This is a genomic window from Pseudoroseicyclus sp. H15, assembly GCF_054353345.1.
On sequence record NZ_JBTHJE010000006.1, the window covers coordinates 388,226 to 498,883 of the forward strand.

Consider the following 110,658-nt stretch of genomic DNA (forward strand, 5'->3'; position numbering starts at 1 on the left):
GTGCGGCGACTGGGCCTGCGGGCCGCAGCGCACGGGCAGGCCGCCGCCGCCGGTGAGGAAGGCGTCATAGGAGAAGCTGCCCGAGGGGCAGGCCGCGGCGAGCGCTGCCGGCAGCGGAGCGGGAGCGCCCTGCACGACCACGGTGGTCTGCGCCTGGGCCGCCACCGTGACCGGAGCGGGCTGGCCGGCGGGGGCGGGTATGGTGGGATAGACGGGCGCCGCGGGGGCCGGAGCCGTCGCCACCATCACAGGTGCGGGGGCCGGGGTCGGGCACATGATGGGCGCGCCGGTCGCCTGGTTGATGAGCAGCCGCCCGTCGGCCACCTCGGCGCAGGCCTGCGCGACAGTCAGGCGGCGCAGCGCCGGCATCTCCACCGCCGGGGCGGCGGCAGGCGTGGGCGCGATCGGGGCCATGGCTGGCACCAGCATGGTCGGCGCCGGAAGCGAGGCCGAGCCGCAATCGACGGGCTCGCCGGTCGAGGCGAGGATCATATTGGCCTGCACGCCGCTGCGGCCCTCACAGGCCATGGCCAGCGTCATCCGGCGCGGCTCGTCCGCCTCTGGCATGGGGGTGATGGCGGGGCTGAGCGGGGCGGCCACCGGGGTGGGCGCCGGTGCGGGGGCCGTCTGCGCCGGTGCAGCGGCGGGCACGCTGCCGGGGCTCTCTTCCAACCCGGGGAGGCCGAAGAAGCCCTCCGGCTGGCCCGGCGCGATGCCGGCCGGCTGAGGGCTGTCGAAGGTGGGCACGAAGCCGCAGAGCTTCTGACGCCGGGGGTTGAGGCGCGGCACCCATTCCAGGGCCCCGCCGATACCGGCGCGGATGAAGGCGCAGCCCTCGGAATCGACATATTGATTGCCGGTGTAATTGGCGGGCGGAAACTCGGCCGGGATGAAATCCTGCGCCATCAGCGCGGCGGGCGAGGCCCCCAGCGCCAAGGCGAAAACAGTAGCAATTCGTACGCGTTCCATAGCAGCCCCCACTACATGTAGCGTCAAAATGGCGGAACGGACCCAGCAAGTAAAGCGCTGCCTCGCCGGGACAGGTCATCGCCTGAGCGCAAAGGTGCCCCGGTTCCTGCCCGCGTCAACGCCTAGCGGGCCGACATTGTCGCAAAGACGACGATGGCCAGGCCCAGCACCGCCGCACCGATCACCAGCCAGGCCGGCAACCGCGGCCCGGCGACGCCGCTGCTGCCCGCTGTACGGAGTGCGACCGCGCCCACCGCCATCGTGGCGATGCCGAGGATCGTGCCGACCCATTCCAGAGTGAGCAGCGTCGGCGACATGGGCGCCTCGGAGATCGGGAAGACATGTGCCAGATCGAGACCGTAGACCGCCACGTAGCAGGCGCCGGCGGTGAGGGGCGCCCAGCCCGCGCGCCCGGTGCGCCAGCTCCGCCAGGCCAGCACGAAGCTGCTCAACCCCAGCAAGGTGAGGAAGATGTTGAATCCCGTGAGCACGGCCACGCTGTAGCCAGGGAAGCTGCGCGTTTCGACCAGCCCGCCCGGGATCATGAGCGTCAGGTTGATCGCGCTGAGGGCCAGGAGGACGGCGAGGAGGCGAACACGGGTCATGGCAGACGGCCTTCGGAGTTGTTTGGGGGAATGAGGGGCGCCGCGAGCAGCGAGAAGGCGCGTTGCGACAGCTCCGCCTCGGCCTCGTCCGGCAGCGCGGCGGCGTTGAGGGCAAACCAGCGGTCGATCGTGGCGACGAGGCTGAGGACCACATCGATGAGCAGCGATTGCGGCAGGTCGTCTCGCACGGCGCCCAGCGCCTGCCCCGCTTCGAGAAGCTCTCCTATGGCATCGCGGAGGGCCGTGAATGGGGCGGCGAAGGCCTGTTGCGCCGGGATTTCTAGGTGGAGCGTGCGCAGCAGGGCAGCGAGGGCCTCGTCGGCCTGCAGGATTTGGGTCAGCCGCCCCGACAGCGCGGCAAGCTCGGCCCAATAACCCGCCGCGTCGGGGGCAGAGAGCGCGCCGCCGAGCTGACCGAGCAGCGCGTGACGCGCCAGCCGCCGTTCCAGCGTGGCGCGGAAGAGCTCTGCCTTGTCGGCGAAGTAGTGATAGGTGCGGCCCTTGCTCTCGCCGGCCTGCGCCACGATCCGGTTGAGCGACGCCGCGTCGAAGCCGCGGGCGCAGAACTCTGCTTCCGCCGGGTCGAGCCAGCGCGCCCGGGCCTCGTCGCTCAGGGCCTCGAACCGCTCCCGCGCAGCTGTCGTCTGGTTCGGCAAGGCACGCCCCCGGAGGTTGATCCGGATGCGGATTTAGACCGGTGGTCTAAAGGTGTCAATGGGCGGCGGGAGGCGCCCTACTTCGTGCCGAACATCCGGTCGCCGGCATCGCCGAGGCCCGGCACGATATAGCCGTGATCGTTGAGATACCGGTCCACCGCCGCCGTCACGATGGGCACATCGGGATGCGCCTCGCGCATGCGGGCGATGCCTTCGGGCGCGGCCAGCAGGCACATGAAGCGGATGTTGGTCGCCCCCGCCTCTTTCACCAGGTCGATAGCGGCGGCGGAGGAGTTGCCCGTCGCCAGCATCGGGTCGACCACGATGGTCAGCCGCTCGTCGAGATTGCCGGGCAGCTTGCTGTAATACTGCACGGGCTTGAGCGTCTCGGGGTCGCGGTAGAGGCCGACGAAGCCCACCCTCGCCGCCGGGATCAGCTCGAGCACGCCATCGAGCAGGCCGTTGCCGGCGCGCAGAATCGAGATGAGGGCGAGCTTCTTGCCCTCGATCATCGGCGCGTCCATCTCCTCCAGCGGAGTCTCGATGCGCTCGGTCGTCATCGGCAGGTCGCGGCTGATCTCGTAGGCCAGAAGGTGGCTGATCTCGCGGAGCAGGCGGCGGAAGCTGTTGGTCGAGGTGCCGACCTTCCGCATCAGGCTCAGCTTGTGCTGCACCAGGGGGTGGTCGACGATCGTCACGCCTTCAGTCATCGTTTCAGCCTTTCCTTCACCGCATCCCGCGTCTCTTCCTCGCAGAAAGCCGCGGCGAGGGCCACATCGGTCAGCTCGCGAAAATCCTCTTCACCCCAGCCGAAGGTCTTCTCGAGTCCCTCGAATTCTTTCGACATCGTGGTGTGGAAGTAGGGCGGGTCGTCGGTAGAGATGGTCACCTTCACCTCGCGCTCGCGCAGCTCGGCGATGGGGTGGCTTGCCCAGCCCTTCACGGCGCCGAGGATCACGTTGGAGCCGGGACAAACCTCCAGCACCACGCCGTCCTCCGCCAGCCGCTCGCAGAGCGCCCGGTCGTTCACCGCCGAGATACCGTGGCCGATGCGCGAGGGACGAAGGTCGCGCAGCGTGTCGGCCACCATGTCGGGTCCGCCCCATTCGCCGGCGTGGCAGGTGAGGTGCAGGCCCGCCTCGCGCGCCATGTCGAAGCTGTAGGCGTAGTCGCCGGGCCGGCCGACAAGCTCGGCCCCGGCCATGCCGAAGCCGGTGATGAAGCGCCCCTTGGTCTCTGCCGCGCAGAGGGCGGCCGTCTTGGCCTGCTCCGGCCCGAAATGGCGGATGCAGGTGATGATGCCGCGCATGGTGATGCCGAGTGTCTCCTCGGCCTCGGCGGCGGCATCCTCGATGGCGGCAAGATAGTCGCGCCACGCCGCCACCTCGCCGCCGCCGCAGAAATCGGGCGACAGGAACGCTTCGGTGTATACGACACCGTGGGACGCGCTCTCCTCCAGCACCGCGAGGGTCAGGCGGCGGAAATCTTCGGGGCTTTGCAGCGTGGTGCAGGCGGCCTCATAGGCTTTGAGGAAATGCTCGAACCCCTCGTAGCGATAGCCGCCCTGCTCATCGAACAGGCCGGAGAGGTCGATGTTCTTCTCCTTGGCCAGCCCGCGAATGAAGGCCGGAGGCGCCGCGCCTTCCAGATGCAGATGCAGCTCGACTTTCTTGAACTCGCGCCAGCTCACGGGTTCACCCCCAGATGGCCCGCCACCAGCTTCGCCACGTCGACATAGGCCATTTGCCCCAGCTCCTTGTTCCCCAGCCCCCAGGCGATCACCGGCACGCGCTCGCGCGTATGGTCCGTGCCGGTGAAGGTGGGGTCATTGCCATGATCTGCCGTCACCACCAGCAGGTCGCCCTCGCGCAGCGCGGCGATCACCCGCGCCAGCTCGGCGTCGAACCATTCGAGGTGCCGCGCATAGCCGCTGACATCGCGGCGGTGGCCGTAAAGGCTGTCGAACTCGACGAAATTGGCGAAGGTCAGCGAGCCCTCCTCCGCCGTCGCGGCGAGGCGCTGCAGATCGCCCATCAGGCTCTCGTCCGGCCCCTTGGTGACATCGTCGATGCCCTGCATCGAGAAGATGTCGCCGATCTTTCCGACGGCATGCACGGACCGGCCCGCCTTGGACACCCAGTCGCAAAGCGTCGGGCTGGGCGGAGCGATGGCGTAGTCGCGCCGGTGGGAGGTTCGCTTGAAGGTCTGCGGGGTGTCGCCGAGGAACGGCCGTGCAATGACCCGGCCGATCTTCATGGCATGCAGCGTCGGCGCCAGATCCTCGCAGAGCGTCAGCAGCCGCTCCAGCCCGAAGGTCTCTTCATGCGCGGCGATCTGGAAGACGCTGTCGACAGAGGTGTAGCAGATCGGCCAGCCGGTGCGCAGATGCTCTTCGCCGTATTGCTCGATCACCGTCGTGCCCGATGCGTGGCAATTGGCCAGCGTGCCCTCGGTGCCGGCGAGGCGGGCCACCTGCTCCATCAGCTCCGGCGGGAATGCCGGCTGCTCATTCGGGAAGTAGCCCCAGTCCCACGGCACCGGCACGCCGGCGAGCTCCCAATGACCCGAGGGCGTGTCCTTGCCGGGGCTCACCTCGGTCGCCGCGCCCCAGGCGCCGGTGACCTCGGCGCCGAACGGGTCGGCCATGCCGGAGGCGAGCTCCAGCGCCTGCCCGAGGCCCAGCGCCGCCATGTTGGGCAGGCGGAGCGGGCCGCTTCGCCCCTCCTCCGCCTCGCCGCGCGCGCAGGCCTCGGCAATATGGCCGAGCGTGTTTGCGCCGGTGTCGGGCGTCTCGCCGTTGAAGAACTCGGCGGCATCCGGCGCGCCGCCGATGCCCACGCTGTCGATCACCACCAGAAACGCCCGGCTCATGGCACCACCTCTTCCAGAACAAGAGGCGCCTCCTGCGGCGGCGCCTCCCCCAATGTGATCGCCGCGCGCACCGCCTGGGCGGCGGCGAATGCGCTTTCCTCATCCGCCGCATGCAGCAGGCAGAGGGGCGCGCCCTTCTCGACCCGCGTGCCGAGCGGGGCGATGTCGGACAGGCCAACCGTGGGGTCAATCTTGTCGCTCTCCACCTGCCGCCCGCCGCCGAGGGCGACGACGGCATGGCCCAGCGCCTCGCCATCGATGGCGGTGACATAGCCACCCTCGGGCGCCGTCACATCGCCGATGATCTTGGCTGCGGGAAGATGGGTGCGCCAATCCTCCGCCATGTCCGGCGGCCCGCCCATCTCGGCCAGCATGGCGCAGAAGCGCTCCAGCGCCCGGCCAGAGGCGATGGCATCGGCCACTTTTGCCTCGCCGTCGGGGATACCGCCGAGCAGCAGCGCCCGCCCGGCCAGCGCGACGGTGAGGTCATGCAGGCGGGGCGCGGCGGCTCGCCCCTCGGTCAGCACGCCCATGCAAACGGCGACCTCCAGCGCGTTGCCCATGGCGGGGGCGAGCGGCTGAGACATGTCGGTGATCAGCGCCTCCGTCGGGCAACCGGCGCCGGTGCCGGTGCCGGTGAGCGCCACGGCCAGCGCGCGGGCCTCCTCAGCGGTCTTCATGAAGGCGCCAGAGCCGCATTTGACGTCGAGCACCAGCGCATCCAGCCCCGCCGCCAGCTTCTTCGACAGGATCGAGGCGGTGATGAGATCGATGCTCTCCACCGTGCCGGTCACGTCGCGGATCGCGTAAAGCCGCCTGTCCGCCGGGGCGATCTCGCCCGTGGCGCCGACGATGGCGCAGCCGACCTGCGCCGTGATCTCGCGCAGGCGCCATTCGTCGACCTGCGTCGAGACGCCGGGCACCGCTTCGAGCTTGTCGAGCGTGCCGCCGGTATGGCCAAGCCCCCGGCCCGAGATCATCGGCACATAGGCCCCACAGGCCGCCAGCGCCGGGGCGAGCAGCAGCGACACCGGATCGCCGACGCCGCCGGTGGAATGCTTGTCGATCACCGGGCCCGGCAGATCCCATTTCAACACATGGCCCGAATCGCGAAAGCCCGCCGTCAGCGCCACGCGGCCGTCTTCACCGAGGCCGCGCAGCATCACCGCCATGGCGAAGGCCCCCCCCTGCGCGTCGGAGACGTCGCCATTGGCGAGCCCCGCGGCAAAGCGGGCCAGCGCCCTCTCGGGCAGCGCCTCGCCCCGGCGGACAGCGGCGATCAGCGCGCGCGGCTCCATGCGCGTCAGCCCATGAACTCGGGCGAGAAGCCGCCGGGCAACAATTCGGCGATCGTGCGCACTTCGACGGTGCCATTGGTCGTGGCCATATGGACCTTCACATCCGGCCCGCCGAATTCCTTCAACTTCTGCCGGCAACCGCCGCAGGGCGTGACGGGCATAGGTGAGCCGGCGATCACGGCGACCTCCTGGATCTCCGTCTCTCCCGAAGCAACCATCGCGGCGATGGCGCCGGCCTCGGCACAGGTGCCCTCGGGATAGGCGACATTCTCGACATTGACGCCAAGGTAGACGCGGCCCGAGGCGGCACGGATGGCGGCCCCGACCTTGAAGTTGGAATAGGGCGCATGGGCATTCTCGCGCACCGCCGCCGCTGCCTCGATCAGGTCCATCTTATGCGCCTCCGCTTCCTGGGTTTCAGCGAGCCTGCGGTGCCCCGCCGGAGGATGCAAGAGCCGGGGGGTCACCAGCGCCAGTGCCGTCGCGGAGGCGTCCACGTAGGGTGGGTTTATAACCCACCACCGCCTACGCCCCCTCACGACCCACCCTCACCGCTCTTCCCCCCAGCGCGGAATCAAGGCCGTCAGGCCGCCGCGCGAGCGCCGGCCTGTCCCCACGGGCTGGCGCTCTGGTGACGGCAGTGCCTAGCCCTCCGCTGGGAGGGGTGTGGAATGATAAAGCGCATGAGCGGCACCCGAGCAGCGCCACCCCACGGGCCGGCGTGCGACGTAGTCGCGTGGGGCGGGCCAGGCATGGCGGCTTACAAACCCACCCTACAACCCTCCGCCAGCCGCCCCCCTCACCCATTGACATGGCGCCCGCCTTCCCCCATGTCGCCCCTGTCAGTGCTCCGCCCGCGTGAGCTGCCGGGCCTCGCCCGGCTCCCGAGCCTGATCCAACAGTTTCCCACAGCACGCAGGGGGGACGCGGCCAGAGGCCCCCCACCGGCAATGAGGCCCTTGGGGTGACGCCCGGCCCACCCCGCTCCCGAGGCATGTGCCTCGCGAGACTCGCCAGCGCTTGTCTGGCGGTAAGGACCATCATGACCTTCGAATCCCTCGGGCTCTCGCCCGCCATCGCCGCCCGCCTCACCCAGGCCGGCCTCACCGAACCCACCCCGATCCAGACCAAGGCCATCCCCCTCGCCCTGACCGGCAAGGATGTGCTCGGCATCGCGCAAACCGGCACCGGCAAGACCGCCGCCTTCGGCCTGCCGCTGATCCAGGCACTCTCCGGCAGCCGCCGGCAGCCTTCGCCGAAGACGGCCTCCGCCCTGATCCTCGCTCCCACCCGCGAGCTTGCGGGGCAGATCGTCGCCTCGCTGCGCAGCTTCGCCGGCAATGCGGGCAACCCGCGCATCCAGCTGGTTGTCGGCGGCAAGTCGGTGAACACGCAGTGCAAGGCCATGGCCAAGGGCACCGACATCCTCGTCGCCACGCCCGGTCGCCTGATCGACCTGCTCGAGCGCGGCGCCATCGACCTCTCGGCCACGAGCTTCCTCGTGCTCGACGAGGCCGACCAGATGCTCGATCTCGGCTTCATCCATGCGCTGCGCCGCATCGCCGCCCTGCTGCCCCGCCAGCGGCAGACGATGCTGTTCTCGGCCACCATGCCGAAGACGATGGAGCAGCTCGCCGCCACCTACCTGCGCGAGCCGGCCCGCGTCGAGGTCTCGCCGCCCGGCAAGACCGCCGACAAGGTCGACCAGTCCGTTCACTTCGTGACCAAGGCCAGCAAGCCCGGCCTGCTCATCGAGCTGCTCGATGCGCACCGCGACCAGATCGCGCTGGTCTTCGCCCGCACCAAGCACGGCGCCGAGCGGCTGAAGGGCCAGCTCGAAAAGGCCGGCTATGCCGCGGGCTCGATCCACGGCAACAAGAGCCAGGGCCAGCGTGACCGTGCCCTCGCCGCCTTCCGCGCCAAGCAATTGCGCGTGCTGGTCGCCACCGATGTCGCCGCCCGCGGCATCGACATTCCCGATGTGGCTTACGTCTACAACTTCGACCTGCCGAACGTGGCCGAGAGCTACGTGCACCGCATCGGCCGCACCGCCCGCGCCGGCGCCGACGGCCGCGCCGTGGCTTTCTGCGCCGAGGACGAGGTGAAGGAACTGCGCGATATCGAGCGCCTGATCGGCATCAAGATCGAGGTCGCCTCGGGCACGCCCTGGGCCGGCACCGACGCGCCCGCCAAGGGCAAGGGCCGGGGTCAGGGCCCGCGCCATCAGGGCCGTGGCGGCCCCGCCGGCAAGACGGCGGCCAAACCCGCCCGCCCCCAGCGCCGCCGCCCCACGCGCCGCGCCACCAAAGCCGCCTGAGACAGCAAAAGGGCGCCCGGGTCTCCCCCGGGCGCCCTCTTCCAATTCTTCGACTTGCTAATATCCTCGGGGGGGCTGCCGCAGGCAGCGGGGGGCAGACAGCCCCCCTCCCCGCTCTCAGCAATGGCAGGCCCCCGGCTCAGAACGCCTCCGGCACCGCCTCGCGCGCCATATGGTCGAGCACTGCGTTGACGAAGCTCGGCTCCTTGCTCTCGGGGAAGAAAGCCCGCGCGACGTCAACGAACTCGCTGATCACCACCTTCGGCGGCGTCTCCTTCACCAGCATCTCGGCCCCCGCGGCACGGAAGAGCGCCCGCAGCGTCGGGTCGATGCGGGCGATGGGCCATTTGGCCACCAGCGCGCGGTCGGTCATCTGGTCGATCTGGGCCTGCCGGCTCACCGCTTCCGTCATCAGCGCGCGGAAGAGGTCGATATCGCCGTCCTGGTACTCGCCTTCCTCGTAGGTGGCGCCAAAGCGATGCGTCTCGAACTCGCGGATGACGCGGTCGATGCGCTGGCTCTGCGCTTCCATCTGGAAGAGCGCCTGCACAGCGTAAAGCCGCGAGGCCGAGCGCATCTTGCGGCGCATGTTGCCCGACAGGTTGTCTCCGCGCAGGCTCATGCGCTCTCGCCCCCGCGGGCCATCAGGATCTCGCTGGTGAAGCCGGCGCCGCGCGTCGTGCTGCCCCATTTGCGCGCCAGCGCCAGCAGGTGCAGTGCAGCGGCGGCCGCGCCGGCGCCCTTGTTCGCCTGCGCCGGGTCTGCCCGCACGACGGCTTGCTCGTGGTTCTCAACCGTCAGGATGCCATTGCCGAGCGGCAGGCCCTGAAGTGCGAGCAGCTGCAGCGCGTGCGACGAGTCATTGCAGACCGTGTCGTAATGGGTCGTCTCACCCCGGATCACGCAGCCCAGCGCGACATAGGCATCGAAGTTGCTCATCCGCGCGGCGGTGGCGAGGGCGGGGGCCAGCTCCAGCGCGCCCGGCACCTCGATGGTCTCATGCTCCACCCCGGCGGCCTCCGCCTCGGCGCGGGCACCGGCGAGCAGCATGTCGGCGATGTCGCGGTAGAAGGGCGCGACGGCGATGAGCAGCTTCACCGGCTTGTCGAAGCTCGGCCGCGGCAGGGAGTATTCAGACGGTCCGGCCATGGCTCAGCCTCTCGGGATCGGCCGCGTGCCGGCGATCTCGATGCCATAGGCGTCGAGGCCGACAATGCGCGGCTGGGGGGAATTGCTCAGAAGGGTGATCGTGTGCAGCCCGAGGGTGGAGAGGATCTGCGCCCCCACCCCGTATTGCCGCAGCGTCTGGGGCGAAACATCGCCCTCGCCGCCGATCTTCATGTGCAGGTCGCGCAGCAGCACCAGCGCGCCGCGGCCCTCGGCGGCGATGGCGCGCATGGCATCGGCGAAGAGCGCGGCGCGCCCCGGGCCGCCAGCGCCCACGATATCCTTCATCGCATCTTGCGCATGCATCCGCACCAGCACCGGCTCGTCGCCCGAGATGTCGCCCTTGATCAGCGCGATATGCTCGGCGCCCTGCGTGACATCGGAGAAGATGCGCAGCTTCCACTCGCCGCCGAATTCCGACGTGATGGTCTGCGCCTCGGTCTGCCGGACGAGATTGTCGTGGCGGCGGCGGTAGGCGATGAGGTCGCTGATCGTGCCGATCTTCAGCCCGTGCATCTGCGCGAAGCCGATCAGATCGGGCAGGCGCGCCATCGTGCCGTCTTCCTTCATGATCTCGCAGATCACGCCGGAGGGGTTGAGCCCCGCGAGCCGCGCGATATCGACCGAGGCCTCGGTATGGCCGGCCCGCACCAGCACGCCGCCCTCGCGGGCGCGCAGCGGGAACACATGGCCCGGCGTCGCGATATCCTGCGCGCCCTTGGTGCCGTCGATGGCGACGGCGACGGTGAGCGCCCGGTCGGCGGCGGAGATGCCGGTGGAGACACCCTCGCGCGCCTCGATCGAGGTGGTGAAGGCCGTCTCGTGGCGAGAGGAGTTCTGCTGCGCCATCAGCGGCAGGCCGAGCTCGTCGATCCGCTCCGACGGCAGGGCAAGGCAGATCAGCCCGCGCCCGTGCGTGGCCATGAAATTGATGGCATCTGGCGTCGCCATCTGCGCCGGGATCACGAGGTCGCCCTCGTTCTCGCGGTCTTCATGGTCGACGAGGATGAACATGCGCCCGTTGCGCGCCTCGTTGATGATCTCGTCGACGGTAGAAATGGCGTCGGACCAGTCGATCTCGACCGGGCCGGGTTTTTCGAAGGGCATGGGCATTGGACTTCCCGCAAATCTGGCCGGGAGATAGTGGATGCAAGCGCGATTGGCCAGAGGCGCCCGCCCCGGCATGGCGGGGTTGCATCGAGAGGGCACCCTATGGCCCCCGCGCCCCCGCAAGCAGACCTGCCAGCAAACGGCCTCTCAGCAGCATCCCGAACCTTTCAACCGGCCCCCACGCCGCCCCGCTCGCGCGGCCCAAGCTGCCCTGGCGCGCGGGGTGGGTGGGCGGGAGCGCGCCAGGGCAGCGGCTCACACGCCGAGGCGCTTCGTCAGCTCCTGCAGCGCCGCCCGGTCGGCCTCCGACCATTCGGCACGGCGCGACTTGTAAAGCGTCGCCTGGCTGGAATGGATCAGCCCGCCGGTCAGCACCTTCAGCCCGTTGGCGCGCAACGTCTCGCCGGTGGAAGTAATGTCGGCGATGGCTTCCGCCGTCTCCGCCTTCACCGTGCCTTCCGTCGCGCCCTGGCTGTCGACCAGCTGGTAATCCGCCACGCCCTCGTCGCGCAGGAACTCCCGCACCAGCCGGTGGTACTTGGTGGCGATGCGCAGGCGGTGGCCATGCGTGCGGCGAAAGGCGGCAGCGGCGGCGTCGAGATCGTCGAGCGTCTCCACATCCACCCAGAACTTCGGCACAGCGATCACCAGATCGGCGCCGCCGAAGCCCATCGGCGCCAGCTCGCGCGCGATCTGCTCCCAGCCGGCCAGCTTCTCTCGCACCAGGTCAGAGCCGGTGACCCCAAGGTGCAGCCGCCCGTCGGCCAGCGCCCTCGGCACCTCCGACGCGGAGACGAGCACCAGCTCCAGCCCGGCGATCCCCGCCACTTCGGCAGCGTAGTCGCGGTCGGATCCGGTGCGGCGCAGCACGATGCCGCGCTGGCCGAACCAGTCAAAGGTCTTCTCCATCAGCCGGCCCTTCGAGGGCACCCCAAGGCGGATCATGAGCGGCCTCCAGCCAGGTCGAGCACGACTTCGGGCCGGATCACCCCGCCCACCGCCGGCGTGGCGCGCCCGCCGCCGAGCACGCGGGTGAGGGCGTCATAGCGCCCGCCGGTGGCGACAGGGGGCAGATCGGGCCGGTCCGGCGCCACGAGGCCGAAGACGAAGCCGTCGTAGTATTCGAGCGCAGTGCGGCCGAAACTCGATTCGAAATCCAGCGCCTCGGGCGACAGGCCGCGGGCCGCCAGCGCCTCTGTCCGCTGGCGCAGGCGCAGCAGGGCGGGGGCGATGGAGGGCAGCGTCATCGCGATCTCCTCCAGCGTGCCGATAGCCTCGGGCAGCGGGGCGCGCAGGGTGAGGATCTCATCCAGCAGCGCCACCTCCCCTTCCGAGATCGGCGGCGCCTCGGCGTCCTCGCGCAGAAGGCGCAGCCGCGCGCCAATCTCGGCGGCGGTGCGCTTGCCGATCTCCGGCCCGGCGCCGGCGAGCGGATCTTCCGCCGCCAGCAGCGCGGTGCGACCGGCGGGCGCGGGGCGGCGGCCCGAGAAACGCTCCAGCAGGGCGCGGAAGCGGCGGGGCCGCCAGATGTGGCGCAGCAGCGCCTCTTTGCGGGAGGGCAGCGTGTGCAGGCCCGAGACGGCAGCGACGAGGAGGCCGATGTCGCCGGTGACGGCGCGCAGCGGTAGCCCATCGAGCGCGGCGGAGATCACCGCGAAGACCTCCGCATCGGCCTCGGGGAACGTGCCGCCGAAGACCTCGTAGCCCACCTGGATGTATTCGCTCGGGCGGCCCGTCTCTTCCTCCTGCCGGCGGAAGACCTCGCCGGCATAGCTGTAGCGCGCCTCGGCCCGGCCAGAGGCCATGTGCGCGCGCACCAGCGGCACGGTGAAGTCTGGGCGCAGCATCATCTCGCCGTGCAGCGGGTCGGAGGTGACATAGGCCCGGGCGCGGATATCCTCGCCGTAGAGGTCGAGCAGCACGTCGGCGGGCTGCAGGATCGGCGTCTCGACCGGCTCTGCCCCAGCCGCGGCGAAATGGGCCGAGAGGCGGGCCGCCTCGGCGCGGATCTCGGGTGTCATGCCTGGCTCGCGAGCATCTTGCGGACTTCGGCCACGAGATCGGCCTGCGAGACCTCGCGCTGCGCAGGCTGGTCCTTCCATTCCTCAAGGCTCGCGCTCTGGGCGATCTTGGCGCCGAGGATAAGGTCCTTCAGCTGCACCACACCTCGCCCCGCCTCGTCTTCGCCCTGGATGATGGCGACGGGCGAGGCGCGCTTGTCGGCATATTTGAGCTGGTTGCCGAAGTTCTTGGGGTTGCCGAGATAGACCTCGGCCCGGATGCCGGCATTGCGAAGCTCGGTCGCCATGGCGAGGTAATCGCCCATGCGCGCCCGATCCATCACCGTCACCACGACGGGACCGGGCTCGCGCGCGGCGGCGCCTTTCTGCGCGGCGAGGGCGGCGAGCAGCCGGTCGACGCCGAGCGAGATGCCGGTGGCCGGCACCTCCTGCCCGGTGAAGCGCTTGACCAGATCGTCATAGCGCCCGCCCCCGGCGACAGAGCCGAACTGCCGGGGCCGGCCCTTCTCGTCCATAATCTCGAAGGTCAGCTCGGCCTCGTAGACGGGGCCGGTGTAGTAGCCGAGGCCGCGCACGACCGAGGGGTCGATGAGGATACGGTCCGGCCCGTAGCCTTGCGCATCGAGCAGGCTGCCGATCGTCTCCAGCTCCTCCACCCCCTTGCGGCCGGTTTCGGAGGTCGCGACAAGCTCCGACAGGCGGGCCAGCGTGGCGGCGGCGCTGTCGCGGCGCGCCTCGGTGAAGGCGAGCACGATCTCCGCCTGCTCATCCGACAGGCCCGCCCCCTTGGTGAAATCGCCGCTGTCGTCCTTGCGGCCCTCGCCCAGAAGCGCACGCACCCCCTGCTCGCCCAGCCGGTCGAGCTTGTCGATGGCGCGCAGCACGATGCCGCGCTCGGCGGCGAAACGCGCGGGGTCGGCGGGGTCGAGCACGCCAGCCGCCTCCATCACGCCGTTCAGCACCTTGCGGTTGTTGACGCGCAGCAAGTAGTCGCCGCGGGCGATGCCGATGGCCTCCAGCACGTCGGCGGCCATAGCGCAGATCTCTGCGTCAGCCGCCACGGTGGGCGCGCCCACCGTATCGGCATCGCATTGATAGAACTGGCGAAAGCGCCCCGGCCCCGGCTTCTCGTTCCGCCAGACGGTACCCATCTGGTAGCGGCGATAGGGCGACGGCAGATCGTTGCGGTGCTGTGCATAGACACGCGCCAGCGGCGCCGTCAGATCATAGCGCAGGGCCAGCCAGTCGGCCTCTTCCTGCCAGGCGAAGACGCCCTCGTTGGGGCGGTCGACATCGGGGAGGAACTTGCCAAGCGCCTCGACTGTCTCGACGGCGGAGGTCTCCAGCGCGTCGAAGCCATAGGCATGGTAGATCTCGGCGATCTGGGCGAGCATCGTCGCCCGGCCCGTCACCTCGGGGCCGAAATAATCGCGAAAACCTTTCGGCGTCTCGGCCTTCGGCCGGCGCTGCTTGTCCTTGGCCATATGCCCTCCCGGGGTTGCGCGGCTGCATTACCGCCATGGGCCGACAGGGGCAACTCTCGCGCCCCCCCGTCGGTGCAGGGGGCTGGACAAGCAGCCGCACCCCGGGCCATTTGCCACCCATGACAGAGCTAGAAGAACGCATCGCCCATCTGGAACGCGCGCTCGACGACGCCTCGGGCGAGGTCGCGCGGCAGGCCCGAGCCATCGCGCGGCTGGAACGGCGCGTGCAGATGCTGATGGAACGCGAAGGCGAACGCGAGGCCAGCGGCCAGATGCCCCCGTCAGATGGCCCGCCGCCGCATTACTAAGGCAGCGGCCCGGCTCAGGTATTCGTGCCGGCGGCGAAATCCGTGGCGGCGACGGAGCCGTCGCTGAGCAGCAGGTCGACGTAATCGCCGCTTTCGAAGGTCGAATAAAGCGTCAGGAATGTGGTGCGCCGGTCGAGCGCGTCGATCCGCCCGCCGCAGGGCGTGCCCGAGGCAACACGGCAGGTGGCGGCCTTGATCGCCTCGTAGGAGCGGTCGGTCGGCGTCATCGGCATCACCTCTTGCGGCGTGGCATAGCGCACCATCTCATGCGTGCCGACATCGCCGAACAACGCCATCGCGGCGGTCACCTGCCGGGCGCAGCCATCCTGAAAACCGGTGATGTAGAAGGTGTGCGCGCTGGTCGCGCCACCCGAAGGGTCCCACAGCTCATAGCCAGACGCCGCGCCCACGCGGGTGCCCATCTGGCTCTGCGGTACGCCGCAGACGGTGGCGAGCTGGCCCCAGGGCAGCACGGTGCCCGGCTCGATGCTGGGCGAATCGCTGGCCGGCGGAGCGGCGGCGACATTGGTGAAGAGGTTCGAGAGGAAGCCGCCGGGGCTGGCGGGGGCCGCCGCTCTGGTGTTGGCCTCTTCCTCAAGGTCCGCGCGCGAAGGTCCGCCGGTGCCGGATTCCGCAATTAGCCCGCGCAGAAAGCCGAGCCCGTCCACTTCATCGGGCGGCGTGATCAGCCCGGGGGCCTGCGCCTCGCCGGGCATGGCCACCGCATCGTAGCGGCCAAGATCGGAAAGCGGATCAGCGCAGCCCGCAAGGAAGGTGGCCGCCCCCATGGCGGCGAGAATGGCTTTCATGCCGTCGTTCCCCTGAATGTCCCGGGGCGGTTGTTACCCCAAGCACGGCGGCCTGCCAACTTGGCCCTCCCGCCCTCGGCGGCTCCTTGCCGGAGCGGCGGAGAGTGGCTCAGACCTCCTGCACCTCGACGACGCCGGGCAGCGAGCGCAGGGCGCCCTTGATCTGGGGGGAGACGGGGTAGATGTCGCCGCAATCCATCTCGACCTCGCCGGGCAGGCCATCGGCCATGAGGCAGAGGAAGACGGGCCCCCGCGCGCCCGGCACCTTCTCGGTCTTGGCGCGACCGAGCACCGAGGCGATGGTCGGCACCACGTCGACCGCATCGATGAAGAGGCGCAAACCTTCCGAGCCGGCGCCGGCCAGCATGTTGTCGACCGGCTGCACGCCGCGGGCGAGCAGCTTCAGCTGGTCAGATTCCATCGTGGCCTCGACGGTGAGCGTGACCAGCGACCCGGGTTCGAGAAACTCGCGCGTCTGCTCCAGCACGTCGGAGAACATGGTCACCTCGTATTGGCCCGTCGGGTCCGACAGGCCGACGAAGGCGAAGCGGTTGCCCCGGGCGCTCTTGCGCTCCTGCCTTGCGGTGACGGTGCCGGCCATGCGGGCGACGAAGGGGCTGCCCTCGGCCTTTTTCTCCACTTCGTCGAGCGTCAGCACCTGGCTGCGGCGCAGGCCCGACATGTAATCGTCGAGCGGGTGGCCCGAGAGGTAGAAGCCGATGGCCTTGAACTCCTCGGCCAGGCGCTCCGCCGGCAGCCAGTCGTCACGCGCGGGCAGGCGCGGCTCGGGCAGATCCTCGCCCGCCTCGCCGAATAGGCTGACCTGCGCCGAGCCCTTCGCCTCGTGGATCGCCGCCGAATAGGCGACGAGCGGGTCGAGGCTGGCGAGCACGCGGGCGCGGTTGCGGTCGAGCGCGTCGAAGGCACCGGCGCGGGCCAGCATCTCCAAGGGGCGCTTGCCGATCATTTTCATGTCGACCCGGCGGGCGAAGTCGAACAGCGTCACGAAGGGCTGATCGCCCCGCGCCTGCTCGATGAGACGCATCGCCTCGGTGCCGACGTTCTTGAGCGCGCCGAGCGCATAGACGAGCTTGCCGGCCACCACGGTGAAGGTCGCCGCCGAGCGGTTCACGCAAGGCGGGACGGTGCCGAGGCCTAGGCCCTTGCGGACCTCCTGGAAATAGATCGACAGCTTGTCGGTGAGGTGGATATCGCAGTTCATCACGCCGGCCATGAACTCGACCGGGTGGTTCGCCTTCAGCCAGGCCGTCTGGTAACTGACCACGGCATAGGCGGCGGCATGCGACTTGTTGAAGCCGTAGTTGGCGAACTTCTCCAGCAGGTCGAAGACTTCGCCCGCCTTCTCCTTCTTCACGCCGTTGGCCAGCGAGCCCTCGATGAACTTCGGGCGCTCCTTGGCCATCTCCTCGGCGATCTTCTTGCCCATGGCGCGGCGCAGCAGGTCGGCGCCGCCGAGCGAATAGCCCGCCATCTCCTGCGCGATCTGCATCACCTGCTCCTGGTAGACGATGATGCCTTGCGTCTCTTCGAGGATATGGTCGATCGAGGGATGGATCGAGGCGCGCTCTTTCTTGCCGTTCTTCACCTCGCAATAGGTGGGAATGTTCTCCATCGGGCCCGGGCGATAGAGCGCCACGAGGGCCACGATGTCCTCAATGCAGGTCGGGCGCATGCGCTTGAGCGCATCCATCATGCCCGAGCTTTCCACCTGGAAGACGGCCACGGTCTTGGCGCGCGCGTAAAGATCGTAGCTCTTCTCGTCATCGAGCGGGATATGCCCGATGTCGTTCTCCGCCCCCGGCGCGGGCTCGTAAAGCTGCGTGCCGTCCGCCGCCTCGTGCAGGTTGCGGCCCGAGCCGAGGATCAGGTCGATGGCGTTCTGGATGACGGTGAGCGTCTTAAGGCCGAGGAAGTCGAACTTCACGAGGCCCGCCTGCTCCACCCATTTCATGTTGAACTGCGTCGCCGGCATGTCCGAGCGCGGGTCGCGGTAGAGCGGCACGAGCTGGTCGAGCGGGCGATCGCCGATCACCACGCCGGCGGCGTGGGTGGAGGCGTTGCGGTAGAGCCCCTCGACCTGCCCCGCATAGCGCAGAAGCCGGTCCACGACCTCTTCGTTCTTGGCCTCCTCCCGCAGGCGCGGCTCGTCGGCTAGGGCCTTCTCGATCGAGACGGGCTTCACGCCTTCTACCGGGATCAGCTTCGACAGCCGGTCGACCTGCATGTACGACATCTGCAGCACGCGGCCGACGTCGCGCACGGCGGCCTTCGAGAGAAGGGCGCCGAAGGTGATGATCTGCGCGACCTTCTCGGCGCCGTACTTGTCCTGCACGTAGTGAATCACCTCCTCCCGGCGATCCATGCAGAAGTCGATGTCGAAGTCGGGCATCGAGACCCGCTCGGGGTTGAGGAACCGCTCGAACAGCAGGCTGTAGCGCAAGGGGTCAAGGTCGGTGATCGTCAGCGCATAGGCAACGAGGGAGCCGGCGCCGGAACCCCGGCCCGGCCCGACCGGAATGTTGTGATCCTTCGCCCATTTGATGAAGTCGGCCACGATGAGGAAGTAGCCGGGAAAGCCCATCTGCTCGATGATGCCAAGCTCGAAGGCGAGGCGCTTTTCATACTCTTCCACCGGCGCGGCATGGGGGATGACCGCGAGGCGCGCGGCGAGCCCCTCCTTGGCCTGCCGGCGCAGCTCCTCGACCTCGTCGTCGGCGAAGCGCGGCAGGATCGGCGCGCGCTTGGAGACGCGGAAGGCGCAGCGTCTGGCGATCTCCACCGTATTTTCCAGCGCCTCAGGCAGATCGGCAAAGAGCGTCGCCATCTCTTCCTGGCCCTTGAAATAGTGCTGCGGCGTCAGGCGGCGGCGGGGCTGCTGCTGGTCGACATAGGAGCCCTCGGCGATGCAGAGCAGCGCGTCGTGCGCCTCGTAGAGGTCGGGTTTAGGGAAGTAGCAATCGTTGGTGGCAACGATTGGCACGTCATTGGCATAGGCCCAGGTGACGAGCCCCTTCTCGGCCCGCAGCTCGCCCTCGGGCAGGCCGCTGTCGCCGGGATGGCGCTGCAGCTCGATGTAAAGCCCGTCGCCGTAGATCGCCTTCAGCCGCTCAAGATGCGCCTCGGCCTTCGGCCCCTGCCCCGCCGCGAAAAGCTGGCCCGCCGGCCCGCCCGGCCCGCCGGTGAGGCAGATAAGGCCCGCTGCATGCTCCTGCAGCTCGTCGAGCGTGACATGCAGCGCGTCCTGGCTCTGGCGGAGATAGAGGCAGGAGTTCAGCTTCATCAGGCTGAGGTAGCCGGCCTCGTCCTGCGCCAGCAGAACTACCGGCGCCGGGTCGGGCATGCGCTTGCCCGGCTCGGGCGGCAGATAGGCCACCGAGATCTGGCAGCCGATGATCGGCTGCACACCGGCGCCCACCGCGGCTTCGGAGAATTGCAGCGCGGCGAACATGTTGTTCGTATCCGTCAGCGCGACGGCGGGCATGGCCGCCTTGGCAGCAAGGCCCGGCAGCTTCTTTACGGGGATCGCGCCCTCCAGAAGCGAATGTTCCGAGTGGGTGCGAAGGTGGATGAATCGGGGGCTGGCCATGGCGGCAGGATGGCCCCCGCGCGCGGCGGGGGCAATGGCGACGCCTGGGCCGGCAGCGCCTAGATCGCGGCGGGCAGCGGCGACCGGCGGATGATGAGGGCGACCAGCGCAGCGAGGATGATCGCGGCGACGACGATCAGCCAGAGGTCACCCCAGCCGGGCTTCATCACCATCATCAGGACGACAAGGATGTTCGAGCCCTGCTCCAGCCGGCTGAAGGGCAGCACGGGCCGGGCAGCGGCCAGCGCGCCGGGCTCGTCACCGGCCGCCAGCCTGTCCTTCACCTTGCCGAGGCCCGGCCCCAGCAGCGCGCCGCCATTCACCGCCGAAAGCAGCGCCAGCACCAGCGAGATCGCCACCCAGGCCTCGAACCCCCATTCGCCTGCCCAGACGAGTAGCCCGCCCGTGATCAGCACCGTCAGCGAGGCGGGCGTGAGCATCACGAGGCCCACCTGCGCCATCTCGGCCATCAGGCTGAGCAGCCGCCGGGTGTTCGGCCCGATGGCCAGCGTGAAGACGACAAAGGTGATGCCGCCGCCCACCCAGATGACCGCCGCCAGCACATGCAGAAATTTCAGAAACCCGTAGAGATCCATCCCGCCCCTCCCCAGAACGCTCGCGCCAGCCCTGCGCCAAATTTCCCTTGGGTCAAGCAAAATCCCCCGGCCATTGCTGACCGGGGGACCGCGCCGTAGTCCGTGAGTGGTGGCGCTCAGACGAGCGCCGGCCTGCGCCGGCCGCCCGGCAAAGAGCAGCCCCAGTGCCGCAAGGGCCCGGAGACGGTGAGCGATGCCCTTTACGGCTCGCTGCGCCATGCGGCCAGTAGGGATTTCCCCACCCTTCAAATGGCGCCCCGCCCCGGGCAGCGGGCATAAAATGCAGGCGCGGGCCGGGCGTGGGCCGACGTTGCCCAGCGAAAGCCTTGCAAACCCCGCCCGCTCCCGGTTTCATCACCCGACAAGGGCACGCTGCCTACGCCGCATCGGCAGCGAGAAAGCCAAGGGAGTAACGCGGCGGGACCGTCTTTATGGAGGTTCGCTTTCTTCTCAATGGAGAAGAGGTACAGATCGATGCTGCGCCCGACACGACGCTGCTCGACTTTCTTCGCATCGAAAAGCGCCTGACCGGCACCAAGGAAGGCTGCAACGAGGGCGATTGCGGCGCCTGCACCGTGATGGTGACCGACGAGGGCGGCGCCCGCCCCCTCAACGCCTGCATCCTCTTCCTGCCCCAGCTGCAGGGCAAAGCCGTGCGCACGGTCGAGGGCATCGCCGGCCTCGATGGCACCCTGCACCCGGTGCAGGAGGCAATGATCGAGAAGCACGGCAGCCAGTGCGGCTTCTGCACGCCGGGCTTTGTCGTCTCGATGGCCGTGGGGCATCTGAACGGGCGCACCGATCATGATGACGTGCTGGCTGGCAACCTCTGCCGCTGCACGGGCTACGCCCCCATCATCCGCGCCGCCAAGGCGGCCGAGGGCACCGAGGTGCCGGCATGGATGAACGAGCAGGGCGCCGCGGCCGAGGCAGACGAGTTCGCACCCGCCACCGCCGATGCGCTGGCAGAGGTCTATGCCGCGCATCCCGAGGCGACGCTGGTCGCCGGGGCCACCGATGTGGGGCTCTGGGTGACCAAGCAGTTCCGCGACATCTCGCCTGTCATCTTCCTCAACCGCTGCGAGGATCTGAAGGGCATCGACATCACGAACGGCACCATCCGCGTCGGCGCGATGGAGACGATGGAGACGCTGCTGCCGGTGCTCCGCGAGCATTACCCCAGCTTCGCCGAGATGCTGCGCCGCTTCGCCTCTGTCCAGATCCGCTCTGCCGCGACCATCGGCGGCAGCCTCGCGAATGCTTCGCCCATCGGCGACAACGCCCCGGCGCTGATAGCGCTCGGCGCCATGCTGCACCTGCGGGCCGGCGATGACCGGCGCGAGCTGCCGCTGGAAGACTTCTTCCTCGAATACGGCAAGCAGGACAGGAGCGCGGGCGAATTCGTCGAGGCGGTGAGCTTCCCGGTGGAGGCGCCGGCCTTCCGCGTCTGGAAGGTCTCGAAGCGGTTCGACAGCGACATCTCCGCCGTGCTCGGCGCGTTCAACGTGACGGAAGAGGACGGCAAGGTCACCTCGGCCCGCGTCGCCTTCGGCGGAATGGCGGGCATCCCGCAGCGGGCCTCAGGCTTCGAGGCGGCGCTGATAGGCAAGCCCTTCAGCGAGGAGACCATCCGCGCCGCCCTGCCCGCGCTAGATGCCGATTTCACCCCGCTCACCGACATGCGTGCCACGGCGGCCTACCGGGCGGAGGCGGCCCGGGGGCTGGCGCTGCGCTATGCCGCCGCGATGGCGGGCCAGCGCGAGGAGGTGCGGGCATGAGCGTTGCAAAGCCGCTGCCGCATGACAGCGCCCGCCTGCATGTCACGGGGCAAGCCACCTATCTCGACGACATCCCCCTGCAGCCCGGCACGCTGCATCTCGCCTTCGGCATGGCGACCATCGCCCGCGGCCGCGTGACGGCGATGGACCTCGACGCCGTGCGCGCCGCGCCCGGCGTGGTGGCGGTGCTGACCCGCGAGGATCTGCCCAGCGAGTGCGATTGCTCGCCCTCGCCCCTTGCGGACGAGCCGCTGCTCTCTGACGGCACTGTCCATTACATGGGCCAGCCGATCTTCCTCGTCGCCGCCACCTCGCATCTCGCCGCCCGCAAGGCGGCGCGGCTGGGGAAGGTGAGTTATGAGGAGGAGGATCCTATCCTCACCATCGACGAGGCGCTGGCGAAGGAGAGCCGCTTCGAAGGCGGCGCCATCGTCTGGGAAAAGGGCGCGGCGGAGGCCGCGATCGCCGGGGCGCCACACCGGCTGAGCGGCAGTCTCACCATGGGCGGGCAGGAGCACTTCTACCTCGAAGGCCAGGCCGCGCAGGTGACGCCGCTCGAGGCGGGCGAATATCTCGTGCAATGTTCCAGCCAGCACCCCAGCGAGATCCAGCACAAGGTGGCGCATGCGCTGCACCTCGACATGAGCGACGTGCGGGTAGAGATGCGGCGCATGGGCGGCGGCTTCGGCGGCAAGGAGAGCCAGGGCAACTGGCTCGCCATCGCCTGCGCCGTGGTGGCATGGGCCACGCGCCAACCGGCGCGGATGCGCTACGACCGCGACGACGACATGGTGCTGACCGGCAAGCGCCACGATGCGCGGGTCGATTACGAAGTGGGCTTCGACGAGGCGGGCCGCATCCTTGGCCTCGACCTGACCCAGCTGATCCGCTGCGGCTGGTCGATGGACCTGTCGCTGCCGGTAGCCGACCGGGCCATGCTGCATGCCGACAGCTCGTATAACCTGTCAGACGTGCGCATCACCTCGCACCGGCTGAAGACGAACACCGCCTCGGCCACCGCCTATCGCGGCTTCGGGGGGCCCCAGGGCATGATCGGCACCGAGCGGGTGATCGACCATATCGCCCATGAGCTGGGGCTCGACCCGGTGGAAGTGCGGCGGGTGAATTACTACGACGAGGCGCCGCCGCTGGAGCATCACGGCGCCGACAAGCCGGAAACGGACCAGCGCCCGAGCCATCCCGACGCCGAGGTGCCGGACAGCCTGAGCCGGGCCGACGCGCCCTCGTCCGGCGGCGCTGCCGCGCCTTCGGCCTCGGGCTTCGGAGGGCAGCGCGCCGGGCGGGGCACACCCTATCGCGGGGCGCATTCGCCGAAGCCCAAGGTTCAGACAACGCCCTACGGGATGGAGGTGACCGATTTCATCCTGCATGGCATCACCGAGGATCTGCTGAAAAGCGCCGATTACGAAGGCCGCAAGGCCGAGGTCGCAGCGTTCAACGAGACCAGCGGCGCCCTGAAGAAGGGGCTGGCCTTCTCGCCGGTGAAGTTCGGCATCTCGTTCACGCTGACCCATCTCAACCAGGCCGGCGCGCTGGTGAATGTCTACCATGACGGCTCGATCCGGCTGAACCATGGCGGCACCGAGATGGGCCAGGGGCTGAACCAGAAGGTCGCGCAGGTGACAGCGGCGCGCTTTGGCGTCGACGTCTCCCGCGTGCGCATCACGGCGACCGACACCGGCAAGGTGCCGAACACCTCGGCCACCGCCGCCTCCTCCGGCGCCGATCTGAACGGCATGGCGGCGGCGAATGCGGCCGACACGATCCGTGACCGGATCGCCGAGGTGGTGGCGCTGGAATACCAGGCCAAGCCGGCCGACGTGCGCTTCGCCGATGACAAGGTGCATGTGAAGGGCGAGAGCCTGAGCTTCGAGAAGGCGGTGCATCTGGCCTATGCCTCCCGCGTCTCCCTCTCCGCTACCGGCTATTACAAGACGCCGGATCTGCATTGGGACAGGCTGAAGGGCCAGGGCCGGCCGTTCTTCTACTTCGCCTATGGCGCCGCGGTGACCGAGGTGCTGATCGACACGCGCACCGGCGAGAACCGCATCCTGCGCACCGACATCCTGCACGACGTGGGCGCCTCGCTGAACCCGGCCATCGACATCGGCCAGATCGAGGGCGCCTACGTGCAGGGCGCGGGCTGGCTGACGATGGAAGAGCTGGTCTGGGACCGCAAGGGCGCCCTGCGCACGCACGCCCCCTCGACCTACAAGATCCCCGCCTGCTCCGACCGGCCGGAGGTGTTCAACGTGGCGCTCCATGCCGGGGAGAACCGGGCAGAGACGATCTATCGCAGCAAGGCGGTGGGTGAGCCGCCGTTCATGCTGGGGATCTCGGCCTTCCTCGCGCTCTCGGATGCCTGCGCGGCCTGCGGCGACGCCTACCCGGCGCTGGAGGCCCCGGCGACGCCCGAGCATGTGCTGGAGGCGGTGGCACGGGCGCGCGGGGCGTGAGGCTGGTGCGCGGGCTGGACGGGCGGAGGGGGGCTGTCTGCCCCCCGCCTTCGGCCCCCCCGAGGATTTTGTCTGAGCAAAGACAGGGGGGCGGGGTGTGAGCTTCGACCTTGCCGCGTTGAGCCGGGCTGTGAAGCGGCATGGGGCTGTGGTGCGGGTGCTCGTGGCGCATACCGCGGGCTCGGCGCCGCGGAGCGCGGGGACGGCGATGCTTGTCTGGGCGGACGGCGCCGAAGGGACCATAGGCGGCGGGGCGCTGGAATGGCAGGCCATGGCGGCGGCGCGGGAGATGCTGGGCGGCGGGCCGGGGATGCGCCGCGAGACGATGGCCCTGGGGCCGGAGCTCGACCAATGCTGCGGCGGAGCGGTGCGGCTGGTGTGGGAGCGCTTCGAGGCGGCGAGCCTGCCGGCGGCGCTGCCCTATGCCAGGCCGCTCGGCGCGGCGGCAGAGATACCGGCCAAGGTGGCGGCGCGGGCGGGGCGGATGCGACCCGGAGCCGCACCGGTGGAGCTGGAGGGCTGGCTCATCGAGGCGGGGCCGGCGATGGGGCAGAAGCTCTATATCTGGGGCGCGGGGCACGTTGGGCGGGCGCTGGCGGCGGTGATGGGGCCCCTGCCCGGCTTTGACGTGACGCTGGTGGATATCGCAGAGGACAGGCTGCCGAGGCCGTTGCCGGACGGCGTGACGCCGGTCATTGCCGCTGACCCGGCAGCGCTGGTGCCGGGGTTGCCGCGGGATGCGTGGCACATCGTCCTGACCCATTCGCACCCGCTGGACCTCGCGCTCTGCCATGCGCTCCTCACCCACGGCTTCGCCCATGGGGGGCTCATCGGCTCGCACAGCAAATGGGCACGGTTCCGCAAAAGACTGGCCGCGCTCGGCCATTCCCCTGCACAAATCGCACGCATTGCCTGCCCGATAGGCGACCCCAGCCTCGGCAGGCATCCGCAAGCCATTGCGATAGGGGTGGCCGCTGCCCTAATGTCGGGCAAGACCGCAGGGGAAGCGGCGGGCGAGACGACGGGGGACATGACCGGATGAGCGATGTGCTGCTGAGCCTCAGGGGCCTGACCAAGGCCTATCCCGGGGTAGTGGCGAATGAGGATGTCAGCTTCGACATCGGGGCCGGTGAGGTCCATGCGCTTCTGGGAGAGAACGGCGCCGGCAAATCGACTCTCGTCAAAACGATCTTCGGCCTCGTGCGCCCCGATCGCGGCACCATGACGCTGGAGGGCCAACCATTCGAGCCGGCCGAGCCCAGCGAGGCCCGCGCGCGCGGCGTGGGCATGGTGTTTCAGCATTTCTCGCTCTTCGATGCGCTCAACGTCGCCGAGAACATCGCGCTCGGCATGGAGAAACCGCCGCCGATGCGCGAGCTGGCCCAGCGGATTCGCGAGGTCTCCGAGGCCTACGGGCTGCCGCTCAACCCCGCCCGCACCGTCGGCGACCTCTCTGCCGGTGAGCGCCAGCGGGTGGAGATCGTGCGTTGCCTGCTGCAGGACCCGAAGCTCCTGATCATGGACGAGCCGACCAGCGTGCTGACCCCGCAGGAGGTGGAGATCCTGTTCCACACCCTGCGCAAGCTGCGCGACGAGGGCACGTCGATCCTATACATCAGCCACAAGCTGGAAGAGATCCGCGCGCTTTGCGAGCACGCCACCATCCTGCGGCTCGGCAAGGTCGTGGCGACCTGCGACCCGCGCGAGACCTCGGCCAAGGAGATGGCCGAGCTGATGGTCGGCTCGGTGCTGCATGTGCCCGAGCGCGAACCGGCGCCGCCGGGCGAGGTGGTGCTGGAGCTCAAGGGCCTCTCGGCCGCCGCGCCGCGCGCCTTTGGCACTGCGCTGAAGGATGTGAGCATCGAGGTGCGCAAGGGCGAGGTGCTGGGCATCGGCGGCGTGGCCGGCAATGGGCAGGACGAGCTGCTGCTGGCGCTGTCGGGCGAAATGCGCACCAAGCCCGAGATGGTGCAGCTCAAGGGCAAGCCGATCGGCAATCTCGCGCCCGATGCCCGCCGGGCCCTCGGCCTGCTGGCCGCGCCGGAAGAGCGCAACGGCCATGCCTCGGCCCCCGACATGAGCCTGACGGAGAATGCCGCGCTCACCGCAAGGGTGCGCAAGCAGCTGTCGAAGAACGGTTTTATCTCTTGGGGCAAGTCGAAGAGCTATGCCGAAGAGGTCATCCGCGACTTCGACGTGCGCACGCCCGGGCCGGGCAATGCGGCGCGCTCGCTCTCTGGCGGTAACCTGCAGAAATTCGTCATCGGACGCGAGATCATGCAGGCGCCCGAGGTGCTTGTGGTGAACCAGCCGACCTGGGGCGTCGATGCCTCCGCCGCCGCCTCGATCCGGCAGGCGCTGCTCGATCTCGCCTCGAAGGGCACGGCGGTGATCGTCGTCAGCCAGGATCTCGATGAGCTGATGGAAATCTCCGACCGTTTTGCCGCGCTCAATGGCGGCGTCCTGACGGCCTCGCGCCCGGCGCAGGGTCTGACGATGGAGCAGATCGGCCTGATGCTGGGCGGCGCCCATGACCTGCACGAGGCGGAGCCTGCAAATGCCTGACCAACCGACGACAGACACCGCCTCCGCCTCGCTGATGCCGGCCCCGGCCTGCCATCACGGCCGCATCCCGATCTTCGCCCTGCCGCCCCTGCCCGCCCAGCGCGCGGCTGAGACCTCGCAGGAGCGCCCGGCATGATCCGCCTCGAGCGCCGCCCGCAACCCTCCGACGCCTGGTCCTACGCCACGCCCGTGCTGGCCGTGGTGCTGACGATGATCGTCGGCGGGCTGCTGTTCGCCGCGATGGGAAAAGACCCGCTGGTCGCCATCCGCACCATCTTCTGGGACCCGCTCTTCGGGCAGTTCGCCTCGTTCCAGCGCGCCGAGCTGGTGAAGAAGGCAGCGCCGCTGATCCTGATTGCCACCGGCCTCGCGCTCGGCTTTCGGGCCGGCATCTGGAACATCGGGGCCGAGGGGCAATACCTGATGGGCGCCGTCTGCGGCGCGGCTGCGGGGCTGGCCTTCTATCCCAGCGAGGCGCGCTGGCTGATCTTCCCGTTCATGGTGATCTGCGGCGCGCTTGGCGGCATAGTCTGGGCGTGGATACCGGCGATCCTGAAGGTGCGCTTCGGCACCAACGAGATCCTCGTCTCGCTGATGCTGGTCTATGTGGCCGAGAACATCATGGCCTATGCCGCGCTCGGGCCCCTGAAAAACCCCGAAGGCATGGGCTTTCCCGGCTCGCGCCGGCTGAGCCAGTGGGATGCCGCCGCCAACCCCGAGCTCTTCGCGAACACAGGCATGCACTGGGGCGTGGTCGCGGCGCTGATCGCGGTGATCTTCGCCTATGTGCTGCTGTCGCGGCACGTCTTAGGCTTCTCGATTCGCGTCACCGGCCTCAGCCCCCGCGCTGCCGCCTTCTCGGGCGTCGATCCCAAGCGCCTCATCATCCTGTCGATGCTGATCTCGGGCGGCCTGGCCGGGCTTGCCGGCATCTTCGAGGCGACGGGCCCGGCGGGGCAGATCACCATCGATTTTGGCACCGGCTACGGCTTCACCGCCATTATCGTGGCCTTCCTCGGGCGCTTGCACCCCATCGGTATCCTGCTCGCCGGGCTGCTGCTCGGCCTGACCTATATCGGCGGCGAGATGGCGCAGCTTCAGCTCGCCCTGCCCGCCGCCGCGATCCAGCTGTTCCAGGGGATGCTGCTGTTCTTCCTGCTCGCCCTGGATGTGCTCACCAATTACCGGCCGCGCTTCGGCAGCGACGCCGCAGCCGCCTGAGGAGAGCACCATGGGAGACATCAATCCGATCCTGCTGATCGCCTCGCTGATGGTGGCGGCGACGCCGATCCTCTTCGCCGCCCTCGGCGAATTGGTGGTGGAGCGCGCCGGCGTGCTGAACCTCGGTGTCGAGGGGATGATGATCACCGGCGCCGTTATCGGCTTTGCCGCAGGGGTGGGCACCGGCTCGGCCGCCGTGGGCTTTCTCGCGGCAGCGGTGGGAGGCGCGGCACTGTCACTGATCTTCGGTGTGCTGACGCAGCTGTTCCTGTCGAATCAGGTGGCGACGGGCCTGGGGCTGACGCTGTTCGGCCTCGGCCTCGCCTCGCTGATCGGGCAAAGCTACGTGGGCGTTCGTGCCCCGCCGACGGCCAAGCTCGACATCCCCGTACTGACGGACATTCCTGTGCTCGGGCGCATACTCTTCCACCATGACGCGCTCGTTTATCTGGGCCTCTTGATGGTCGTGCTCATCTGGTACTTCCTCAACCGCACGCGCGGCGGACTGATCCTGAAGGCCGTGGGCGAGAACCACGAGGCCGCCCATGCGCTCGGCTACAAGGTCGTGCGCATCCGCCTCGCCGCCATCGCCTTCGGGGGCGCCATGGCTGGGCTGGGCGGCGCCTATCTTTCCATCATCCGCGTCCCGCAATGGACAGAAGGTCTCACCGCCGGTGCCGGCTGGATCGCGCTGGCCATCGTGGTGTTCGCCTCGTGGCGGCCGCTGCGGCTTCTCGTGGGTGCCTATCTTTTCGGCGGCATCACGGTGCTGCAACTCAACCTGCAGGCTGCCGGCGCCCGTGTGCCCGTCGAGATATTGTCGATGTCGCCCTATCTCGTCACGATCATCGTGCTCGTGATCCTGTCGGCCGGTCGGCGCGGCGCGGCGCTTGGCGCGCCGGGATCGCTCGGCCGCACATTCCACGCCTCGCGCTAGAGGCCAAGAAGATGCCCCCCCGGGCGGGCCAATCCCCGGGACTTGAAGGGAGTTAAGACATGAAGAGAAGAACGCTGCTCGCCACCGGTGCCGCCGGTGCCTTTGCCGCCTCTGTCGGCCTGCCGGCCCGGGCCCAGGACAAGCCGAAGATCGGCTTCATCTACATCGGCCCGACGGGCGATGGCGGCTGGACCTACCAGCACGATCAGGGCCGCCTCGAAGCGCAGGAGCATTTCGGCGACGCCATCGAGACCATCTACCAGGAGAACGTGCCGGAGAGCGCCGACGCCATCCGCGCCCTGACCCAGATGGTGCTCTCGGGCGCCGATCTGATCTTCACCACGTCGTTCGGCTACATGGAGGCCACCGTCGAGGCCGCCAACCAGTTCCCCGATGTGAAGTTCGAGCACGCCACCGGCTACATGCGCGCCGAGAACCTCGCCACCTACGACAGCCGCTTCTACGAGGGCCGCGCCATCGAGGGCCTGATCGCCGGCCACCTGACCGAGAGCAACAAGATCGGCTACATCGGCTCGTTCCCGATCCCCGAGGTCATCCAGGGCATCAACTCCTCCTTCCTGCATGCCAAGAAGGTGAACCCCGATGTCGAGATGGTGGTGATCTGGGCCTACACCTGGTTCGACCCGGCCAAGGAAGCCGACGCCGCCAAGGCGATGATCGAGCAGGGCGTCGACGTGATCCTGCAGCACACCGATTCGACGGCCCCGCAGGCCGCCGCGCAGGAAGCCGGCAACGTCTACACCTTCGGCCAGGCCTCCGACATGGCGGCGTTCAAGCCGATGCCGCGCGTCGCCTCGATCATCGACAACTGGGGCCCCTACTACATCGAGCGCATCCAGGCCCTGCTCGACGGCACCTGGGAATCCGAAGCCACCTGGGGCGGCATGGGCGACGGCCACGTCGTGATCGGCGAGATCACCGATGCCGTGCCGGCAGAAGTGAAGGCCGAAGCCGAAGAGATGATCGCCGCGATCACCGCCGGCGAGTACCACCCCTTCACCGGCCCGATCATGAAGCAGGACGGCACCGTCTGGCTGGAAGAGGGCGAGACGGCCACCGACGAGCAGCTGCTCGGCATGGACTTCTTCGTCGAAGGTCTGACGGCCGAAATCCCGTCCTGATCCTCGCCGCTTGAAACGTGAAGGCCCGCCCCGATCCAGGGGCGGGCCTTTTGCTGCCCGGCGCCTAGTCCCGGCGGCTTGAGGGGTGCGCGGCTTTTGCTGCGCGCTCGGCGGCGGTATATTCCATCTCGAGAAGAACGAGATCGCGCTGTGCCACCATGCCGAGCGGCGTCGTGCCCTGCATGATCGGCAGATGCCGCACCGCGTGGGTACGCATCTTGCGCAGCCCCTCCATCAGGCTGTCGCCCTCATCGCCGGTGATCGGCCCGGGCGTCATGACGTCGCCGACGCTGGTGATGTTCACATCGCGGTAGCGGCAGATCACCCGGCGCAGGATATCGCGTTCTGACAGGATGCCCACGATCGTGCCCTCGCGCAGCACGACGATGGCGCCGACGCGCTCGTCGCACATCCGCTTGCAGGCATCGCGGATCGGGGTGTCCGCCGTGGCGGTCACGAGGGGGCGTTGAGCGGCAATGTCGCCCAGGGTCTGAGAAGGCATGTCCTTCTCCCGGTATTTGAAAATTCTTATCTTCGAATTGGGGGGACCCTAGAGGAACATGCCGGACACGCTAGTCCGGTAATCCCCACCTGCGCGCGCGGCGGGGCCAAAAGCACCTAAAATGCCTTATAAATCGGGCTGAAACGGGGGTGGAGCGCGCAGCGAGCCGGCCGCGCGCTCCGGGAGTGGCCGGCCTCAGCCCAGCCAGGCGCCGAGCTTGCCCAGCGTCTGCATGCCATACCCGACGGCGCCGAAGCCGATGACGGCCTTGCGCCGTGCCGGGCTGGGGTGGAGCTGGCGCAGGGTCAGCACGGTCTGCCCGTCATCCTGCTGGTCGAAGGTGACCGTCAGGCGGAAGAGGTCGGGGCTTTCGGGATCGTAATCGCCGTGGTCGGCGACGATCAGCGAGGGCGCCACGATGCGGCGAAACTGCATGAGGTTCTCGAAACGGGTGCCGTCGGCGCCGACCATGTCGAACCTCCAGCGCCCGCCCTCGCGGATGTCGGCCTCCTTCGTCTCGATCGCCAGCCCCTCCGGCCCGAACCAGGCGCTGAGCGCGGCCGGATCCGTCCAGGCGGCGAAGACCACCTCGCGCGGATGCGGATAGAGCCGGGTGAGCACGATCTCCCGCTCAAGCGCCCAGGTGTCGAGCGGGGAGGCACCGTCTGTCTGCTCGGTCATTGCAGGGTGTCCTTTCGGTCAAGGTACGCGCTGTAGGCCGGCCAGACGCCTCCCAGCGGAAGGCTCAGCGCTGCCCCAGCCAGAGCGCCAGCCCGCGGGATGGGCCGGCGCTCGCCCGGCGCCTGCGGCGCGCAAACGGGCGGGGTGTGAAGCGGCGAAGGTAGGAAAGAGGTGGCCTTCGGGGAGCTGCGACAAGCGGTGCGCGGAGCCCTACCCCTCAGGCCTGCCGGTCCTGCAGCGGCAGATCCGCCAGATACTTCCCGTAGTCGTTCTTCGCGAAGGTCTTCGCCCGCTCACCGAGCTGGGCCTCGTCGATCCAGCCGAGGTTGTAGGCGATCTCGTCGGGCGAGCCCGTCTGCAGGCCCTGCCGCTTCGCCAGCGTCCGTACGAAATTCCCCGCATCCAGCAGAGAATCATGCGTGCCGGTGTCGAGCCAGGCATAGCCGCGGCCCATGCGCAGCACGTCGAGCGCGCCGTCGTGCAGGTACATCTCCAGCAGCGTCGTGATCTCCAGCTCGCCGCGGTCGGAGGCCTGAACCTGCCGCGCCCGCTCCGGCGCCGTTCCGTCGAGGAAATAGAGCCCCGTGACCGCGTAGTGCGAGGGCGGCTTGGCCGGCTTCTCGATGATCTGCTTGACCGAGCCATCCTTGCCAAAATCCACCACGCCGTAGCGCTCGGGATCGGCCACGTAGTAGCCGAAGACGGTGCCTCCGCTCTCCTTCGCATCAGCGACAGAGAGCAGCTGCGGCAGGCCGTGGCCGAAGAAGATGTTGTCGCCAAGCACCATGGCCGAGGGCGCGCCGGCGAGGAAATCCTCGGCCAGCAGATAGGCCTGCGCCAGCCCGTCGGGGCTGGGCTGGCTGATGTAGGTGAGGCTGAGGCCCCACTGGCTGCCATCGCCGAGCGCGCGCTTGAACTGGGCCTGATCCTCGGGCGTCGTGATCACCGCGATCTCGCGGATGCCGGCGAGCATCAGCACCGTCAGCGGGTAGTAGACCATCGGCTTGTCGTAGAGCGGCAGAAGCTGCTTCGAGAGCCCCATGGTGATGGGGTAAAGCCGCGTGCCGGAGCCGCCGGCCAGGATGATGCCCTTGCGCTGGGTCATTTTGTCTCCTTCTGCAGGGCGGCCAGCACGTCGGCCAGCCCTGTGCGCCAATCGGGGCGCGCGATGCCGTAGGCCTCGGTCAGTGCCGAACAATCGAGGCGGGAATTGAGCGGGCGTTGGGCCGGCGTGGGGTATTCGGTGGTCGGGATTTCGGCCACCTCGACGCTCTTGCCGGCCTGCGAAAAGATCTCACGCGCGAAATCCGCCCAGGACACCTCGGGCGCTCCGGAGAAGTGATAGGTGCCGGGCAAGCCCCGCCCCTCGTGGAAGGCTTCGGAGATGGCGAGCAGCGCCTCCGCAATATCCGCTGCCGGAGTCGGGCCGCCGATCTGGTCGCCCACGATGGTCAGCCGGTCGCGACTTTCGGCGAGGCGCAGCATCGTCTTCACGAAGTTGCCGCCATGCGCCGAGAACACCCACGATGTGCGCAGGATCACGGCCTGGCCGGGCGCGGCGCGCACGCCCTCCTCCCCCGCCAGCTTGGAGCGGCCATAGGCGCCGAGCGGGGCGGTGGGGTGATCGGGCGAAAACGGCGCTTCGCCGGCGCCATCGAAGACATAATCGGTGGAGATATGCAGGAATGGCAGCCCGGCAGAGGCGGCAGCGCGGGCCATCGCCTCGGGCGCGGCGCCGTTGATGGCGGTGGCGAGGTCTTCCTCCTCCTCCGCCTTGTCGACGGCGGTATAGGCGGCGGCGTTAATGACGATCTCCGCCCCCTCTTCCGCCGCCTTGGCGATGGCCGCGGCGCAGGCGCCGGGATCGGAGAGGTCGGCCTCGTCACGGCCGAGGGCGGTCACGTCATCGGCGCGGGCCAGCACCTCGCGGGCGACCTGACCCGTCTTGCCGAACATCAGGATTTTCATACGGCCCTCGCTTCGGGGAACATCAGGTCAGCCGGATCGCAATGCTTGCTGTAGAGCGCGGTATCGCTGGCGTAGAGACGCGAGACCGTGGCGGCGAGCTCGTCATCGTAGAGATCCTCGACCCGGGGCAATTGGCCCCCGTCGCGCGCCCGCTCCAGCTCGGCGATCGGCATGTCGGCGTACAGGCCCGGCGGCATCTGCTCCAGCCCGATTGTCGAGGCATCGCGCAGCGGGCGCGCGTCGATCACCTCGAGCCCCGTCCGCTCGCCGATCACGCGCACAGCGTCGTCGAACCGCTCCATCGTCAGCCAGGCGTCGTAATCCTCGTAGACCAGCATATCGGCCTGCGGGCGCCAGTGAATATCCAGCCGCAGAGTCTTCGGATCCGTCAGCATGGTGACGAACTGCCGGAAGGTCAGAATGGTATGATCGAAGCTCCGCAGCTTCACCTTGTGTAGGTTGTTGTAATTCGGGCCGCGCCCGACGATCTTGTCGAAGAACGCGCTGGCCAGGCGCCGATGCGGGCAACGCAGGATCGTGAAGGTGAAGGGCGCCCGCACCAGCTCTGACAGGGTGGCAGCGAAGGTGTCGTTGTTGTTGTGGATCCAGTGCCAGTCATCCAGCGACGAGATGCAGCCATGCGCCATGGCAAGGCTCAGCCGCATCGTCGTGCAGCCGTTCTTCGGAATGAAGCTGTAGATACTGCCAGACGGATAATGCACCAGCGCCTGGCGCGCCGCGATCTTATGGAGCGGGTTCGCCCCGAGCGCCAACATCGACTCGGCCGAGTATCGCAGGCGCCGGGGCGCGCTCATGCCCGTCGTGTTTCCGCTTTCCTGGCTCATCCCTTCGTCCCCAGCCGCTCACCGACGCCGGTGCGGGATTGCAGCGCGCGCCACCACTCTTCGTTGTCGAGGTACCATTGCACGGTCTTCTCGAGCCCCTCTTCCAGCGTCACCGAAGGCCGCCAGCCGAGCTCTTCGCGGATGCGGCTGGGGTCGATGGCGTAGCGCAGGTCATGGCCCGGCCGGTCACTCACATAGGTGATCTGCTCGGCGTAGGGGTGGTTCGAGGGGCGCTTGTCATCGAGGATGCGGCAGATGGTCTGCACGAGGTCGATGTTCTTCGCCTCGTTCTCGCCGCCGATATTGTAGCTGCGCCCGACCGCGCCCTCCTGCACGACCTTGAGGAGCGCCTCGGCGTGATCCTCAACGTAAAGCCAGTCGCGCACGTTGAGCCCCTGCCCGTAGACGGGAATGTCCTTGCCGGAGAGGGCGTTGAGGATGACGACGGGCACCAGCTTCTCGGGGAAGTGGAAGGGCCCGTAATTGTTGGAGCAATTGGTCATCACGATCGGCAGGCCGTAGGTCTCGTGCCAAGCGCGGACGAGATGGTCGCTGGCGGCCTTCGAGGCGGAATAGGGCGAGTTCGGCGCGTAGGGCGTCTCTTCGGTGAACTGGCCGGTCTCGCCCAGCGTGCCGAAGACCTCGTCGGTCGAGATGTGGTGGAAGCGGAAGCTCTCGGGCTTGCCCTGGCGGACCCAATGGGCGCGGGCGGCTTCGAGCATGTTGTAGGTGCCGGTGACGTTGGTCTCGATGAAGTCGCCAGGCGCGTCGATCGAGCGGTCGACATGGCTCTCGGCGGCGAGGTGCATCACGGCGTCGGGGGCGTGCGCCTCAAAGATCCGGTCGAGCGCGGCGCGGTCACGGATATCGGCCTGCTCGAAGGCATAGAGCGGGCTGGCCGCCACGCTGGCCACGTTCTCAAGGCAGGCGGCATAGGTGAGCGCGTCGACATTGACGACCGAATGCCCATCCGCCACGGCACGGCGCACGACGGCGGAGCCGATGAAGCCGGCGCCGCCGGTGACCAGGATTTTCATTTTGCCACCTCGAAGGGGGTCTCAAAGGCCTCAAACGGCTGGGCTTCGGCATCTTTTCCGCTCAGCACCGGCGAGCGGCCATGCAGCGGCCAGTCGATGCCGAGGCTGTCCCAGCGCACCGCGCCGTCACACTCGGGCGCGTAATAGTCAGAGCATTTGTAGGCGATCTCGACCCCGTCCTGCAGCGTAACGAACCCGTGCAGGAAACCCGCCGGCACGAAAAGCTGCTTGCCGTTCTCGGCAGACAGCTCGGTGCCGAACCACTGCCCGTAGGTCGGCGAGCCGCGGCGCACATCGACCGCCACGTCCCAGAGCGCGCCGGCATTGCAGCGCACCAGCTTGTCCTGCGCATGGGGCGGCGACTGGAAATGCAGGCCGCGCAGCGTACCAGCACGCTCGGAACGGGAGAGATTATCCTGCACGAATTCCATCGGCAGGCCGGCCTCGGCGGCCACCTTGCGCGAGTAGGTCTCGCTGAAGAAGCCACGGTCATCGCCAAAGCGCTTCGGGGTGAGGACAAGAACGCCCTCAAGTGGAGTTGTGTCGATCTGCACCGCTTGCGCCTGCTGCCTCATTACCATTTTGCTCCGCATAGCAAGGGGCGCGTGGGATGTCACCCGGCAAGCCGGGCCGGCCGGCGGCTGATTCCGGCAACCCGCCTGGTCGCGCCGTGCCTTGTAACTCGCCCCGGCATGATTAGTATTGTGCCCCTGATCCCGTGGCCCGCCCTCGCCGGCGGGGCCGCCCCGATTTGCTAAGGAACACCGAATGTCCTGGACCGACGAACGCGTCGAGATGCTCAAGAAGATGTGGAACGACGGCAAGTCCGCCAGCCAGATCGCCAAGGAGCTCGGCGGCGTCACCCGCAATGCGGTGATCGGCAAGGTGCATCGCCTCGGCCTGTCCAACCGCACCGGAAGCCCCGCGCCCGCCGCCGCCCCGGCGGCGGCCGCTGCGCCTGCCGCTCCGGCCGCTGCCCCCAAGGCCGAGAAGGCCCCGAAGCCCACGCGCGAGCCCGCCGAGCCGCCGGCCGAGCCGGTGACCGCCAGCGCGACTACTGAAGAGGCCGAATCCGAGCCGCCGGTCAGCCCGGCCCGCCGCGCGATCATCCCCGCCGGTCAGCCGCTGCCGCCGCAGCCCTCCGCAAACGAGATCAGCCCCGAGGCTTTGGCCAAGGTGAGCGAGGTCGAGAAGGTCGCCAAGAAGCTCACGCTGATGGAGCTGACCGAGCGCACCTGCAAATGGCCCGTGGGCGATCCGGCGACGGATGACTTCTGGTTCTGCGGCCTGCCCGTGCAGAGCGGCAAGCCCTATTGCGAGGCCCATGTCGGCGTCGCCTTCCAGCCCATGAGCTCCCGCCGCGACCGCCGCCGGTAAGCTGCCATGCGGGGCTTCGCTGGGGCGATAGGCCTTGCGGCGCTCTGTCTTGGCACCGCTGCGCAGGCGCAGGAGAGCGCCCCCACCGACTGGGCCGCGATCATGTCCGAGGCGGAGTGGGACTGGCATCCCGGCGATCTGGTCTTCCGCAACGGCTGGCTGCCTGCCGATGACTGGCTGCGCGAGGCGACCGGGGGCCAATGGGCCTCTGTCGGTATTCTGCGCAGCTCCAGCGGCGGGCCGCGGGTCGTTTATGTCTCGCCAGAGCGCGGCGTGACGGAGGACATGCTCGACGATTTCATCGCGGGGCTCGGCCCGGATGAGTACGAGGCCTACCGGCTCGTTGCGCTCGACCCCAATGCCCCCGGCAAGCAGGTGGAACAGGGCCCCCTACCCAATTTCGCGCTGCGCGAGGCCTACGGCGCGCCCTTCGACGCGGCGCTCGCGCTCGGCAATGGCGGGTACTACGGGGCCGAGCTTGTGCACGATGCTGCTGGCAGCGCCGGTGTCACGCTGGGGGCGCCTGTGCGGCTGGGCGACCTGGCGGTAATGGACGGCAGCCTGCTGGAGAGGCTCGCGGACCTGCCCTACTGCCCCAGCGGCCCGGCAGAGGCCTGCTGGCAGGCGCTGCAGAACCAGCTGGTGATCACAGCCGACAGCCTGATCGCCTCGGGCGCTCTGACCCGGATGCTCCCCGAGTAATTACTCTTCGACCGGCCTGGCGCTGCCGCCTTCGCTTTCGGGCACAGCGTCCTTCGGCACGCCGCCGCCCGAATTGCCGTCGCCCGGCTGCGGGCGGGGGGAGACGGCATCGAGCCGCTCCGTCATCGAGAGCTCGCCACGCAGCTTCGGCAGGGCGGTGGGATGCGCCTCCTGCAGCCAGTTCACCATCTTCTCGCGGATCTCGCAGCGCAGGTCCCAGGCGGTGGGCGAATTGCGGGCGGAGACGAGGGCGCGGACGGTGATGACATCCTTGTCGGTGTCGGTGACTTGCAGGTTCACGACCTTGCCGTCCCAATAATCGCTCTCTTCGGCGAATTCCTTAAGCTTTTCGCGCATCTCACCGATGGGTGCCGTCCAGTCGAGATACCAGAAGACCGTGCCGATGATGTCGGCGGTCTGGCGGGTCCAGTTCTGGAAGGGCTGCTCGATGAACTGAGACAGCGGCACGATCAGGCGGCGCAGATCCCAGATGCGGACGACGACATAGGTCGAGGCAATCTCCTCGATCCAGCCCCATTCCCCTTCCACGATCACAACGTCGTCGATGCGGATGGGCTGGGTGAGCGCGATCTGGATGCCGGCGATCAGGTTGGCAAGCACGGGCCGCGCCGCGAAGCCCAGCACCAGCCCGGCCGCGCCAGCAGAGGCGAAGAGCGAGACGCCGTATTGGCGCACCGTCTCGAAGGTCGCGAGCACCGAGGCGAGCGTCACCAGCACTACGACGATCTTACCGGCCTGCTGCAGCACCCGCATTTGCGTGGCCTGCTTGCGGGCGGCGAGATTGTCTTCCGCATCCAGCTTGAGGCCCGCATTCGCCCGCTCGACCGCTACGTCGATGGCGATCAGCACGGCCCAGCCGACCAGCGCGATCACCACCGCCACGGCGGCCTTGGCGAGCCAGTACTGGAAATCACTGTCAAGATTGGCGGCTTGAGCGAAGAGCGTGGCGAAGGCGATGATGAAGCCCAGCCGCGCCGGGCGGCGGATCTTCACGACCAGCTGGTGGCCAAGCCCGTTTCGGCTTCGCAGGGCCCGGCGCAGGGCGCTCCACACCAGGCCATGCGCCAGCCAGCCGGCCAGCACGCCCAGCAGAACGATAAGCCACGGCCAGACGCTGGAGGGGACGATGGCCTGGATATCGCCAAGCACCTGTTCGATCTGGCCCATGCCGCCCCCTCGCGTTCACCTTGGCGTCAGAATAGCGCCGCAGCGCAGCGCGTCCAATCCGCGCCCCCTTTCCCATGCGTCGCCGCGCCGCTATGAGCGCGCCATGCACGCAAATCCGCCAGATCTTCGCCCAGACCTTGCCCGCGCCCGCCTGACGGAGGACGCGCGCCCCGGCCAGCCGAAGATCGGCATGGTCAGCCTCGGCTGCCCCAAGGCACTGGTGGACAGCGAGCGCATCCTCACGCGGCTGCGCGCCGAGGGCTATGCCATTAGCCCCGATTATGCCGGCGCCGGGGCGGTGATCGTGAACACCTGCGGCTTCCTCGACAGTGCCAAGGCGGAAAGCCTCGATGCGATCAGTGAAGCGATGGCGAGCAACGGCAAGGTCATCGTGACCGGCTGCCTCGGGGCCGAGCCGGAGTTCATCACCGGCGCCCACCCCAAGGTGCTGGCCGTCACGGGGCCGCAGCAATACGAGGCGGTGCTCGATGCCGTGCATGCCGCCGTGCCGCCCTCGCCCGACCCGTTCGTCGATCTGCTGCCGGCCAGCGGCGTGAGCCTGACGCCCCGGCACTACAGCTACCTCAAGATTTCCGAAGGCTGTAACCACAAGTGCAAGTTCTGCATCATCCCCGACATGCGGGGCCGGCTCGCCAGCCGCCCCGCCCATGCGGTGATCCGCGAGGCTTCAAGGCTGGTGGAGGCCGGGGTGCAGGAGCTGCTGGTGATCAGCCAGGACACCTCTGCCTACGGGCTCGACATCCGCTATGCCGAGGAGCGCGGCCACCGCGCCCACATCACAGATCTCGCGCGTGATCTCGGCAGCCTCGGCGCCTGGGTGCGGCTGCATTACGTCTACCCCTACCCGCATGTGCGCGAGCTGATCCCCCTGATGGCGGAGGGGCTGGTGCTGCCCTATCTCGACGTGCCCTTCCAGCACGGCAGCCCTTCGGTGCTGCGCCGTATGGCCCGCCCCGCCGCCGCCGCCCGCACGCTCGACGAGATCGCCGCCTGGCGCCGCGACTGCCCGGACATCACCCTTCGCTCGACCTTCATCGTGGGTTTCCCCGGCGAGACGGAGGCGGAATTCCAGGAGCTGCTCGACTGGCTGGACGAGGCCCAGCTCGACCGGGTGGGCTGCTTCCAGTACGAGAACGTCGCCGGCGCCACCTCTGCCGACTTGCCCGACCATGTGCCGGAGGAGGTGAAGGCCGAACGCTGGGCGCGCTTCATGGAGAAGGCGCAGGCGATTTCCGCCGCCAAGCTGGAGGCGAAGGTCGGCCAGCGGCTGGAAGCCATCGTCGACGAGGTGGACGAGGACGGCATCGCCACCTGCCGCACCAAGGGCGACGCGCCCGAGATCGACGGCAACCTCTTCCTCGATGAGGGCACCGAGGGGCTCGCCCCCGGCCAGATCGTCACCGCCGAGGTGGACGAGACCAGCGAATACGACCTTTACGGTCGGGTGGTCTGACCGCCCCGCGGCACCGAATAGAGCAGCCAATGCCCCACCTGGCCCGTCGCGATGGCGCCGGTGGCTGTGACGAAGCCGGCGGTATCCGCAGCCTCCAGCGGGCAGGCGGCCAGATCGGCGCCGGGGAAGATGAAATCCGCCGTCTCTTCGCTCGCGCCGACATGCTGGCAGGCGTCGCCGGGGCCGCGATAGCCGCCGAGCAGGGGAATGGCCGGCCCCTCAGGCACAGGTGCCGGGCCGCAGGCCGCCAAGGCCAGTAAACCCGCAACCCGAGCCGCATACCCGGCGCCCCTGCTCGATCCCATCGCGTTCTCCGTTCAAAGCCTGCCCGGTCTCGCGACAAATGCCCGGCCATGCGGCCAGCGGCCCCTCCGCGAGAGATCGGACCCAACGTTTAGCGAAGCGTGATTGGAAATTCGTTACCCGGGCATGAGAGAAGGAAGCATGACCCGATTCGTGGATTATCCGCAGCTCGCCCGGGGCGAGCGCATCGCGGATGGTGTGATGCATGCCCTTGGCATCCTCTTCGCCATCACCGGTGCGGCCCTGCTCATCCCCTTCACCGCCCTGCGCGGCGATGGCGGGGTGACGGCGGGCATCTCTGTCTATTGCGGCATCCTGATCTTCGCCTTCATCGCCTCGGCCCTCTACCACTTTCCGCCGCGCGAAGCGGCGCGCGGGGTGCTGCGGCGGGTGGACCAGTTCGCCATCTGGCTGAAGATCGCCGGCACCTACACGCCGATCACGATCCTCATCGGCACCGGCCTCTCCAGCGTCGTGTTATGGATCGTCTGGGGCCTGGCCATCGTGGGCGGCGCGATGAAGCTGTTCCTGCGCGTCGGGCCGCCCTGGCTTTCGCCCCTGCTCTACCTCGCCGCCGGCTGGCTGAGCCTGGTGCTGATCTACCCGATGGTGCAGACGCTGCCGCTGGCCGCGACGATCCTCATCGTCTGCGGCGGGGTGCTCTACACCATCGGCACCGCCCTACTCTACCTCAGCAAGATGCGCTACCTCACCGCCACCTGGCACGCGCTGGTGCTGCTCGCCTCGGGCTGCCTGTTCGCCGCCGTGGCACTGGCAGCCTTCGCCTGAGCCCCCCTAGCTGACGAAGCCCATCCGTGCCGCCGTCGCCCGGACGACGTTCACCCGATCGGTATTCGCGGGATGCGAGCCCAGAAAGCGGTCGCCCGGGTCGGGGATGCGGAAGAAGAACTCCGCGCCGATCAGCGGGTTGTACCCTGCCAGCACGGTGATCTCGGTGCCCACGGCGTCGGCCTCCAGCTCGAACTCCTTCGAATAACGCCGGGCGCCCACGGCGGCGCCGATCTCGGCCGCCGCGCGGATCGCCTCGTCACTGGCGCCGCTCACCCCGGCCAGCCCGCCGAAGACGGCGGCGGCGGCGCGGGCGCTTTCCTGGCTGCGGGCGATGTGGCCGGCGACATGGTGGCCGGTCTCATGCGCCAGGACGAAGGCCATCTCGTTGACGTTATCCAGATCGGCGATCAACGACAGGGTGAAGACGATGATGGGCTGGCCGCTTTCATCCAGCGTCTGAAAGGCGTTGGGTGGCAGGCCTGGCCGGTCGTCGACGAGGATGACGAAGTCGCAATTGGCCCCGGGGTTGCGCTCGCGGCAGAGCCGCTCGGCCACAGGCTCTACCCGGTCGACCATCTGCACGAAGGCGCGCGCCGTCGCACGGCTCGGCTGCGCGGGCTGCTCCGCTCCGCCCAGCGGCGAGCTGACGGTGCCGGTGTTCGCACCGCCCGGCCCACGGATGATCGTGCCATCGGGCTCTGTCGGCACGGCGCAGGCGGCCAGATTGGCGAGCGTCGCCAAGAGAAGCAGATGTCGAAGGATGCGCATGCCCGGCCTTTCGGTGTTTTGCGACATGTTTAAGCGATCCGGGCGGGGGTCGGCCAGTCCCGCCTCCGTGAGGCCGCCCCCCCCCCGCCTTGCGCGACCCTATGGCGGGCCCTACCCTCTACCCCATGTTCAGCATCGAGCACGATTTCGACTCAACCGTCATCACACTGGTCGACGAAGGCGAAGCCCCCCTGCAGGAGGACGTCATCGTCAACGGCTTCGAGGAATGCGTCACGCTCGAGCAGTTCGACCCGCGCACCGACAGGGTTGAGCGCATCACGCTCTCGCCCGAAATGGTGCGCGACCTGCTCGCGGCGCTCAACCTGCCCGAAGGGGTCTATCGGCTGAAGCCGGTGACCTGAGCCTTACAGCACCTCAAAGAGCTTGGTTCGCGAGGTTTCGCCCCGCACCAGGCGCAGCCGCGAGGGCGCCAGCCCCATGGCCTTGGCCAGCAGCTTCGTCACCGCCGCCGTGGCCTTGCCGCCCTCCGGCGCCTCGGTGACGTAGATGCGTAGCGGTTCGCCCGGCTCTATCCGCGCGCGCGAGGCTTTGGGGGTCACCTTCACCTCCACCCGCGTCTCGGGATGGGCTAGCGCGCTCAGATCGGGCAGGTCACGGGCCATGCCGCCCCTTACGCCGGCCGCAGCAGCGGGCCAAGCCTCTTCGGCGATTTGCGCCCGGCCGCGCCGCGGCGCCTCCTTTACGCGCGCATTGGGGATGCCTAACTACGCCCGTAGCCACCCGCCGGAGCCACGATGACAGACCGCAACCAGCCCGCCCTCGACTTTCTCGCCACCCGCCGCTCGCGGCCGCACAAGCTGCTGAAGGCGCCGGTGCCGGAGCGTGACGAGCTGATGGAGCTGCTGACCATCGGCGCCCGGGTGCCCGACCACGGCAAGCTCGAGCCCTGGCGCTACATCGTGCTGGAAAAGCCCGCCCTCACCCGCCTTGCCGCCGCCGTAGCCGCGCGGGCGGCAGAGCGCGGCGAGGACGAGGCCGCAACGGCCAAGATCGTCGCGCAATATTCCGATGCCACGCTCTGCGTCGCCGTCGTCAGCGTGCCGAAGCCGGGCAGCATCCCGCTGGAAGAGCAGACAGCCTCGGCCGCCTGCGTGTGCCTGTCGCTGCTGAACGCCTGCCTCGCCGCCGGCTGGGGTGCCAACTGGCTGACCGACTGGCCTGCCTTTGACCGGCCCTTCCTGGAGGTCTCTCTGGGGCTGGCCCCGGAGGAATCGCTCGCCGGCTTCATCCATATCGGCACCGCCAGCTCCCGCCCGCCAGAGCGGCCGCGCCCCGATGTGGCGGCGCTGACCAGCTGGGTCGCCGAGTGATCCTCACCGATTTCATGAAGGCCGTTGGCCAGATCGGCGACCCGCGCTTTCGGCGGGTGCTGATCGTAGGGGTGCTGCTGGCGCTGGCGCTGCTCATCGGCTTTTACGCTGGGCTGCTCTGGCTCATCAACCTGGCCGATCCCGGTGCGCTTGAGCTGCCGGTCGTCGGCCAGGTCACCTGGCTTGGCGATCTGCTGGCCTGGGGCTCGCTGGCGCTGATGCTGTTCCTGTCGATGTTCCTGATGATCCCCGTCGCTTCGGCCATCACCTCGATGTTTCTCGATGATGTCGCAGCGGCGGTCGAGGCGGAGTACTACCCCGCGCTGCCGCCGGTCGCCGGCGCGACCTTCTGGGAGGGCGTGGTCGATACCGTGAACTTCCTGGGCGTGCTGATCGCGGCGAACCTTCTGGCCTTCCTCTTCTACGCCCTGCTGCCGCCCGCGGCGCCCTTCATCTTCTACGCGATGAACGGCTTCCTGCTCGGGCGCGAGTATTTCCAGATCGCCGCCATGCGGCGCGAGGGACGCGCCGGCGCCAAGGCGCTGCGCAGCCGCAATATCTTTCAGATCTGGCTGGCGGGCTGCCTGATGGCTGTGCCGCTGTCGATCCCGCTGATCAACCTGCTGGTGCCGGTGCTGGGCGCCGCCACCTTCACGCATCTCTATCATCGGGTGCGGACACCGCTGCCCGGTGCTCAGCTTTGAGAGGCCGGCGCTAGTAGGCGTTCCGCATCCGCGCCGACCAGTCGAAATCATCGACGGTGATCCAGCCCGACAGGATGACGCCGGTGAGCAGCAGCCAACCGATGGTGCCGATGATCGTGGTGATCAGCAGCTTGCGTCGCATGAATGGCCCGGCGGGCGAGCCTTCATGCGTGCCACGCACCACGTCGCCCGCATCGCCCTGAGTGGTCAGGTTGAGCGGCAGCACGATGAAGAACACCATGAACCAGGTGATGGCATAGAGCACGATCGCGGATGTGATGCTCATGGGGTTTCCTCCGTAACCGGCGCGGCCTCTTCGAGCTCGATGAGGGTGCCGTTGAAATCCTTGGGGTGCAGAAAGAGCACAGGCCGCCCATGCGCGCCGATCTTCGGCTCGCCCAGAACGCGCGCGCCTGCGTCAGTCAGGCGGGTCGCGGCCGCGGCGAGATCGGGCACCTCGTAGCAGAGGTGGTGGATGCCGCCGGCGGGCGCTTTCGCGAGGAAGGCGGCGATGGGCGATGCCTCCCCCAGCGGTTCGAGCAGCTCGATCTTGGTGTTCGGCAGAGTGACGAAGATCACCCGCACGCCATGCTCGGGCAGCTCCTGCACCGGGCCGACGTCGGCGCCGAGCGCGCCGCGGTATTGCGCGGCGGCGGCGGCCAGATCCGGCACGGCGATGGCGACGTGGTTGAGCGCTCCGATCATGGGGGGCTTATCTGCGCCGCGAGGGCCGCCGTCCAGCCCGGCCTGGGGGCCAGCAAGCGCAAAATCCCGCGATCCGCTTAACGCCTCTTTCACCGAGTTCCGCAAAAGTAGCCCCAAGGCAACCAATATGAATCGGAGCAGGCAATGCATCCCGTTGAGGACTACATGACCATGCGCACGCCGAATGCAGACCAGCCTCTGCTCGGCGTCACGATCCTGCTGGTGGAGGATAGCCGCTACGCAGCCGAGGGCTTTCGCCTGCTCGCCCAGCGCTCTGGCGCGCGTCTGCGCCGGGCCGACAGCCTGCAGCATGCCAGGCGGCACCTGAGCGTCTATCGCCCGAGCGTGGTGATGATCGACCTTGGCCTGCCCGATGGCTCGGGCACCCAGCTGATCGAAGAGCTGGCGCAGGGAAAGCCGCGGATCGACGTGATTCTCGCTGTCTCGGCCGATTCCGATCTTGAAGCCGAGGCGCGGGCTGCGGGGGCGGATGGCTTCCTGACCAAGCCTATCCCCGAGCTGGCGAGTTTTCAGAGCGCCGTGCTCCGCCATCTGCCGCCGGAGCGTCAGCCCGCCGGCCCGCGCGGCCTGCCGAAGGGCCGGGTTGAGCCCGACACCGTAGCGCTGCGCGACGATCTGGCCCATGCAGCCGAGGTGCTTAAGGACCATGCCGAGGGCGAAGAGGACGAGCTCGGCTATGTCACCCAGTTTCTCAAAAGCGTCGCCCGCTCGGCCGGCGACGCCCGGCTGGCGGATGCGGTGGGAGAGCTGGCCCATGCCCGTGCCAGCGGCAAGAAGATCGGTGCGCCGCTCTCCAGGCTGAGCGCGATGGTAGACAAGCGCCTGGCGGCCTCTTCGCCCATCGGGTGACGGGTGTGGGGCGCGGTCAGCCCCCGCGGGAGACCAGGATGGGGGCGGTCAGCGCCGAAAGGCTCAGCTTCTGCTGCCCCTCAGCGTCGAAGTTCTCCGGCGCGAGCCAGGCCTCATAGGCCGCCTTCAACGCCGGCCAGTCGCTATCGATAGCGGCGAACCACGCCGTGTCGCGGTTGCGCCCCTTCACCACCAGCGCCTGCCGGAAGATGCCCTCGAAGCTCAGGCCCAGCCGCTCCGCCGCGCGGCGGGAGGGGGCGTTGAGGGCGTTGCACTTCCATTCGAAGCGACGGTAGCCGGCCTCGAAGGCCCAGGCGATCATCAGGGTCATCGCCTCGGTCGCCGCCCGGCTGCGCTGCAGGGCCGGGCCGAAGCAGATATTGCCAAGCTCGATGCTGCCCGCCTCGGGCGCGATGCGCAGGTAGGAATGCATGCCGACGGCCCTGCCCTCGACGAGGATCGCAAAGAACAGCGGGTCACGGCTTTCGGGCAGCGTTGCGAGCCAGGCGTCGAAGGCCTCCCGCGTCTCGAACGGGCCGCCCGGCATGTAATCCCAGAGCCACGGCTCGCCCTCGAAGGCCGCCCAGAGGTCGTCGCCGTGTGCGGCGCTCAGCTTCTCCAGCCGGCAATAGCGGCCCTGCATCGGGGCATCATCCGGGCGCGGCGGCGGAGCCCAGCCATCAACCCGGGCACCCAGCGGCCTCATGCCAGCACCCCCGGATCGACGCCCAGGTCGACGCCCGGGAAGACCTGCAGCTCGACCTCCGAGCGGGAGAGGCCGAACATGCCCGCCAGCATCCAGCCCAGATGCGCCCGCACGTCGCGCGTGGGCAGCAGGTCGCGCCCGGCGTAGAGGTCGCCCTCACCCAGCCCTGGCCAGTCGGCATAGACCTTGCCGCCGTTGATCGCGCCGCCGAAGAGCAGCATGGCGCCGCCGGTGCCATGATCGGTGCCGCCCGTGCCGTTCTCGCGGAAGGTGCGGCCGAATTCGGTGATGCAGGCCACCGCCGTCTCGCCCCAGGCCGCGCCCAGCCCCTCCTTCAGCGCCAGCACCGTCTCGCCGAGGCGCTTGAGCGCGGGCTTGATAGTGTTGGCCTGGTTGGCATGGGTGTCCCAGCCGGCCAGCGAGAAGCTGGCGATGCGCGCTTCGCCCGTCAGGCGGCTGGCGGCGAAATCGGCGAGGCGCTGATGGTCGCCGCGGCCCGTCTGTGCTTCGGCCTCGGGCAGCGACTGCGTGACGAGCAGCGCATCTACGAGCGCCTCGGCGAACATATCGTCCTCCCGGCAGAGATGGCCGAGCAGCAATTGCGCTTGCGGTGTCAGCAGCAGGCTGACCTCGGGCGACCACGAGGCATGGGGCGCCTGTCCGTCTAGAATGAGCATCCGTTCGCGCCCCACCGCATAGGCCAGATCGGCCCGCGCGCCGGGGATCTGCCCGACGAGGCGGTTGAGCCAGCCGTCGCGCAGCCCCTCCTCCAGATTGCCGATGCCGGCCTCCAGCAGGTCCTGCCCGTCGAAATGCGAGCGCTTGTCGCGATAGGGGGTCGAGACGGCATGCACCGCCGCCATCTCGCCCGCCTGCCAGAGAGGAGCGAGATCGCCCAGCGCCGGGTGCAGCGCGAAGCCGGCGCCAAGGTCGAGCCCCGAGGACGCCGTCTCGGCCAGGCGGGGCCGCGCCGCCCGCCACTCGGGCGAGCCGGTGGGGCGGATCACATCGAGCCCGTCCATGGCGCCGCGCAGCAGGATGACGACCAGCCGCCGCTCACCGGGCGCCGAGGCGAAGGCCATCGGGGCCACCAGCGGGCTGGCCGCGGCCGAGCAGCCAAGCGCGAGAGAGGTGCGCAGGAAGGCGCGGCGGTCCATCTGCATGCTCATCTCCTTTGAAAATCCGGGCTGGCCAGCACCAGCCCCACGCCCTCGGCCCGGGTCTCGGCCGCGGCGGCCGCGAACTCCATCTCCGGCGAGGCGAGGCTGCCCAGCGCGGTGCCGACGAAGTCGCGCGGGTCGGGCAGGTCCGACAGGCGCTCGGGCATCTGCATGGCCCAGGAGATGCGGGCGGCGTAGAATTGCGGGGTGATCCAGGCGTCGGCCTCGTCCGGCCAGCCATCGGGGCCTACCGGCTCTTCCCAGCTCTGCCCCATGGCCCGCAGCGGCAGGCCGAGCTGCGCCCAGGCCTTGTTGATGGGCATCGCGCCGATCTCGGCCCGGCCGAAGCCGAAGGCGCGCAGCGACGAGGCGATAAAATCGAAGGGCGGCTTGATGCGCAGCCGCCTCTCCATCCAGGCGGCGGGGTGGCGCAGCATGGTGGCCGTGACGCGGCGCAGGTTGCCGCCGCTCTGCGCCCAGGCCGCCGCCATCGCCTCGACCAGCGCCTCGGGCGGGTCGTCGGCGATGAAACTGCGGGCCATCTTGGTGGAGATGTGGCGCGCCGTCGCCGGGTGGACGGCGAGGAAATCGAGCGCCTCGATCACCGTCGACAGCGCGGAATCGGGCGAGAAGGTCTGGCCCAGCACAACCTCCGAGCCCGGCTCTGTCTGGCCCACGCGGAAGGTGAAGCGATCCTCATCGAGGTTCCAGCCAACGCCGGCCAGAAGCTCGGCCATCTCGCGCACATCCGCCTGCGTGTAGGGGCCGTCGACGCCGAGCGTGTGCAGCTCCATCAGCTCGCGGGCAAGGTTCTCGTTGAGGCCCGCGCCCCGATGCTCGGCCGCGTCGGAATTGGGGCCGGCGGAGCGCGTCTGGTCGAGATAGTCGAGCATCATCGGGTGCAGCACCGCCTCGCGCAGCAGCCGCCCGAATTGCCCGAAGATATAGGGGCGGATCGCCTCTTCCACGTAGGGCGTCACCAGATGCTTGGTGAGCCCGTTCTTGGCCCGCACGGTGAAATGGTCCGCCCAGAAGCCCACCAGCCGCTCGCGTAGCCCGGAATCCGTTTCGGCGGCGCGGATATAGCTGGCGGCGAGATTGTTCCGGCGGAGCGCAGCGGCAGCTTGATTGCTGGCGCGAAAGCGCTCGCGGGCCGCGGTCTTGCCCGCATCGGTCGGTGCATCGCGTTCGTCGCGGCGGGCCTGGCGCAGGTCGTGCAGGATGCCGACGGCCTCGCTGAAGGGCGTGACGGGGGCGAGCGTTTCGATGACGTCGGGGGCGAGGGCCGCCTGCATCATCTCGGCCACAGATTGCTTTGCCGGCACCAGAGGCGACAGCCCCATGCCGAAGCGGATCTCTGCAAGGTCAGGATTGAAGCCCATACCCAACAGTTGCGCCGCGCCCGGCGCAGGCGCAAGTCAGAGCGCCGTGATGCGAGACACGCAGGCGCGGCTTCGCCGATGGGAAATGAGAAAGGGCGGCCCGTTGGCCGCCCCTTCGTCTCAGGCCCGCCGGTTCCGGCGGAAGAGCTTCTGGATGATCTTGTAGATCGCGAAGTACTTGAACAGCTTGCGCATCGGGGCCTCCGTTTCGGGGGTTTGACCCTCAACGCCTCAGGCCCCGATATTGTTCACCCAGCGTCAGTCTTCCGCCGGCAGCACCCGCAGGCGCAGCTCGCGCAGCTGCTCGTTGGTGGGCAGCGAGGGGGCGCCCATCATCAGGTCTTCGGCCCGCTGGTTCATCGGGAAGAGGATGACCTCGCGGATGCTCTCTTCCTCGGCCAGCAGCATCACCACCCGGTCGATGCCCATGGCGCAGCCGCCGTGCGGCGGGGCGCCGTAGTTGAAGGCAGTGAAGAGGCCGCCAAAGCGCGCCTTCACCTCGTCTTCGCCATAGCCGGCGATTTCGAAGGCCTTCAGCATCAGCTCGGGGCTGTGGTTGCGGATGGCACCGGAAACCAGCTCGTAGCCATTGCAGGCGAGGTCGTACTGGTAGCCCTTCACCTTGAGCGGGTCACCCTCCAGCGCCTCCATCCCGCCCTGCGGCATGGAGAAGGGGTTGTGCTCGAAGTCGATCTCGCCGGTTTCCTCGTCTTTCTCATAGATCGGGAAGTCGACGATCCAGGCGAAGGCGAAACGGTTCTTCTCGGTCAGGCCGAGCTCTTCGCCGATGACGGTGCGGGCCTTGCCGGCCACGCGCTCGAAGCTGGCCGCTTTGCCGCCGAGGAAGAAGGCGGCATCGCCGACACCGAGGCCGAGCTGCTCACGGATGGCTTCCGTGCGCTCGGGGCCGATGTTCTTGGCCAGCGGGCCGGCGGCTTCCATGCCCTCGCCCTGATCGCGCCAGAAGATATAGCCCATGCCGGGCAGACCCTCTTTCTGCGCAAACGCATTCATCCGGTCGCAGAACTTGCGGCTGCCGCCGGTTGGCGCGGGAATGGCGCGCACCTCGTTGCCCGGCTGCTCCAGCAGCTTGGCGAAGATGGCGAAGCCGGAGCCACGGAAATGCTCGCTGACGTCCTGCATCTTGATCGGGTTGCGCAGGTCGGGCTTGTCGGTGCCGTACCAGAGCGCCGCATCGGCGTAGGAGATCTGCGGCCACTCCTGGTCGACCTTGGCGCCACCCCCGAACTCTTCGAAGATGCCGGTGATGACGGGCTGGACCGTGTCGAACACGTCCTGCTGCTCGACGAAGCTCATTTCGACATCGAGCTGGTAGAAGTCCGTGGGCGAGCGGTCGGCGCGCGGGTCTTCGTCACGGAAGCAGGGCGCGATCTGGAAGTACTTGTCGAAGCCCGAGACCATCAGCAGCTGCTTGAACTGCTGCGGAGCCTGCGGAAGCGCGTAGAATTTGCCGGGGTGCAGGCGCGACGGCACGAGGAAGTCGCGCGCGCCCTCGGGCGACGAGGCCGTGATGATCGGCGTCTGGTACTCGCGGAAATCGGCGCCCCACATGCGGCGGCGGATCGAGGCGACAACGTCGCTCCGCAGCACCATGTTGCGCTGCATCGCCTCGCGGCGCAGGTCGAGATAGCGGAAGCGCAGGCGTGTTTCCTCAGGATATTCCTGATCGCCGAACACCTGCAGCGGCAATTCGCCGCGAATGGGGCCGAGCACCTCCATGTCGCGGATATAGACCTCGATCTCACCCGTCGGCAGCTTGGGGTTGCGAAGCTCTTCCGAGCGGGCCTTCACGGTGCCGTCGATGCGGATGCAGGCTTCGGCGCGAAGCTTCTCGACCTCCTTGAAGACAGGGCTATCGCTGTCACAGAGCACCTGGGTGATGCCGTAGTGATCGCGCAGGTCGATGAAGAGCACGCCGCCGTGATCGCGGATACGGTGGACCCAACCGGAGAGACGCACATCGCTCCCGGCATCCGACAGGCGCAGGGCGTCGCATCGGTGGCTGCGGTAGCGGTGCATATTGTGTTCCTTTACTGCGGGCGTACAAATAAGTCGCGCCGATACAGCGCGCCCGGGCGGCGAAGTCAAGCAACGCTCCTTGACATGCCCGTGCCGGACAATTCGTCGTGCCCTAATGCGGGCAAGCCCCCTCGGTGGGTGAGGGTAATATATGTGGGACAAAATCTTCGATGCGGCGATGCGCCGTTTTGTCCAGCGCGGTGCGCTGGAAGTCACGGTAGCTGGCCAGCCCGCGCGGCGGTACGGCGAAGCCGATGCAGAACCGGTCAAGGTTCACATTACCGATGAAGCCTTACTAAGGCGTGTAGTTTTGACGCCGGATATGGCGGTGGGTGAGGCCTATACGGACGGGACCATGATCCTGCCCGATGACGACCCCCGCCCCCTGATCCGGCTCGCATTGATGAACAGGGCGGTGCATTCCACCCCGTTCCTGATGCGGATGATCGACAATATTGCCGCGCCGGTGCAGCGGTTCTTCTCTGCCAATCCGCTGACGCGCTCGCGCCAGAATGTGGCACATCACTACGATCTCGATGGCCGGCTCTACGATCTCTTTCTCGATGAGGATCGCCAGTATTCCTGCGCCTACTTCCCGCAGGAGGACATGACGCTCGAAGAGGCCCAAATGGCCAAGAAGCGGCACATCATCGGCAAGCTCTGCGTCGAGCCGGGGATGCGTGTGCTCGACATCGGCTGCGGCTGGGGCGGCATGGCGATCACGCTCGCTAAGGAATACGGCGCCCATGTCATCGGGGTCACGCTGTCGGAAGAGCAGATCAAGATCGGTCGCCAGCGGGTGAAAGACGCCGGGCTCGAAGACAAGGTCGAGCTGCGGATGATGGATTACCGCGACGTGCCGGAGACCTTCGACCGCATCGTCTCGGTCGGCATGTTCGAGCATGTGGGCCGCAAGCACTTCCGCGAGTATTTCGACAAGGTGCACGACATGCTGACGGAGGATGGCGTGGCGCTGATCCACACCATCGGCTCGACCGAAGCCCCGAGGGCGACCTCGGCCTGGACGCGCAAGTACATCTTCCCCGGCGGCTACATTCCGTCGATGTCGGAGACGCTCGCGCAGATCGAGAAGGCAGAGCTCGTCACCTCGGATGTCGAGGTGCTGCGGGTGCATTACGCCAAGACGCTGCGCCATTGGTACGACCGCTTCATGGCGCGGGTCGACGAGGCCGAGGCCCTGCACGACGCCCGCTTCGTGCGGATGTGGCGCTTCTATCTCGCCGGCGCCGAAGAGGGCTTTCGGCTGGGCACGCTGGTGAACTTCCAGTTCCAGCTCGCCCGCTCGAACACGGCGGTGCCGCTGACGCGGGACTACCTCTACCGGAACTGACAGGACGGGGCGGGCTGCGGCCCGCCCCCGATCATTGTGGGGCGCCCGCCCACCTTTGCCGGCCTGCCCCAAGCGGCCATGTCACACTCCGGTCCGTGGGGTGGTGCCCCAACCTCCGCGCTCCAGCACTTTATGCCAGCCACGCCCCTCCCAGTGGAGAGCCAGGCGCCGCCTCCACCAGAGCGCCAGCCCGCCGGAACGGGCCGGCGCTCGCGCGGCGGACTGACGCCCTCGATTCCGCCCATGGGCCCTAGCGGTAAGGTCGAACCATTGGGCAGATCGCGCCCCACCACACCCCACCCGCGCGGCAGGGGTTGAACCCCTCTCGCCTCCCCCCTAAGACGCGGACAATTTGCGGGCTGCCACCCGGCAGCCGCTGCCGTTGCCCAGGGGTTCTTCACATGCCGAAACGTACGGACATCCGCTCGATCATGATCATCGGGGCGGGGCCAATCGTCATCGGCCAGGCCTGCGAGTTCGATTACTCCGGCGCCCAGGCCTGCAAGGCGCTGCGCGAAGAGGGCTACCGCGTCATCCTGGTCAACTCGAACCCGGCCACGATCATGACCGACCCGGGCCTCGCCGACGCCACCTATATCGAGCCGATCACCGCCGATGTCGTGGGCAAGATCATCGAGAAAGAGCGCCCCGACGCCCTGCTGCCCACCATGGGCGGGCAGACGGGCCTCAACACCGCGCTGGAGCTCGCCGATCTCGGCGTGCTGGAGCAATTCGGCGTCGAGCTGATCGGCGCCAACCGCGCCGCCATCGAGATGGCCGAGGATCGCGGCCTCTTCCGCGAGGCGATGGACCGGATCGGGCTGGAGAACCCCAAGGCCACCATCGTCACCGCCCCCAAGGGCGCGAACGGCAAGAAGGACATGGCCGCCGGCATGGCGTCCTGCATGGACGCGCTGGAGCATATCGGCCTGCCCGCCATCATCCGCCCCGCCTACACGCTCGGCGGCACCGGCGGCGGCGTGGCCTACAACCGGGCCGAGTACGAGCATTACTGCCGCTCGGGCCTCGACGCCTCCCCCGCCGGGCAGATCCTCATCGACGAATCCCTCCTCGGCTGGAAGGAATTCGAGATGGAGGTCGTCCGCGACAAGGCGGACAACGCGATCATCGTCTGCTCGATCGAGAACGTTGATCCGATGGGCGTCCACACCGGCGACAGCATCACCGTCGCCCCGGCGCTGACGCTGACCGACAAGGAATACCAGATCATGCGGAACGGCAGCATCGCCGTCCTCCGCGAGATCGGGGTCGAGACCGGCGGCTCCAACGTGCAATGGGCCATCAACCCCGAGGATGGCCGCATGGTCGTCATCGAGATGAACCCGCGCGTCTCCCGCTCCTCGGCGCTGGCGTCGAAGGCCACCGGCTTCCCCATCGCCAAGATCGCCGCCAAGCTCGCCGTCGGCTACACGCTGGACGAGCTCGACAACGACATCACCAAGGTGACGCCGGCGAGCTTCGAGCCGACCATCGACTACGTGGTCACCAAGATCCCGCGCTTCGCCTTCGAGAAGTTCCCCGGCGCCAAGCCCGAGCTGACCACCGCCATGAAGTCGGTCGGCGAGGCCATGGCCATCGGCCGCACCTTCCATGAGAGCGTGCAGAAGGCCCTCGCCTCGATGGAGACGGGCCTCTCCGGCTTCGACGAGATCGCCATCCCGGGCGTCCCCGCCGGCGCCGGCGAGAGCGCTCCCTTGGACGAGACGCAGAAGGCCTCCGTCATCAAGGCGCTCAGCCACGCCACGCCCGACCGCATCCGCATCATCGCGCAGGCCATGCGCCATGGCCTCTCCGACATCGACATCGAGGGCGTCACCCGCTTCGATCCGTGGTTCCTCGCCCGCATCCGCGAGATCATCGAGGCCGAGGCCGACGTGAAGCGCGGCGGCCTGCCGATGAACGAGGAGGGCCTGCGCCGGCTCAAGATGATGGGCTTCACCGATGCCCGCCTCGCCGCCCTCACCGGCCGCGAGGAGGGGCAGGTCCGCCGCGCCCGCGAGCGCCTCGGCGTCACCGCCGTCTTCAAGCGGATCGACACCTGCGCCGCCGAGTTCGAGGCGCAGACGCCCTACATGTACTCCACCTACGAGGCCCCGGTGATGGGCGAGGTGGAGGACGAGTCGCGCCCCACGAACCGCGAGAAGATCGTCATCCTCGGCGGCGGCCCCAACCGCATCGGCCAGGGCATCGAGTTCGATTATTGCTGCTGCCATGCCTGCTTCGCGCTCAGCGACGCCGGCTACGAGACCATCATGGTCAACTGCAACCCGGAGACGGTCTCGACCGACTACGACACCTCCGACCGCCTCTACTTCGAGCCGCTGACCTACGAGCACGTGATGGAGATCCTGCGTGTCGAGCAGGAGAACGGCACGCTCAAGGGCGTCATCGTCCAGTTCGGCGGCCAGACGCCGCTGAAGCTGGCGAACGCGCTGGAAGAGGCGGGCATCCCCATCCTCGGCACCACGCCCGACGCCATCGACCTGGCGGAGGACCGCGAGCGCTTCCAGGATCTCGTCAACCGCCTCGGCCTCAAGCAGCCCATCAACGGCATCGCCCATTCGGACGCGGAGGCCTTCGAGATCGCCGCCAAGATCGGCTTCCCGCTGGTCATCCGCCCCTCCTACGTGCTCGGCGGCCGCGCGATGGAGATCGTGCGCGACCAGGCCAGCCTCGAGCGCTACATCTCCGAGGCCGTTGTCGTCTCCGGCAAGTCCCCCGTGCTGCTCGACAGCTACCTCTCCGGCGCGACGGAGCTGGACGTGGATGCCCTCTGCGACGGCGAGAACGTCCATGTCGCCGGGATCATGCAGCATATCGAGGAGGCCGGCGTCCATTCCGGCGACAGCGCCTGCTGCCTGCCGCCGCATACGCTGGGCGATGACGTCCTCGCCGTGATCCGCGAGCAGACGGTGGCGCTGGCCCGGGCTCTGAAGGTCGTCGGCCTGATGAACGTGCAGTTCGCCGTGAAGGCCAACGCGGCGGGCGAGCAGGAGGTCTACCTCATCGAGGTGAACCCCCGCGCCTCCCGCACCGTACCCTTCGTCGCCAAGGCGACGGACAGCGCCATCGCCTCCATCGCCGCCCGGCTGATGGCCGGCGAGCCGCTCTCCGCCTTCCCCCTCCGCGAGCCCTACAAGGATGTCGACTACGACACCCCCCTGCCGATGGGCGACCCGCTGACGCTGGTCGACCCGGCGATGCCGTGGTTCTCCGTCAAGGAGGCCGTCATGCCCTTCGCCCGCTTCCCGGGGGTGGACACGATCCTCGGCCCCGAGATGCGCTCGACGGGCGAGGTCATGGGCTGGGACCGGTCCTTCCCCCGCGCCTTCCTCAAGGCGCAGATGGGCGCCGGCGTCGAGCTGCCGTCGGAGGGCTGCGTCTTCATCTCCATCCGGGGCGAGGACAAGACGGCCGACATGCTGGAGGCCGCCCGCATCCTCACCGGCCTCGGCTTCACCCTCCTCGCCACCCGCGGCACGGCGGCGTGGCTGACGGAGGCGGGCGTGCCGGCCGAGCAGGTGAACAAGGTCTACGAGGGCGGGCTGACCATCGTCGACCGCCTCAAGGACGGCCACGTGGCGCTGGTCTTCAACACCACCGAGGGCGCCCAGGCGGTGGAAGACAGCCGCGAGATCCGCTCCGTCGCCCTCTACGACAAGATCCCCTATTACACGACGGCCGCCGGCGCCCACGCCGCGGCGCTGGCCATCAAGGCGCGGGGCGAGGGCGAGGTGGAGGTGCGCAGCCTGCAGGGGTAAGGCCCTCTTACCCTCGCCCTTTTCCAAATACCTCTCGGGGAGCGCGAGGGGCAGACAGCCCCTCGCTCCTGCCCCCTCCGCCCGCGCCCGGCTTTACAAGCTCACCCCGCCCGCGCAGGCTTGCGGCAAGAAGAGGAGGAGCCATGCCCACCCCCGTCATCACCGGCAAGGGCGTCTTCACGCCCGAAGACGTGATCACCAACGACGAGCTCGTCGCCTCCTTCAACGCCTATGCCGCCGCCTTCAACGAGGCTCACGCGGCCGAGATCGCCGCCGGCGAGGTGGCCGAGAAGCCGATGTCCTCGGCCGCCTTCATCACCTCCGCCTCCGGCATCGAGCGGCGCCACGTGATGGAGAAGTCGGGCGTCCTCGACCCCGCCCGCATGGCCCCGAGGCTGCCCGGCAGGGCGGACGAGGAGCCCTCCCTGATGGCCGAGATCACCCTGAAGGCCGCCCGCCCCGCCCTCGAGGAGGCCGGCCTCGCGCCCGAAAACCTCGGCGCCATCCTCTGCGCCGCCTCCAACATGGAGCGCCCCTACCCGGCCATGGCGGTGGAGATCCAGGCGCTGCTCGGGGCCCAGGGCTTCGCCTTCGACATGAACGTCGCCTGCTCCTCCGCCACCTTCGCCATCCAGGTCGCGGCGGACATGATCCGCGCCGGCTCCATCACCTCCGCCCTGATCGTCAGCCCGGAGATCACCTCCGGCCATCTCGAATGGCGGGACCGCGACTGCCACTTCATCTTCGGCGACGTCTGCACGGCCCTCGTCATCGAGGCCGATGCCGAGCACGGCTTCGCCATCCGCTCCACGAAGGCGGCGACGCAGTTCTCCAACAACATCCGCAACAACAACGGCTTCCTGCGCCGTGCCCATGACCAGATGGACGACCGGCGCGACATGCAGTTCATGCAGAACGGCCGGAAGGTGTTCAAAGAGGTGCTGCCCCTCGTCTCCGCCCATATCGAGGCGCATCTGGCCGCAGATGGCACCGCTCCGGGCGATCTGAAGCGCCTCTGGCTGCACCAGGCCAACAAGGCGATGAACGATTACATCGGCCGCAAGGTGCTGGGGCGCGAGCCCGAACCCGGCGAGCAACCCAACATTCTGCAGGAGTATGCGAACACCTCTTCGGCGGGCTCCATCATCGCCTTCGCGCAGCACAGCGATGATTTCCGCCCCGGCGAACGCGGTCTGATCTGCTCCTTCGGCGCCGGCTATTCGGTGGGCTCTGTGGTGGTCGAGCGCCTCTAGGCGCTACTGGCCGGCCTCTTCCTCCAGCCGCAGCTTCATCTCCACCAGCACCTTCTGCAGCTCCATCGTCTCGCGCAGCAGCCGCTTGGCCTCGTTGAGAGAGATGCGGCCATCCTCCACCGACAGGTGATATTCGGCCATCAGCAAGGCGAAGCGCTGGCTGAGCGCGATGACATGCGCATTGACCGAGCCGCTGTTTCGGCGGGGCCGCTCGGGCCCATGCTCCAGCGTGATACCCTGCAGCTCGGCGAGCGCCGCGGTGACATGCGGGTAGCTCGACGCCGCCTCCAGCGCCGCGACGGCGTCGACCGGCATGTAGCGGCCGTCATGCTCGTCATCGGCGGAATAATAGCGCCCCAGCGTCGCCTTCGAGCGGCCGGTCAGCAGTGCCGCCGGCTCGATGCCGACATCCTTCACCAGCGCTTCGGTGTGCTTCTTCAGATAGGAGCGGACCTGCCGCTGCGCCTTTACGTCATTCACCGGTCTCTCCAATTTCGCTGCGCGCATTAAACCCGTGTTCATCAATACCGTGCAAGTCAATGTATCGAAGGGCTTTGTCTGGGTACGAGTGCTTGCCTCGCTTGGCGGGGCCGGGCCGGCGCGATGGCCCTGTCGCACCTTGGTGCGCCGCGCCGGCCCGCCCGGTTTGGGCCTTTGTCTTTGGCCTGGTCTTGCCCCGCGCGGCGAGACGGGGCAATGGGTTGCTTCGATGGCGAAGCTCTATTTCCACTATTCCACCATGAACGCCGGCAAGAGCACGGGGCTGCTCCAGGCCGCGCATAATTACCGCGAGCAGGGGATGGAGGTGCTCCTCCTCACCGCCCAGCTCGACGACCGCGCAGGCGAAGGCACCATCAAGAGCCGCATCGGCATCGCCCAGCAGGCGCTGACCTGGGTGGGCGAGACCGACCTCTTCGCGCTGATCGAGGAAGAGCGCCGCGTGCATCACCCGGCCTGCGTGTTCGTCGACGAGGCGCAGTTCCTGACGCCCGCGCAGGTCTGGCAGCTCGCCCGGGTGGTCGACGATCTGAACCTGCCGGTCATGTGCTACGGCCTGCGGGTGGATTTTCGCGGCGAGCTCTTCCCCGGCTCCGCCACCTTGCTCGCCCTGGCCGACGAGATGCGCGAGGTGCGCACCATCTGCCATTGCGGGAAGAAGGCGACGATGGTTGTTCGCAAGGGGCCGGATGGCCGGGTCGCCCGCGAAGGCGCCCAGATCGAGATCGGCGGCAACGACCGCTATGTCTCACTCTGCCGCCGCCACTGGCGCGAGGCTGTGGGCGACCGGCCCGAGTCGTAAAGGGCGCCCTCCCCCGATCTCCACCTGCCCCAACGGTGCCGCGCCGGGCGAGCGCCTGCCCGTGGGGTGGCGCTCTGCCCTCCCCGCTGTAGCGCTCTATGCCTGCCACACCCCTCCAAGCGGAAGGCTAGGCGCTGCCTTCACCAGAGCGCCAGCCCGCCGGGACGGGCAGGCGCTCGCCCGGCGCCTTCGGCTTGATTCCGGGCGGGGGATGGAGCGGCCCGGTGGGATGGTGGGTTACAAACCCACCCTACGGGCGGCGCAGGGCAGGTTTCCTACCCCTCGTCCCCGTCCCCCGCCTCCAGCTGGAAGGGCGCCGGGGCGGCCTGCAGATCGCTGGTCGTCAGCGGCTCCGTCGGGCGGGCCAAAGCTGAGCGGGTCACCCAGATCAGCTGGCTCTCCGCCCGCGTGATCGCCACATAGGCGAGCCGCTTCCAGAGCGGCTGACCCGCCTCCACCCGGCCAGTGCGCGCGGCAACCCAAAGGTCGGGCGCGAAGACCTGCACCTTCTCCCACTGGCTGCCCTGCGCCTTGTGGATCGTCACCGCCGCGCCATGCAGGAACACCGCTCCCATCGAGGCGGCGAAGGGGATGAAGGGCTCCTCCTCCCCCTCCTTCTCGATCTTCACGATCGACGCGGCCGAGACCTGCGGCTCCTCCGCCCCCACGATCCAGAGCCGCGAGAAGCCGGGCCGTTTGCCCGGGCCGAGGTAGATGACCTGTGCGCCCTTGATCAGGCCCCGCGCCTCGAGGTCCAGCCGGCGCTTGCGGTGCTTGAGCGGCAGCTCGATGCCGTCGCAGACGAGCGGCTCGCCCGGCATCAACATGTCGTCGGCGGCGCCGAAGGCCTTGCGGAAGGCGCCGATCAGCTTGATGCGCGTGGCATTGCGCCAGACGAGCACCGGTGAGCGGGCCATCAGGTTGGCATCGGCGCGCGGCGCCAGCAGCACGCGCTCGTCCTTCGCTGCCGCCTCTTCCACCATCTGCTCGAAGCCCGCGAAGTCGAGCTCGGGGTCGGCGAGGGCGTGGGCGAGGTCGAGGATGGGGCTGTCGGCCTCCTGCCGGTGGATGCGGCTGAGGTCGAGCCGCTGCTCGTCGGGCAGGCGGTGAAAGACCATGCCGCCCTCGCTCTTCACCGGGGGCAGCTGCGCCGGGTCACCGAACAGCACCAGCGAGGGGAAGATCTCTTGCAGATCCTCGAACTGCTTGCTGTCGAGCATCGAGCTTTCATCGACGAAGCCGATGTCGAGCGGCTCGTCGCGCCGCTTCCAGCCGGTGATGAAATCCGAGCCACGCAGCCCCGCCGCCGCCAGCGCCGCGGGCACCGAGCTATAGGCCTGGTAGGCGGCATAGGCGCGGTCGAGCTGCGCGTCGGTCAGGTTGTCGACCTCTGGCCGCTCGCCCTGCCCGGCCAGCCATTCGGCGACCTTCTCGTATTCGGGGTCATAGACCGGGGTGTAGATGATGCGGTGGATCGTCGTCGCCGGCACGCCGCGGGTGCGCAGCACGCTGGCCGCCTTGTTGGTCGGCGCGAGGATCGCCAGCGTCCGCCGCTCCTTGCGCTTGCGCCCCTCGTAATCGCCCGAGATGAGATCGACGCCCGCATCCTTCAGCGCGCGGGTCAGCTCGGCCAGCAGCAGCGTCTTGCCCGAGCCGGCCTTGCCGGTGATCGCCAGCACCTGCGAACGCCCCTCGGGGCGGGCAGCAGAGCTGCCGTCAGCCAAATGGATACCCGCGCTCTCCAGCGCCTCTGAAAGCGCGTCCCAGGCATGCGCCTGATCGGCGGAGAGAGCGATGGCAGACATGAGCGCGAGGTTATCCGCCCCGCCCGCTGGCCGCCAGAGCGAAACCCGCCTGCCTAGCCCGTCACCACCCGCGGCTCACGCCCGGAAATGCCTGGCATTGAGACATCGACGCCCGGCCAGGCGCCCGGCGCCGCGCGTACAGCACCGGAGGTGATGATGAGCCCTTCGGAGATCGCGCGGGCGACGGCATGCACGGTGTTCAGCGCCGACAGCTTGAAGCGGGCGCTTTCAATATAGGCGCGCAGCGTGTGTTCGGAGATCGCCAGGATCTCCGCCACCTGCGCGCGGGCATAGCCCATGGCGAGATAGGTCATCGCCTCGATCTCGCGCGGCGACAGGCCGCGCATCGGCTCGGGGGCGCGGATGCCCTCCAGCTCCAGCGCCTTGGCGTGGCAGGCCTGGGCGATCAGCAGCCATTCGCGCCGGTGCGCGGCCGTGAGCGCGGCCCAGGCCTCGTCATCGCAATCGTCCGAGAAGGTGAAAACGGCGAACTGCCCGTTGGGGCCGCGGATGGGGATGGAATAGCCCTGGCTGCCGACGCCGAACTTGGTGGCATCGGCGCGGAAGGCCCGCCCCGCCTTCGACGACCAGTCGAGCGCCTTCCAGTCGACCGGCGTGAAGCGCTGGAAGCAGCCAATGATGACCGGGTCGATCCGCACGTAATCGTTTTCGAAGTACCGGTAGGCCCATTCGCGAGAGTAGGAGCCGCAGCCATATTGCTCGCCGTCGGTCGAGACCCAATGGTAGATGACATCGGCAACGTTGTAGCGGGCGCGGGCCGACAGGATCAGCTCCTGCATCTCATCTAGCGAGGTGGCCGCCTCCAGCGCGTCGAGGAGTGGATCGAGTTTCATGCGGCCCCCTTTTGCCATCTGGCGGCTGGGTCTCCGACGTTGTCTCGATCGCGGCGACTAGGGCGGCTTCGCGCAAAGCCTCAGCCGTGGCCGGAAGGCCATTCGCCCGGGCATGGGCGCCGAGATCCGAGAGAACATCGATGATCCAATCGTTCCACATGAGATACTCCCGGCGAATGGTTAAGAGGTCACTAACATGGGGAGGCTAGCGGCCGGCTGTGCTGCGGCACACCCGCAGCTTCCGGCTCCCCCGATCTGGCGGGGGCATGGCGGGCCAAGCCCTTAGCGGCGCAGGAGAGTGAAGGCGGCAGAGGCTGCCCAGCCGGCAAAAGCGGCCAGACTCAAGGCCAACAGACCGTAAAGAAACGGGAAGGAATGGGCGAGATTGTAGAGCCAGCGCTCAAGCCCGACCTTGAAGACGGGGATCTGCGTGGTCAGCTCGTCGATCACCACACCGCCGCGCGTGAGCAGGATGCGCGTCTCGTAGCGCCCTTCGGTCAGGTTGGCCGGCAGCGTCAGGCGCACCCGGAATAGGGTGGATTGCTCCAGATCGACGTCGCCCTCCATCAGCCGGTAAAAGCCCTGCCGGCCCCGGATGCGCTTGAGCGCCTCGGTGTAATCGCCCGAATTCGTCACGACATTGCCGACGGATCGGATCGCATGGTCGAGCGTCACCGAATAGCGCATGTCCTCGGTATAGGTCAGCACCTCTTCGATCGGGGCCGAGGTTGCGACCGCGTAGTAGGAGGGCGCGGCATCGACATCGACGCGGCCGGTGTTCATCCAGATGCCGAAGCGCCGCTCCTTGTGGCGCACGGTGGCGCTGCGCACCGGGCCGGAGACGGTGACGACCACCTGCGCGGGCTCTTCGGGCTGCGGCGCGTTGCGGTCGATGGCGCCGAAGATCAGCAGATCGTCGCCGTCGAAATTGGCGGTGATCGCCACCTCTTCCTGGCTGAGGCCAAGCACGAGCCGTTCCTGCGGCAGCGCCGGGCTGGCGGCCGCGAGCATGAGCGCGGCCAGCGCGAAGAGCGCGCGGGCCCTCACCGCGGAACCTCGATCGAATAGAGCTCCGACGGGCGCAGCACCAGTTCGAGCCCCAGCTGCAGGCAGACGGCGAGCACCAGCAGCGCCAGCAGGATGCGCAGCTGTTCGGCCTTCATCAGGGCGCCCACACGGGTGCCGATCTGGGCGCCGATGACGCCGCCGATGATCAGCATCAGCGCCAGCACGAGGTCCACGCTGTGGGAGGTGACCGCATGCAGCATGGTGGTGAAGGCGGTGACGAAGAGGATCTGGAACAGCGAGGTGCCGATGACGACCTTCGTCGGCATCCCCAGCAGGTAGATCATCGCCGGCACCATGATGAAGCCACCGCCGACGCCCATGATGGCCGAGAGCACGCCGACGGCCAGCCCCACCAGCAGCGGCGGGATGACCGAGATGTAGAGGCCCGAGACGCGGAACTTCATCTTGAAGGGCAGCGCATGCACCCAATTGTGCCGGCGCCGCTTGGGCACCACGCCCGCCCGCTGGCGCAGCAGGGCACGCAGGCTCTCGGCCAGCATCATGCCGCCGACGATGCCGAGGAACACGACGTAGCTCAGAGAGACCGCCAGATCGATCTGACCGAGCTGCTTGAGGATGTTGAACACCATCACGCCAAGGGCCGAGCCTATGAGGCCACCGATCATCAGCACCACGCCCATGGTGATATCGACATTGCGGCGCCGCAGATGCGCGAGCAGGGCCGAGACCGACGAGGCGACGATCTGGTTGGCGGAGGAGGCAACGGCGACGGCGGGCGGGATGCCGATGAAGAACAGCAGCGGCGTGATCAGAAAGCCGCCACCCACGCCGAACAGGCCAGACAGCATTCCGACGAGCCCGCCGATCCCCAGAAGGAGAAAGACAGAGACGGACACCTCTGCAATCGGCAGGTAGATCGTCATTCCCGCTTTCCCGGCCCCTCAACCCAGCAAACACCCAGTGAGGACGCTCTGCCAGAGTCGGGCCGGGAAATGAAGCGCCCAGTGGAGGTTATGGTATCACGGCGCCCGATCCTGCGCCGTTCAGCGGAACTCCGGCAGCGCGGCGCGCAGCACCTTCTCCAGCTTGGCGGCACCGAGCGGGGCCATCGCCTTGGTGTGCTCGTGGCTGATCGCCTCGTCGCTCATGCCGGCGGCCATGTTGGTGATGGTCGAGATGGCGGCGACCTTGAGGCCCAGAAACCGTGCGAGGATCACCTCGGGCACGGTAGACATGCCGACGGCATCAGCGCCGAGCGTGCGGATGGCGCGGATCTCGGCCGGCGTCTCGAAGGAGGGGCCGGAATACCAGGCATAGGTGCCGCGATGCATTTCGGTGCCGGTCTTCTGCGCAGCGGCAAAGAGCGCGGCGCGCAGGTCGGGGTCGTAGGCAGCGCCCATGGGCACGAAGCGGGCATCGGAAGGTTCGCCGATCAGCGGATTGAGGCCCGAGAAGTTGATATGGTCGTCGAGCGCCATGATCGAGCCGGTGGGCATATCGGGCCGCAGCGAGCCGGCGGCATTGGTCAGCATCAGCACCTTGGCGCCGAGGGCCGAGAGCACCTCCAGCGGCAGGCGCATGGCACCGGGATTGCCCGTCTCGTAATAGTGTGCCCGCCCGCCGAGCACGGCGACCTGCACGCCTTCCAGCTCGCCCACCACCAGCTCGGCCACGTGGCCCGAGACGCCGGCATGCGGAAAGCCCGGCAGCTCTTCGTAGGGGATCGAGGTGCCATCCACCGCGTCTTTCAGATGGCCGAGGCCGGAGCCCAGCACCAGCCCCACCCGCACCGGCTCGCGCATGGCGGTGCGACGGCGGATGAGGGCGGCAAGCTCCTTGGCCTTGGCGGAGACGGGCGTGGGCAGGCTGGAGTGCATGTCGTTTCCTTGGGGTGGCTGGCGCCGGCGGCGGGAGCCGCTCAGCGCTCCTTGACGTAGGGCTGGCCGCCGGCGCGGGGCGGGATGGCCTTGCCGACGAAGCCGGCGAGGATCACCACCGTCATGATATAGGGCAGCGCCGAAAGGAGCTGGCCCTGCACACGCAGGCCGATGACGTTCTGGATAAGGTCGGGCCGCAGCTCCAGCGCCTGAAGGAAGCCGAAGAGCAGGCAGGCGAAAAGCGCGTACCACGGCCGCCATTTGGCGAAGATCAGCGCCGCGAGGGCGATGTAGCCCCGGCCCGCCGTCATATCCTTAATGAAGCCGGCGGCGGGCTCGGCAGTGGCGAGCTGGGCGCCGGCGATGCCGGTGAGTAACCCGCAGATCGCGACGGCCGAATAGCGCAGCCAGACGACGGAGATGCCAGCGGTGTCCACCGCCGCCGGGTTCTCGCCAACAGCGCGCAGGCGCAGGCCATAGCGCGTGCGGTAGAGGATCCACCAGGTGAGCGGCACGATGAGAAAGGCGATATAGACGAGGATCGAGTGGCCCGAGATCAGCTCGTAGTAGATCGGGCCCAGCACGGGCACGTCGCGCAGGGCCTCAGCCCCCGGAAGGGTGATCGAAGAGAAGCGCTCGCCCGAACCGAGCTGCGGGGTGCGCCCGCCCTGCCCGAACCAGCTTTGCGCGATGACCACCGTCATGCCCTGTGCGAAGAAGTTGATCGCCACGCCCGAGATGAGCTGGTTGCCGCGGAAGGTGATCGAGGCGAGCCCGTGGATCGCCGAGAGAAGCAGCGACGCCCCGATGCCGGCGGCAAGGCCCAGCCAGACAGAGCCGGTGACGGCGGCGATGGCGGCGGCGAGGAAGGCCCCGCCCAGCATCTTGCCCTCGAGCCCGATGTCGAAGATCCCCGCCCGTTCCGAGAAAAGGCCGGCAAGGCAGGCCAGCAAGAGCGGCGTCGCGAGGCGGACGGAGGCGTCGAGAACCTGCAGAAGTGTCAGAAGATCCATGCGGTCAGCTCCGGGCCAGGGCCATCTTGATGGCGGCGAAGGCGAAGAAGGCCCCCAGCGCCGCTTCGATGCGCCGCCGGGCGCGGGCATAGACCACGCGCACCGGGGTGGACGACAGCGCCAGAGCCCAGGCGCCGTGAATGACGAAAGAGATCAGGAAGGCGCCGGCAACGAAGGCGCCGATGGTCAGAGGGCCGGCACCGGCGGTGGCGCCCACGGCGGCGATCGCCAGCCAGAAGACGATGGCCTTGGGGTTACTCACCTGCAGGCCGAACCCGGTGAGGAACAGCTGGGCCCCACGCCGCTTCGGCTGCGGCACCGCCTGCGGCACACCGCCGGGATGGGCGGCCTTGCGGAAGGCGCCATAGGCCAGCCAGGCGAGGTAGGCCGCGCCGAGGTAGCGCAGCAGCGTCATGGCCCAGGCCACCTGGCTGAGCAGCAGGCCGACTCCGATCATCGTGGCGACGTTGATGACCACGCTGCCCATGGCGATTCCCGCCGCCGTCACCAGCGCCGCGCTGCGCCCCTGCCCCAGCGAGATACCGAGGAGCAGGGCCACCGCCGGGCCGGGCGAGGCCGCGGCGACGACGAGGATGGCATAGGCGGCGGCGAAGAGCGGCAGATGTGCGATGAGATCGGTCATTCCGCCGGCTCCAGCTTGCGTTCGGGTTTGGGCGGGCGGCGCAGGCTCATGAAGATCTTCTCGATCGGCATGCGCACCATGTTGTCGAGCGCCCCGGTGAAGAGGATCACCAGCGCCTGGATCACCACGATCATCTCGCGGGGAATGCTTGTCCACAGGGCCAGCTCGGCGCCGCCCTGGTAGAGGAAGCCGAAGAGCAGCGCGGCGAGCAGGATGCCGAAGGGGTGGCTGCGGCCCATCAGCGCCACGGCGATGCCGATGAAGCCGGCACCCTCGACCGAATTCAGCACCAGCCGCTCGCCGTAGCCCATGACGTTGTTGATCGCCATGCAACCGGCCAGCCCGCCCGAGATCAGCATGGTGACCATGATCATCTTCGTCGGGCTGATGCCGGCGTAGCGCGCGCCGCTCTCGCTATGGCCGAAGGCGCGGATCTGGTAGCCCAGCCGCGTGCGCCAGATCAGCGCCCAGACACCCACGCAGGCCGCCAGCGCCACGAAGAAGCTCACGTTGGCTGGCGTGCCGCGGAAGCGGGCGACGCCCTCGCTGGAGAACATCTCGTTGAAGCTCGGCAGATGCGTGGCTTCGGGGAAGAGCGCCGTCGCCGGCTCGCTCGAGCCCATGGGTTTGAGCACCTGCACGAGCAGGTAGACGAGCAGCGCGTTGGCGATGAAGTTGAACATGATCGTGGTGATCACGATATGGCTGCCGCGCATGGCCTGCAGGATCGCCGGGATCGCCGCCCAGGCCGCGCCGAAGAGCGCGCCGGCCATGGTGGCAACCAGCAGCGCCACGCTCCAATGCGGGAAGGGCAGGTAAAGGCAGGCGAGCGCCACGCCGAGGCCGCCGATGCCCGCCTGGCCCTCGGCGCCGATGTTAAACAGCTTGGCATGGTTGGCCACGCCCACGGCGAGGCCGGTGAAGATGAAGTTGGTCGCGTAGTAAAGCGTGTAGCCCCAGCCATAGGTCGAGCCGACAGAGCCGGTGACCATCAGCTTGAGCGCCTCCCACGGGTTTTCCCCGATGGCGAGGATGACGATGGCCGAGAAGACCGCCGCCAGCAGCAGCGAGACCAGCGGCACCAGAACAACGTCGGCCCAGGTGGGCATGCGGGTCATGAGCGAGCCCTTTCGCTAAGCTGGGTCATCACGTCTCCTTCGCGGCGCTGCCATGGGCGCCGGCCAGCTGCGCCTCGACCTCGGCCACATCATGCGGGCTGGAGGTATCGGTGATGCCGGCCATGAGCAGGCCGAGCTCCTGCGCGTTGGTGTCTTCGGGCTTGCGCTCGCCCATGATCTTTCCGTCGAACATCACGGCGATACGGTCGGACAGCGACATGATCTCGTCGAGCTCCACCGAGACGAGCAGGATGGCCTTGCCGCGGTCGCGCAGGGCCACGATCTGCTCGTGGATGAACTCGATGGCGCCGATATCGACGCCGCGGGTGGGCTGGCCGACGAGCAGCAGGTCGGGGTCGCGCTCGATCTCGCGGGCGACGACGATCTTCTGCTGGTTGCCGCCCGAGAAGTTCTTGGCGAGCAGCATCGGGTCTGGCGGGCGCACGTCGAACTTGGCCATCTTCGCCTCGCAATCGGCGCGGATGGCGGCGTTCTTCATGAAGAGCGCGTTGGTCTGGTACTTGTTGTCATGGTGATAGCCGAAGGCGGTATTCTCCCAGGCCGTGTAATCCATGATCAGGCCCTCGGACTGGCGGTCTTCCGGCACATGGGCGATGCCGCGCGCCCGGCGCGACTGACCGTCGGACTTGGAACCGCTGAGGTCGATGGGCTTGCCGTTCAGCAGCACTTCGCCCGTCGCATTGCGGTAGCCGCCAAGCACTTCCAGCAGCTCCGACTGGCCATTGCCGGCCACACCGGCGAGGCCGAGGATCTCGCCGGCCCGGATGTCGAAATCGACGCTGCGCAGACGCTCGACGCCCTGGTCATCGACGACGCGCAGGCCCTTGACCTCCAGCACCTTGTCGCCGGCCTTGGCGGGCTTCTTCTCCACCCGCAGCAGCACCTTGCGGCCGACCATCAGCTCGGCCAGCTCGGCCGGCGAGGTCTCTGCCGTGGTCACGGTCGCCACCATCTCGCCGCGGCGCATGACGCTCACCGTTTCGGTGATCTCCATGATCTCGCGCAGCTTGTGGGTGATGAGGATGATCGTCTTCCCCTCGTCCTTCAGGCGGTTGAGGATGCGGAAGAGCTGGTCGGCCTCTGCCGGCGTCAGCACGCCGGTGGGCTCGTCGAGAATGAGGATGTCGCAGCCGCGATAGAGCGCCTTGAGGATCTCCACCCGCTGCTGCATGCCGACGCCGATCTCCTCGATCACCGCGTCGGGATTGACGGAGAGTTCGTATTCATCGGCCAGCGCCTTCAGCTCGCGGCGGGCGCGGGCCAGGCTGGGGCGAAGCATGGCGCTGTCTTCGGCGCCGAGGATGATGTTCTCAAGCACCGTGAAATTCTCGACCAGCTTGAAATGCTGGAAGACCATGCCGATTCCGGCGGCAATGGCGGCCTGGCTGTCGGGAATGTCGGTCTGCTTGCCGTTGATGAATATCTCGCCCTCATCGGCCTTGTAGAAGCCGTAGAGGATGGACATCAGCGTGGATTTGCCCGCGCCGTTCTCGCCGATGATGCCGTGGATCGTGCCCGGCATGACGCGGATCGAGATGTCCTTATTTGCCTGAACCGGGCCGAAGGATTTGGAGATCCCCTTCAGCTCGATGGCCGCTGCACTGTCAGCCATGCCTGCCCCCGTAGTAAGGAGCCGCGCCAGTCACCCGGCGCGGCCCAATCGTCAAGACCTGTCGCCGATCAGAACGTGACCGCCGGGCAGGTTTCGTCGGAGGTGTAGTCATGCACCATGATGTCGCCGGCGGCGATGCTGGCGGCGGCCTCGTCGACGGCAGCCTTCATCTCGTCGGTGATGAGTTCTTCGTTGTACTCGTCGAGCGCGAAGGCGACGCCGCCATTGTCGGCGCCCATCATGACCAGGCCGGTTTCAACGTCGCCGCCCGCCGTGAAGGCATCGTAGACGGCGTTGTCGACGCGCTTGACCATCGAGGTCAGCACCGAGCCGGGGTGCATGTAGTTCTGGTTGCTGTCGACACCGATGCCGTAGATGCCTTCGTCAGCGGCGGTCTGCAGCACACCCACGCCCGAGCCACCGGCGGCGGCATAAACAACGTCGGCGCCCTGGCTGATCTGCGCGAGCGTCAGCTCGGAGCCTTTGCCCGGGTTGTTCCAGGCGTCGGGCGTGGTGCCGACGAAGTTGGTCAGCACGGTGGCGTCAGGGTTGGTATCCATCACGCCCTGGGCGTAGCCGCAGCCGAACTTGCGGATGGTGGGGATGTCCATGCCACCGACGAAGCCGACGGTACCGGTCTCAGAGGCCATCGCGGCCAGGATGCCCACGAAGTACGAGCCGACATGCTCATCGAAGATCACCGAGCGCACGTTCGGCTGGTCGACGACGGCGTCGATGACGACGAACTTGGTGTCGGGGTAATCGGGGGCCACGGTGTTCAGCGCGGTCTCGAACGAGAAGCCGGCCATCACGATGGGGTTGTTGCCGGCCTCGGCGAAGCGGCGGAGCGCCTGCTCACGCTGCGCGTCGGATTGCAGCTCGACCTCGTTGAACGATTCGCCGGTTTCCTCGGCCCACATGGTGGCGCCGTTATAGGCGGATTCGTTGAAGGATTTGTCGAACTTGCCGCCAAGGTCGTAGATGATCGCCGGGTCGGCGAGCGCGGCGCCGGCAGAAATGGCAAGCGCGGCGCTGGCGCCGAGAAGTTTCGTCAGATGGGTCATTGAAAGATATCTCCCAGGTCGTTTTTTGCGGCCGCCCCCGACCCTCGGGGGCCCGGCCGAAGAGAGAGCCGGCGCCGGGGCGCCAGTTCATCGCCTGATAAGGCAACGCGGGAATATGACGGTCAACAGGTTTTTGGCCGAAGGGCGGCAGGCCGCGACGTCCATCAAAGAGGCTTGATGAGGATCAGGGCAGAAACGGCGCCGCCCGGACGCGGATAATAGGCGGGCCGCCGCCCGGCCCGGGTGTAGCCCGCCTGGTCATAAAGCGCCCGGGCAGGCGCATTGTCCTGCGCGACCTCCAGAAAGGCGCTGGTGGCGCCCCGGTGCCGGGCCTCGGCCTCGAAGCCGGCGAGCAGGCGGGCTGCATGGCCCTGGCGGCGGTGATCGGGATGGGTGGCGAGCATCAACACCTCGGCCTCGCCCGCAATCGCGCGCCCGAGCAGGAAGGCGCCGGGCAGCGACAGGACGAAGGCGCCCGGGCTGGCGAGCATCGACGCGATCTCGGAAGCCGACCATGGCCGCTCCGGCCCGGCGGAGGCGTGGTGGATCGCCGCGATCTCGTCGGGGGTCAGCGTCTCGGCCATGTGGCTCAGGGCAGCAGTGGCGGCGGTGCCAGCTTGGGCGGCGCGGCATCGGGCGGGCGGATGTAGAGCGGCGCGGGGCGCTCGCCCGCGCCCCCTGCCCGCTCGGCCGCCAGCGCGGCGATGGCGCGAATGGCGGCCTCCGGCTCTGCGGGGCGGCGGGCGCCTTCGGGCATGTCGGCCTCGGGCACGAGCGCTGGCTCCGCCCCGTCGGGCCGAAGATAGGCCATCCCGCGCGGCGCCGGGACGGCGACGTTTCCGCCGCCGCTGGCGTCGAACAGGTCCACGCCCACCGCCGGAATGCCGAGGCCCAGCGCCAGCCCGCGCGCGGCGGAGACGGACAGGCGAATGCCGGTGAAGTTGCCTGGGCCGATGCCCACGCCGATCGTATCGAGATCGGCCCAGGTAAGCCCGGCCTCGGCCAGCATCTCTTCGAGCAGGCCCATCAGCCGCTCGGCCTGGCCGCGGGCCAGAGGCTCGACGCGCGAGACGCAATCGCCGCCAGCGATCAACGCGGCGGCGATCTGTGGGCCGGAGGTATCGAAGGCGAGAACGTTCATCGAGGGCCGGCCATCATCTGCGGCGGTCGTGCCGCCCATCTGCCGATCAAACGGCGACGGGGCGCACTTCCGTCACTTCGGGGATGTAATGGCGCAGCAGGTTCTCGATGCCCATCTTCAGCGTCAGCGTGGACGAGGGGCAACCGGCGCAGGCGCCCTGCATGTGCAGGTAGACGACGCCGCGCTCGAAGCCGTGGAAGGTGATGTCGCCACCATCCTGCGCCACGGCGGGCCGTACGCGGGTGTCGAGCAATTCCTTGATCTGGCCGACGATCTCGCCGTCTTCGCCATCATGCACGGCGTGGCCATCGGCGGGCTTTGTGCTCGCGCCTTCGATCAGCGGGGCGCCGGATTGGAAATGGTCCATCACCGCGCCAAGGATGGCGGGCTTCACATGATCCCACTCGACGCCGTCGGCCTTGGTGACGGTGACGAAATCGTTGCCGAAGAACACGCCGGTCACTCCGCCGATGCCGAAGATCGAACGGGCAAGCGGCGAGGCCTGCGCGGCTTCGGCGCTGGCGAAATCGGCGGTGCCGCTATCCATCACACCCTGGCCGGGCAGAAACTTCAGCGTGGCGGGGTTCGGCGTGGATTCGGTCTGAATGAACATCGCAAGTCCCTTTCAAGCGTTGGCCTCGATATGCGCCCTCGCCCCCTTCGGGTCAAGGTGAGCTTGGAATGATTCTAAGATGCGCTCGGGCCCCACTTTGTCATCATTTGTTAACCCTGTTTGGGCAACGGGTATCGGAACCCGGGAGACACCGCGGACGTTGCAGTCGTAGGGAGGAAACCGCGGTGGAACAGTCGACCGTCTTCGCACATATGTCCATCTCCCGGCTCGATGTGGCCGAGGCATGGTATACGAGGCTTCTTGGGCGCGCACCCGATGCGCGGCCGGGATATAACACCGCGGAATGGCACCAGAAGGATCAGGGCCGCCTGCAGCTATCGGAAGATCGCGAGAACGCCGGCTCTGGCACGATGACATTGCGTGTCGTCGATCTCGATGCCGAGCGCATGCGCATCGTGCAGGCCGGCATCCGCGCCGGCAAAGTCGAGCGCAGCCCCGGCGCGCCGCATCTGCGGGTGGTCGATCCCTCGGGCAACCTTGTCGTGCTGCAGGGTTCAGCTGCGCTGGAGTAGGTCCCACTTGTTGCCAAAGGCATCGCGGAAGACTGCGACCGTGCCGTAGGGCTCGTGCCGCGGCTCCTCCAGGAAGGTCACGCCCGCCGCTTGCATCCTTGCATGGTCGGCGGCGAAATCTTCCGTTTCCAGAAACAGGAACACCCGCCCGCCGCTCTGGTTGCCGATGGCGGCCTCCTGCTCGGCCCCCTTTGCCTCGGCCAGCAGCAGGCCGGTCTCGCCGCCCTTGGGCCTCACCACCACCCAGCGCTTGCCGGGCTGAGGCGTGTCTTCCAACAGTTCGAAGCCCAGATCGCCGCAGTAATGCGCGATGGCCCTGTCGTAATCCGGCACGACGAGAGCCACGAGACCGAGCCGGCTCACGTGATGGATTCCAGCCGTTCCTTGGAAAGGTCGCCGGGCACGATCGTCAACGGCACCGGCAGCGAGCCGGAGGCGCGGGTAAGATCGCTGATGAGCTTGCCGGGGCCTTTCTTGTCGGCCGCAGCGCCCAGCACGACGACGCCGATATCGGGATCTTCGCGCACATGCGCCATGATCTCGGGCAGCATCTCGCCCTCGCGGATCACCAGCTCGGGCTCGACGCCCTGCTTGTCGCGCATCCACTTGGCATAGACTTCGAAATGCACCTCGATCCGCTCGCGCGCCTCGGCCCGCATGATTTCGCCCACGCCGACCCAATGCGCGAATTCCTCGGGGGGAATCACCGACAGAATGGTCACGCCGCCGCCCGTATGGGCGGCCCGCATCGCGGCGAACCGCATGGCATTCAGGCACTCGCGGCTATCGTCGAGAATGACCAGGAATTTGCGCATCAGCCTCTCCTCACAGCGCCGCATCATCGCGCGCGGCGCGGCGGCTGTCCATCGCAGCTTGCGGTCGCAAGGCAGAGGCGCCATCTGGAAAGGCAGCAGATCAAGGGCGGGCCCATGACCATCACCAATGAAGACGAGCTGGCAGGCATCAGGGACATCGGGCGCATTGTGGCCGAGACGATGCAGCAAATGGCCCGCGCGCTGGAGCCGGGGATGACCACGGCAGAGCTCGATGAGATCGGCCGCGCCAGGCTGGAGCGCGAGGGCGCCGTCTCTGCCCCGCAAAGCACCTACGACTTTCCCGGCGCCACCTGCATCAGCGTCGGCGAAGAGATCGCGCATGGCATTCCGGGCGAGCGCGTGATCGGCGAGGGCGAGCTGGTGAATATCGACGTCTCCGCTTCGAAGAACGGCTATTTCGCCGATACCGGCGCGACCTTCCGCATGCCGAACACCCCGCCTTCCCTGCAGCGGCTTTGCCGCGACGGGCGGCGCGCCACGCAGATCGGCATCAATCAGGTGCGGCCGGGACGGCCCCTCGCTGGCATCGGGGCGGCTGTCGGCGCCTTTGCCAGCAAGCGCGGCTATACGCTCATCCGCAACCTCGCCAGCCACGGCATCGGCCGCAGCCTGCACGAGGCGCCGGGCGAGATCCCCACCTGGCCCACGCGCGGCGACCGGCGGCGCATCACCAACGGCATGGTGCTGACGGTGGAGCCCTTCCTTTCCAACGGCGGGCTCTGGGCGGCGGATGGCGATGACGGCTGGACTCTCTACAGCGAGCCGAAGGCCCATGTCGTGCAATACGAGCATACGGTGATCGCCACGAACAGCGGCCCGATGATCGTCACGCAGGCCGCCTGAGCCTTCAGAACCACTGGCCGGGCTCCATGAGTCCCAGGTCGAGCAATTGCTGCGAGTGCCAATCGAAGGGCACCGAATTGCTCCAGAGGAAGTCATTGATCGCAAAGGTCGAGCCAGGGTTGCGCTTGAGCGCCTTCGCCGTGCGGAACGAACAGATCGCCGCCGTCAGCGAATGGTGCCAGGGGCAGGCATAGGTGTTCATCTCCTCGTCGGAGAGGCGGTGGTCGGCCAGCAGCTTCAGCCCCGGCTTGGTACGGAACAGCGCCACCCGGTCGATGCGGCGGCTGGCCTCGGGCACATGCTCCTCGAACCGCCAGCGCAGGCCGCCGTAGAAGTCGAGCTGCCGGTCCTTCGGGTGGCCGTGGTTGGCCGGGTCGGGCCGGGCCAGGGCGTAGTAGCCGTTGCGGTCGATATGCGCGTCTTCGAGCGACACGGCATCGGGCGCGGCGGTCAGATCGGCGGCGTAGAGATCGATGACATAGGTCAGCACGGCGTCGCGCCGCTCCTCGGCGACGAAGCCCAGCATCTCGCCCACGCTGCGCGTCTCGCTGAACGGGTAGAACAGGTACTCCGCCCCGTAGCAGTAATAGAGCCAGGTGCCCGTCGGCGCCGCGCCGATCACCGCATTCACCGCGCGGGGCGCCGTCTGGCCGGGGGCAACGTCGAGGTCGATGCGGGCGACGCGCGGATCTTCCAGCTCCGGCGCATCGGCCTTCAGGCCCGGATCGGCGAAGACCAGCAGCGCCTGAAAGCCGCAGCGCAGGTGATGCGCCAGCGTCGAGCCAAGCTCCACCGCGTCTTCAGCGAGGATCACCGCCACAGGCCCGCGCGCGAGCAATCCGGGGCGGGCGGCGAGGCAGGATTGGAGGCTGTCGTAGCGCATGGCGCCAGCTTTCGCGCCGGCGGCCCTGCATTGCAAGGCCGCGCCCGACGCGGTAAGCCGCGCCCATTCCATAGACCGGCGAGCCCATGGCGAAGAAACTCCACATCCGCACCTACGGGTGCCAGATGAACGTGTACGACAGCGAGCGTATGGCCGAGGCGCTGGGGGCCCAGGGCTACGAGGCCACCGATTCCGCCGATGATGCCGATCTGGTGCTGCTGAACACCTGCCACATCCGCGAGAAGGCGGCCGAGAAGGTCTATTCCGAGCTTGGGCGCCTGAAGGAGCTGAAGGACAGCCGGCCCGATATGCGCATCGGCGTGACGGGCTGTGTCGCCCAGGCCGAGGGCGAAGAGATCCTGCGCCGCGCGCCGATGGTCGACCTGGTGCTCGGGCCGCAAAGCTATCACCGCCTGCCGCAGCTGAATGACGCCATCTCCGGCGGCGCCCGGCTGGTCGAGACGGAGTTTCCGGCCGAGGACAAGTTCGACGAGCTGCCCGCCCGCCGCAAGGCCACCCGCGCGCCCAGCGCGTTCCTGACCGTGCAGGAGGGCTGCGACAAGTTCTGCGCCTTCTGCGTGGTGCCCTATACCCGCGGCGCCGAAGTCTCCCGCCCCGCCGCCCGCGTGCTGACTGAGGCACGCGATCTGGTCGAAGCCGGGGTGCGCGAGGTCACTTTGCTGGGGCAGAACGTCAACGCCTATCACGGGCACGAGGGCGGGCTGGCCGGGCTGATCCGTGAGCTGGCCGAGATCGACGGCTTGCTGCGCATCCGCTACACCACCAGCCACCCCAACGACATGGACGACGCGCTGATCGCCGCCCATGGCGAGGTGGAGAAGCTGATGCCCTACCTGCACCTGCCGGTGCAGTCGGGTTCTGACCGGGTGCTGAAGGCGATGAACCGCAAGCATACCGCGGCGGAGTACCTCGCCGTCATCGAGCGGCTCCGCGCCGCCCGGCCCGACATTCTGCTGACCTCCGACTTCATCACCGGCTTCCCCGGCGAGACCGAGGCGGAGTTCGAGGAGACGATGGATCTGGTGCGCGCCGTCGGCTACGGCGCCGCCTTCTCCTTCGCCTATTCGCCCCGCCCTGGCACCCCGGCGGCGGAGCGCACGCAGGTGGCGCCCGAGGTATCGATGGACCGGCTGCACCGCCTGCAGGCCCTGTTGGCCGAGCAGCAGCGCTCCGCGCTCGAGGCGATGGTGGGCCAGGAGGTTGGTGTGCTCTTTGAGAAGCCCGGCCGGCTCCAAGGCCAGATGGGCGGCAAATCGGATCACCTGCATGCCGTGCATGTCGATGCGCCGGCGGAGTTGCGCGGACAGCTTCGGCGCGTGAAGATCACCGGTGCCGGCAAGAACTCGCTCGCCGGCACGCTGGCCGGCTGAGCCCTGTCCGAATCGCGGTTTGGGCGCGCCTCAGGGCAGAGGCGATCCCCCGACAATCGCGCGCGATGCGGGGGATTGTTGCCGGCGGGTGGGCAGAATTAGTTAAAATTTCTTTCCAACTTGACCGGGCCACGTAAACTCAGCCTTAACAATCTAAATTTCCGCGCCCAAGGTTCTCTGCCGACCGCTTGGCGCGACCGTTCCGAAGAGGATAGCTGCATGAGAACTGTTATTCGCCATCTGAGGGCCGCGCTGTCCGCACTTGTCGCCGGGGCCTTCGTCTCTGCCGGGATGCTCCAGCCCGCCTTCGCCGACGAGCAATACCTGCCCGGCATCTGGATTGATCCCGATGGCTGCGAGCACTGGGCGATGGACGACGGGGCCGAAGGCTTCATGTCACCCCATCTCGACCGCAACGGCGACCCGGTCTGCCACCGCGCCGAAGTCTGCGGCGTGATGCCGACCGACCAGCTCTTCGCGACCGACCGCTCCGAGATCAACGCTGAGAACCGCCAGCGTCTGGCCCAGTTCTTCCAGTCGGCCAATGCCTTCGGTTTCCTGATCTACGGCCACACCGACAGCCGCGCCTCTGACGAATACAATATCGCGCTGTCCGAGCGCCGGGCTGCTGCCGTCGCCGCTGTCGCGCAATCGATCGGCGCGCGTGTGGTGGATGTGAAGGGCTTCGGCGAACGCCGCCCCCGCGCCGTTAACGACACGCCGGAAGGGGGCATGCGCCTCAACCGCCGCGTCGAAATCTACTGCCTGCGCTAATTTACCGGTGAGGATGAAGACCATGACCTATCTGAAACCCGCCGTTCTGCTCGTTGGCCTGATGGGCCTGTCGGCCTGCGAATACGGCCCCGACAAGAGCATCGACCGCAACATCGACGCCCACTCGCTGACCGACCTCGTCGCCGGCATCTGGGTTGACCCGAACGGCTGCGACCACTGGATCATCGACGACGGCTTCGAGGGCTACATGTCCGAGCGCCTGACGCCCGATGGCCGCCCGGTCTGCTCCGGCGTCGCCGCGCCCAGCACGGCCACCGGCCCCTTCAAGGACGGCTCGCCGATCCCCGACCTGCTCTGATCGCAGGCTTGAACGACAGTGCAGGCGCCGGTGGGGAGACCCGCCGGCGCCTTTGCTTTGTGCCGCTCTCACCGCCCCGCGCCCGGAAATCGCGCGATTTCCGTTGCGATTTCCGCGCGGAAATCGGCGCCGGTGAGGTCGGGTGCGCCCTTGCCACCAGCCGCGCGCGAGCCCTCGCCGACGCGCCGGCACGCAGGCGCAATCGTTCTTGCGCCGCCCCGTCGTTCTTGCGACGGTGGACCATAGGCCCAGCCAGGAGTCAGCGTTGCCGGTGTCGACCCTCCCCCCGCCCGCCATTCTCGAGTTTCCGGACAATTTTCTACTGATCGATCTGTGCGGCGAGCACGACCGCAACCTTGCCGAACTCGAAGAGCGGCTGGAGGTGCAGATCCTGCGGCGAGGCAACCGGCTTGAGATACATGGCGAGGCCGACCTGCAAAAAGAGGCGGGGCGCGTCCTCTCTGCCCTCTACCACCGGCTGGAGCAGGGCCGCGGCATCGCGCCCGGCGATCTCGACCGCGAGCTGCGGATGAACGGCAGCGAGAGTGCCGCGCCCGCCCCGCGCAGCCGCCCCGCCGCCGTGCCTGGGCAGGCCGAGCTTTTTGGCGCCGATGGCCAGCGCATCGAGATCAAGACCCGCAAGAAGCTCGTCGAGCCCCGCACCGAGGCGCAGAAGGCCTATGTGCGCGCCCTGTTCGAGAACGAGCTGGCTTTCGGCATCGGCCCCGCCGGCACGGGCAAGACCTATCTGGCCGTCGCGGTGGGCGTGTCGATGTTCCTTACCGGGCATGTCGACAAGATCCTCCTCTCCCGCCCCGCCGTCGAGGCAGGCGAGAAGCTGGGCTACCTGCCCGGCGACATGAAGGAGAAGGTCGACCCCTACATGCAGCCGCTCTACGACGCGCTGAACGACTTCCTGCCGGGCAAGCAGGTGCAGAAGATGATGGAAGAGAAGGTGATCGAGATCGCCCCCCTCGCCTTCATGCGCGGACGCACGCTCAGCCGCTCCTTCGTGGTGCTCGACGAGGCGCAGAACGCCACGACGATGCAGATGAAGATGTTCCTCACCCGCCTCGGCGAGGGCAGCCGAATGGTCATCACCGGCGACCGCACGCAGGTCGACCTGCCGCGCGGCACCTTCTCGGGGCTGGCGGATGCCGAGCGACTGCTGAAGAGCATCCCGCAGATCTCGTTCAACTATTTCACGTCGAAAGATGTGGTGCGCCACCCGCTCGTAGCGGCGATCATCGAGGCCTACGATGCCGATACGGCGGCGGGCTGAGGCAGCGGGCATGCAGACGTCACTCTCGGGCCAGCGCGGTCGCGCGCTGGCCCCCTGCCCCTCGGGCCCAGGCCGATGAAGCCGCAGCCGCCGCATGTCGATGTGCTGATCGAGGACGAGCGCTGGACGCCGCTGGGGCTGGAGCCGCTCGCGCAGCGCGCCGCCGCCGAGGCGCTCGGCCATCTCGGCCTCACCGGCGGCAAGAGTGGCGGCTTCGAGGTGGCGCTTCTCGCCTGCTCGGACGCCCGCATCGCCGCGCTCAACGCCGATTTCCGCGGCAAGCCCCGGCCGACCAACGTGCTCTCCTGGCCTTCGGTCGAACGCGGTGCCGCCAAGCCGGGCGCCATGCCCGAGCTGCCCGACCCGGCCGCCGCCGGACCGGGCGAGGAGCTGGGCGATATCGCCATCGCCTATGAGACCTGCGCCGCCGAGGCAGAAGAGGCCGGCCGGCCGCTTGCCGCCCATGTGACGCATCTGATCGTACACGGTATGTTACATCTGCTCGGTTTCGATCATGAACGTGACGAGGATGCCGCCCTCATGGAAGGCCTTGAGGCGGCGATACTTGCCAAGATGGGGCTCCCGAACCCATATGATATGGAGAATTGACCGGCGGCCTGCCGCCCGACCTGCGAGATGACTGTGACGATGGACAACCCCGAGCCCGGGGACCAGGGCGACGAAGGCGACTCTCCCCAGGGGAGACCCGGTTTTCTCTTTCGCATTATCGAGGCGTTCGGCCCGCCGGATGCCAATGACGATGGGGAGGCGCCGAACCCGGCGCCCGCCCAGACTGTGCCCGGCCTCGGGAACCTACGTCGGCTGCGCGTCAACGATGTCTCACTCCCCAAGGCCGATATCACCGCAGTGCCCGCCACCATCGGGCAGGACGAGCTTGTTGCCGTTTTCCGCGAAAGCGGGCTGACGCGCCTGCCGGTATTCGACGGCACGCTCGATACGCCGATCGGGCTGGTGAACCTCAAGGATTTCGCGCTGAAGCACGGCTTTGGCGGCAATGGCGCGGCGGAGTTCGACATCCGCCCGCTGATCCGCCCGCTGCTGTTCGTGCCGCCCTCGATGCCGCTGGGCGTTCTGCTGACCAAGATGCAGGCCGAGCGCATCCACATGGCGCTGGTGATCGACGAATATGGTGGCACCGACGGGCTGGTGACCATCGAGGACCTGATCGAACAGGTCGTCGGCGAGATCGAGGACGAACACGACGTCGACGAGGCCGACAGCTTCGTGCAGGAGCGGCCGGGTGTCTGGCTGGCTCAGGCGAAGACCGAGCTGAGCGATTTCGAAGAGGCGACCGGTATCAACCTCACCGAACACGAAGAGGTCGATGAGGAAGAGGTCGACACGCTGGGCGGCCTCGTCTTCATGCTCGCGGGTCATGTGCCGGCGCGCGGCGAGGTGGTGCGCCACCCGGACGGGCCGGAATTCGAGGTGATCGATGCCGACCCGCGGCGGATCAAGCGCCTGCGCGTGCGGCTGCGGCCTGTGCCGGCGGAATGAGCCTGAGCCGGGCCGCGGGGGTGGCGGATGTGGAGGGGGGCCCTGCCCCCCGCCTGACGGCCCCCCCGGGATATTTAGAGAAAAGCGAGATAGAGGCGTGAGGCGGGCGGGCGCGATTGCCCTGCCGCTGGCCCTTGCTGCGCTGGCAGCGCTGGGGCAGGCGCCCTGGGGGCTTTGGCCGGTCACGCTTGCAGCGCTGGCGGGATTGCTGGCGTTTGGGCTGGAGAGGCGGGGGTTTGGCTTCTGGCTGCTGGCGGGCTTTGGCTATTTCGCCGTGGCGTTGCACTGGATCGTGCATCCCTTCCTCGTCGAGCCGGATGTCTACGGCTGGATGGCCCCGTTCGGGCTGTTCTTCATGGCGCTCGGCGGGGCACTGTTCTGGGCGCTGCCACTCTGGGCCGCCGAGCGACTGGTGCGGGGCGCCGGGCGCTGGCCGAGGTTGATCGCGCTGGCGGCGGGGCTGGCGGGGGCCGAGGCGCTGCGCTCGCTGATCTTCACGGGCTTTCCGTGGGCGCTTCTCGGGCACATCTGGATCGGCACGCCGCTGGCCCAGCTCGCCGCCTGGATCGGGCCGCAGGGGCTGACGCTGCTGACGGTGCTGCTCTGCGCGCTTATCGCCGGGCTGGCGCTGACGCGGCGCCGCTGGACGGCGGCACTGCCTTTGCTGGCGGTTGGGGCGGCGTGGCCGCTGCTGGCGCCGGGGCCGGCGGAGCTTGCGGAGGGCCCGCTTGTGCGCATCGTGCAGCCGAATGCGCCGCAAGCCGAGAAGTGGCGGAACCCCGAGCTCTTCTATGACCGGCTGCTCAGCCTGACGGCTGGCACGGGCCAGGCGCCCCGGCCCGACCTCGTCGTCTGGCCCGAGACGGCGGTGCCCTGGTGGCTGGGAAGCGCGGTGCCGCTGCTGCCAGAGATGGCCGAGGCGGCACGGGGCGCGCCGCTCATCACCGGTATCCTGCGCAGCGACGGGCCGCTGCTCTACAATTCGCTCATCACCCTGGGGCCGGCCGGCGAGGTGCAGAGCCTTTACGACAAGGCTCATCTGGTGCCCTTCGGCGAGTATATTCCCTTCGGCGACATCCTCGGCCGCTACGGCCTGCACGGGCTGGCGGCGGGTGAGGGCAACGGGTTCTCGCCCGGGCCGGGGCCGAGGCTGATCTCGGTACCGGGCATCGGGCCGCTGCTGCCGCTGATCTGCTACGAGGGGATCTTCGCCGAGGAGGTGCGGCATGGTGTCCTCTCCGGCACCGCCGAAAGCCGCCCCCGCGCTCTGCTGCTCGTCACAAACGACGCCTGGTTTGGCCCGGGCGCAGGCCCGAAGCAGCATCTGGCGCAGGCGCGCCTCCGCGCCATCGAGCAGGGGCTGCCGATGATCCGCGCCGCCAATACCGGCATCTCGGCGATGATCGATGCCAAGGGCCGCGTGACCGACAGCCTGGGCCTAAACGAGACCGGCGCCTTCGACGCCGAACTGCCCGCGGCCCTGCCTCCGACGCTCTACGCGCGCATCGGAGATGCCCCGGCGCTGGCGCTCACCCTGCTCCTGCTGGCGGGCGCGGCTCTCGCAGGGCGTCGCTTTCGCGGTTGACGGCATCGTGAGGCCCCGCTAGCCAATCTCATCCCCGCACAACGGCTTCCTGGCGTGACGGGACGAAAACAATGGAGCGCTCCCCAATGGCCCGCAATGATTATATTTTCACCTCGGAATCCGTCTCCGAGGGGCATCCTGACAAGGTCTGCGACCGCATTTCCGATGCGGTGCTCGACGCGCTGATCGCCGAAGAGCCCGAGGCGCGCGTCGCCTGTGAGACCTTCGCCACCACCAACCGCGTGGTCATCGGCGGGGAAGTGGGCCTGCGCGACCAGGCCAAGCTGCATCGCTACATGGAAGCGATCCCCGACATCGCCCGGGAGTGCATCCGCGACATCGGATACGAGCAGGACAAATTCCACTGGAACACCTGCGAGGTGACGAACCTGCTGCACGAGCAATCGGCCCATATCGCGCAGGGCGTCAACGCCTCGAACGACCGCGACGAGGGCGCGGGCGATCAGGGCATCATGTTCGGCTTCGCCACCAACGAGACCGACGCCCTGATGCCGGCGCCGATTCTCTATTCGCACGCCATCCTTCGCCGCCTCGCCGAGGCGCGGAAGAGCGGCGAAGAGCCGACGCTGCGGCCCGACGCCAAGAGCCAGCTGTCGCTGCGCTATGTGAATGGCAAGCCGGTGGAAGTGACCTCGATCGTGCTCTCGACCCAGCATGCCGATGAAGGCCAGACCAGCGCCGACATCCGTGAGATCGTCGAGCCCTATATCCGCGAGGTGCTGCCCGACGGCTGGCTGACCGACAAGACGGAATGGTGGGTGAACCCGACGGGCACCTTCGTGATCGGCGGGCCGGATGGCGACGCGGGCCTGACCGGTCGCAAGATCATTGTGGACACCTATGGCGGCGCGGCGCCCCACGGCGGCGGCGCGTTCTCGGGCAAGGACCCGACGAAAGTCGACCGCTCGGCCGCCTATGCGGCGCGCTACCTGGCGAAGAACGTCGTGGCGGCGGGGCTGGCCGAGAAGTGCCTGATCCAACTGTCTTACGCGATCGGCATCGCCAAGCCGCTGTCGATCTATGTCGATACTTCGGGCACTGCCGAGGTGCCGCCGGAGCAGATCGAGAAGGCCATCGCCAAGGCGATGGACCTCACGCCGCAGGGCATTCGCACGCATCTGCAGCTCAACAAGCCGATCTACCAGCGCACCGCCGCCTATGGCCATTTCGGCCGGGCGCCGGATGAGGATGGCGGCTTCTCCTGGGAGAAGACGGACCTTGGTGAGGCGCTGAAGGCGGCGCTCTGAGGGCCTTGCGGGGGGCTCTGCCCCCATACCGGGGTATTTCTGGCCTGATAAAATAGGGCGGCAGGCTTAGGTCTGGCCGCCCTTTCTTATATCCCTGCGGCGCCGCGCACCGAAGAGCCATATGCCGAGGCAGATGGCGATGACGGCGGCGCCGATCATCACCAGGGCGTTCACCACGACATCCGAGGCTTCCTCGAGTTCGCCCGCAAAGGCATGGCCGAGGCTGGTGTAGATCGCCAGCCACACGGCCTCGCCCGCCGTGCCCCAGATCAGGAAGCTCCACCACCGCATCCGCGAGGCGCCGGCCGCGAAATTCACATAAGGCCCGAGCGGAGAAAACAGCCAGCGCGACAGAAAGAGGAAGGGCCCTCCCCGTGCGGCGAGCAGCGCACGGGCCTTGCGCACGCTGGCGGCCCGGCGGCCGAGGCGCTCGGCCAGGGGCGCGCCGCCCCGCCGGCCCAGCCAGTAGACGCCGTGGTCGCCGAGGGCGAGGCCGAGCCAGGCCCAAAGCACCAGTGGCAACAGCCCGATATCGCCGACGGCGACGAAGCCGCCGCCCGCGAGGAGGAGGAGCGAGGCCGGCACCGGCACCGCGAAGCAGGAGACGAAGATCGCCAGCCCCACCAACGGCGGGCCGTAGCTCGGCACGAGGGCGAGGAGCCAGTCTGTCACTTGTCCGCGCCTCCGGCCGGCTCTTCAGGCGGCGCAAGGCGGGCGGCGGCGGCCTCGATCTCGGCGATGAGCGCGTCGACCGGCATGTCGAGCTCGCGGGCGATCTCGGTCAGTGTGGCCCGGCGGCGCGGCGCGGGCGGGGGAAGGCCGGCCTCGGCGCGAAGGGCCTCCGGGTCGGCGCCGTGAAGGCGGGCCACCATGCGGACAGTCATCCAGGGTTGTGGATCGTGCGGCTCCGGCGGATGTGCCGTCTGCACCACCATTCGAACCGCGAAGATCAGCGCCACTAGTACCGCCAGCCCGAAGGCCAGCGCGGCGCCCGGGCTTTCCACCCAGGCCGCCCGCAGCCGGCCACGCCAGCCTGGCGGAGGCTCTCCGCCCGGGGTGCTCACGAATCGAGCGCCCCGTCCCAGCCGTAGAGCGCGGCGATCATCTCGTCGCCACCGAGCGCGCGATAGAGGCCGCGGGCCGGGTCATTGTCCATCTCGGTGCCAACCCAGATGCCCTCGGCGCCACGCTCGCGCGCCACTTCTTTCACGCGCTCCATCAGCGTCCGTCCGATGCCGCGGCGCTGATGGCTCTCCATCACCCCCACCTCGTTGACGAAGAAAGACGGCGCCTTGTCGGGGTGGCGCAGCATGGTGCCGGAGGCGAAGCCCACCGGCACGCCGCGCTCCAGCGCCATGACCATGAGGTTGGCGGGGTCTTTGAGGAAGGCCTTCGCCTCGTCGGGGCGCACCTCCTCATCGAACAGATCCTCGGGCGCCGACATCAGCAGGCGCAGATCGCCCTTTCCGAGAACGACCACTTCGATAGGCTCGCCCTGCCGCCCCGCCTTGCGAAGGATGTTCCCCATGAAGCTCTCCGATCTCGACGTGATAGTCACGGCCCCACCCGCACCGGGCTGGGGAGGACGCTACTGGATCCTGGTGAAGGTCACCACAGAAGACGGCATCACAGGATGGGGCGAGGTCTATGCCGCCGCCATCGGGCCAGACGCGATGACGGCGGTGATCCGCGACGTGTTTGCGCGGCATATGGCGGGGGAGAACCCGGAGAATATCGAGCTGATGTTCCGCCGCGCCTATTCCGCCGGCTTCACGCAGCGGCCCGATCCCACGGTGATCGGCGCCTTCTCGGGGCTGGAGATCGCCTGCTGGGACATCCTCGGCAAGGCGCACGGCAGGCCTGTGCATGCGCTGCTCGGCGGCCGGGTGCACGAGCGCATCCGCGCCTATTCCTATCTCTACCCCTCGGCCCCGCATCACACGCTGCCCGAGTTCTGGGTCAGCCCCGAGCAGGCAGCCGAGAGCGCTCTGGCATTGGTCGAACGCGGCTACACGGCGGTGAAGTTCGACCCGGCGGGCCCCTACACGATCCGGGGCGGGCACACCCCTGCCCTGTCGGACATCTCGCGCTCCGTCGCCTTCTGCCGAGAGATTCGCGCGGCTGTCGGCGAGCGGGCCGATCTGCTCTTCGGCACGCATGGGCAATTCTCCACCGCCGGCGCCATCCGCATGGCCGCCGCCATCGCCCCCTACGACCCGCTCTGGTTCGAAGAACCGGTACCGCCCGACGCCCTGACCTCCCTCGCCCGCGTCACCGCCCGCTCATCGGTGCCCGTTGCCGTGGGCGAGCGACTGACGACCCGCTCCGAGTTCGCCCCGGTACTGCGCGACGGCGGCGTCGCCATCGTGCAGCCGGCGCTCGGGCGATGCGGAGGGATCTGGGAGGCGCGCAAGATCGCCGTTCTGGCCGAGGCCTACGGGGCGGAGGTCGCGCCGCATCTCTATTGCGGCCCGGTGGAATGGGCCGCGAGCCTGCAGCTCTGCGCCGCCATCCCCAACCTGCTCATGGCCGAGACGATCGAGACGGAGTTTCACAGCGCTCTCATCAAGGGGGCGATCGAGGTTCAGGACGGCTACATCTCCGTCCCTACCGCCCCGGGCCTTGGCATCGAGGTCGACGAGGCGCTGGCCCGGGCGCATCCCTATACCGGCACCGGCCTGCATCTGGAGATGACGGAAGCACCGGTGAGCTACGGAGAGGAGAATATCTTCGCCGGCGGCGCCCCTCGCGAGTAGCGCTGGCGCCCCGCCCGTCAGGCGACGGCGCGCCAGAACTCCGGCAGGAACAGCACGTAGACGGTCAGCATCTCCAGCCGACCGACATACATGCCGATGTCGATGAGCCATTTCGCCGAATCGGGCAGCGTTGCGAAATTGCCCGCCGGCCCGATCAGCGAACCGAGGCCGGGGCCGACATTCGTCACCGCCGTCAGCGCGCCGGTAACCGCGCTCACGAAGTCGAGCCCGACGAAGAGCAACCCCAGGGCCAGAAGCAGCGCCGTCAGCGCGAAGAAGGTGAAAAAGGCGATGACGCCGCTGAGCTGGTCGGCCTCGAGGGGCTTTCTCTCGTAGTGGATCACCGAAACCCTGTGCGGCGCGCTGATCTGGCGGCCCTGGGCGACGAGCGCCCGCCACAGGATGATCCAGCGCATCATCTTGCCCCCGCCCGCCGTTGAGCCGGTGCAACCACCGAGCGCTGTCAGCATGAAAAAGGCCGTCCACGCGACCGGCCCCCAGAGCGTGTAATCCGCCGTCGCATAGCCCGTGGTGGAGACGACAGAGACGACGTTGAACGCCACCTCGCGAAAGGCCTGCTCCGCCGGCACCCCCGCTGTCAGGATGCGCCAGCCCGCGAGGAAGAGAATTGCCGCCGACAGGACGACGAGCAGCGTCGAGACCTGCTCGCTCCGACCGGCGCGCCGGTAGAGCAGCCGGATGTACCAGGCAAACGGCAGGCTGCCGCAGAGCATGAAGAGCGTACCGGCCCATTGCAGGAAGGCGCTGTCGAACTGGCCGAACGACGAATCAGAGGTCGAATAGCCCCCGGTCGACAGCGTCGTCAGCCCATGGTTGACGGCGTCGAAGAAGCTCATGCCGCCGGCCCGGTAAACGAAGATGCACAGCGTCGTCAGCGCCGCATAGATCCAGAGCGTGGTCACGGCGAAGGTCGCAGCGCTGACGAACTCCTTCTGCCCGCGCTCGGAGCTCTCGGTGCGAAAGAGCTGCATCCCCCCCACGCGCATCGCCGGCAGCAGCGCGATGGCGGTCACGATGAACCCGACCCCGCCCAGCCACTGCAGGATCGAACGCCAGAGGAGAATGCCATCGGGCGTCTCGTCGAGCCCGGTCATGACGGTGGCGCCGGTGGTGGTGATGCCCGACAGCGCCTCGAAGAACCCATCGACCGGCCGCAAGCCCCAGAACACGAGCGGCACCGCCCCCGCCGCTGCGGCGGAAAGCCAGACGGTGGAGGTGAGCAGGAAGGCATGGCGGAAGTTGAAATCGAAGCGGCTCTGCCGCGAGCTCGCCGCCACCCCGGCGCCGATCAGCGTGACGAAGAGGGCGGAAGAGAGGAAGACTTGCCGGGTTGCAGGAAAGACCAGCGCGTCCCCCGTCATCAGCACGCCGAGGGCGAGGAGGATCAGGCCGTTGACGAAGAAGACGAACCGCATGATCGGATGCCGGAGCGAAACGGCCCTGTGTGGGCCGCATGGGGTGGTTTACTTGATGGGGTGGTGGTGTCGAGTGGGGGTGGGGTTATCGGGGCTTGCGGTTCCGGAAGGACACCGAATACCAAATGGTAACAACGGGTCTAACTAGTAAACCGCCCCTTCGCTTCCCCCAAGGAAAACAATGGCTTAGAATTGCCAGTGTAAACCGATTTCACCGCGCTCTAACAGAAAAGGGCGGCCCCCGCGGGCCGCCCTTTCTTTATTCAGCGATGTCTTCCGGCTCAGGAGCCGGAGATCAGCCCCATGCTCTCCAGCTTCAGCACCACCTGGTGGGCGCAATTGTCCACGTCTGTGCCCTCGGTCTCGATGCGCAGCTCGGGGTTCTCCGGCACGTCGTAGGGGTCGGAGATGCCGGTGAACTCCTTGATCTTGCCTTCGCGCGCCAGCTTGTAGAGGCCCTTGCGATCCCGGCGCTCGCATTCCTCGATCGGGGTGGCGACATGGACCTCGATGAAGGCGCCGAAGGCCTCGATGTCCTCGCGCACGGCGCGGCGCGTCGTGGCATAGGGCGCGATCGGGGCGCAGATGGCGATGCCGCCGTTCTTGGTGATCTCGCTCGCCACGTAGCCGATGCGGCGGATGTTGAGGTCGCGGTGCTCTTTGGAGAAGCCGAGCTCGGAGGAGAGGTTCTTGCGGACGATGTCGCCGTCGAGCAGTGTCACCGGACGGCCGCCCATCTCCATCAGCTTGACCATCAGCGCGTTGGCGATGGTGGATTTGCCCGAGCCGGAGAAGCCGGTGAAGAACACCGTGAAGCCCTGGTTCGACCGCGGCGGCCTGGTGCGGCGCAGCTCGGCCACCACCTCGGGGAAGGAGAACCACTCGGGGATCTCCAGCCCCTCGGCCAGACGGCGGCGCAGCTCGGTGCCCGAGATATTCAGGATGGTGACGTCATCCTTGTCGGCGATCTCGTCGTTCGGCTCGTATTGGGCGCGCTCCTGCACATAGACCATGTGCTTGAAGGGGACCATTTCGAGACCGATCTCGGATTCATATTCTTTGAACAGATCCTGCGCATCATAGGGGCCGTAGAAATCCTCACCCTGGCTGTTCTTGCCGGGGCCGGCATGGTCGCGGCCGACGATGAAATGCGTGCAACCGTGGTTGGCGCGGATCAGCCCGTGCCAGACGGCCTCTCGCGGGCCGGCCATGCGCATGGCGAGGTTCAGCAGCGACATCGTGGTCGTCGACTGCGGGTATTTGTCGAGCACCGCTTCGTAGCAGCGCACGCGGGTGAAGTGATCCACGTCGCCCGGCTTGGTGAGGCCGACGACGGGGTGGATGAGCAGGTTGGCCTGGCTCTCGCGCGCGGCGCGGAACGTCAGCTCCTGATGGGCGCGGTGCAGCGGGTTGCGCGTCTGGAAGGCCACGACCTTGCGCCAGCCGAGCTTGCGGAAATAGGCGCGCAGCTCGTTGGGCGTGTCGCGGCGACCGCGGAAATCATAATGCACCGGCGGCTGGATGCCGGTGACGGGGCCGCCCAGATAGATCTTGCCGGCCTGGTTGTGCAGGTAGTTCACCGCCGGATGGGCGCTGTCATCGGCGCCGAAGACCTTCTCGGCCTCGCGCGCCTTGTTCGGCACCCATTTGTCGGTGACGGTCATCGTCGCGAGGATGACGCCCTCCTGGTCGCGCAGCGCAATGTCCTGCCCGGCCTCGAGGCTGTCGGCGAATTTCTCGGAGACGTCGAGCGTGATCGGCATCGGCCAGAGCGAGCCGTCCTTCAGGCGCATCGTCTCGACGACGCTGTCGTAATCGCCTTCGGAGAGGAAGCCCTTCAGCGGATAAAACCCGCCGTTCATCAGCAGCTCCAGGTCGCAGATCTGGCGGGGCGTCAAATCCCACGAGGTCAGATCGGCAGCGGCGACCTTCATCTTCTGAGCGGAATCGTTGGAAACATAGAGTTCTGGAATTGGTTCGAGATTCGAAATGGTAGTCATTTGCGTGCAGCCCCAAATATCGGTCAGTCCGCTGACGCCTAATTCTCTTCAAACGGGCAATCAAGGCGAATGCTGCACGTGCAGCATCGCATTTTAAAGAACTGTGTCCGAAGCCCATCTTGCGGGCTATGGACCGCTCCATACTAGCCACTTTGCACCTAACCCAGCTCGACGGTCAGCGCCCCGATGCTATCTCCGGCCCATTGCGTCGAGGCCAGCAGCGCGCCGGCGGGACTATAATAGTAGTGGTTCACGAAGCCCTGCTCGGGGTTGCGGCAGGTCTCTGTCACATGCCGCACCGCGACTGGCCCCGCGGGGCCTTCCAGCGAGATCGCCCCGGCCGAGGCGATGTCGCAGACATAAGCCCGCAGTTCGACATCCTCGCTGCCGGTGTAGAAGCCGTGGAAACGCTCCACCTGCCCCGTCCGCCCCGAGGCAACCAGCCTTGCGGTTTCGGACGCATCGCTCGACGCGAGATCATCGCCGAAGCCACGTGTGGCGACGATCATGTTGTCCTTGAACGTGATCGAGATGTCGTCGGAGCTCATGAAGGTCTGGTAGCCATCGCGGCTTTGCACCAGCGCCATAACGCCGGTATAGCCGGCCTCTTCGACCGTCACGAAGACCTTGGGCGTGCCCGCCTGGTCGGCGGCGAGGCCGCGGTAGGGCGGCGCGATCGAGGGCGTGCCGCCAGAGGGAAAGGTGCAGGCGCCAAGCGCGGCCAGCAGCGCGATGCAGGACAGTGCAGATTTCATCGCCAGAACCTCCCCCAGCTATCGCCCAGTTGTGGCTCGCGGTACTCCCGCGTCAGATCGTAAAGCCGGTTGCGCACGCTCAGCCGGGCGCCGCCGTCGCGCAGCACCGGGCGGAGCGTTTCGCTGAACGTGTCGCGGTTCGGCTCGCCGGTGAGGGCGGTGATCGGCAGTGAGATGACGATGCCCTTGTCGAAGGCGCCCTCGCCAAAATCGTCGAAGGAGACATCGGTCAGCGTGAAGAAGGCGCCGATGCTCACGCCGTTGTCGAACTCCCGGTCGAGCGAGAAGGTCGCGCCCCAGTCGCCGGCGAGATAGCGGCCGGCATCGATCTGGGCGAGGAAGCCATTTTCGAAGTCGTAATAGGCCGAGGCGTGGCCGGTGACGATGTCATAGTCGCGGAAACCAAGCCCGTCGTAGCTGCGCTGAACGGCGTAGTTCACCTCCGCCCCAAGCGCGAGGCGCGAGTCGGTCGGCGCCCAGAGCAGCTCGCCGGAGGCGCCGCCATACATCCGCTCAAGGATACCGAAGCTCAGCCGGCCGTAGAGGTTCGGCGCGGGGCGGAAAAACTTCTCTGCCGTCAGGTAGGATATCTCGACATCTGTGTTCACGTCGTAGAGACCCGAGTCAGAGCGCACGCGCGGCAGGATCGAGTTTGACTGGCGCGTCACCTCATCGAGGTTGCCGAACAGCGGCAGGCGAAGCTGGCCGGAGAGCACGAAGCCCGGCGCCGGCTCGTACGAGCCTGTCGCGGCCAGGCCGGCATTGATGCGCACCGGCGCGTCGGGGTCGAAATACGAGGCCCGGGTATAGGGGCGCAGCGACCAGCGGAAACCTGTGCCCTGCGGCACGGGCACATCGGCGGCGTCAGAGATATCGGCCCGCACGAAGCTTGACCAAGTGCCGTCTAGATCGAACTCCAGCTCCTCCAGGTCGGCGCGTGTCAGGCGCACCTCGGAGACGGGCATGCCTTGCGCGACCGGGACAATGACAAAGGTATCGACACCGGCAGGGAGAGCGTTCGCCATCACGCGGGCCGCCCGGCCGATGGCCTGGGACGCAGGCGTATAAGTCGGGTTATCGAGCCACAGCGTGGCGGTGCCACCGGAGATGGTGAGCCCCTGCGAGCCGAGCCCGAAAGCGCCGAGCTCTCGCTCCAGCCGGACGGTGGCGCTCTGCGAGTAGGACTGCGGATCCCACCCCAACTGCTCGGCACTGCGGGCCGGCGCCAGAATCGGCGGCGAGGCCGCTCGACCACCGGGGAAGGTAAGGTTGCCGGGCAAGAAGGTGCGAGCGACCGTCAGGCCGATGGTGTTACCGTAGAGGTAATAGCCGGTCAGCTCGGTGCCGCCCGAGAGACGGTAGGTGGCGGAGACGTTGACGGGCGTGTCCTGGGTGAAGCCGATGCGGTCTGCTTCAAAGTTATAGGTGTCGGAGGAATACTCAGCTGCAAAGGACAGGCGGTCGTTCGGTGTGTAGCGAATGCCGCCGAAAAAGGCAGCGTCACCACGGAAGAAGACGTCTGGCCGGAAACGGCCGGTGTCTTCGATTGTCCGGGGCTCGTCAGGCCGTTCTGCGAAGTAATCGTCGATCTGCGCCAACGGATTTTCAAAGCCATCACGTGTGGCGAGCCGGCCCCAGCCGATTCCGCCGGTCACTTGGAGACCGGGCAGGACCTCTTTCGACGCCGCGACATACTCTGAGCTGTAGAGCCCAGTACCGCCGATATCGATGAGGCCAACGCTCAAGGCGGGAAGGAAGGTACTCTCTTGAAGGAGAGAAAAGTGAACGTCGAAACTGCGGTCGAAGTAGTCGCCGTCTGGCAGCGTGATGTACCGAAACACGCCCGTAACGCGGGGGAACACCTGAAACGCCATGGTGGCCCGGTATTCGCCCTCGAAATGCGACAGCGACAGCGCGAGCGAGTCGCGCGGAAGAGACTCGCCGCTCGGCATGTCGATCAGGCCAGGCAAGCCGTAAGTGCTGAGAAACGGCCCATCCTCAGCCTGGGTGCCTGAGGCACCCAACAGGACAAGCGCGCTCCCCTGTATCAGCCGGGCTGCGACGCGACTAGCGCGCTGCAGCGATTTGCCAATTTTCATGAGATCCGGCACCTTACCCTCCGCGACAGGTCGACCAAGAGATAGCGGAAGTCAGCGATAGCAAGCCAGTATCGGCCGTCAAAACTTCGAGTTGTGGCAGAAGAGTCGCGAATTCGGCGCTTATACTGCAGGGAGTGAGGACACGAGCGGCCATCGCGGCAGCGCTCTATCACCAGTTCATCCGGAGAGACGGCGACCCGGCAGTAGTTTTAAGGGCATAGCCTGTAAACAGACCCTCGGGTGCCCCGTAAGAAATCAATGAGTGAGCCAAGGGCCTGTAAACGAATTTCGTGGCATTTGGGTCGACAATGGCAGCTTAGAGTTCAGTTCAGCCCTTGGCGCCCTGCCCGCGCGAGTAGACATCCTCGTAGCGCACGATGTCGTCCTCGCCGACATAGGCGCCGGTCTGCACCTCGATGAGCACCATCGGCACCTTACCGGGGTTCTCCATCCGGTGTACGGACCCGAGCGGGATGTAGACTGACTGGTTCTCGGTCAGCAGCGTGACCTCGTTATCGACGGTGACCTTGGCGGTGCCCTCCACGACGATCCAGTGCTCGGAGCGGTGGAAGTGGCTCTGAAGGCTGAGCGAGGCGCCGGGATGCACCATGATGCGCTTCACCTGGAAACGCCCGCCCACCACGAGGCTCTCGAACCAGCCCCAGGGGCGGTGATCCTTGGGGAAATGCGTGGCCTGGGCCGAGCCCTTTTCCTTCAGGGCGGTGACGGCTTTCTTGACGTCCTGCGCGCGAGACATGTCGGCGATCAGCACGGCATCGTTCATGGCGACGGCCATGATGTTCTTCAGCCCGATGCCGACGACCTCCAGCCGCTCGGATTCGGACCGCAGCAGCGTGTCGTCGCAGTCGATGGCTGTGGCATCGCCGGAGAGCGAAACGCCGCGGGTATCGGGCTCGGATTCTCGCCAGACCGCATCCCACCCGCCAAGATCCGACCAATGGGCGGAGAAAGGGACGACGGCCAGGTTCTCGGCCTTCTCCATGACGGCATAGTCGATGGAGATATCCTCGGCCCGCGCCCAGGCTGCCGGATCGAGCCGAAGGAAGCCCAGATCGGCCTGCGCCTCGGCCACGGCGGCGCGCACCGGCTCCATGAGGCCTGGGGCATGCGCCTCGAAGGCGGCAACGATGTCGCGGACGCGGAAGAGGAAGATGCCGGCGTTCCACAGGTAGTTGCCGGCGGCGAGCATCTCTTCGGCGCGGGCGGCATCGGGCTTCTCGACGAAGCGCTGAAGCGGCTCGGCCTCGGTGCCCGGCTTGCCAGCAAGTTCGAGGTAACCGTATCCGGTCTCGGCCCAGGTGGGCGTGATGCCGAAGGTCACGAGCTTGCCCTGCTCGACGGCAGCGAGGCCTTTGGCGACGGCGGCGCGGAAGGCGGCGCTATCAGGGATGTGATGGTCGGACGGTGCGACCAGGATGATGCGGTCGGGGTCATCGCTTGCCAGCTGAAGGGCAGCAGCGAGCGCGGCGGGGGCTGTATTGCGCCCTTCAGGCTCGATGAGCACGGGGCCGGGGTCGATCCCCGCCTCGGCGAGCTGCTCGGTGACGATGAAGCGAAAATCGCTGTTCGTGAGCACCATCGGCTTGGCGAAGGTCAGGCCGTCGCCGCTGCCAGAGAGCCGGGCGGCGGAGGCCTGAAAGAGGCTCTGATCGCCGAGCAGGCTCGCGAATTGCTTGGGATATGACTTGCGGGAGAGCGGCCAGAGGCGTGTGCCGGAGCCGCCGGCGAGAAGTACGGGTGTAATATCAGTCACGACCAGACCTGAAAAAATTTCTCTTCCGACCTTCTTTCCGCTGACAAGAAAAATCTCAAGGTGTTGCCAAACAAAAGTTCCGCGCGCGCGGGTTTCTCGCTCTCGTCGACTAAAGTTTGGGCCAGCCCAAGCTTGTCGATCAAAGCAACCGCTAATTGATGAACACTGCGCATGCCGATAAACAGATTGGGCGCACGCAACAGGTAGGCGAGCACAGTGAACCAGCAATAATCTTAGGTGTCTAAATTTTAAGCAGGTCCTAGGGGACCGCGTAAGAAATCAATGGGTTAGCGATGGCCTGTAAACCAACTTGAGACCGGCCGGCACCGCCTCTCGAGATCAGTCAGAGCCGAACAGATACCGCGTGAACACTTTGTTGGCGGCATCTTCGATCTACGCCCTCCAAGAGTTCACCAGGTTCACTCGCGCCTGCGAGATATCGGTCGCCACGACATCGTGGGCCTGTGCGATCAGCACAGCGTTCACGACCCGACGTAGCCGAAGCCGGCTACAGCGATCTTCATTGAATTCTCTCCGCGGTAGGACGGCCGCCGTTATACCGGCCCCTCCTATTCAGTGTGAATCTGGTAGAGCGCTGCAGCGCAGAAAGTCAATCGTGTGGAGGGCGAAGTTTTTCGGGACGCGATGTAGCCGTAACACCGTTCTTCCATTTGGATCGTAGGGATGCGGCTCGTCAACAAGGCTGAAAAAATAGCGCCCCACCCTTCATGGGCCCTCCTAGAACAGAAAACTGTACGAAAGAGCTAGACGCTGCAGCGCGGCATTGAGTAGACGACCCACAGAAGCTCAGCATTTTGAGCACTGCGGCGCCTTGTGCCTCGAGACGGATTTTGTGAGCATTGCCTTCATGACTGCTTCCCAGACCATCGTTGTCCACGACTACGCGGGCCATCCGTTCACTGCTGAACTCTCTCGCGCCTTGGCCAAGCGGGGCTGGAGTGTTCACCATGTTCTCTTCGCCGGGGATGCCGGCCCGAAGGGTCGCAATGCACAGGTCGAGGGTGATCCAGACCGTCTGACTTTCCATGGGTTGAATATCCCCGGTGAGTACTCCAAGACGGATTTTCTTAAGCGTCGTCGGGGAGATATTGAGTATGGCAAGAAACTTGGCGCGCTCATTCGTGAGCTGAAGCCATCGCTTGTGATCTCGGGCAACACACCGACAGAGACTCAGGAGCACTTGGTCAACGCCTGCCGCGCCACAGACGCTGCCTTCATCTACTGGTGCCAAGACTTCTACTCTATCGCTGCCTCTCGCATTCTCGAAAAGAAGCTGCCCGGCATTGGCCACATTGTCGGCAGCTATTACACGTTTCTGGAGCGTCGGCAGATGCGGCGCGCAGATCATGTGATTCATATCACTGAAGGATTTCGTGCTCAAACTGACCGCTGGAAGATCTCTAATGATAAGGTTTCCGTCATCCCCAACTGGGGGGTTATCGACGAAATCCCGCAGCTCGATCGAAACACCGCTTGGGCGAGAGAACAGGGCCTCGGCTCCGGCGCCCGCTTCGTCTATTCCGGCACCCTTGCGACAAAGCACAACCCCAAGATCCTCTCGGAACTGGCGCGCGCGGTTGAGGGAGAAGGCGAGGTCGTCGTGGTGGCAGCGGGCGTGGGAGCAGATAATCTTGCCCAGGAGGCCGCTGGCGGCGCACTGCCCGCTCTGAGGCTCCTCCCCCTCCAGCCCTTCAACCGATTCCCAGAGGTCCTGGCCTCTGCGGATGTGCTGGTTGCGATGATCGAAGTCGAGGCCGGCGAGTTCTCCGTTCCCTCCAAGATCCTGAGCTACCTTTGTGCGGGCCGGCCAATTGTTTTGGCCGCGCCCGAAGACAACCTTGCAGCCCAGATCGTGACAGAGACTAACGCAGGCCGCGTGGTGCCCCCCGGTGACATCCGGAGCGCAGTCGACGCCGCGAAGTCTTTCGCGGCAGACCCTGACGCTGCTCGCGAGGCTGGTGCCGCCGGCCGGGCTTATGCTGAGGCCACCTTTGATCTAAAGAGTGTCGCAGCGGCCTTTGAGGCCATTTTCTGGCCGATCCTCAAGAAGCGTTTCGGCTCCGCTGGGCCTGCTCCATAATCATTTCAGACCGAAGGTTATCCGAGAACATGAAGAAAGCGCTCATCACCGGCATTACTGGCCAAGACGGATCCTATCTAGCCGAACTCCTTCTCGAGAAGGGGTACGAGGTGCACGGCATCAAACGGCGCGCCTCGCTTTTTAACACGCAGCGCGTCGACCATATCTATCAGGATCCGCACACGCCCAACCCGAAAATGAAGCTTCACTACGGCGACCTGACCGACACCTCTAACCTGACGCGCATCATTTCCCAAATCGAGCCTGACGAGGTCTACAACCTCGGCGCACAGTCCCACGTGGCCGTCAGCTTCGAGGCGCCGGAATATACCGCCGATGTTGATGGCATCGGCACCCTGCGACTGCTCGAAGCGATCCGCTTCCTCGGCCTTGAGCAGAAGACGCGGTTCTATCAGGCCTCAACCTCCGAGCTCTTCGGCCTGGTGCAGGAGACCCCGCAGAGGGAATCGACACCCTTCTATCCACGCAGCCCCTATGCCGTGGCCAAGCTCTACGCCTACTGGATCACCGTGAACTACCGCGAGAGCTACGGACTCTATGCTTGCAACGGCATCCTCTTCAATCACGAAAGCCCGCGCCGCGGCGAAACCTTCGTGACCCGCAAGATCACCCGAGGCCTTGCCAACATCGCCATCGGCCTGGAGGACTGCCTTTACATGGGCAACATCGACTCCCTACGCGACTGGGGCCACGCGAGGGACTATGTACGTATGCAGTGGATGATGCTCCAGCAGGACTCCGCCGAGGACTTTGTGATCGGTACGGGCAAGCAATACTCCGTCCGCGAGTTCATCGATTGGACCGCCAAGGAGCTGGCCATCGAGCTTGAATTTTCGGGCGATGGCACAGAAGAAACGGCTACAGTGAAGTCGGTCGACAATAACATATCGCCCGCTGTGAAGCCCGGCGACGTGATCATGCGCATCGACCCGCGCTACTTCCGCCCGGCCGAAGTCGAGACGCTGCTCGGCGACCCAACCCGGGCGAAAGAGAAGCTCGGTTGGGTGCCGGAGATCACCGCAAAGGAGATGTGTGCGGAAATGGTCGCGGCGGATCTGCATACTGCCAAGCGCCATGCCCTCCTCAAGGAGCATGGCTTCGAGATGCCAATCTCGGTCGAAGATCGCTGAAGGGAATATCGATGACGTACAGTCTCAACGGCAAACGGATCTGGGTGGCCGGACATCGCGGCATGGTCGGCGGAGCCGTGGTCCGCCGCCTGGCGAAAGAGAATTGCGAAGTAATCACTGCTGGTCGCGATGTGATGGACCTCACCCGGCAGGCTGAAGTTGAAGAGTGGATGGCCGAGACAAAGCCCGATGCCATTGTGATGGCTGCGGCAAAGGTTGGTGGCATCAAGGCAAACAGCGACTACCCAGTCGACTTCCTCGTGCAGAACATTCAGATCGAGACGAATATCGCAGCGGCTGCTCACGCCAACGATGTGGAGCGTTTCCTGTTTCTGGGGTCGTCATGCATCTACCCGAAGATGGCTACACAACCTATCCCTGAAGACAGCCTACTGACAGGCCCGCTTGAGCCGACCAACGAATGGTATGCCATCGCCAAGATCGCTGGCATCAAGCTCTGCCAAGCTTATCGCACGCAGTACGGTCGGGACTGGATATCGGCCATGCCAACCAATTTGTACGGCCCAGGAGACAATTACGATCTGAACTCCAGCCATGTGCTCCCCGCTCTCCTACGTAAATTCCATGATGCTAAGGTGACGGACGCAAAGAATGTTGTAATTTGGGGCTCAGGCTCCCCCCTCAGAGAATTCTTACACTGCGACGACCTCGCTGACGCGCTGATTTTCCTCCTAAAGGGATATTCTGGGTACGAACACGTAAACGTTGGCTCCGGCACCGAAGTGAGCATCCGAGAACTCGCTGAAACGATTTCTTTAGTGGTAGACCACGACGCCGAACTAATCTTCGACACCACAAAGCCCGACGGAACACCCAGAAAACTAATGGATAGCTCCAAACTCTCCGCGCTGGGATGGACACCAAAGACGGACTTAAAACACGGACTACAGAATACCTACCACGACTACGTCGCCTTCCATGCACATAATCAATAGACGAGCAGTAAGCCGTGCCGAAGAAATACATCGTTGCCCACAATCGTGATCGGGATTTCTACCAAGTCGCGGCAGCTCTAGCTGAAGTCGGGCAACTCGAACGACTAGTCACCGATTATTACAGACCTGATCGAGAAATTATTCCCACCCCCCTTCGTCATCGACACTCGGACTTCATTCCCGCTGCACTTACTAAGACGGTCTGGCCAGCAGTCGCATTACAGAGCCTCCGCCGCCAGATTGATAGAACCGGCCTCGACACAATCCACCACACAAATCGCATCATTGGAGCCGCTGCGAGGTCAGTCGCTCGAAAGAGTCCGGGCGTCGACCTTCTACTTTACTCTACTTACGCGATGGAAGCATTCAACGATCCCAAGCTGAGCGACAGGGAGAAGACTCTATTTCTGTTTCACCCCCATCCCGGCTTAATAGAGGAAATCCTGCGGCCAAATATTGAAGAATACGGGATCGGACATCGAGGTCTCGAAGAGGAGACCGCCGTTGCGCACCGCATAGCAGTGCTTGATGCTGAGCTCGCCGCTGCTGACCGCGTGCTGTGTGCAAGCCTACTTACAGCTCGTTCAGCAATCAGAGTGGGAGTAGCTTCAGACAGGGTTCACATAGTGCCATATGGAATAGCACGGCCCAAGCCACAGTCGATAAAGCTGGAGCAAGCAAACGGAGAAATGAAGTTCTTGTTTGTAGGTCAGGCCATTCACCGAAAAGGCGTGCACCATTTACTAGCCGCATGGCGATTGGCAAAACTTGGAAACGCGACCCTCTCAATGGTGTGCTCAAGAGCACAAGATGGTTTACTCGACGACTTACCGGATAACGTAACAGTCAAAGCAGGACTTAGCTCACAAGAGCTGTGGAACGAATACACTTCGGCTGACGTCTTTGTACTACCCTCTCTAGTCGAGGGTTTTGGCCTCGTTCTTTTGGAAGCCCTCTCGGCTGGCTGCTTCACGATCTTCACGGAAAATACTGGGCTAGCGAATCTGGGAGTTCCCCAAAATATAGGCATGGAGTCCAAAGCAGGAGACACCAAGGCCTTGGCCTCAGCTCTGGAAGCCGCAGCTCACTTCTATGAGAGCAATGCAATCGACAGGGAAGCGATTATTCAATATAGTGAGAACTTCAGCGCGTCGAACTTTCGAGACGGTATTCGTTCGGCTCTTCAGGCATGACCTACTCCTATGACCCCTCGCTGATAGTTCTCTCATATGTAAATCTATTAGCCGCTGTTCTTGTCCTGATTGCCTGGTCAAAGTACCGCGGGATGCAAATCTTGGCACCCGCCAGCTGGTATCTCGTTTTCCACCTCTTTCTCTTTGGAGTTCGCCCAGCCGTACTCTTTACCGCCGGCTATCACACCAACTTCACATACATGAGAATAACGCCAGATGTATGGAGTGCGGTGCTTACCTTTCTTCTGGCAAATATTGCACTCATATCATTTCTTGGCGCTACATTAGTCCGGGGGAGCCCCAATACACCTATTCAATCTCGCGGACCCACACCGCTAGAGAAGCAAACCTACGCAATTGCCCTAATTGCACTCTCCCCTTTATTCCTATTTTCACTCTACTATGGGATTCAACATCCGGTAGTTCAAGTAACCGGGCAATCCGGTGGCAACCTAATGACGGACCCGGAGACAGGGAAGAAGATCTTTGTTCAAGGCAGCGGTTACTTCTACGTTCTAAAAAACTGCATCCCTGGGCTAATTCTAGCCCACGTCATTCTCTATCGCCCCAACGTCTACAATATCTCGCTAACTGTAGTCTTCATTATACTGGCATTTCTGGAAGGGAGAGGCCGCTTCGTAATCATATACCTTATTCTAGGCTTTATTATATACTACTTCCAGCGCCCAGGAACAACTACCGCGAAGAAAAGCGTCGTGCTTGGTCTATTCTCGCTTTCCGCGATGGTCCTCATTTCCGTTGGGGGAATCTACCGGCGAGTAACCCGATCCCACGGGTCATTTGACTGGGCGAATGTATCTATCTCAGACTACCTACGCCGAACACCAATCGGTGACTCGCAAGAATTCGGAATGTATGATTTTCTATTATACCTAGCCAAAAATTTCCCCGACGATAGATTTGGGCACACATACTTTACTCAGTACCTAGAAGTTCTAACAAAACCAATTCCTAGAGCCCTTTGGCCCGGGAAGCCAATTGGTTCACCGGTGCAGCTAGTTGATCTGAATGTAGGCGGCAACTATGACGGGCTAACTCAGTCAATGGCGGGCGCTGGATGGCTTAGCCTTGGCCTTCCCGGCGTAATAATTCTTTCCTTTCTGTCAGGATATGTTCTTCAGAGCGTCTACTGTTTCGCGACCCGAAATTGGAACAGCTACTCTCTTAGATCAATATATATTGTCTCCTTGCCATTCTGCATTCAGTGGTTTCGCGATGGAGCCCCTAGCATAATCGAATTTTATATCTTTGGATTATACCCACTTATATTTTGGGCGGGACTTATGCTTATGGCACGTGGAGGCTATCTCAAGACGAAAAGTTCACGTGGTATAGTCCATCTTCGATAGGCGACTAAACCGATGCGAGTCTTGCATGGGCGACCGATCGAGCCCGTCACTCAATTCACACCGTTAGACCGTGAGAGAATTCAGATCGAGCAACTGAATTGACAGCACGCGCTGCGCCCAGCGAGGCTGAATATGGGCGACACTGCGCTAGCTGAAGATCGCATCAAGCGCTCCACCGAGCAATGCGCACAAAGCGAAGCAAGCGAACAATGGCTACAGCCACTGATACGGACACGACAATCCACAGGTAGGCGATAAATCCGTCCCTGACAACTGCAAGGCCGAGAACTATGCTTACAATGACAGCCACTTCCGAGATAATAATCAGCCGAAACTGTCCATAGGAGATCATATACGCCTCCAGCACCTTCGCAACGCAATATCCACAAACAGCAACAACAGTGAAGGGGGCGTATTGCGCCGCATCACTGTACTCAGCTCCAAATAGCATCAGCACAATAAAACTTGATTGCCAAGCATACACACCTGAGACTGCGATACCCAGCAAAATGATGGACGTTATCTCAATAGCGGTCATTCTTCGCTGAGTATGCGATCCGTTGACCTTCTCTTGTGTCACTCGCGGTATGTATAGAGACGTAACTGTAGAAGCGGCCGCATATAGAGGCGCTGCAAGCGTTGCTGCGATTACATAGTTCCCGAGAACTCCCGTACTGAAAACGATAGGTATCAGTATGCGATCCAAGTTCTGTCGTAGCATCTGCAGTATCCGTCCTGCATGGACTTGGGCAATCTCGTAGGCTGTATACCGGAGATCGGCGGACGTTATTGGGACCACCCTACTTTGCACTCTTACTGCGAAGTAGCCAGCTAGGATCACTGGGACAAAACTCGAAAGCGCAAAGACCAAACCAACCAACTTGGCGTCGGGCTCGTTGTTCATAATGACTATGAGAAGCAGACAGTACGCTATATGGGGCGAAAGTCTAACCAGATTCCACTGCGTCCACCTTTGAGATCCCTGGATGACCCCCATGCCAAGTTGGGAAATGTGCATGAATGGAATTATTAGGAACAGCCCCGAGTAGACGACTGCTGAAAGGCCGCTAACTGGCGGAATTCCTACCCACATTAGTAGAAATAGCGCGATTGTGCCAACAATTGTTCCGAGAGCAAGGATAAGTACATGCGGCCCAAGCGGGTTGAAGAGCTGTTCCCTTCGCGCCGCCATGTGGCGTGAAAGTATGTCGGCTATGGAACAAGACGAAACACCTGCAATGAGGCTCGTAAGAGCAACTGCCGTTGCCAGTAGACCCCGCTGCTCTGGGCCCAGCAGTCGCGCTACGAGAACGCCGGTAAATAGATTAAGTCCAATAATCATCAAATTCGATGACAGTGAGATCGCTAAGCGGATCATCTACCACCGATCCCTTGAAGATATACTGACTTAATGGTGTCGAAGGCTACCTCGGTGTCTGCCTTCAGGCGTAGACAAACACTCTGGCGAAGCTCCTTTAGATGCTCCGGCGAGTACGCCAATTCCTCCACGAGTTTCGCAGCTTCCTTCTCGAAAGTGGCCACATCTGGAAGAGCAGATATGGTCCCCGTCAATTGTTCGGCGATACAGCCACGCGCTATCGCAATCACCGGCACCGAGTGTGCAAATGCCTCGTAAATCACTATAGGTTGAGCCTCATTTCGGTAGCGAGTGGGAAATATCATGACATCCAATGCCGAGAAGAACTGTTCCTTCGCTGCGCCATAAAGTGGACCGTGGTACACAATTTCTGGGAACGCCTGAATGGCGCGATCTAGGAGCCTCTTATCCTCTCTAGCCACTGGACCAGCCAATTCAGCTGAGAACCTCAGACCTCGCTCTCGCAATGAGCTTACCAAGTCGATAAATAGGTCTAGACCCTTTTCGCGGCTCAAATTGGAGATCATACCAATCGAGAATACATCTCTCTGAAGAGATGACGAACCAGGCGCTGGTACCAAATATGCATTGGGAAGTATCGCCGAGTCTACGGACCCATAACAGTCGCAGAACTCTCGCTTCATCCGGTCAGCTAAAAAGACGTGTGTTGCTAGCTCGCGAGTATCCACTACGAGCCGCTGCATTAAATTGGACTTATCGTTGATGTAGGAATATGAATGATGGTGAATAATGCATTTCAATCTCATAACTCGACATGCAAATACAGCGAGTAGGTAAGATAAGATCAACCCGCTGCCACCGTTACAACCCAATGAAACTTTTCCGCCGCCGCGCAAACGGAACCTTATAAGTCCAAAAAAACCAACAAACATTAGAAGCAGGTTGCCAAGCTTGGCTAACGACCGGTGCGTGCTCTTCGATGCGAGATCTACACGCGTTACACTGATGTGTTCCTCCAGTAGGTCTCCGAGTTTCTCAGTAGCTACCGAAAACCCGTGTACCGGAGGTGGCAACGGGCCTAAGAGTAGAATGCCTTTATTGTTCGCTGGGTGCATGTCGCCTGCCCATAGTATGCGCTGGAGATCCAGCGACGATCAGGGCTTCAGCAACATCTTTAGTCACCACACTTCTGGCGGCGACGATTGCCCCTCTGCCTACCGTTACTCCTGGCATTACAAACGCGCCCGAAGCTAGCCATGCCTCGTCCTCGATTGCGATAGGGCCAGTCACATAGTCGAAGGACAAGCTCCCGATATCATGACCCGCCGTCGCGATGTAGCAGTCTTGAGATACACAGACATTATTGCCGACAGAGATCTCTACCAGACTGTATAGCTCAGCTCTATCCCCGATCCAACTATTGTCTCCGATAGACACCTTCCACGGATAGGTGAAACGCGCGGACGACCTGATTCTAGAATTTCGCCCAATCTTAGCGCCAAAAACTCGCAGGAGTGAAGCACGCCACTTATAGGCGGGCCTTGGCGAGAAAGCAAAAAGTGTTGCCTGGCAGATCCACCAGAGCTGCACAGTAACTACGCTCCTACCACGGAAACCTTTCGGAACGCGGAATTTCGACAGGTCCTGATATTGACAGTCCGGAACACTCATCTTTAGGAGCCAATGCCTGTAGCTGGATGCGCAATATTAGAGCGTATTTCACTGTACAGATGCTCACACTCGCGCAAGAGCGAACTGTACTTCGGGCCGCGAAGAGCGTTCTCTAATTCTATTTTCTTGGCCTTACGTCTAGCTCTGACATCCTCGCTAGCCTCTGGGGAGTATGGCTCGACGCCCTCAGGAACCGTACCTCGGCGACGAGATATCTCATCAACTCTTGACAATACCTTGTCTGGCTCGAGATCCGCCGGCAACGAACTAAAATTCGTGCTGTAAATTGCGTTGAGATTGGTGACTGTGTCGTTAAATCTGCTTATGGCATCCTCAAAAGGCGTGACACAGATTTTTGTAGATATACCCTTGATCGCCCTATGGAAGCGCCGGTACTCTTTTAAAGCTAACTTTAGATCTTGCACTCTTGGTTCCTGGATGACCAGAGAAATACAAGCATCTGCGGGAGACCGGATGAGAAGGTAACACGGTACATTAAGCGAAACCGCCCTGATGACGTTCGCGGCCGCATGAGTATGGTGCGCAAGATTTATATTCTCATTTTGCGACAAGCGAAATGCAGCTTCCGCGTATGAGTTCCCCGATCTCGGAAACCCTTCGATAACAAGATCGGTATCGGCAGAGACCACTCGTGAACCGTGCTTTCCCAACCGCGCAATCGTGCAATATATGCTTGGAGATGTTGAAATTGAATTACGCACTCGCCTGTGCAATCTTGCAAACATCAATGGCCCTTCTCCACTATCTCTATAGAAATCGCCCGTCGTGGCTCCGCAGATGTCGCAGTTTCCGGATTTTTGCAAGAGCCAACCAGTCTTGCTTCGGCAGCCTCAGCAACTACCGCCCATACATGATGCGGAGTTTCGTGGCTGCCTGATTGTTGGGCAGGGGAGCGCCTGATCGCTGAAGCTCGACCGCTTAAGCACACTGAATTTCGCTTCTTCTCATCGCGCTCGAGCCATCTTCGACAGTGGCAACATCGGTGTCCGAGAAGACATCACAAGTCCGCCACGTTTTTGCAACTTCTAAATTCGACCACCCGTTAGAGGCTTGACCCCACCTTGTATTGCGGTAGCGCGTACTCTAGCTTGCCGCCTCAGCGGCCATCTCAGCAACGCCGCCTCCAGCGCGGTCAGTAAGTTGAGGGACGAGGTACCTTCGGCGTGTCCCGGTAGCGGTTGGCACCCGTAGTTTGTTCAGATGAGGGGCAGCGTATTCTCCGGCAGCATTTCGTGCAGCGGACTTAGGCAGAGGCGCGTCTAGGGACGTGTGCACCCCGAGAAAATCGTTGCAAGGGCATGATACGTTCGGCATCTATCACGCTAATGGGGCTCACCGAGTATAAACTGCGATCCAAGACTGGAAGAAAGTTCAATTTATGCGCATATCTCATGAGAAAAAGTTCATCTTTCTAGCGGTACCACGAACCGGAAGCACATCACTGCGAGATCTTCTTGATCCATACTCAGATATCAAGAGCGTCCACATAACCGAAACAAATAGGAACCACCCCTATTATCACCACATTTCAGCCAGAGAGCTGAAAGATATATTCGATAAGAATGGATGGGACTTTTCTTCATACAGCAAATTCTGCGTAGTGCGAAACCCATTTGATAGGGTCGTGTCGCTTTACCATCACTACCTAAAGCACCGCCGTGAAGGCTCTTTTTTGCGACGAGCATATCATAAGGTGACGCCACCGCCCGATTTTGCCTCATACGTTCAGAAGATCGACCCAGAGTCTCGCCTAACGACTACGATCCGCGCCTTCACGTGCGACTCCAGCGGAGCCGCGCTTGTCGATAAGGTGCTCAAGTTCGAAGAATTATCTACCGAACTGCCCGTCTATCTTCAGGAGCTCGGCATTCCGGCTGATAAAGCCACCCTACCCCATCTTAACTCTTCCGCGAACCGTAAGGTGAGTTATCGTGACTATTACAATGACACACTCAGGGCGCATGTCGCGAAGCTATACCGAGAGGATATCGAGCGCTTCGGCTACAGCTTTTAAGCTAGTGTATACGTCGGACTGGCTTGACCTTTTCAAGGCTCCACCCGCGCCGCCGCCATCTCCGCTTGCACACGAGAATAGAGCGCGTCGTCGGTCACCTTAAGCGTCGCCAGAGCCCCAGGGATCGTGCGGTTTAGGTAGGTGATTACCGAATTCTCACTGCCGTCTACTTTTTCAGCATAGGCGAGCGCTCGCGGCATCGCCTCGGCGAGGATGGCACGCGCCCCAACAAGTTCTCCGGCGGAGAACCATCGGGAGAGCCAGCGCCCCAACCACGCCGTCACGGCGGTCAACACCATGACGAAGAGTGTGACGAGCGCGGATTTCACCGCGTCCGAGCCGAGGATGTCGAGAAGGTAGTTCATGGCCGTGTTCCTTTCCGAAGTTGAGGTCGAGCAGATCCACGGTCCGCCCGGCGAGGATGTGGGTGGGATCGGAGGAAGCGCATGCGGCCTGCGTCGACCGGAACGCGCACCAACAGTTGGGAAGGTGCGGTTCAGCCGGCGAGCAACAGGAAGCTCTTGGAATCTCCGACAATTCCAATATCTCACACAGAAAGGTGATTAAAATTATTCCCAGCCATTGCCTCAAATGGCTAATTGAATATTTTCGCAATCCGGCAGCACTGCCAGTTTTCTTATCCCGTACATTTTTTGCCCAATGATTAGTCACTTCGCCAAGAGCGAAGCCAAGGATCCTATGGGGGGAATGAAATATTGTCTTTCAGGTTATTCACATGCCGCGAGTGCGGTCACCGAATGAGACTCGCCGGACGATCCTGCGGCTATTGCAGCGAGGACAAGCCTTCCTGGCAGTTGCTTCAGATATGGATTTTCGGCGTTGCCACTATCTTCGTGATCCTTGTGGGAATGTTCATGTAGGTGTCGGGGCTATCCGGCCAGCGCCTCGTCGGCCCTCTTCCGGATGTCGGCGAGCGCCTTACGGAGATGCTCATAGTTCTGATCCAGGACCGCAGTCAGGGCCTCACCGAACGCGACCGAGGGCTGGGCTAGCAGCTCTTCATGCAGCGCGCCGCGGGTCTGCGGCCCGGGATCTCCATCGACCTTGATGCCAGCCGCCCCCTGGAAGGCGCGGACGCTGTCATGGCCGAGGAAGGCGAGCCCGGCCTGTACGTAGAGATCGAGTCGATCTGCGAGGCCGTTGGTGCCGCCGTTGATCCGGCGTGAGACCATCTCGGTGTTGCCGGCATCGGCGAAGCGATTGAGACTCTCGCCGGCGCCTTCGTCCCAGAACCAGATCGGCCCGAGCCCTTCCCAGGGATCAGTGTTCACCAGGTCAGGTTGGGCGACGAAGTCGATATCGGCGCCATGCACCTCGCGTACCCAGGCGGTGTATCGCGCGTAGTTGGTGCGCCCGGTGATCTGCATGCCTGTCCGCCCACGGAAGAGGAAGCCATCACCGTCGACCGCCGCCGTGTTTCCCAGATCCACGCGGGTGTCATAGCGCTTCTGCGCGGAGGTCGGCCCCCAGACCTCGCGATCATAGCGCCAGCGGCCGCTCTCGTGCGCGAGCTGGGCGAGGAACTGCACCAGGCGGTGCGGACGATCGAGTCCGGCGGCCACCCCGCCCCTCTCGAGCCCGAGCGCCGTCGAGCGCAGGTTGTCGTTGACCGCGAGGCCGAAGAGGCCGGCGATGGCGGAGGCGTCGATACATTTCGGCATGGGCTGTCTCCAATGCAGGAAATCCCGCCGAAGCGGGGCATGAGAATGTCGGGAGGACGGAGGTCTTAGCGGCGGTGGCCGCGCAGGATGGCCTTAGCGAAGGCTTTGGCCCGCGCGGCGTTGCCGTTGATGACGGCCCTCGCCAGGGCCTCTGCGCGCGTCTCGGCATTCAGGGCGGCGTGGCGCCAACTTGGGCTGTCGTTTGGCGGCGGCAGCTCCGCCGCATCCTTGCCGGCGAGGTGGTTTCGAATCGCGACGCCGAGAAGGCAAAGCGTCAGCGCCGCCTTGGAGCCGATGATCAGCGCCTCTGGCGTCAGCGGCTCGACGTTGCGGGCGAACATGGTGATGAGGATCGACAGGCCCAGCATTCCGAACATGGCGGCGATGAAGCGTCCCGGCGGTGTCGCCTGGGCGAACTGGTGCGACACCCACCAGCATAGCAGCACGGCCGAGATCGAGGTGAGGTTGTGCAGGGTCAGGATCAGGTCAGGCATCGTCGGCCTCCTGTTTCGGCAAGAAGCGGGACCGCACCGCGCGCACGGCAGCGATGCCGCCCTCGCCCATCAGGAACCCGCCGGCGAGATAGGCATAGACCCCGGCACCGCTCATCACGTCGATGACGTGGCCGACGACGCCGCCGAGGAAGATGGCGGAGACGGCGCCCGCCGAACCCTCGACCAATCGCCGCCGCCATTCGGCCTGCGGCGCGAAGACAGCCCGCACATAGGCGCCGCCGGCACCGGAGATGATGAGCGCCACCAGGTTGTCAGGGGCGCGCTCCCACAGCTGCGCGAGCGACTGCAGGAGAGTGGGCTCGCTGGCCATGAGCGGGCTCCCTTTCTTGAGATGAGAGGTCGCGGGGGGTCAGGATTTCCAGGCGCCGTTGCCGCCCACATAAGCCCAGACCGTGCCAGTCCATTCGAAGGTGGCGCTGAATCGCTTGGCATTGCCGCCCGGGCCCGGCGCCTCGATGCCGCGATAGAGGCCGGCAAAGGTGATGCTGTAAGGCCCCCCAGAGGGATGCGTGAAGATCAGGCTGATCTGCTCGTTGACGCGCGGCACAAAGGTCGGATCGGCCAGCACCAGGTTGCCGCCGAGCTGCATCGCAATGGCGTTCCGCGCAGGGGCGTAGGAGGTTGCGAAGCTGGCCTGGTAGTCGACGGTCTCGCGGTTGAGCTGCAGCGCCGGCAGGTAGATGCGGTCGCCCGCGATGCTCACCCCTTCGTTGACGATGGGGCCGGGCGCGATGATCTTGCCAAGGGTCAGGAAGTTCTTGTTGATCCGGATCGCCTTGCCGTTGTCCTCGACCGTCAGCGCCCTGAGGATCCCCGACGAGGTGCCGCCGATGTTGACCGAGGTCGCCGCTGTGGTTTGGCCCTTCACGTGCAGATCAACATCGATCTCGGTCGCAAGATCGTTGATGTCGACGATCTCGCCGGCCATGGTCGCCGGCCCCTCGATATAGCCGCGGAACTTGTGCCGAGCGGCACTGCGAGTCGAAGAGCCAATGCGGTAGAGGATGCCGGTGGCCCCGGTGATCATCCGCACGCCTTGGGCTTCGAAGTCGGGGGAGAGGACGGAAAAGGCGATGCCACCGTTCCAGTCCGGCGCATCGCAGATCAGCCTGTCGATCCTGCCGCCCCGACAGTTCTCGCCCGTCGAGAAGAGCCCCGCAGTATAGTCCTCGCCATCCTCGATATGCTGCCCGACCACGGAGCGGATATGCGGGTTCTCGCTGCCGAGCTTCAGCTCGGTAAAGGTGCGGGTGAAGGTGCCCTTCATGGACACGTCGCCGTTGCGGATGCCATTGGCGTAGAGAAGCTCGCGCCCCTCGGTCATCACCTTGACCGTAGGGTTATCCGCCGCTCCGAAGAAGAGCGGGATCCCCTTGGGACACTTGATGCGCCCATAGATCTCGACATCCTCGACAATCTCGACGCGACCGATCGCCCCGTCGAGTTCGCCGCGGTCATAGCCGAGGTCCCGGCAGGCCGGCACGATCACATAATTGCCGGCGACGGCCACGCCGGCGTCGAGCATGATGTCGTAGCCGTCCACCTCCACCAGCTTGCGCAAGTGCAGCGCCGTAGGAACGGGCCGGGACGGATCGGTCGCACTATCATCGTTCGTGAAGACGAAGACGTTATCGCCAACCTGCGGCACCCAGGTTTTGGGGTTCGTGAAGGCGGAGAGGACGTTGTTCCAGCGTCCGCCCACCGTCAGGCCCCGCTGCTGCGGCTGAAGCGCGCCCACATCGTAGGCCGCCTCCCTCGAGCCGGTGAACCGCGCGACATCCGTTCGGTTGAGCTGACCTGCATAGACCGCGACGGACCCATACGGCCCAGCCGGGTTGGTGTAGTGGAAGGGGCTTTCGAAGGTAACACGAGAGAAAGACGGGGGCAGGAACGGGCGGGATGACCGACCGGACTTCTCCCCGTCGAAGATCACGGAGCCCCCATCATTGAGACGAAGGATGTTCTCGATCAGGTCCACCACCTCCGCATTGTCTGTGGCATCATCGGCCACCCAGCCGAGGGCCGAGGCGATGAGCGGGCCTGTCCAGACGTGCCGAAGCTTCACGCCGCCGGCGGTGACGAGATGGTATCCATGCGGGGTCGCAAGGCGATTGAAGGCGGGTTCGCCAGCATCGCATTCTCGCCAGTGATGCCCCTGCCGGTCGCGCCATTCTGCCCCTGGCCCCCGCGGCGGCTCGAACGAGGCCTTGAGCTCGGCGAAGTTCGTATACACCCGCGCCACGATCGCGCTCAGCCTCTTGATGTCCCAGTTCCCCGCCGCGACGGTCGTCGACGGCGCGGCGACCAGCGCCTGCACCCCATCGCCGATCTTGAACGCCAGCCCGTCGCGCGATCCCGCCGCCGAGACCTCCCACCAGTTCCCGGCCTCGACCCCTACCCCGCCCGGGAATGGGTCGGCAGGATCCCAGGAGCCCCGCCGGCGCTCGCCGGTGGAGACGGCATCATAGTAGGCATCCCGCGCATCGAACTGCGCCTGCAGGTCATCGAGCGTCAGACGTCGCGGGGCGGTCCCGGTGGTCCGTTGAGTCAGAGGAGCAATGTTCGGCATCGCGAACTCCTGAAGAACTGCATTTATGAAGAAGTCACGCTGCCGGCGCGAAGCCGCCCGGCGCGTTGGGGTTTGTGATCGCCTGCTCTTCGGCAACCGACCAGGTGAAGGCGTCAGGGACAGCGCGCACCAGTGTCACGGTGGCGCGCAGCGCGACGCCGGCCTCGCTGCCGAGCGGGTCGAGCAGCGGGTGGAGGCTCTCCACCTCGTAGGTGCCGCCCAAGACGTCGTCATAGGGCTCGCCAAGGGCCAGCGCGGCCCCCGACCCGATCACGAGGTCCAGGGCGTCTGGTGGCAGCTCCGCCGTCAGCCGCCGCTGCTCGCGAGCGCGGTAAGCGGCGATCTTGATGAGCCGCATGCCTTGGGTCGCGCTCGTCACCCAATCGAAGGTGAGTGTGCGGATCTTTGGCTCCTCCCCCGGCGCCAGATCGGAGATCACCCGCGGCGGAAGCTGCGCATAGGTGTAGCCGCGCTCGGCGGCGACGTACCGACCGTTGATGACCGTCGGCAGATCAGACGTCCGCTGCATGCTGGAGTACTTCATGCGACCCAGCACGCGGGTCATCGTCATCACCGGCTCGGAATAGGCCCCGGGCACCACGCCGAGCTGTCCGCCGAACCAGGCCGGGCGGGAGGCGCCGGCCGCATGGATCGGCGCCATCAGCTCGTGCAGTTCGGAGCCGTCGAAGATCAGCGTCCCCCGGGCGGCATAGCGCGCTTCGCTGCCGCCGGCGGCGAGGGCGATCGGATTGTCGCAGAGGTCGGCGTCGATCGTAAAACTGTCGAGGTGGAGGCTTTCGAGCGTGTGGGGACGCACGGGGTTCATTCTATAGCCGTCCACCAGGATCAGCGCCTTGTTCTGCGATGCCTCCCAGGTGGTCTCGTCGTCAGGGTCATGCCCAGGCTTGCGCCAGTCGTAGATGGCCGAGGTCAGCTGCCTGGTCTCCAGCGCCGGCGGCACATTCGGCCAGAGGTCGACATCCGCCCCGTTCGTCCCGGCCCAGTATTTGACGAAGACCACCGTCAGCCCGGTGAACCTGTCCGAGCTGCGATAGCCGAGCGGCTGATCGTCGGC

Annotated in this window: 108 protein-coding genes, 1 pseudogene and 1 riboswitch (2 of these 110 only partly in view); of the genes and pseudogenes, 39 read left to right on the plus strand and 70 right to left on the minus strand. The window is 66.2% G+C overall.

All coding sequences use genetic code 11. The annotated features are described in order from the left end of the window. The 8 genes from ACXN5S_RS15785 to ACXN5S_RS15820 all read right to left on the minus strand — a co-directional run. A protein-coding gene (locus tag ACXN5S_RS15785; RefSeq protein WP_458606423.1) for an SPOR domain-containing protein crosses the window boundary here: on the minus strand, positions 1-936 show its 5' portion. It extends 522 nt beyond the left edge of the window; 936 of the gene's 1,458 nt are visible here — the first part of the coding sequence; it begins with the start codon at positions 934-936; its stop codon lies off the left edge, out of view. Between the two features lie 155 nt (positions 937-1,091). Further along, a complete protein-coding gene (locus ACXN5S_RS15790; protein WP_458606424.1) occupies positions 1,092-1,574 on the minus strand; it encodes a hypothetical protein in 483 nt (160 codons plus the stop codon). Continuing rightward, a complete protein-coding gene (locus tag ACXN5S_RS15795; protein WP_458606425.1) occupies positions 1,571-2,230 on the minus strand; it encodes a TetR/AcrR family transcriptional regulator in 660 nt (219 codons plus the stop codon). The genes ACXN5S_RS15790 and ACXN5S_RS15795 overlap by 4 nt, the downstream gene beginning before the upstream one ends. A gap of 77 nt (positions 2,231-2,307) precedes the next feature. After that, the gene (upp, locus tag ACXN5S_RS15800) at positions 2,308-2,940 is read right to left on the minus strand and encodes a uracil phosphoribosyltransferase (RefSeq protein ID WP_458606426.1); all 633 of its coding nucleotides are present in this window, start codon (positions 2,938-2,940) and stop codon (positions 2,308-2,310) included. Beyond that, on the minus strand, positions 2,937-3,920 hold the full coding sequence (locus ACXN5S_RS15805; protein WP_458606427.1) for an adenosine deaminase: 984 nt from the start codon (positions 3,918-3,920) through the stop codon (positions 2,937-2,939). Before ACXN5S_RS15805 ends, upp begins: the two co-directional genes overlap by 4 nt. Next, on the minus strand, positions 3,917-5,101 hold the full coding sequence (locus ACXN5S_RS15810) for a phosphopentomutase (RefSeq protein ID WP_458606428.1): 1,185 nt from the start codon (positions 5,099-5,101) through the stop codon (positions 3,917-3,919). The genes ACXN5S_RS15805 and ACXN5S_RS15810 overlap by 4 nt, the downstream gene beginning before the upstream one ends. Beyond that, entirely contained in the window at positions 5,098-6,399 is a 1,302-nt protein-coding gene (locus ACXN5S_RS15815; protein ID WP_458606429.1) for a thymidine phosphorylase, read from the minus strand. The genes ACXN5S_RS15810 and ACXN5S_RS15815 overlap by 4 nt, the downstream gene beginning before the upstream one ends. Before the next feature lie 5 nt (positions 6,400-6,404). Continuing rightward, entirely contained in the window at positions 6,405-6,851 is a 447-nt protein-coding gene (locus ACXN5S_RS15820) for a cytidine deaminase (RefSeq protein WP_458606549.1), read from the minus strand. 590 nt (positions 6,852-7,441) lie between these two features. On the opposite strand from ACXN5S_RS15820, the gene ACXN5S_RS15825 reads away from it, so the two are divergent. Continuing rightward, positions 7,442-8,716, plus strand: a complete 1,275-nt coding sequence (locus ACXN5S_RS15825) for a DEAD/DEAH box helicase (RefSeq protein WP_458606430.1) — start codon at positions 7,442-7,444, stop codon at positions 8,714-8,716. Between the two features lie 139 nt (positions 8,717-8,855). Here the strand turns inward: ACXN5S_RS15825 and nusB are convergent, their stop codons facing one another. The 6 genes from nusB to hisS all read right to left on the minus strand — a co-directional run bounded on the left by nusB (position 8,856) and on the right by hisS (position 14,498). Then, positions 8,856-9,338, minus strand: a complete 483-nt coding sequence (nusB, locus tag ACXN5S_RS15830; protein WP_458606431.1) for a transcription antitermination factor NusB — start codon at positions 9,336-9,338, stop codon at positions 8,856-8,858. Further along, complete coding sequence (locus ACXN5S_RS15835) at positions 9,335-9,865, minus strand: 6,7-dimethyl-8-ribityllumazine synthase (protein ID WP_458606432.1); 531 nt, start codon at positions 9,863-9,865, stop codon at positions 9,335-9,337. The genes nusB and ACXN5S_RS15835 overlap by 4 nt, the downstream gene beginning before the upstream one ends. Positions 9,866-9,868: 3 nt before the next feature. Continuing rightward, complete coding sequence (gene ribB / locus ACXN5S_RS15840) at positions 9,869-10,996, minus strand: 3,4-dihydroxy-2-butanone-4-phosphate synthase (RefSeq protein WP_458606433.1); 1,128 nt, start codon at positions 10,994-10,996, stop codon at positions 9,869-9,871. A 252-nt stretch (positions 10,997-11,248) separates the two neighbouring features. Then, entirely contained in the window at positions 11,249-11,938 is a 690-nt protein-coding gene (gene hisG / locus ACXN5S_RS15845) for an ATP phosphoribosyltransferase (RefSeq protein WP_458606434.1), read from the minus strand. Continuing rightward, entirely contained in the window at positions 11,935-13,014 is a 1,080-nt protein-coding gene (locus ACXN5S_RS15850) for an ATP phosphoribosyltransferase regulatory subunit (protein WP_458606435.1), read from the minus strand. Before ACXN5S_RS15850 ends, hisG begins: the two co-directional genes overlap by 4 nt. Continuing rightward, a complete protein-coding gene (gene hisS, locus ACXN5S_RS15855) occupies positions 13,011-14,498 on the minus strand; it encodes a histidine--tRNA ligase (RefSeq protein ID WP_458606436.1) in 1,488 nt (495 codons plus the stop codon). Before hisS ends, ACXN5S_RS15850 begins: the two co-directional genes overlap by 4 nt. Before the next feature lie 119 nt (positions 14,499-14,617). Here hisS and ACXN5S_RS15860 point away from each other — a divergent pair, with 119 nt between their 5' ends. Continuing rightward, entirely contained in the window at positions 14,618-14,806 is a 189-nt protein-coding gene (locus tag ACXN5S_RS15860) for a SlyX family protein (protein WP_458606437.1), read from the plus strand. A 14-nt stretch (positions 14,807-14,820) separates the two neighbouring features. On the opposite strand, the gene ACXN5S_RS15865 is transcribed toward ACXN5S_RS15860, so the two are convergent. From ACXN5S_RS15865 to ACXN5S_RS15875, 3 genes are all read right to left on the minus strand, one after another. Then, complete coding sequence (locus ACXN5S_RS15865; protein WP_458606438.1) at positions 14,821-15,615, minus strand: hypothetical protein; 795 nt, start codon at positions 15,613-15,615, stop codon at positions 14,821-14,823. A gap of 109 nt (positions 15,616-15,724) precedes the next feature. After that, the gene (gene dnaE, locus ACXN5S_RS15870) at positions 15,725-19,222 is read right to left on the minus strand and encodes a DNA polymerase III subunit alpha (RefSeq protein ID WP_458606439.1); all 3,498 of its coding nucleotides are present in this window, start codon (positions 19,220-19,222) and stop codon (positions 15,725-15,727) included. 59 nt (positions 19,223-19,281) lie between these two features. Beyond that, positions 19,282-19,818, minus strand: a complete 537-nt coding sequence (locus tag ACXN5S_RS15875) for a DUF2269 family protein (RefSeq protein WP_458606440.1) — start codon at positions 19,816-19,818, stop codon at positions 19,282-19,284. Positions 19,819-20,249: 431 nt separating this feature from the next. Here ACXN5S_RS15875 and xdhA point away from each other — a divergent pair, with 431 nt between their 5' ends. The 8 genes from xdhA (at position 20,250) to ACXN5S_RS15915 (ending at position 29,938) form a co-directional block, all read left to right on the plus strand. After that, positions 20,250-21,596 (plus strand): xanthine dehydrogenase small subunit, encoded by a 1,347-nt coding sequence (gene xdhA, locus ACXN5S_RS15880; protein WP_458606441.1) that lies wholly within the window; start codon positions 20,250-20,252, stop codon positions 21,594-21,596. After that, a complete protein-coding gene (locus ACXN5S_RS15885; protein ID WP_458606442.1) occupies positions 21,593-24,073 on the plus strand; it encodes a xanthine dehydrogenase molybdopterin binding subunit in 2,481 nt (826 codons plus the stop codon). Before xdhA ends, ACXN5S_RS15885 begins: the two co-directional genes overlap by 4 nt. 97 nt (positions 24,074-24,170) lie before the next feature. Further along, the gene (xdhC, locus tag ACXN5S_RS15890) at positions 24,171-25,115 is read left to right on the plus strand and encodes a xanthine dehydrogenase accessory protein XdhC (RefSeq protein WP_458606443.1); all 945 of its coding nucleotides are present in this window, start codon (positions 24,171-24,173) and stop codon (positions 25,113-25,115) included. Beyond that, the gene (locus ACXN5S_RS15895) at positions 25,112-26,638 is read left to right on the plus strand and encodes an ABC transporter ATP-binding protein (protein WP_458606444.1); all 1,527 of its coding nucleotides are present in this window, start codon (positions 25,112-25,114) and stop codon (positions 26,636-26,638) included. The genes xdhC and ACXN5S_RS15895 overlap by 4 nt, the downstream gene beginning before the upstream one ends. Next, entirely contained in the window at positions 26,631-26,774 is a 144-nt protein-coding gene (locus ACXN5S_RS15900) for a hypothetical protein (RefSeq protein WP_458606445.1), read from the plus strand. The genes ACXN5S_RS15895 and ACXN5S_RS15900 overlap by 8 nt, the downstream gene beginning before the upstream one ends. Continuing rightward, positions 26,771-27,859 carry an ABC transporter permease gene (locus ACXN5S_RS15905; protein ID WP_458606446.1) on the plus strand — a complete coding sequence of 363 codons (1,089 nt, stop codon included), beginning with the start codon at positions 26,771-26,773 and terminating at the stop codon, positions 27,857-27,859. The genes ACXN5S_RS15900 and ACXN5S_RS15905 overlap by 4 nt, the downstream gene beginning before the upstream one ends. 10 nt (positions 27,860-27,869) lie before the next feature. Next, complete coding sequence (locus ACXN5S_RS15910; RefSeq protein WP_458606447.1) at positions 27,870-28,796, plus strand: ABC transporter permease; 927 nt, start codon at positions 27,870-27,872, stop codon at positions 28,794-28,796. 59 nt (positions 28,797-28,855) lie between these two features. Next, positions 28,856-29,938 carry a BMP family ABC transporter substrate-binding protein gene (locus ACXN5S_RS15915; RefSeq protein WP_458606448.1) on the plus strand — a complete coding sequence of 361 codons (1,083 nt, stop codon included), beginning with the start codon at positions 28,856-28,858 and terminating at the stop codon, positions 29,936-29,938. 64 nt (positions 29,939-30,002) lie between these two features. On the opposite strand, the gene ACXN5S_RS15920 is transcribed toward ACXN5S_RS15915, so the two are convergent. The 7 genes from ACXN5S_RS15920 to rfbC all read right to left on the minus strand — a co-directional run bounded on the left by ACXN5S_RS15920 (position 30,003) and on the right by rfbC (position 35,525). Beyond that, complete coding sequence (locus tag ACXN5S_RS15920) at positions 30,003-30,440, minus strand: CBS domain-containing protein (RefSeq protein WP_458606449.1); 438 nt, start codon at positions 30,438-30,440, stop codon at positions 30,003-30,005. A 195-nt stretch (positions 30,441-30,635) separates the two neighbouring features. Then, the gene (locus ACXN5S_RS15925; protein ID WP_458606450.1) at positions 30,636-31,121 is read right to left on the minus strand and encodes an SRPBCC family protein; all 486 of its coding nucleotides are present in this window, start codon (positions 31,119-31,121) and stop codon (positions 30,636-30,638) included. Positions 31,122-31,338: 217 nt separating this feature from the next. Beyond that, positions 31,339-32,226 (minus strand): glucose-1-phosphate thymidylyltransferase RfbA, encoded by an 888-nt coding sequence (rfbA, locus tag ACXN5S_RS15930; protein WP_458606451.1) that lies wholly within the window; start codon positions 32,224-32,226, stop codon positions 31,339-31,341. Continuing rightward, entirely contained in the window at positions 32,223-33,089 is an 867-nt protein-coding gene (gene rfbD / locus ACXN5S_RS15935) for a dTDP-4-dehydrorhamnose reductase (protein WP_458606452.1), read from the minus strand. Before rfbD ends, rfbA begins: the two co-directional genes overlap by 4 nt. Beyond that, a complete protein-coding gene (locus ACXN5S_RS15940; protein ID WP_458606453.1) occupies positions 33,086-33,904 on the minus strand; it encodes a sulfotransferase family 2 domain-containing protein in 819 nt (272 codons plus the stop codon). The genes rfbD and ACXN5S_RS15940 overlap by 4 nt, the downstream gene beginning before the upstream one ends. Before the next feature lie 26 nt (positions 33,905-33,930). After that, positions 33,931-34,971: a dTDP-glucose 4,6-dehydratase gene (rfbB, locus tag ACXN5S_RS15945; protein ID WP_163894873.1), complete on the minus strand. Its 1,041-nt coding sequence runs from the start codon at positions 34,969-34,971 to the stop codon at positions 33,931-33,933. Further along, complete coding sequence (rfbC, locus tag ACXN5S_RS15950) at positions 34,968-35,525, minus strand: dTDP-4-dehydrorhamnose 3,5-epimerase (protein ID WP_458606550.1); 558 nt, start codon at positions 35,523-35,525, stop codon at positions 34,968-34,970. Before rfbC ends, rfbB begins: the two co-directional genes overlap by 4 nt. Positions 35,526-35,739: 214 nt before the next feature. Here rfbC and ACXN5S_RS15955 point away from each other — a divergent pair, with 214 nt between their 5' ends. Together ACXN5S_RS15955 and ACXN5S_RS15960 are read left to right on the plus strand one after the other, a co-directional pair. Beyond that, on the plus strand, positions 35,740-36,348 hold the full coding sequence (locus tag ACXN5S_RS15955; protein WP_458606454.1) for a GcrA family cell cycle regulator: 609 nt from the start codon (positions 35,740-35,742) through the stop codon (positions 36,346-36,348). Between the two features lie 6 nt (positions 36,349-36,354). Further along, complete coding sequence (locus ACXN5S_RS15960) at positions 36,355-37,050, plus strand: YiiX/YebB-like N1pC/P60 family cysteine hydrolase (RefSeq protein WP_458606455.1); 696 nt, start codon at positions 36,355-36,357, stop codon at positions 37,048-37,050. Here ACXN5S_RS15960 and ACXN5S_RS15965 read toward each other — a convergent pair whose 3' ends face one another. Next, a complete protein-coding gene (locus ACXN5S_RS15965) occupies positions 37,051-38,238 on the minus strand; it encodes a mechanosensitive ion channel family protein (RefSeq protein WP_458606456.1) in 1,188 nt (395 codons plus the stop codon). Between the two features lie 103 nt (positions 38,239-38,341). Here ACXN5S_RS15965 and rimO point away from each other — a divergent pair, with 103 nt between their 5' ends. Continuing rightward, positions 38,342-39,712, plus strand: a complete 1,371-nt coding sequence (gene rimO / locus ACXN5S_RS15970) for a 30S ribosomal protein S12 methylthiotransferase RimO (protein WP_458606457.1) — start codon at positions 38,342-38,344, stop codon at positions 39,710-39,712. Here rimO and ACXN5S_RS15975 read toward each other — a convergent pair. After that, positions 39,694-39,939, minus strand: coding sequence for a hypothetical protein (locus ACXN5S_RS15975; RefSeq protein ID WP_458606458.1), 246 nt, complete (start codon positions 39,937-39,939; stop codon positions 39,694-39,696). The two genes, rimO and ACXN5S_RS15975, sit on opposite strands and share 19 nt — an antisense overlap. 217 nt (positions 39,940-40,156) lie before the next feature. Here ACXN5S_RS15975 and trhA point away from each other — a divergent pair, with 217 nt between their 5' ends. Then, entirely contained in the window at positions 40,157-40,804 is a 648-nt protein-coding gene (trhA, locus tag ACXN5S_RS15980; RefSeq protein WP_458606459.1) for a PAQR family membrane homeostasis protein TrhA, read from the plus strand. 6 nt (positions 40,805-40,810) lie between these two features. On the opposite strand, the gene ACXN5S_RS15985 is transcribed toward trhA, so the two are convergent. Next, on the minus strand, positions 40,811-41,575 hold the full coding sequence (locus ACXN5S_RS15985) for a M48 family metallopeptidase (RefSeq protein WP_458606460.1): 765 nt from the start codon (positions 41,573-41,575) through the stop codon (positions 40,811-40,813). A 125-nt stretch (positions 41,576-41,700) separates the two neighbouring features. On the opposite strand from ACXN5S_RS15985, the gene ACXN5S_RS15990 reads away from it, so the two are divergent. Next, entirely contained in the window at positions 41,701-41,937 is a 237-nt protein-coding gene (locus ACXN5S_RS15990) for a hypothetical protein (protein ID WP_458606551.1), read from the plus strand. 3 nt (positions 41,938-41,940) lie between these two features. Here the strand turns inward: ACXN5S_RS15990 and ACXN5S_RS15995 are convergent, their stop codons facing one another. After that, the gene (locus ACXN5S_RS15995) at positions 41,941-42,198 is read right to left on the minus strand and encodes a DUF167 domain-containing protein (protein ID WP_458606461.1); all 258 of its coding nucleotides are present in this window, start codon (positions 42,196-42,198) and stop codon (positions 41,941-41,943) included. Between the two features lie 132 nt (positions 42,199-42,330). Between ACXN5S_RS15995 and ACXN5S_RS16000 the strand changes: the two genes are divergently transcribed. Further along, the gene (locus ACXN5S_RS16000; RefSeq protein WP_458606462.1) at positions 42,331-42,906 is read left to right on the plus strand and encodes a nitroreductase family protein; all 576 of its coding nucleotides are present in this window, start codon (positions 42,331-42,333) and stop codon (positions 42,904-42,906) included. After that, the gene (locus ACXN5S_RS16005; protein ID WP_458606463.1) at positions 42,903-43,610 is read left to right on the plus strand and encodes an EI24 domain-containing protein; all 708 of its coding nucleotides are present in this window, start codon (positions 42,903-42,905) and stop codon (positions 43,608-43,610) included. The genes ACXN5S_RS16000 and ACXN5S_RS16005 overlap by 4 nt, the downstream gene beginning before the upstream one ends. A 10-nt stretch (positions 43,611-43,620) precedes the next feature. Here the strand turns inward: ACXN5S_RS16005 and ACXN5S_RS16010 are convergent, their stop codons facing one another. Both ACXN5S_RS16010 and mce read right to left on the minus strand, forming a co-directional pair. Next, positions 43,621-43,896 (minus strand): DUF1467 family protein, encoded by a 276-nt coding sequence (locus ACXN5S_RS16010; protein WP_458606464.1) that lies wholly within the window; start codon positions 43,894-43,896, stop codon positions 43,621-43,623. Continuing rightward, entirely contained in the window at positions 43,893-44,315 is a 423-nt protein-coding gene (mce, locus tag ACXN5S_RS16015) for a methylmalonyl-CoA epimerase (RefSeq protein WP_458606465.1), read from the minus strand. The genes ACXN5S_RS16010 and mce overlap by 4 nt, the downstream gene beginning before the upstream one ends. 144 nt (positions 44,316-44,459) lie before the next feature. Between mce and ACXN5S_RS16020 the strand changes: the two genes are divergently transcribed. Continuing rightward, positions 44,460-45,185 carry a response regulator gene (locus tag ACXN5S_RS16020; RefSeq protein WP_458606466.1) on the plus strand — a complete coding sequence of 242 codons (726 nt, stop codon included), beginning with the start codon at positions 44,460-44,462 and terminating at the stop codon, positions 45,183-45,185. 16 nt (positions 45,186-45,201) lie between these two features. On the opposite strand, the gene ACXN5S_RS16025 is transcribed toward ACXN5S_RS16020, so the two are convergent. From ACXN5S_RS16025 to aspS, 4 genes are all read right to left on the minus strand, one after another. Further along, positions 45,202-45,891, minus strand: a complete 690-nt coding sequence (locus ACXN5S_RS16025) for a GNAT family N-acetyltransferase (protein ID WP_458606467.1) — start codon at positions 45,889-45,891, stop codon at positions 45,202-45,204. Further along, a complete protein-coding gene (locus tag ACXN5S_RS16030) occupies positions 45,888-47,054 on the minus strand; it encodes a DUF1501 domain-containing protein (protein ID WP_458606468.1) in 1,167 nt (388 codons plus the stop codon). The genes ACXN5S_RS16025 and ACXN5S_RS16030 overlap by 4 nt, the downstream gene beginning before the upstream one ends. A gap of 2 nt (positions 47,055-47,056) precedes the next feature. Beyond that, on the minus strand, positions 47,057-48,433 hold the full coding sequence (locus ACXN5S_RS16035) for a DUF1800 domain-containing protein (protein WP_458606469.1): 1,377 nt from the start codon (positions 48,431-48,433) through the stop codon (positions 47,057-47,059). A gap of 258 nt (positions 48,434-48,691) precedes the next feature. After that, entirely contained in the window at positions 48,692-50,473 is a 1,782-nt protein-coding gene (gene aspS / locus ACXN5S_RS16040; protein WP_458606470.1) for an aspartate--tRNA ligase, read from the minus strand. A gap of 151 nt (positions 50,474-50,624) precedes the next feature. Between aspS and ACXN5S_RS16045 the strand changes: the two genes are divergently transcribed. The 3 genes from ACXN5S_RS16045 (at position 50,625) to ACXN5S_RS16055 (ending at position 56,859) form a co-directional block, all read left to right on the plus strand. After that, a complete protein-coding gene (locus ACXN5S_RS16045; RefSeq protein ID WP_458606471.1) occupies positions 50,625-51,824 on the plus strand; it encodes a class I SAM-dependent methyltransferase in 1,200 nt (399 codons plus the stop codon). Between the two features lie 401 nt (positions 51,825-52,225). Then, positions 52,226-55,606, plus strand: coding sequence for a carbamoyl-phosphate synthase large subunit (gene carB / locus ACXN5S_RS16050; RefSeq protein ID WP_458606472.1), 3,381 nt, complete (start codon positions 52,226-52,228; stop codon positions 55,604-55,606). Between the two features lie 143 nt (positions 55,607-55,749). Then, positions 55,750-56,859, plus strand: a complete 1,110-nt coding sequence (locus ACXN5S_RS16055) for a beta-ketoacyl-ACP synthase III (RefSeq protein ID WP_458606473.1) — start codon at positions 55,750-55,752, stop codon at positions 56,857-56,859. 3 nt (positions 56,860-56,862) lie between these two features. Here the strand turns inward: ACXN5S_RS16055 and ACXN5S_RS16060 are convergent, their stop codons facing one another. Beyond that, a complete protein-coding gene (locus ACXN5S_RS16060; RefSeq protein ID WP_458606474.1) occupies positions 56,863-57,339 on the minus strand; it encodes a hypothetical protein in 477 nt (158 codons plus the stop codon). A gap of 229 nt (positions 57,340-57,568) precedes the next feature. On the opposite strand from ACXN5S_RS16060, the gene ACXN5S_RS16065 reads away from it, so the two are divergent. Further along, positions 57,569-58,159: a thymidine kinase gene (locus ACXN5S_RS16065; RefSeq protein ID WP_458606475.1), complete on the plus strand. Its 591-nt coding sequence runs from the start codon at positions 57,569-57,571 to the stop codon at positions 58,157-58,159. A gap of 275 nt (positions 58,160-58,434) precedes the next feature. Here the strand turns inward: ACXN5S_RS16065 and ACXN5S_RS16070 are convergent, their stop codons facing one another. The 13 genes from ACXN5S_RS16070 to ACXN5S_RS16130 form a co-directional block, all read right to left on the minus strand. Continuing rightward, a complete protein-coding gene (locus ACXN5S_RS16070; RefSeq protein ID WP_458606476.1) occupies positions 58,435-59,964 on the minus strand; it encodes an ATP-dependent DNA helicase in 1,530 nt (509 codons plus the stop codon). Between the two features lie 53 nt (positions 59,965-60,017). Further along, a complete protein-coding gene (locus tag ACXN5S_RS16075) occupies positions 60,018-60,818 on the minus strand; it encodes a helix-turn-helix transcriptional regulator (protein WP_458606477.1) in 801 nt (266 codons plus the stop codon). A gap of 282 nt (positions 60,819-61,100) precedes the next feature. Then, entirely contained in the window at positions 61,101-61,865 is a 765-nt protein-coding gene (locus tag ACXN5S_RS16080; RefSeq protein ID WP_458606478.1) for a TIGR02186 family protein, read from the minus strand. Then, entirely contained in the window at positions 61,862-62,770 is a 909-nt protein-coding gene (locus ACXN5S_RS16085) for a sulfite exporter TauE/SafE family protein (protein ID WP_458606479.1), read from the minus strand. The genes ACXN5S_RS16080 and ACXN5S_RS16085 overlap by 4 nt, the downstream gene beginning before the upstream one ends. Positions 62,771-62,890: 120 nt before the next feature. Further along, complete coding sequence (locus ACXN5S_RS16090; protein ID WP_458606480.1) at positions 62,891-63,724, minus strand: purine-nucleoside phosphorylase; 834 nt, start codon at positions 63,722-63,724, stop codon at positions 62,891-62,893. 41 nt (positions 63,725-63,765) lie between these two features. Further along, a complete protein-coding gene (locus ACXN5S_RS16095; RefSeq protein WP_458606481.1) occupies positions 63,766-64,737 on the minus strand; it encodes an ABC transporter permease in 972 nt (323 codons plus the stop codon). Positions 64,738-64,741: 4 nt separating this feature from the next. Further along, a complete protein-coding gene (locus tag ACXN5S_RS16100) occupies positions 64,742-65,380 on the minus strand; it encodes a LysE family translocator (RefSeq protein WP_458606482.1) in 639 nt (212 codons plus the stop codon). Continuing rightward, positions 65,377-66,498, minus strand: a complete 1,122-nt coding sequence (locus ACXN5S_RS16105; RefSeq protein WP_458606483.1) for an ABC transporter permease — start codon at positions 66,496-66,498, stop codon at positions 65,377-65,379. Before ACXN5S_RS16105 ends, ACXN5S_RS16100 begins: the two co-directional genes overlap by 4 nt. Before the next feature lie 28 nt (positions 66,499-66,526). Continuing rightward, a complete protein-coding gene (locus ACXN5S_RS16110) occupies positions 66,527-68,131 on the minus strand; it encodes an ABC transporter ATP-binding protein (RefSeq protein WP_458606484.1) in 1,605 nt (534 codons plus the stop codon). Between the two features lie 68 nt (positions 68,132-68,199). After that, a complete protein-coding gene (locus tag ACXN5S_RS16115) occupies positions 68,200-69,195 on the minus strand; it encodes a BMP family lipoprotein (RefSeq protein WP_458606485.1) in 996 nt (331 codons plus the stop codon). Positions 69,196-69,359: 164 nt separating this feature from the next. Beyond that, positions 69,360-69,779 (minus strand): GNAT family N-acetyltransferase, encoded by a 420-nt coding sequence (locus ACXN5S_RS16120; RefSeq protein ID WP_458606486.1) that lies wholly within the window; start codon positions 69,777-69,779, stop codon positions 69,360-69,362. 5 nt (positions 69,780-69,784) lie between these two features. Further along, positions 69,785-70,375 carry a tRNA (adenosine(37)-N6)-threonylcarbamoyltransferase complex dimerization subunit type 1 TsaB gene (gene tsaB, locus ACXN5S_RS16125; protein ID WP_458606487.1) on the minus strand — a complete coding sequence of 197 codons (591 nt, stop codon included), beginning with the start codon at positions 70,373-70,375 and terminating at the stop codon, positions 69,785-69,787. Between the two features lie 7 nt (positions 70,376-70,382). Continuing rightward, entirely contained in the window at positions 70,383-70,949 is a 567-nt protein-coding gene (locus ACXN5S_RS16130) for a NifU family protein (RefSeq protein ID WP_458606488.1), read from the minus strand. 185 nt (positions 70,950-71,134) lie between these two features. On the opposite strand from ACXN5S_RS16130, the gene ACXN5S_RS16135 reads away from it, so the two are divergent. Next, entirely contained in the window at positions 71,135-71,482 is a 348-nt protein-coding gene (locus ACXN5S_RS16135; RefSeq protein ID WP_458606489.1) for a VOC family protein, read from the plus strand. Here ACXN5S_RS16135 and ACXN5S_RS16140 read toward each other — a convergent pair. Together ACXN5S_RS16140 and ACXN5S_RS16145 are read right to left on the minus strand one after the other, a co-directional pair. Continuing rightward, a complete protein-coding gene (locus ACXN5S_RS16140; protein ID WP_458606490.1) occupies positions 71,465-71,845 on the minus strand; it encodes a VOC family protein in 381 nt (126 codons plus the stop codon). The genes ACXN5S_RS16135 and ACXN5S_RS16140 overlap by 18 nt on opposite strands. Next, positions 71,842-72,297, minus strand: a complete 456-nt coding sequence (locus ACXN5S_RS16145; RefSeq protein WP_458606491.1) for a universal stress protein — start codon at positions 72,295-72,297, stop codon at positions 71,842-71,844. Before ACXN5S_RS16145 ends, ACXN5S_RS16140 begins: the two co-directional genes overlap by 4 nt. Positions 72,298-72,411: 114 nt before the next feature. Here ACXN5S_RS16145 and map point away from each other — a divergent pair, with 114 nt between their 5' ends. Further along, complete coding sequence (map, locus tag ACXN5S_RS16150; RefSeq protein ID WP_458606492.1) at positions 72,412-73,161, plus strand: type I methionyl aminopeptidase; 750 nt, start codon at positions 72,412-72,414, stop codon at positions 73,159-73,161. Between the two features lie 4 nt (positions 73,162-73,165). Here the strand turns inward: map and ACXN5S_RS16155 are convergent, their stop codons facing one another. Next, entirely contained in the window at positions 73,166-74,044 is an 879-nt protein-coding gene (locus ACXN5S_RS16155; protein WP_458606493.1) for a glycosyltransferase family 2 protein, read from the minus strand. 86 nt (positions 74,045-74,130) lie between these two features. Here ACXN5S_RS16155 and miaB point away from each other — a divergent pair, with 86 nt between their 5' ends. From miaB to metK, 8 genes are all read left to right on the plus strand, one after another. Next, positions 74,131-75,435: a tRNA (N6-isopentenyl adenosine(37)-C2)-methylthiotransferase MiaB gene (miaB, locus tag ACXN5S_RS16160; protein WP_458606494.1), complete on the plus strand. Its 1,305-nt coding sequence runs from the start codon at positions 74,131-74,133 to the stop codon at positions 75,433-75,435. A gap of 219 nt (positions 75,436-75,654) precedes the next feature. After that, positions 75,655-76,209 carry an OmpA family protein gene (locus tag ACXN5S_RS16165; RefSeq protein WP_458606495.1) on the plus strand — a complete coding sequence of 185 codons (555 nt, stop codon included), beginning with the start codon at positions 75,655-75,657 and terminating at the stop codon, positions 76,207-76,209. Between the two features lie 22 nt (positions 76,210-76,231). Further along, positions 76,232-76,528 carry a hypothetical protein gene (locus tag ACXN5S_RS16170; RefSeq protein ID WP_458606496.1) on the plus strand — a complete coding sequence of 99 codons (297 nt, stop codon included), beginning with the start codon at positions 76,232-76,234 and terminating at the stop codon, positions 76,526-76,528. A gap of 265 nt (positions 76,529-76,793) precedes the next feature. After that, positions 76,794-77,810 carry a PhoH family protein gene (locus tag ACXN5S_RS16175; RefSeq protein WP_458606497.1) on the plus strand — a complete coding sequence of 339 codons (1,017 nt, stop codon included), beginning with the start codon at positions 76,794-76,796 and terminating at the stop codon, positions 77,808-77,810. A gap of 75 nt (positions 77,811-77,885) precedes the next feature. Next, the gene (ybeY, locus tag ACXN5S_RS16180; RefSeq protein WP_458606498.1) at positions 77,886-78,419 is read left to right on the plus strand and encodes an rRNA maturation RNase YbeY; all 534 of its coding nucleotides are present in this window, start codon (positions 77,886-77,888) and stop codon (positions 78,417-78,419) included. Positions 78,420-78,446: 27 nt separating this feature from the next. After that, positions 78,447-79,328, plus strand: coding sequence for a hemolysin family protein (locus tag ACXN5S_RS16185; RefSeq protein WP_458606499.1), 882 nt, complete (start codon positions 78,447-78,449; stop codon positions 79,326-79,328). Positions 79,329-79,425: 97 nt separating this feature from the next. Continuing rightward, entirely contained in the window at positions 79,426-80,913 is a 1,488-nt protein-coding gene (lnt, locus tag ACXN5S_RS16190; protein WP_458606500.1) for an apolipoprotein N-acyltransferase, read from the plus strand. 30 nt (positions 80,914-80,943) lie between these two features. After that, positions 80,944-80,992: riboswitch (SAM-SAH riboswitch) on the plus strand. 7 nt (positions 80,993-80,999) lie between these two features. Beyond that, positions 81,000-82,181, plus strand: a complete 1,182-nt coding sequence (metK, locus tag ACXN5S_RS16195; RefSeq protein ID WP_458606501.1) for a methionine adenosyltransferase — start codon at positions 81,000-81,002, stop codon at positions 82,179-82,181. Between the two features lie 66 nt (positions 82,182-82,247). Here metK and ACXN5S_RS16200 read toward each other — a convergent pair whose 3' ends face one another. The 3 genes from ACXN5S_RS16200 to ACXN5S_RS16210 are packed head-to-tail and all read right to left on the minus strand — an operon-like array spanning position 82,248 to position 83,709. Next, entirely contained in the window at positions 82,248-82,853 is a 606-nt protein-coding gene (locus ACXN5S_RS16200; RefSeq protein ID WP_458606502.1) for a DedA family protein, read from the minus strand. Beyond that, positions 82,850-83,245: a hypothetical protein gene (locus tag ACXN5S_RS16205; protein WP_458606503.1), complete on the minus strand. Its 396-nt coding sequence runs from the start codon at positions 83,243-83,245 to the stop codon at positions 82,850-82,852. Before ACXN5S_RS16205 ends, ACXN5S_RS16200 begins: the two co-directional genes overlap by 4 nt. Beyond that, complete coding sequence (locus ACXN5S_RS16210; protein ID WP_458606504.1) at positions 83,242-83,709, minus strand: GNAT family N-acetyltransferase; 468 nt, start codon at positions 83,707-83,709, stop codon at positions 83,242-83,244. The genes ACXN5S_RS16205 and ACXN5S_RS16210 overlap by 4 nt, the downstream gene beginning before the upstream one ends. Between ACXN5S_RS16210 and ACXN5S_RS16215 the strand changes: the two genes are divergently transcribed. Next, entirely contained in the window at positions 83,708-84,937 is a 1,230-nt protein-coding gene (locus ACXN5S_RS16215; RefSeq protein WP_458606505.1) for a mandelate racemase/muconate lactonizing enzyme family protein, read from the plus strand. The two genes, ACXN5S_RS16210 and ACXN5S_RS16215, sit on opposite strands and share 2 nt — an antisense overlap. A gap of 17 nt (positions 84,938-84,954) precedes the next feature. Here ACXN5S_RS16215 and ACXN5S_RS16220 read toward each other — a convergent pair whose 3' ends face one another. The 6 genes from ACXN5S_RS16220 to ACXN5S_RS16245 form a co-directional block, all read right to left on the minus strand. Then, on the minus strand, positions 84,955-86,373 hold the full coding sequence (locus ACXN5S_RS16220; protein WP_458606506.1) for a TrkH family potassium uptake protein: 1,419 nt from the start codon (positions 86,371-86,373) through the stop codon (positions 84,955-84,957). Between the two features lie 281 nt (positions 86,374-86,654). After that, positions 86,655-88,373, minus strand: a complete 1,719-nt coding sequence (locus tag ACXN5S_RS16225; RefSeq protein WP_458606507.1) for a bifunctional sulfate adenylyltransferase/adenylylsulfate kinase — start codon at positions 88,371-88,373, stop codon at positions 86,655-86,657. Between the two features lie 158 nt (positions 88,374-88,531). After that, a complete protein-coding gene (locus tag ACXN5S_RS16230; RefSeq protein ID WP_458606508.1) occupies positions 88,532-89,128 on the minus strand; it encodes a YjbF family lipoprotein in 597 nt (198 codons plus the stop codon). Beyond that, positions 89,125-91,098, minus strand: coding sequence for a YjbH domain-containing protein (locus ACXN5S_RS16235; protein WP_458606509.1), 1,974 nt, complete (start codon positions 91,096-91,098; stop codon positions 89,125-89,127). The genes ACXN5S_RS16230 and ACXN5S_RS16235 overlap by 4 nt, the downstream gene beginning before the upstream one ends. A 457-nt stretch (positions 91,099-91,555) precedes the next feature. After that, positions 91,556-93,001 carry a mannose-1-phosphate guanylyltransferase/mannose-6-phosphate isomerase gene (locus ACXN5S_RS16240; protein ID WP_458606510.1) on the minus strand — a complete coding sequence of 482 codons (1,446 nt, stop codon included), beginning with the start codon at positions 92,999-93,001 and terminating at the stop codon, positions 91,556-91,558. Beyond that, a complete protein-coding gene (locus ACXN5S_RS16245) occupies positions 92,998-93,216 on the minus strand; it encodes a hypothetical protein (RefSeq protein ID WP_458606511.1) in 219 nt (72 codons plus the stop codon). Before ACXN5S_RS16245 ends, ACXN5S_RS16240 begins: the two co-directional genes overlap by 4 nt. A gap of 653 nt (positions 93,217-93,869) precedes the next feature. On the opposite strand from ACXN5S_RS16245, the gene ACXN5S_RS16250 reads away from it, so the two are divergent. From ACXN5S_RS16250 to ACXN5S_RS16270, 5 genes are read left to right on the plus strand one after another with little or no spacing between them, the layout of a single operon-like run. Further along, entirely contained in the window at positions 93,870-95,102 is a 1,233-nt protein-coding gene (locus ACXN5S_RS16250) for a glycosyltransferase (RefSeq protein WP_458606512.1), read from the plus strand. A gap of 29 nt (positions 95,103-95,131) precedes the next feature. After that, positions 95,132-96,253 (plus strand): GDP-mannose 4,6-dehydratase, encoded by a 1,122-nt coding sequence (gene gmd, locus ACXN5S_RS16255; protein WP_458606513.1) that lies wholly within the window; start codon positions 95,132-95,134, stop codon positions 96,251-96,253. A gap of 11 nt (positions 96,254-96,264) precedes the next feature. Continuing rightward, the gene (fcl, locus tag ACXN5S_RS16260) at positions 96,265-97,209 is read left to right on the plus strand and encodes a GDP-L-fucose synthase (RefSeq protein WP_458606514.1); all 945 of its coding nucleotides are present in this window, start codon (positions 96,265-96,267) and stop codon (positions 97,207-97,209) included. A 14-nt stretch (positions 97,210-97,223) separates the two neighbouring features. Beyond that, positions 97,224-98,402, plus strand: a complete 1,179-nt coding sequence (locus ACXN5S_RS16265; RefSeq protein WP_458606515.1) for a glycosyltransferase — start codon at positions 97,224-97,226, stop codon at positions 98,400-98,402. Then, entirely contained in the window at positions 98,399-99,772 is a 1,374-nt protein-coding gene (locus ACXN5S_RS16270; RefSeq protein ID WP_458606516.1) for an O-antigen polymerase, read from the plus strand. Before ACXN5S_RS16265 ends, ACXN5S_RS16270 begins: the two co-directional genes overlap by 4 nt. A 163-nt stretch (positions 99,773-99,935) precedes the next feature. On the opposite strand, the gene ACXN5S_RS16275 is transcribed toward ACXN5S_RS16270, so the two are convergent. The 4 genes and pseudogenes from ACXN5S_RS16275 to ACXN5S_RS16290 all read right to left on the minus strand — a co-directional run bounded on the left by ACXN5S_RS16275 (position 99,936) and on the right by ACXN5S_RS16290 (position 102,782). Then, positions 99,936-100,310: a hypothetical protein gene (locus tag ACXN5S_RS16275; protein WP_458606552.1), complete on the minus strand. Its 375-nt coding sequence runs from the start codon at positions 100,308-100,310 to the stop codon at positions 99,936-99,938. Positions 100,311-100,361: 51 nt separating this feature from the next. Continuing rightward, positions 100,362-101,150: pseudogene (locus ACXN5S_RS16280) on the minus strand (oligosaccharide flippase family protein); the annotation flags it as partial. After that, positions 101,147-101,854 (minus strand): glycosyltransferase family 4 protein, encoded by a 708-nt coding sequence (locus ACXN5S_RS16285; protein WP_458606517.1) that lies wholly within the window; start codon positions 101,852-101,854, stop codon positions 101,147-101,149. The gene ACXN5S_RS16285 and the pseudogene ACXN5S_RS16280, both read right to left, overlap by 4 nt. A 352-nt stretch (positions 101,855-102,206) precedes the next feature. Beyond that, positions 102,207-102,782, minus strand: coding sequence for a WcaF family extracellular polysaccharide biosynthesis acetyltransferase (locus tag ACXN5S_RS16290; protein WP_458606518.1), 576 nt, complete (start codon positions 102,780-102,782; stop codon positions 102,207-102,209). 1,399 nt (positions 102,783-104,181) lie between these two features. On the opposite strand from ACXN5S_RS16290, the gene ACXN5S_RS16295 reads away from it, so the two are divergent. Further along, the gene (locus ACXN5S_RS16295; protein WP_458606519.1) at positions 104,182-104,817 is read left to right on the plus strand and encodes a sulfotransferase family 2 domain-containing protein; all 636 of its coding nucleotides are present in this window, start codon (positions 104,182-104,184) and stop codon (positions 104,815-104,817) included. 32 nt (positions 104,818-104,849) lie between these two features. Here ACXN5S_RS16295 and ACXN5S_RS16300 read toward each other — a convergent pair whose 3' ends face one another. From ACXN5S_RS16300 to ACXN5S_RS16325, 6 genes are all read right to left on the minus strand, one after another. Beyond that, positions 104,850-105,182, minus strand: coding sequence for a hypothetical protein (locus tag ACXN5S_RS16300; protein WP_458606520.1), 333 nt, complete (start codon positions 105,180-105,182; stop codon positions 104,850-104,852). Positions 105,183-105,707: 525 nt separating this feature from the next. Further along, entirely contained in the window at positions 105,708-106,499 is a 792-nt protein-coding gene (locus ACXN5S_RS16305; RefSeq protein ID WP_458606521.1) for a peptidoglycan-binding protein, read from the minus strand. A gap of 65 nt (positions 106,500-106,564) precedes the next feature. Further along, complete coding sequence (locus ACXN5S_RS16310; protein ID WP_458606522.1) at positions 106,565-106,993, minus strand: hypothetical protein; 429 nt, start codon at positions 106,991-106,993, stop codon at positions 106,565-106,567. Next, a complete protein-coding gene (locus ACXN5S_RS16315; protein WP_458606523.1) occupies positions 106,986-107,324 on the minus strand; it encodes a hypothetical protein in 339 nt (112 codons plus the stop codon). Before ACXN5S_RS16315 ends, ACXN5S_RS16310 begins: the two co-directional genes overlap by 8 nt. Positions 107,325-107,363: 39 nt before the next feature. Then, complete coding sequence (locus ACXN5S_RS16320) at positions 107,364-109,583, minus strand: hypothetical protein (protein ID WP_458606524.1); 2,220 nt, start codon at positions 109,581-109,583, stop codon at positions 107,364-107,366. 34 nt (positions 109,584-109,617) lie between these two features. Beyond that, positions 109,618-110,658, minus strand: partial view of a hypothetical protein gene (locus ACXN5S_RS16325; RefSeq protein WP_458606525.1) — the 3' portion only. 495 nt of this gene lie beyond the right edge of the window; the window shows 1,041 of its 1,536 coding nt (coding positions 496-1,536); the start codon falls outside the window, past its right edge — the gene reads right to left on this strand; it ends in the stop codon at positions 109,618-109,620.

What these genes read in the sequence shown, in the direction of transcription:
- ACXN5S_RS15790 (WP_458606424.1), bottom strand. Translation starts at nt 1,574, where the DNA reads ATGACCCGTGTTCGCCTCCTCGCCGTCCTCCTGGCCCTCAGCGCGATC.
- upp (WP_458606426.1), bottom strand. Translation starts at nt 2,940, where the DNA reads ATGACTGAAGGCGTGACGATCGTCGACCACCCCCTGGTGCAGCACAAG.
- ACXN5S_RS15810 (WP_458606428.1), bottom strand. Translation starts at nt 5,101, where the DNA reads ATGAGCCGGGCGTTTCTGGTGGTGATCGACAGCGTGGGCATCGGCGGC.
- ACXN5S_RS15815 (WP_458606429.1), bottom strand. Translation starts at nt 6,399, where the DNA reads ATGGAGCCGCGCGCGCTGATCGCCGCTGTCCGCCGGGGCGAGGCGCTG.
- ACXN5S_RS15825 (WP_458606430.1), top strand. Translation starts at nt 7,442, where the DNA reads ATGACCTTCGAATCCCTCGGGCTCTCGCCCGCCATCGCCGCCCGCCTC.
- nusB (WP_458606431.1), bottom strand. Translation starts at nt 9,338, where the DNA reads ATGAGCCTGCGCGGAGACAACCTGTCGGGCAACATGCGCCGCAAGATG.
- ACXN5S_RS15835 (WP_458606432.1), bottom strand. Translation starts at nt 9,865, where the DNA reads ATGGCCGGACCGTCTGAATACTCCCTGCCGCGGCCGAGCTTCGACAAG.
- ribB (WP_458606433.1), bottom strand. Translation starts at nt 10,996, where the DNA reads ATGCCCATGCCCTTCGAAAAACCCGGCCCGGTCGAGATCGACTGGTCC.
- hisG (WP_458606434.1), bottom strand. Translation starts at nt 11,938, where the DNA reads ATGATCCGCCTTGGGGTGCCCTCGAAGGGCCGGCTGATGGAGAAGACC.
- ACXN5S_RS15850 (WP_458606435.1), bottom strand. Translation starts at nt 13,014, where the DNA reads ATGACACCCGAGATCCGCGCCGAGGCGGCCCGCCTCTCGGCCCATTTC.
- hisS (WP_458606436.1), bottom strand. Translation starts at nt 14,498, where the DNA reads ATGGCCAAGGACAAGCAGCGCCGGCCGAAGGCCGAGACGCCGAAAGGT.
- ACXN5S_RS15860 (WP_458606437.1), top strand. Translation starts at nt 14,618, where the DNA reads ATGACAGAGCTAGAAGAACGCATCGCCCATCTGGAACGCGCGCTCGAC.
- ACXN5S_RS15865 (WP_458606438.1), bottom strand. Translation starts at nt 15,615, where the DNA reads ATGAAAGCCATTCTCGCCGCCATGGGGGCGGCCACCTTCCTTGCGGGC.
- dnaE (WP_458606439.1), bottom strand. Translation starts at nt 19,222, where the DNA reads ATGGCCAGCCCCCGATTCATCCACCTTCGCACCCACTCGGAACATTCG.
- ACXN5S_RS15875 (WP_458606440.1), bottom strand. Translation starts at nt 19,818, where the DNA reads ATGGATCTCTACGGGTTTCTGAAATTTCTGCATGTGCTGGCGGCGGTC.
- xdhA (WP_458606441.1), top strand. Translation starts at nt 20,250, where the DNA reads ATGGAGGTTCGCTTTCTTCTCAATGGAGAAGAGGTACAGATCGATGCT.
- ACXN5S_RS15885 (WP_458606442.1), top strand. Translation starts at nt 21,593, where the DNA reads ATGAGCGTTGCAAAGCCGCTGCCGCATGACAGCGCCCGCCTGCATGTC.
- ACXN5S_RS15895 (WP_458606444.1), top strand. Translation starts at nt 25,112, where the DNA reads ATGAGCGATGTGCTGCTGAGCCTCAGGGGCCTGACCAAGGCCTATCCC.
- ACXN5S_RS15900 (WP_458606445.1), top strand. Translation starts at nt 26,631, where the DNA reads ATGCCTGACCAACCGACGACAGACACCGCCTCCGCCTCGCTGATGCCG.
- ACXN5S_RS15905 (WP_458606446.1), top strand. Translation starts at nt 26,771, where the DNA reads ATGATCCGCCTCGAGCGCCGCCCGCAACCCTCCGACGCCTGGTCCTAC.
- ACXN5S_RS15910 (WP_458606447.1), top strand. Translation starts at nt 27,870, where the DNA reads ATGGGAGACATCAATCCGATCCTGCTGATCGCCTCGCTGATGGTGGCG.
- ACXN5S_RS15915 (WP_458606448.1), top strand. Translation starts at nt 28,856, where the DNA reads ATGAAGAGAAGAACGCTGCTCGCCACCGGTGCCGCCGGTGCCTTTGCC.
- ACXN5S_RS15920 (WP_458606449.1), bottom strand. Translation starts at nt 30,440, where the DNA reads ATGCCTTCTCAGACCCTGGGCGACATTGCCGCTCAACGCCCCCTCGTG.
- ACXN5S_RS15925 (WP_458606450.1), bottom strand. Translation starts at nt 31,121, where the DNA reads ATGACCGAGCAGACAGACGGTGCCTCCCCGCTCGACACCTGGGCGCTT.
- rfbA (WP_458606451.1), bottom strand. Translation starts at nt 32,226, where the DNA reads ATGACCCAGCGCAAGGGCATCATCCTGGCCGGCGGCTCCGGCACGCGG.
- rfbD (WP_458606452.1), bottom strand. Translation starts at nt 33,089, where the DNA reads ATGAAAATCCTGATGTTCGGCAAGACGGGTCAGGTCGCCCGCGAGGTG.
- ACXN5S_RS15940 (WP_458606453.1), bottom strand. Translation starts at nt 33,904, where the DNA reads ATGAGCGCGCCCCGGCGCCTGCGATACTCGGCCGAGTCGATGTTGGCG.
- rfbB (WP_163894873.1), bottom strand. Translation starts at nt 34,971, where the DNA reads ATGAAAATCCTGGTCACCGGCGGCGCCGGCTTCATCGGCTCCGCCGTC.
- ACXN5S_RS15955 (WP_458606454.1), top strand. Translation starts at nt 35,740, where the DNA reads ATGTCCTGGACCGACGAACGCGTCGAGATGCTCAAGAAGATGTGGAAC.
- ACXN5S_RS15960 (WP_458606455.1), top strand. Translation starts at nt 36,355, where the DNA reads ATGCGGGGCTTCGCTGGGGCGATAGGCCTTGCGGCGCTCTGTCTTGGC.
- ACXN5S_RS15965 (WP_458606456.1), bottom strand. Translation starts at nt 38,238, where the DNA reads ATGGGCCAGATCGAACAGGTGCTTGGCGATATCCAGGCCATCGTCCCC.
- rimO (WP_458606457.1), top strand. Translation starts at nt 38,342, where the DNA reads ATGCACGCAAATCCGCCAGATCTTCGCCCAGACCTTGCCCGCGCCCGC.
- trhA (WP_458606459.1), top strand. Translation starts at nt 40,157, where the DNA reads ATGACCCGATTCGTGGATTATCCGCAGCTCGCCCGGGGCGAGCGCATC.
- ACXN5S_RS15985 (WP_458606460.1), bottom strand. Translation starts at nt 41,575, where the DNA reads ATGCGCATCCTTCGACATCTGCTTCTCTTGGCGACGCTCGCCAATCTG.
- ACXN5S_RS15990 (WP_458606551.1), top strand. Translation starts at nt 41,701, where the DNA reads ATGTTCAGCATCGAGCACGATTTCGACTCAACCGTCATCACACTGGTC.
- ACXN5S_RS15995 (WP_458606461.1), bottom strand. Translation starts at nt 42,198, where the DNA reads ATGGCCCGTGACCTGCCCGATCTGAGCGCGCTAGCCCATCCCGAGACG.
- ACXN5S_RS16000 (WP_458606462.1), top strand. Translation starts at nt 42,331, where the DNA reads ATGACAGACCGCAACCAGCCCGCCCTCGACTTTCTCGCCACCCGCCGC.
- ACXN5S_RS16010 (WP_458606464.1), bottom strand. Translation starts at nt 43,896, where the DNA reads ATGAGCATCACATCCGCGATCGTGCTCTATGCCATCACCTGGTTCATG.
- mce (WP_458606465.1), bottom strand. Translation starts at nt 44,315, where the DNA reads ATGATCGGAGCGCTCAACCACGTCGCCATCGCCGTGCCGGATCTGGCC.
- ACXN5S_RS16020 (WP_458606466.1), top strand. Translation starts at nt 44,460, where the DNA reads ATGCATCCCGTTGAGGACTACATGACCATGCGCACGCCGAATGCAGAC.
- ACXN5S_RS16025 (WP_458606467.1), bottom strand. Translation starts at nt 45,891, where the DNA reads ATGAGGCCGCTGGGTGCCCGGGTTGATGGCTGGGCTCCGCCGCCGCGC.
- ACXN5S_RS16030 (WP_458606468.1), bottom strand. Translation starts at nt 47,054, where the DNA reads ATGCAGATGGACCGCCGCGCCTTCCTGCGCACCTCTCTCGCGCTTGGC.
- ACXN5S_RS16035 (WP_458606469.1), bottom strand. Translation starts at nt 48,433, where the DNA reads ATGGGCTTCAATCCTGACCTTGCAGAGATCCGCTTCGGCATGGGGCTG.
- aspS (WP_458606470.1), bottom strand. Translation starts at nt 50,473, where the DNA reads ATGCACCGCTACCGCAGCCACCGATGCGACGCCCTGCGCCTGTCGGAT.
- ACXN5S_RS16045 (WP_458606471.1), top strand. Translation starts at nt 50,625, where the DNA reads ATGTGGGACAAAATCTTCGATGCGGCGATGCGCCGTTTTGTCCAGCGC.
- carB (WP_458606472.1), top strand. Translation starts at nt 52,226, where the DNA reads ATGCCGAAACGTACGGACATCCGCTCGATCATGATCATCGGGGCGGGG.
- ACXN5S_RS16055 (WP_458606473.1), top strand. Translation starts at nt 55,750, where the DNA reads ATGCCCACCCCCGTCATCACCGGCAAGGGCGTCTTCACGCCCGAAGAC.
- ACXN5S_RS16065 (WP_458606475.1), top strand. Translation starts at nt 57,569, where the DNA reads ATGGCGAAGCTCTATTTCCACTATTCCACCATGAACGCCGGCAAGAGC.
- ACXN5S_RS16070 (WP_458606476.1), bottom strand. Translation starts at nt 59,964, where the DNA reads ATGTCTGCCATCGCTCTCTCCGCCGATCAGGCGCATGCCTGGGACGCG.
- ACXN5S_RS16075 (WP_458606477.1), bottom strand. Translation starts at nt 60,818, where the DNA reads ATGAAACTCGATCCACTCCTCGACGCGCTGGAGGCGGCCACCTCGCTA.
- ACXN5S_RS16085 (WP_458606479.1), bottom strand. Translation starts at nt 62,770, where the DNA reads ATGACGATCTACCTGCCGATTGCAGAGGTGTCCGTCTCTGTCTTTCTC.
- ACXN5S_RS16090 (WP_458606480.1), bottom strand. Translation starts at nt 63,724, where the DNA reads ATGCACTCCAGCCTGCCCACGCCCGTCTCCGCCAAGGCCAAGGAGCTT.
- ACXN5S_RS16095 (WP_458606481.1), bottom strand. Translation starts at nt 64,737, where the DNA reads ATGGATCTTCTGACACTTCTGCAGGTTCTCGACGCCTCCGTCCGCCTC.
- ACXN5S_RS16100 (WP_458606482.1), bottom strand. Translation starts at nt 65,380, where the DNA reads ATGACCGATCTCATCGCACATCTGCCGCTCTTCGCCGCCGCCTATGCC.
- ACXN5S_RS16105 (WP_458606483.1), bottom strand. Translation starts at nt 66,498, where the DNA reads ATGACCCGCATGCCCACCTGGGCCGACGTTGTTCTGGTGCCGCTGGTC.
- ACXN5S_RS16110 (WP_458606484.1), bottom strand. Translation starts at nt 68,131, where the DNA reads ATGGCTGACAGTGCAGCGGCCATCGAGCTGAAGGGGATCTCCAAATCC.
- ACXN5S_RS16115 (WP_458606485.1), bottom strand. Translation starts at nt 69,195, where the DNA reads ATGACCCATCTGACGAAACTTCTCGGCGCCAGCGCCGCGCTTGCCATT.
- ACXN5S_RS16120 (WP_458606486.1), bottom strand. Translation starts at nt 69,779, where the DNA reads ATGGCCGAGACGCTGACCCCCGACGAGATCGCGGCGATCCACCACGCC.
- tsaB (WP_458606487.1), bottom strand. Translation starts at nt 70,375, where the DNA reads ATGGGCGGCACGACCGCCGCAGATGATGGCCGGCCCTCGATGAACGTT.
- ACXN5S_RS16130 (WP_458606488.1), bottom strand. Translation starts at nt 70,949, where the DNA reads ATGTTCATTCAGACCGAATCCACGCCGAACCCCGCCACGCTGAAGTTT.
- ACXN5S_RS16145 (WP_458606491.1), bottom strand. Translation starts at nt 72,297, where the DNA reads ATGCGCAAATTCCTGGTCATTCTCGACGATAGCCGCGAGTGCCTGAAT.
- map (WP_458606492.1), top strand. Translation starts at nt 72,412, where the DNA reads ATGACCATCACCAATGAAGACGAGCTGGCAGGCATCAGGGACATCGGG.
- ACXN5S_RS16155 (WP_458606493.1), bottom strand. Translation starts at nt 74,044, where the DNA reads ATGCGCTACGACAGCCTCCAATCCTGCCTCGCCGCCCGCCCCGGATTG.
- miaB (WP_458606494.1), top strand. Translation starts at nt 74,131, where the DNA reads ATGGCGAAGAAACTCCACATCCGCACCTACGGGTGCCAGATGAACGTG.
- ACXN5S_RS16165 (WP_458606495.1), top strand. Translation starts at nt 75,655, where the DNA reads ATGAGAACTGTTATTCGCCATCTGAGGGCCGCGCTGTCCGCACTTGTC.
- ACXN5S_RS16170 (WP_458606496.1), top strand. Translation starts at nt 76,232, where the DNA reads ATGACCTATCTGAAACCCGCCGTTCTGCTCGTTGGCCTGATGGGCCTG.
- ybeY (WP_458606498.1), top strand. Translation starts at nt 77,886, where the DNA reads ATGAAGCCGCAGCCGCCGCATGTCGATGTGCTGATCGAGGACGAGCGC.
- ACXN5S_RS16185 (WP_458606499.1), top strand. Translation starts at nt 78,447, where the DNA reads ATGACTGTGACGATGGACAACCCCGAGCCCGGGGACCAGGGCGACGAA.
- metK (WP_458606501.1), top strand. Translation starts at nt 81,000, where the DNA reads ATGGCCCGCAATGATTATATTTTCACCTCGGAATCCGTCTCCGAGGGG.
- ACXN5S_RS16215 (WP_458606505.1), top strand. Translation starts at nt 83,708, where the DNA reads ATGAAGCTCTCCGATCTCGACGTGATAGTCACGGCCCCACCCGCACCG.
- ACXN5S_RS16210 (WP_458606504.1), bottom strand. Translation starts at nt 83,709, where the DNA reads ATGGGGAACATCCTTCGCAAGGCGGGGCGGCAGGGCGAGCCTATCGAA.
- ACXN5S_RS16220 (WP_458606506.1), bottom strand. Translation starts at nt 86,373, where the DNA reads ATGCGGTTCGTCTTCTTCGTCAACGGCCTGATCCTCCTCGCCCTCGGC.
- ACXN5S_RS16225 (WP_458606507.1), bottom strand. Translation starts at nt 88,373, where the DNA reads ATGACTACCATTTCGAATCTCGAACCAATTCCAGAACTCTATGTTTCC.
- ACXN5S_RS16230 (WP_458606508.1), bottom strand. Translation starts at nt 89,128, where the DNA reads ATGAAATCTGCACTGTCCTGCATCGCGCTGCTGGCCGCGCTTGGCGCC.
- ACXN5S_RS16250 (WP_458606512.1), top strand. Translation starts at nt 93,870, where the DNA reads ATGACTGCTTCCCAGACCATCGTTGTCCACGACTACGCGGGCCATCCG.
- gmd (WP_458606513.1), top strand. Translation starts at nt 95,132, where the DNA reads ATGAAGAAAGCGCTCATCACCGGCATTACTGGCCAAGACGGATCCTAT.
- fcl (WP_458606514.1), top strand. Translation starts at nt 96,265, where the DNA reads ATGACGTACAGTCTCAACGGCAAACGGATCTGGGTGGCCGGACATCGC.
- ACXN5S_RS16270 (WP_458606516.1), top strand. Translation starts at nt 98,399, where the DNA reads ATGACCTACTCCTATGACCCCTCGCTGATAGTTCTCTCATATGTAAAT.
- ACXN5S_RS16275 (WP_458606552.1), bottom strand. Translation starts at nt 100,310, where the DNA reads ATGACCGCTATTGAGATAACGTCCATCATTTTGCTGGGTATCGCAGTC.
- ACXN5S_RS16285 (WP_458606517.1), bottom strand. Translation starts at nt 101,854, where the DNA reads ATGCAGCGGCTCGTAGTGGATACTCGCGAGCTAGCAACACACGTCTTT.
- ACXN5S_RS16290 (WP_458606518.1), bottom strand. Translation starts at nt 102,782, where the DNA reads ATGAGTGTTCCGGACTGTCAATATCAGGACCTGTCGAAATTCCGCGTT.
- ACXN5S_RS16295 (WP_458606519.1), top strand. Translation starts at nt 104,182, where the DNA reads ATGCGCATATCTCATGAGAAAAAGTTCATCTTTCTAGCGGTACCACGA.
- ACXN5S_RS16300 (WP_458606520.1), bottom strand. Translation starts at nt 105,182, where the DNA reads ATGAACTACCTTCTCGACATCCTCGGCTCGGACGCGGTGAAATCCGCG.
- ACXN5S_RS16305 (WP_458606521.1), bottom strand. Translation starts at nt 106,499, where the DNA reads ATGCCGAAATGTATCGACGCCTCCGCCATCGCCGGCCTCTTCGGCCTC.
- ACXN5S_RS16310 (WP_458606522.1), bottom strand. Translation starts at nt 106,993, where the DNA reads ATGCCTGACCTGATCCTGACCCTGCACAACCTCACCTCGATCTCGGCC.
- ACXN5S_RS16315 (WP_458606523.1), bottom strand. Translation starts at nt 107,324, where the DNA reads ATGGCCAGCGAGCCCACTCTCCTGCAGTCGCTCGCGCAGCTGTGGGAG.
- ACXN5S_RS16320 (WP_458606524.1), bottom strand. Translation starts at nt 109,583, where the DNA reads ATGCCGAACATTGCTCCTCTGACTCAACGGACCACCGGGACCGCCCCG.